The sequence below is a fragment of the Pseudomonas arabinosi genome (assembly GCF_047758675.1).
Lineage (GTDB): Bacteria > Pseudomonadota > Gammaproteobacteria > Pseudomonadales > Pseudomonadaceae > Aquipseudomonas > Aquipseudomonas arabinosi.
On record NZ_CP180480.1, the window covers coordinates 5,718,647 to 5,830,388 of the forward strand.

Annotated in this window: 111 protein-coding genes, 1 tRNA gene and 3 pseudogenes (2 of these 115 cut by a window edge); 46 read left to right on the forward strand and 69 right to left on the reverse strand. The window is 59.4% G+C overall.

Annotated features, from left to right (window positions below):
- Positions 1-75 carry the end of a hypothetical protein gene (locus tag ACMXYJ_RS26590; RefSeq protein ID WP_415757550.1) on the forward strand. It extends 912 nt beyond the left edge of the window, so the window shows 75 of its 987 coding nt (coding positions 913-987); its start codon lies off the left edge, out of view; its stop codon occupies positions 73-75.
- 30 nt (positions 76-105) lie between these two features.
- Here the strand turns inward: ACMXYJ_RS26590 and ACMXYJ_RS26595 are convergent, their stop codons facing one another.
- The 3 genes from ACMXYJ_RS26595 to ACMXYJ_RS26605 all read right to left on the reverse strand — a co-directional run bounded on the left by ACMXYJ_RS26595 (position 106) and on the right by ACMXYJ_RS26605 (position 2,105).
- On the reverse strand, positions 106-801 hold the full coding sequence (locus ACMXYJ_RS26595; protein ID WP_415757552.1) for a DUF6933 domain-containing protein: 696 nt from the start codon (positions 799-801) through the stop codon (positions 106-108).
- Between the two features lie 37 nt (positions 802-838).
- Positions 839-1,201: a hypothetical protein gene (locus ACMXYJ_RS26600; RefSeq protein ID WP_415757553.1), complete on the reverse strand. Its 363-nt coding sequence runs from the start codon at positions 1,199-1,201 to the stop codon at positions 839-841.
- Positions 1,202-1,289: 88 nt separating this feature from the next.
- Positions 1,290-2,105 carry a sulfite exporter TauE/SafE family protein gene (locus ACMXYJ_RS26605; protein ID WP_415757554.1) on the reverse strand — a complete coding sequence of 272 codons (816 nt, stop codon included), beginning with the start codon at positions 2,103-2,105 and terminating at the stop codon, positions 1,290-1,292.
- Positions 2,106-2,216: 111 nt separating this feature from the next.
- Between ACMXYJ_RS26605 and ACMXYJ_RS26610 the strand changes: the two genes are divergently transcribed.
- From ACMXYJ_RS26610 to ACMXYJ_RS26620, 3 genes are all read left to right on the forward strand, one after another.
- Complete coding sequence (locus tag ACMXYJ_RS26610; RefSeq protein WP_415757555.1) at positions 2,217-2,984, forward strand: AraC family transcriptional regulator; 768 nt, start codon at positions 2,217-2,219, stop codon at positions 2,982-2,984.
- Positions 2,985-3,077: 93 nt separating this feature from the next.
- Positions 3,078-3,395 (forward strand): helix-turn-helix transcriptional regulator, encoded by a 318-nt coding sequence (locus tag ACMXYJ_RS26615; protein ID WP_046045462.1) that lies wholly within the window; start codon positions 3,078-3,080, stop codon positions 3,393-3,395.
- An 11-nt stretch (positions 3,396-3,406) separates the two neighbouring features.
- On the forward strand, positions 3,407-3,667 hold the full coding sequence (locus ACMXYJ_RS26620; protein WP_415757556.1) for an XRE family transcriptional regulator: 261 nt from the start codon (positions 3,407-3,409) through the stop codon (positions 3,665-3,667).
- Between the two features lie 50 nt (positions 3,668-3,717).
- Here the strand turns inward: ACMXYJ_RS26620 and ACMXYJ_RS26625 are convergent, their stop codons facing one another.
- A complete protein-coding gene (locus tag ACMXYJ_RS26625) occupies positions 3,718-4,776 on the reverse strand; it encodes an MBL fold metallo-hydrolase (RefSeq protein WP_415757557.1) in 1,059 nt (352 codons plus the stop codon).
- Between the two features lie 213 nt (positions 4,777-4,989).
- Between ACMXYJ_RS26625 and ACMXYJ_RS26630 the strand changes: the two genes are divergently transcribed.
- Together ACMXYJ_RS26630 and ACMXYJ_RS26635 are read left to right on the forward strand one after the other, a co-directional pair.
- Positions 4,990-5,601 (forward strand): TetR/AcrR family transcriptional regulator, encoded by a 612-nt coding sequence (locus ACMXYJ_RS26630; protein WP_415757558.1) that lies wholly within the window; start codon positions 4,990-4,992, stop codon positions 5,599-5,601.
- 124 nt (positions 5,602-5,725) lie between these two features.
- Positions 5,726-6,265 (forward strand): DUF1003 domain-containing protein, encoded by a 540-nt coding sequence (locus ACMXYJ_RS26635; protein WP_415757559.1) that lies wholly within the window; start codon positions 5,726-5,728, stop codon positions 6,263-6,265.
- Positions 6,266-6,272: 7 nt separating this feature from the next.
- Here the strand turns inward: ACMXYJ_RS26635 and ACMXYJ_RS26640 are convergent, their stop codons facing one another.
- Positions 6,273-7,214 (reverse strand): LysR family transcriptional regulator, encoded by a 942-nt coding sequence (locus ACMXYJ_RS26640; protein WP_415757560.1) that lies wholly within the window; start codon positions 7,212-7,214, stop codon positions 6,273-6,275.
- Positions 7,215-7,229: 15 nt separating this feature from the next.
- Between ACMXYJ_RS26640 and ACMXYJ_RS26645 the strand changes: the two genes are divergently transcribed.
- Together ACMXYJ_RS26645 and ACMXYJ_RS26650 are read left to right on the forward strand one after the other, a co-directional pair.
- Entirely contained in the window at positions 7,230-7,937 is a 708-nt protein-coding gene (locus ACMXYJ_RS26645) for a CTP synthase C-terminal region-related (seleno)protein (protein ID WP_415757561.1), read from the forward strand.
- The gene (locus tag ACMXYJ_RS26650) at positions 7,934-8,257 is read left to right on the forward strand and encodes an antibiotic biosynthesis monooxygenase family protein (protein WP_415757562.1); all 324 of its coding nucleotides are present in this window, start codon (positions 7,934-7,936) and stop codon (positions 8,255-8,257) included. The genes ACMXYJ_RS26645 and ACMXYJ_RS26650 overlap by 4 nt, the downstream gene beginning before the upstream one ends.
- A 198-nt stretch (positions 8,258-8,455) precedes the next feature.
- Here the strand turns inward: ACMXYJ_RS26650 and ACMXYJ_RS26655 are convergent, their stop codons facing one another.
- Positions 8,456-8,782, reverse strand: a complete 327-nt coding sequence (locus ACMXYJ_RS26655; protein WP_415757563.1) for a DUF2025 family protein — start codon at positions 8,780-8,782, stop codon at positions 8,456-8,458.
- Between the two features lie 234 nt (positions 8,783-9,016).
- Between ACMXYJ_RS26655 and ACMXYJ_RS26660 the strand changes: the two genes are divergently transcribed.
- The 3 genes from ACMXYJ_RS26660 (at position 9,017) to ACMXYJ_RS26670 (ending at position 11,872) form a co-directional block, all read left to right on the forward strand.
- Positions 9,017-10,144 (forward strand): glycerophosphodiester phosphodiesterase, encoded by a 1,128-nt coding sequence (locus ACMXYJ_RS26660; protein WP_415757564.1) that lies wholly within the window; start codon positions 9,017-9,019, stop codon positions 10,142-10,144.
- Positions 10,145-10,253: 109 nt separating this feature from the next.
- Entirely contained in the window at positions 10,254-10,559 is a 306-nt protein-coding gene (locus ACMXYJ_RS26665) for a PepSY domain-containing protein (protein WP_140676604.1), read from the forward strand.
- Between the two features lie 134 nt (positions 10,560-10,693).
- Positions 10,694-11,872 carry a GAF domain-containing sensor histidine kinase gene (locus ACMXYJ_RS26670; RefSeq protein WP_415760811.1) on the forward strand — a complete coding sequence of 393 codons (1,179 nt, stop codon included), beginning with the start codon at positions 10,694-10,696 and terminating at the stop codon, positions 11,870-11,872.
- Positions 11,873-11,895: 23 nt separating this feature from the next.
- Here the strand turns inward: ACMXYJ_RS26670 and ACMXYJ_RS26675 are convergent, their stop codons facing one another.
- Entirely contained in the window at positions 11,896-13,518 is a 1,623-nt protein-coding gene (locus tag ACMXYJ_RS26675; RefSeq protein WP_415757565.1) for a methyl-accepting chemotaxis protein, read from the reverse strand.
- Between the two features lie 312 nt (positions 13,519-13,830).
- On the opposite strand from ACMXYJ_RS26675, the gene ACMXYJ_RS26680 reads away from it, so the two are divergent.
- Positions 13,831-14,853, forward strand: a complete 1,023-nt coding sequence (locus tag ACMXYJ_RS26680; RefSeq protein ID WP_008145929.1) for a transporter — start codon at positions 13,831-13,833, stop codon at positions 14,851-14,853.
- Positions 14,854-15,054: 201 nt separating this feature from the next.
- On the forward strand, positions 15,055-16,668 hold the full coding sequence (locus ACMXYJ_RS26685; RefSeq protein WP_415757566.1) for an inorganic phosphate transporter: 1,614 nt from the start codon (positions 15,055-15,057) through the stop codon (positions 16,666-16,668).
- A 100-nt stretch (positions 16,669-16,768) separates the two neighbouring features.
- Here ACMXYJ_RS26685 and ACMXYJ_RS26690 read toward each other — a convergent pair whose 3' ends face one another.
- A complete protein-coding gene (locus ACMXYJ_RS26690) occupies positions 16,769-17,206 on the reverse strand; it encodes a multidrug/biocide efflux PACE transporter (protein ID WP_415757567.1) in 438 nt (145 codons plus the stop codon).
- A 90-nt stretch (positions 17,207-17,296) separates the two neighbouring features.
- Here ACMXYJ_RS26690 and ACMXYJ_RS26695 point away from each other — a divergent pair, with 90 nt between their 5' ends.
- Positions 17,297-18,151, forward strand: coding sequence for a LysR family transcriptional regulator (locus ACMXYJ_RS26695; protein ID WP_415757568.1), 855 nt, complete (start codon positions 17,297-17,299; stop codon positions 18,149-18,151).
- 92 nt (positions 18,152-18,243) lie between these two features.
- On the opposite strand, the gene ACMXYJ_RS26700 is transcribed toward ACMXYJ_RS26695, so the two are convergent.
- The 3 genes from ACMXYJ_RS26700 to ACMXYJ_RS26710 form a co-directional block, all read right to left on the reverse strand.
- Positions 18,244-19,479, reverse strand: a complete 1,236-nt coding sequence (locus ACMXYJ_RS26700) for an RNA polymerase sigma factor (RefSeq protein WP_415757569.1) — start codon at positions 19,477-19,479, stop codon at positions 18,244-18,246.
- Positions 19,479-19,829: a YciI family protein gene (locus ACMXYJ_RS26705; RefSeq protein WP_008151161.1), complete on the reverse strand. Its 351-nt coding sequence runs from the start codon at positions 19,827-19,829 to the stop codon at positions 19,479-19,481. Before ACMXYJ_RS26705 ends, ACMXYJ_RS26700 begins: the two co-directional genes overlap by 1 nt.
- Before the next feature lie 80 nt (positions 19,830-19,909).
- Entirely contained in the window at positions 19,910-20,335 is a 426-nt protein-coding gene (locus tag ACMXYJ_RS26710) for a YybH family protein (protein WP_415757570.1), read from the reverse strand.
- 140 nt (positions 20,336-20,475) lie between these two features.
- Here ACMXYJ_RS26710 and ACMXYJ_RS26715 point away from each other — a divergent pair, with 140 nt between their 5' ends.
- Together ACMXYJ_RS26715 and ACMXYJ_RS26720 are read left to right on the forward strand one after the other, a co-directional pair.
- Positions 20,476-20,961, forward strand: coding sequence for a GNAT family N-acetyltransferase (locus ACMXYJ_RS26715; RefSeq protein WP_415757571.1), 486 nt, complete (start codon positions 20,476-20,478; stop codon positions 20,959-20,961).
- Between the two features lie 7 nt (positions 20,962-20,968).
- Positions 20,969-21,574: a pyridoxamine 5'-phosphate oxidase family protein gene (locus ACMXYJ_RS26720; protein WP_415757572.1), complete on the forward strand. Its 606-nt coding sequence runs from the start codon at positions 20,969-20,971 to the stop codon at positions 21,572-21,574.
- Positions 21,575-21,684: 110 nt separating this feature from the next.
- On the opposite strand, the gene ACMXYJ_RS26725 is transcribed toward ACMXYJ_RS26720, so the two are convergent.
- The 9 genes from ACMXYJ_RS26725 to ACMXYJ_RS26765 form a co-directional block, all read right to left on the reverse strand.
- Positions 21,685-22,182 carry a GNAT family N-acetyltransferase gene (locus ACMXYJ_RS26725; RefSeq protein WP_415757573.1) on the reverse strand — a complete coding sequence of 166 codons (498 nt, stop codon included), beginning with the start codon at positions 22,180-22,182 and terminating at the stop codon, positions 21,685-21,687.
- A 406-nt stretch (positions 22,183-22,588) separates the two neighbouring features.
- Positions 22,589-23,281: a response regulator gene (locus ACMXYJ_RS26730; RefSeq protein ID WP_095130917.1), complete on the reverse strand. Its 693-nt coding sequence runs from the start codon at positions 23,279-23,281 to the stop codon at positions 22,589-22,591.
- Positions 23,278-25,971, reverse strand: coding sequence for a DUF4118 domain-containing protein (locus ACMXYJ_RS26735; RefSeq protein WP_415757574.1), 2,694 nt, complete (start codon positions 25,969-25,971; stop codon positions 23,278-23,280). The genes ACMXYJ_RS26730 and ACMXYJ_RS26735 overlap by 4 nt, the downstream gene beginning before the upstream one ends.
- 54 nt (positions 25,972-26,025) lie before the next feature.
- Positions 26,026-28,095, reverse strand: coding sequence for a potassium-transporting ATPase subunit KdpB (gene kdpB, locus ACMXYJ_RS26740; protein WP_415757575.1), 2,070 nt, complete (start codon positions 28,093-28,095; stop codon positions 26,026-26,028).
- A gap of 11 nt (positions 28,096-28,106) precedes the next feature.
- Positions 28,107-28,787, reverse strand: a complete 681-nt coding sequence (kdpC, locus tag ACMXYJ_RS26745; RefSeq protein WP_415757576.1) for a K(+)-transporting ATPase subunit C — start codon at positions 28,785-28,787, stop codon at positions 28,107-28,109.
- 10 nt (positions 28,788-28,797) lie between these two features.
- Positions 28,798-30,504 (reverse strand): potassium-transporting ATPase subunit KdpA, encoded by a 1,707-nt coding sequence (gene kdpA, locus ACMXYJ_RS26750; RefSeq protein ID WP_415757577.1) that lies wholly within the window; start codon positions 30,502-30,504, stop codon positions 28,798-28,800.
- A gap of 167 nt (positions 30,505-30,671) precedes the next feature.
- The gene (kdpF, locus tag ACMXYJ_RS26755) at positions 30,672-30,770 is read right to left on the reverse strand and encodes a K(+)-transporting ATPase subunit F (RefSeq protein ID WP_095130908.1); all 99 of its coding nucleotides are present in this window, start codon (positions 30,768-30,770) and stop codon (positions 30,672-30,674) included.
- A 262-nt stretch (positions 30,771-31,032) separates the two neighbouring features.
- Positions 31,033-31,518, reverse strand: coding sequence for a GyrI-like domain-containing protein (locus ACMXYJ_RS26760; protein WP_415757578.1), 486 nt, complete (start codon positions 31,516-31,518; stop codon positions 31,033-31,035).
- Positions 31,519-31,585: 67 nt separating this feature from the next.
- Positions 31,586-32,248 carry a LysE family translocator gene (locus ACMXYJ_RS26765; protein WP_415757579.1) on the reverse strand — a complete coding sequence of 221 codons (663 nt, stop codon included), beginning with the start codon at positions 32,246-32,248 and terminating at the stop codon, positions 31,586-31,588.
- 139 nt (positions 32,249-32,387) lie between these two features.
- On the opposite strand from ACMXYJ_RS26765, the gene alaC reads away from it, so the two are divergent.
- Positions 32,388-33,599 (forward strand): alanine transaminase, encoded by a 1,212-nt coding sequence (alaC, locus tag ACMXYJ_RS26770; protein WP_415757580.1) that lies wholly within the window; start codon positions 32,388-32,390, stop codon positions 33,597-33,599.
- A 125-nt stretch (positions 33,600-33,724) separates the two neighbouring features.
- Here the strand turns inward: alaC and ACMXYJ_RS26775 are convergent, their stop codons facing one another.
- Both ACMXYJ_RS26775 and ACMXYJ_RS26780 read right to left on the reverse strand, forming a co-directional pair.
- Positions 33,725-35,077, reverse strand: coding sequence for a GntP family permease (locus ACMXYJ_RS26775; protein WP_415757581.1), 1,353 nt, complete (start codon positions 35,075-35,077; stop codon positions 33,725-33,727).
- An 82-nt stretch (positions 35,078-35,159) separates the two neighbouring features.
- Positions 35,160-35,693, reverse strand: a complete 534-nt coding sequence (locus ACMXYJ_RS26780) for a gluconokinase (RefSeq protein WP_046049516.1) — start codon at positions 35,691-35,693, stop codon at positions 35,160-35,162.
- A gap of 215 nt (positions 35,694-35,908) precedes the next feature.
- Here ACMXYJ_RS26780 and ACMXYJ_RS26785 point away from each other — a divergent pair, with 215 nt between their 5' ends.
- Positions 35,909-36,940: a LacI family DNA-binding transcriptional regulator gene (locus tag ACMXYJ_RS26785; protein ID WP_415757582.1), complete on the forward strand. Its 1,032-nt coding sequence runs from the start codon at positions 35,909-35,911 to the stop codon at positions 36,938-36,940.
- Positions 36,941-37,048: 108 nt separating this feature from the next.
- Here the strand turns inward: ACMXYJ_RS26785 and ACMXYJ_RS26790 are convergent, their stop codons facing one another.
- Positions 37,049-37,921, reverse strand: coding sequence for a LysR family transcriptional regulator (locus ACMXYJ_RS26790; protein WP_415757583.1), 873 nt, complete (start codon positions 37,919-37,921; stop codon positions 37,049-37,051).
- A gap of 119 nt (positions 37,922-38,040) precedes the next feature.
- Here ACMXYJ_RS26790 and ACMXYJ_RS26795 point away from each other — a divergent pair, with 119 nt between their 5' ends.
- From ACMXYJ_RS26795 to ACMXYJ_RS26805, 3 genes are all read left to right on the forward strand, one after another.
- Positions 38,041-38,472: a PACE efflux transporter gene (locus ACMXYJ_RS26795; RefSeq protein ID WP_415757584.1), complete on the forward strand. Its 432-nt coding sequence runs from the start codon at positions 38,041-38,043 to the stop codon at positions 38,470-38,472.
- Positions 38,473-38,528: 56 nt separating this feature from the next.
- Positions 38,529-39,161: a glutathione S-transferase family protein gene (locus ACMXYJ_RS26800; protein ID WP_415757585.1), complete on the forward strand. Its 633-nt coding sequence runs from the start codon at positions 38,529-38,531 to the stop codon at positions 39,159-39,161.
- A 218-nt stretch (positions 39,162-39,379) separates the two neighbouring features.
- Positions 39,380-39,934: a hypothetical protein gene (locus tag ACMXYJ_RS26805; protein ID WP_415757586.1), complete on the forward strand. Its 555-nt coding sequence runs from the start codon at positions 39,380-39,382 to the stop codon at positions 39,932-39,934.
- Positions 39,935-39,989: 55 nt separating this feature from the next.
- On the opposite strand, the gene ACMXYJ_RS26810 is transcribed toward ACMXYJ_RS26805, so the two are convergent.
- From ACMXYJ_RS26810 to ACMXYJ_RS26835, 6 genes and pseudogenes are all read right to left on the reverse strand, one after another.
- Positions 39,990-40,529: a methyl-accepting chemotaxis protein gene (locus ACMXYJ_RS26810; protein WP_415760812.1), complete on the reverse strand. Its 540-nt coding sequence runs from the start codon at positions 40,527-40,529 to the stop codon at positions 39,990-39,992.
- 3 nt (positions 40,530-40,532) lie between these two features.
- Positions 40,533-41,315 (reverse strand): annotated as a pseudogene (locus ACMXYJ_RS26815) (PAS domain-containing protein); the annotation flags it as partial.
- Positions 41,316-41,919: 604 nt separating this feature from the next.
- Complete coding sequence (locus ACMXYJ_RS26820; protein ID WP_415757587.1) at positions 41,920-42,933, reverse strand: ABC transporter substrate-binding protein; 1,014 nt, start codon at positions 42,931-42,933, stop codon at positions 41,920-41,922.
- Entirely contained in the window at positions 42,930-43,472 is a 543-nt protein-coding gene (locus ACMXYJ_RS26825; protein ID WP_415757588.1) for a sigma-70 family RNA polymerase sigma factor, read from the reverse strand. Before ACMXYJ_RS26825 ends, ACMXYJ_RS26820 begins: the two co-directional genes overlap by 4 nt.
- Positions 43,473-43,702: 230 nt before the next feature.
- Complete coding sequence (locus ACMXYJ_RS26830) at positions 43,703-44,494, reverse strand: phosphate/phosphite/phosphonate ABC transporter substrate-binding protein (RefSeq protein WP_415757589.1); 792 nt, start codon at positions 44,492-44,494, stop codon at positions 43,703-43,705.
- Positions 44,495-44,649: 155 nt separating this feature from the next.
- A complete protein-coding gene (locus ACMXYJ_RS26835) occupies positions 44,650-45,591 on the reverse strand; it encodes a fatty acid desaturase (RefSeq protein WP_415757590.1) in 942 nt (313 codons plus the stop codon).
- 340 nt (positions 45,592-45,931) lie between these two features.
- Between ACMXYJ_RS26835 and ACMXYJ_RS26840 the strand changes: the two genes are divergently transcribed.
- On the forward strand, positions 45,932-46,348 hold the full coding sequence (locus ACMXYJ_RS26840; protein WP_415757591.1) for a GNAT family N-acetyltransferase: 417 nt from the start codon (positions 45,932-45,934) through the stop codon (positions 46,346-46,348).
- A gap of 137 nt (positions 46,349-46,485) precedes the next feature.
- On the opposite strand, the gene def is transcribed toward ACMXYJ_RS26840, so the two are convergent.
- From def to ACMXYJ_RS26855, 3 genes are all read right to left on the reverse strand, one after another.
- Positions 46,486-47,025 (reverse strand): peptide deformylase, encoded by a 540-nt coding sequence (gene def, locus ACMXYJ_RS26845; RefSeq protein WP_415757592.1) that lies wholly within the window; start codon positions 47,023-47,025, stop codon positions 46,486-46,488.
- Positions 47,022-47,978 (reverse strand): YihY/virulence factor BrkB family protein, encoded by a 957-nt coding sequence (locus ACMXYJ_RS26850; RefSeq protein WP_415757593.1) that lies wholly within the window; start codon positions 47,976-47,978, stop codon positions 47,022-47,024. Before ACMXYJ_RS26850 ends, def begins: the two co-directional genes overlap by 4 nt.
- A gap of 171 nt (positions 47,979-48,149) precedes the next feature.
- Positions 48,150-48,341 carry a CsbD family protein gene (locus ACMXYJ_RS26855; protein WP_046056167.1) on the reverse strand — a complete coding sequence of 64 codons (192 nt, stop codon included), beginning with the start codon at positions 48,339-48,341 and terminating at the stop codon, positions 48,150-48,152.
- A gap of 199 nt (positions 48,342-48,540) precedes the next feature.
- Here ACMXYJ_RS26855 and ACMXYJ_RS26860 point away from each other — a divergent pair, with 199 nt between their 5' ends.
- Entirely contained in the window at positions 48,541-48,918 is a 378-nt protein-coding gene (locus ACMXYJ_RS26860) for a hypothetical protein (protein ID WP_282377262.1), read from the forward strand.
- A 76-nt stretch (positions 48,919-48,994) separates the two neighbouring features.
- On the opposite strand, the gene fadD1 is transcribed toward ACMXYJ_RS26860, so the two are convergent.
- Positions 48,995-50,695 (reverse strand): long-chain-fatty-acid--CoA ligase FadD1, encoded by a 1,701-nt coding sequence (gene fadD1 / locus ACMXYJ_RS26865; RefSeq protein ID WP_415757594.1) that lies wholly within the window; start codon positions 50,693-50,695, stop codon positions 48,995-48,997.
- Between the two features lie 345 nt (positions 50,696-51,040).
- Complete coding sequence (gene fadD2 / locus ACMXYJ_RS26870; RefSeq protein ID WP_415757595.1) at positions 51,041-52,729, reverse strand: long-chain-fatty-acid--CoA ligase FadD2; 1,689 nt, start codon at positions 52,727-52,729, stop codon at positions 51,041-51,043.
- A gap of 227 nt (positions 52,730-52,956) precedes the next feature.
- Between fadD2 and ACMXYJ_RS26875 the strand changes: the two genes are divergently transcribed.
- Positions 52,957-53,901, forward strand: a complete 945-nt coding sequence (locus ACMXYJ_RS26875; protein ID WP_056741483.1) for an alpha/beta hydrolase — start codon at positions 52,957-52,959, stop codon at positions 53,899-53,901.
- A gap of 41 nt (positions 53,902-53,942) precedes the next feature.
- Positions 53,943-54,413, forward strand: a complete 471-nt coding sequence (locus ACMXYJ_RS26880; protein WP_046049496.1) for a MaoC family dehydratase — start codon at positions 53,943-53,945, stop codon at positions 54,411-54,413.
- Positions 54,414-54,516: 103 nt separating this feature from the next.
- Here ACMXYJ_RS26880 and ACMXYJ_RS26885 read toward each other — a convergent pair whose 3' ends face one another.
- The 4 genes from ACMXYJ_RS26885 to ACMXYJ_RS26900 all read right to left on the reverse strand — a co-directional run bounded on the left by ACMXYJ_RS26885 (position 54,517) and on the right by ACMXYJ_RS26900 (position 58,233).
- Complete coding sequence (locus ACMXYJ_RS26885; RefSeq protein WP_415757596.1) at positions 54,517-55,377, reverse strand: efflux RND transporter periplasmic adaptor subunit; 861 nt, start codon at positions 55,375-55,377, stop codon at positions 54,517-54,519.
- 10 nt (positions 55,378-55,387) lie between these two features.
- On the reverse strand, positions 55,388-55,594 hold the full coding sequence (locus ACMXYJ_RS26890) for a DUF1656 domain-containing protein (RefSeq protein ID WP_008151119.1): 207 nt from the start codon (positions 55,592-55,594) through the stop codon (positions 55,388-55,390).
- Complete coding sequence (locus tag ACMXYJ_RS26895) at positions 55,581-57,569, reverse strand: FUSC family protein (RefSeq protein ID WP_415757597.1); 1,989 nt, start codon at positions 57,567-57,569, stop codon at positions 55,581-55,583. Before ACMXYJ_RS26895 ends, ACMXYJ_RS26890 begins: the two co-directional genes overlap by 14 nt.
- 196 nt (positions 57,570-57,765) lie before the next feature.
- The gene (locus ACMXYJ_RS26900) at positions 57,766-58,233 is read right to left on the reverse strand and encodes a ferritin-like domain-containing protein (RefSeq protein ID WP_415757598.1); all 468 of its coding nucleotides are present in this window, start codon (positions 58,231-58,233) and stop codon (positions 57,766-57,768) included.
- Positions 58,234-58,436: 203 nt separating this feature from the next.
- Between ACMXYJ_RS26900 and ACMXYJ_RS26905 the strand changes: the two genes are divergently transcribed.
- Both ACMXYJ_RS26905 and ACMXYJ_RS26910 read left to right on the forward strand, forming a co-directional pair.
- Positions 58,437-58,673, forward strand: a complete 237-nt coding sequence (locus ACMXYJ_RS26905; RefSeq protein ID WP_007949456.1) for a DUF3820 family protein — start codon at positions 58,437-58,439, stop codon at positions 58,671-58,673.
- Positions 58,674-58,709: 36 nt separating this feature from the next.
- On the forward strand, positions 58,710-59,891 hold the full coding sequence (locus ACMXYJ_RS26910) for an aminotransferase class V-fold PLP-dependent enzyme (protein ID WP_415757599.1): 1,182 nt from the start codon (positions 58,710-58,712) through the stop codon (positions 59,889-59,891).
- A gap of 2 nt (positions 59,892-59,893) precedes the next feature.
- On the opposite strand, the gene ACMXYJ_RS26915 is transcribed toward ACMXYJ_RS26910, so the two are convergent.
- The 4 genes from ACMXYJ_RS26915 to zwf form a co-directional block, all read right to left on the reverse strand.
- Positions 59,894-60,619 (reverse strand): intradiol ring-cleavage dioxygenase, encoded by a 726-nt coding sequence (locus tag ACMXYJ_RS26915; protein WP_415757600.1) that lies wholly within the window; start codon positions 60,617-60,619, stop codon positions 59,894-59,896.
- A gap of 162 nt (positions 60,620-60,781) precedes the next feature.
- On the reverse strand, positions 60,782-61,447 hold the full coding sequence (locus ACMXYJ_RS26920) for a bifunctional 4-hydroxy-2-oxoglutarate aldolase/2-dehydro-3-deoxy-phosphogluconate aldolase (RefSeq protein ID WP_008151112.1): 666 nt from the start codon (positions 61,445-61,447) through the stop codon (positions 60,782-60,784).
- A 17-nt stretch (positions 61,448-61,464) separates the two neighbouring features.
- The gene (gene pgl / locus ACMXYJ_RS26925; protein WP_415757601.1) at positions 61,465-62,178 is read right to left on the reverse strand and encodes a 6-phosphogluconolactonase; all 714 of its coding nucleotides are present in this window, start codon (positions 62,176-62,178) and stop codon (positions 61,465-61,467) included.
- Positions 62,165-63,634 (reverse strand): glucose-6-phosphate dehydrogenase, encoded by a 1,470-nt coding sequence (zwf, locus tag ACMXYJ_RS26930; RefSeq protein WP_008151108.1) that lies wholly within the window; start codon positions 63,632-63,634, stop codon positions 62,165-62,167. The genes pgl and zwf overlap by 14 nt, the downstream gene beginning before the upstream one ends.
- A 239-nt stretch (positions 63,635-63,873) precedes the next feature.
- On the opposite strand from zwf, the gene ACMXYJ_RS26935 reads away from it, so the two are divergent.
- Positions 63,874-64,734, forward strand: coding sequence for a MurR/RpiR family transcriptional regulator (locus tag ACMXYJ_RS26935; protein WP_177318169.1), 861 nt, complete (start codon positions 63,874-63,876; stop codon positions 64,732-64,734).
- Positions 64,735-64,829: 95 nt separating this feature from the next.
- On the opposite strand, the gene ACMXYJ_RS26940 is transcribed toward ACMXYJ_RS26935, so the two are convergent.
- The 11 genes from ACMXYJ_RS26940 to edd all read right to left on the reverse strand — a co-directional run bounded on the left by ACMXYJ_RS26940 (position 64,830) and on the right by edd (position 78,329).
- Positions 64,830-65,684 (reverse strand): D-hexose-6-phosphate mutarotase, encoded by an 855-nt coding sequence (locus ACMXYJ_RS26940; protein ID WP_008151105.1) that lies wholly within the window; start codon positions 65,682-65,684, stop codon positions 64,830-64,832.
- Between the two features lie 107 nt (positions 65,685-65,791).
- On the reverse strand, positions 65,792-67,138 hold the full coding sequence (locus ACMXYJ_RS26945; protein ID WP_415757602.1) for a carbohydrate porin: 1,347 nt from the start codon (positions 67,136-67,138) through the stop codon (positions 65,792-65,794).
- A gap of 88 nt (positions 67,139-67,226) precedes the next feature.
- A complete protein-coding gene (locus tag ACMXYJ_RS26950; RefSeq protein WP_415757603.1) occupies positions 67,227-68,387 on the reverse strand; it encodes an ABC transporter ATP-binding protein in 1,161 nt (386 codons plus the stop codon).
- A 2-nt stretch (positions 68,388-68,389) separates the two neighbouring features.
- Positions 68,390-69,235, reverse strand: a complete 846-nt coding sequence (locus tag ACMXYJ_RS26955; RefSeq protein ID WP_415757604.1) for a carbohydrate ABC transporter permease — start codon at positions 69,233-69,235, stop codon at positions 68,390-68,392.
- Complete coding sequence (locus ACMXYJ_RS26960; protein ID WP_046056150.1) at positions 69,228-70,136, reverse strand: carbohydrate ABC transporter permease; 909 nt, start codon at positions 70,134-70,136, stop codon at positions 69,228-69,230. The genes ACMXYJ_RS26955 and ACMXYJ_RS26960 overlap by 8 nt, the downstream gene beginning before the upstream one ends.
- A 146-nt stretch (positions 70,137-70,282) precedes the next feature.
- Positions 70,283-71,584 carry an ABC transporter substrate-binding protein gene (locus tag ACMXYJ_RS26965; RefSeq protein WP_415757605.1) on the reverse strand — a complete coding sequence of 434 codons (1,302 nt, stop codon included), beginning with the start codon at positions 71,582-71,584 and terminating at the stop codon, positions 70,283-70,285.
- Between the two features lie 116 nt (positions 71,585-71,700).
- Complete coding sequence (locus ACMXYJ_RS26970; RefSeq protein ID WP_415757606.1) at positions 71,701-72,960, reverse strand: AGE family epimerase/isomerase; 1,260 nt, start codon at positions 72,958-72,960, stop codon at positions 71,701-71,703.
- A gap of 226 nt (positions 72,961-73,186) precedes the next feature.
- Complete coding sequence (locus tag ACMXYJ_RS26975) at positions 73,187-74,656, reverse strand: ATP-binding protein (RefSeq protein WP_123367211.1); 1,470 nt, start codon at positions 74,654-74,656, stop codon at positions 73,187-73,189.
- A complete protein-coding gene (locus tag ACMXYJ_RS26980) occupies positions 74,646-75,377 on the reverse strand; it encodes a response regulator (RefSeq protein ID WP_008155851.1) in 732 nt (243 codons plus the stop codon). The genes ACMXYJ_RS26975 and ACMXYJ_RS26980 overlap by 11 nt, the downstream gene beginning before the upstream one ends.
- Before the next feature lie 178 nt (positions 75,378-75,555).
- On the reverse strand, positions 75,556-76,506 hold the full coding sequence (locus tag ACMXYJ_RS26985; protein ID WP_415757607.1) for a glucokinase: 951 nt from the start codon (positions 76,504-76,506) through the stop codon (positions 75,556-75,558).
- Positions 76,503-78,329: a phosphogluconate dehydratase gene (gene edd, locus ACMXYJ_RS26990; RefSeq protein WP_111451459.1), complete on the reverse strand. Its 1,827-nt coding sequence runs from the start codon at positions 78,327-78,329 to the stop codon at positions 76,503-76,505. The genes ACMXYJ_RS26985 and edd overlap by 4 nt, the downstream gene beginning before the upstream one ends.
- Positions 78,330-78,549: 220 nt before the next feature.
- Between edd and gap the strand changes: the two genes are divergently transcribed.
- The 10 genes and pseudogenes from gap to ACMXYJ_RS27040 all read left to right on the forward strand — a co-directional run bounded on the left by gap (position 78,550) and on the right by ACMXYJ_RS27040 (position 89,550).
- Positions 78,550-79,551 carry a type I glyceraldehyde-3-phosphate dehydrogenase gene (gene gap / locus ACMXYJ_RS26995; protein WP_129437806.1) on the forward strand — a complete coding sequence of 334 codons (1,002 nt, stop codon included), beginning with the start codon at positions 78,550-78,552 and terminating at the stop codon, positions 79,549-79,551.
- A 29-nt stretch (positions 79,552-79,580) separates the two neighbouring features.
- On the forward strand, positions 79,581-80,045 hold the full coding sequence (locus ACMXYJ_RS27000) for a methylglyoxal synthase (protein ID WP_008155845.1): 465 nt from the start codon (positions 79,581-79,583) through the stop codon (positions 80,043-80,045).
- A 77-nt stretch (positions 80,046-80,122) separates the two neighbouring features.
- Positions 80,123-80,641, forward strand: a complete 519-nt coding sequence (locus ACMXYJ_RS27005) for an RNA polymerase sigma factor (RefSeq protein WP_033056830.1) — start codon at positions 80,123-80,125, stop codon at positions 80,639-80,641.
- Positions 80,642-80,837: 196 nt separating this feature from the next.
- Positions 80,838-81,746 (forward strand): FecR family protein, encoded by a 909-nt coding sequence (locus ACMXYJ_RS27010; protein ID WP_415757608.1) that lies wholly within the window; start codon positions 80,838-80,840, stop codon positions 81,744-81,746.
- Positions 81,747-81,868: 122 nt separating this feature from the next.
- Positions 81,869-84,433 (forward strand): TonB-dependent receptor, encoded by a 2,565-nt coding sequence (locus tag ACMXYJ_RS27015; RefSeq protein ID WP_415757609.1) that lies wholly within the window; start codon positions 81,869-81,871, stop codon positions 84,431-84,433.
- A gap of 113 nt (positions 84,434-84,546) precedes the next feature.
- On the forward strand, positions 84,547-85,155 hold the full coding sequence (locus tag ACMXYJ_RS27020; protein ID WP_415757610.1) for a biliverdin-producing heme oxygenase: 609 nt from the start codon (positions 84,547-84,549) through the stop codon (positions 85,153-85,155).
- 164 nt (positions 85,156-85,319) lie between these two features.
- Positions 85,320-85,715, forward strand: coding sequence for a YbaN family protein (locus ACMXYJ_RS27025; protein ID WP_415757611.1), 396 nt, complete (start codon positions 85,320-85,322; stop codon positions 85,713-85,715).
- 442 nt (positions 85,716-86,157) lie between these two features.
- A pseudogene (locus ACMXYJ_RS27030) lies at positions 86,158-87,126 on the forward strand (chemotaxis protein); the annotation flags it as partial.
- A gap of 378 nt (positions 87,127-87,504) precedes the next feature.
- Positions 87,505-88,032 (forward strand): annotated as a pseudogene (locus ACMXYJ_RS27035) (methyl-accepting chemotaxis protein); the annotation flags it as partial.
- Positions 88,033-88,218: 186 nt separating this feature from the next.
- Complete coding sequence (locus ACMXYJ_RS27040; protein ID WP_415757612.1) at positions 88,219-89,550, forward strand: CoA transferase; 1,332 nt, start codon at positions 88,219-88,221, stop codon at positions 89,548-89,550.
- Between the two features lie 133 nt (positions 89,551-89,683).
- Here the strand turns inward: ACMXYJ_RS27040 and ACMXYJ_RS27045 are convergent, their stop codons facing one another.
- On the reverse strand, positions 89,684-90,547 hold the full coding sequence (locus ACMXYJ_RS27045) for a DNA-3-methyladenine glycosylase family protein (RefSeq protein WP_415757613.1): 864 nt from the start codon (positions 90,545-90,547) through the stop codon (positions 89,684-89,686).
- A 189-nt stretch (positions 90,548-90,736) separates the two neighbouring features.
- Between ACMXYJ_RS27045 and ACMXYJ_RS27050 the strand changes: the two genes are divergently transcribed.
- The 8 genes from ACMXYJ_RS27050 to ACMXYJ_RS27085 all read left to right on the forward strand — a co-directional run bounded on the left by ACMXYJ_RS27050 (position 90,737) and on the right by ACMXYJ_RS27085 (position 100,361).
- Entirely contained in the window at positions 90,737-91,102 is a 366-nt protein-coding gene (locus ACMXYJ_RS27050) for a DUF5064 family protein (protein WP_415757614.1), read from the forward strand.
- 129 nt (positions 91,103-91,231) lie between these two features.
- Positions 91,232-92,740, forward strand: a complete 1,509-nt coding sequence (locus ACMXYJ_RS27055) for a sigma-54-dependent transcriptional regulator (protein WP_415757615.1) — start codon at positions 91,232-91,234, stop codon at positions 92,738-92,740.
- A gap of 425 nt (positions 92,741-93,165) precedes the next feature.
- Positions 93,166-93,549 (forward strand): glycine cleavage system protein GcvH, encoded by a 384-nt coding sequence (gene gcvH / locus ACMXYJ_RS27060; RefSeq protein WP_007949423.1) that lies wholly within the window; start codon positions 93,166-93,168, stop codon positions 93,547-93,549.
- 11 nt (positions 93,550-93,560) lie between these two features.
- Complete coding sequence (gene gcvP / locus ACMXYJ_RS27065; protein ID WP_415757616.1) at positions 93,561-96,413, forward strand: aminomethyl-transferring glycine dehydrogenase; 2,853 nt, start codon at positions 93,561-93,563, stop codon at positions 96,411-96,413.
- A 207-nt stretch (positions 96,414-96,620) separates the two neighbouring features.
- The gene (locus tag ACMXYJ_RS27070) at positions 96,621-97,997 is read left to right on the forward strand and encodes an L-serine ammonia-lyase (protein ID WP_095132678.1); all 1,377 of its coding nucleotides are present in this window, start codon (positions 96,621-96,623) and stop codon (positions 97,995-97,997) included.
- Between the two features lie 38 nt (positions 97,998-98,035).
- The gene (gcvT, locus tag ACMXYJ_RS27075; RefSeq protein ID WP_415757617.1) at positions 98,036-99,160 is read left to right on the forward strand and encodes a glycine cleavage system aminomethyltransferase GcvT; all 1,125 of its coding nucleotides are present in this window, start codon (positions 98,036-98,038) and stop codon (positions 99,158-99,160) included.
- A 403-nt stretch (positions 99,161-99,563) separates the two neighbouring features.
- Positions 99,564-99,776 (forward strand): cold-shock protein, encoded by a 213-nt coding sequence (locus ACMXYJ_RS27080; protein WP_003175786.1) that lies wholly within the window; start codon positions 99,564-99,566, stop codon positions 99,774-99,776.
- Positions 99,777-99,872: 96 nt separating this feature from the next.
- Positions 99,873-100,361: an RDD family protein gene (locus tag ACMXYJ_RS27085; protein ID WP_415757618.1), complete on the forward strand. Its 489-nt coding sequence runs from the start codon at positions 99,873-99,875 to the stop codon at positions 100,359-100,361.
- Between the two features lie 64 nt (positions 100,362-100,425).
- Here the strand turns inward: ACMXYJ_RS27085 and nadA are convergent, their stop codons facing one another.
- From nadA to ACMXYJ_RS27160, 15 genes are all read right to left on the reverse strand, one after another.
- The gene (nadA, locus tag ACMXYJ_RS27090; RefSeq protein WP_415757619.1) at positions 100,426-101,484 is read right to left on the reverse strand and encodes a quinolinate synthase NadA; all 1,059 of its coding nucleotides are present in this window, start codon (positions 101,482-101,484) and stop codon (positions 100,426-100,428) included.
- Positions 101,485-101,755: 271 nt separating this feature from the next.
- Positions 101,756-101,831: transfer RNA gene (locus tag ACMXYJ_RS27095), tRNA-Lys, on the reverse strand.
- Positions 101,832-101,894: 63 nt separating this feature from the next.
- Complete coding sequence (gene queC, locus ACMXYJ_RS27100) at positions 101,895-102,587, reverse strand: 7-cyano-7-deazaguanine synthase QueC (protein ID WP_415757620.1); 693 nt, start codon at positions 102,585-102,587, stop codon at positions 101,895-101,897.
- 1 nt (position 102,588) lies between these two features.
- Positions 102,589-103,236, reverse strand: coding sequence for a 7-carboxy-7-deazaguanine synthase QueE (queE, locus tag ACMXYJ_RS27105; RefSeq protein ID WP_046049720.1), 648 nt, complete (start codon positions 103,234-103,236; stop codon positions 102,589-102,591).
- A gap of 166 nt (positions 103,237-103,402) precedes the next feature.
- Positions 103,403-104,242, reverse strand: coding sequence for a tol-pal system protein YbgF (ybgF, locus tag ACMXYJ_RS27110; RefSeq protein ID WP_415757621.1), 840 nt, complete (start codon positions 104,240-104,242; stop codon positions 103,403-103,405).
- Between the two features lie 6 nt (positions 104,243-104,248).
- On the reverse strand, positions 104,249-104,746 hold the full coding sequence (gene pal, locus ACMXYJ_RS27115; protein ID WP_003178634.1) for a peptidoglycan-associated lipoprotein Pal: 498 nt from the start codon (positions 104,744-104,746) through the stop codon (positions 104,249-104,251).
- Positions 104,747-104,798: 52 nt separating this feature from the next.
- Positions 104,799-106,079, reverse strand: a complete 1,281-nt coding sequence (gene tolB, locus ACMXYJ_RS27120) for a Tol-Pal system beta propeller repeat protein TolB (protein WP_166675809.1) — start codon at positions 106,077-106,079, stop codon at positions 104,799-104,801.
- Positions 106,080-106,096: 17 nt separating this feature from the next.
- Positions 106,097-107,176: a cell envelope integrity protein TolA gene (gene tolA / locus ACMXYJ_RS27125; RefSeq protein WP_415757622.1), complete on the reverse strand. Its 1,080-nt coding sequence runs from the start codon at positions 107,174-107,176 to the stop codon at positions 106,097-106,099.
- Positions 107,176-107,628, reverse strand: a complete 453-nt coding sequence (gene tolR, locus ACMXYJ_RS27130; RefSeq protein ID WP_161807482.1) for a protein TolR — start codon at positions 107,626-107,628, stop codon at positions 107,176-107,178. Before tolR ends, tolA begins: the two co-directional genes overlap by 1 nt.
- Positions 107,629-107,651: 23 nt before the next feature.
- Positions 107,652-108,347: a protein TolQ gene (gene tolQ / locus ACMXYJ_RS27135; RefSeq protein WP_008147369.1), complete on the reverse strand. Its 696-nt coding sequence runs from the start codon at positions 108,345-108,347 to the stop codon at positions 107,652-107,654.
- Complete coding sequence (gene ybgC / locus ACMXYJ_RS27140; protein WP_008147372.1) at positions 108,337-108,804, reverse strand: tol-pal system-associated acyl-CoA thioesterase; 468 nt, start codon at positions 108,802-108,804, stop codon at positions 108,337-108,339. The genes tolQ and ybgC overlap by 11 nt, the downstream gene beginning before the upstream one ends.
- Positions 108,805-108,928: 124 nt before the next feature.
- Positions 108,929-109,993, reverse strand: a complete 1,065-nt coding sequence (gene ruvB / locus ACMXYJ_RS27145; RefSeq protein WP_123367885.1) for a Holliday junction branch migration DNA helicase RuvB — start codon at positions 109,991-109,993, stop codon at positions 108,929-108,931.
- Positions 109,994-110,608 (reverse strand): Holliday junction branch migration protein RuvA, encoded by a 615-nt coding sequence (ruvA, locus tag ACMXYJ_RS27150; protein ID WP_415757623.1) that lies wholly within the window; start codon positions 110,606-110,608, stop codon positions 109,994-109,996. It lies immediately after the preceding gene.
- 115 nt (positions 110,609-110,723) lie between these two features.
- Positions 110,724-111,248: a crossover junction endodeoxyribonuclease RuvC gene (gene ruvC, locus ACMXYJ_RS27155; RefSeq protein WP_008147379.1), complete on the reverse strand. Its 525-nt coding sequence runs from the start codon at positions 111,246-111,248 to the stop codon at positions 110,724-110,726.
- A 155-nt stretch (positions 111,249-111,403) separates the two neighbouring features.
- A protein-coding gene (locus ACMXYJ_RS27160; protein ID WP_056741401.1) for a YebC/PmpR family DNA-binding transcriptional regulator crosses the window boundary here: on the reverse strand, positions 111,404-111,742 show its 3' end. Its footprint extends 408 nt past the window's final position; the window shows 339 of its 747 coding nt (coding positions 409-747); the start codon falls outside the window, past its right edge; its stop codon occupies positions 111,404-111,406.

Below are 111,742 nucleotides of genomic sequence, written 5' to 3' on the forward strand. Positions count from 1 at the left end.
TTCGGGGTGTTCAGTGCAAATATTGAGAACCTGGATCACTTCATTATTCGTGAGGCGCCGGGGCTCAAAGGTTAAAGGACCGGGTCACGGCGTTATTGCGACGGCTCATTGCGCTTCGAGATTAAGCTGCCTTACGACCTCCCGAATCTCCCGTTTCGCTTCCTTGTGCCGCTCACGGACTGCTTGAATGCCAAGTTCATCAAGGCCGCCGTAACGGCTTAACCAGTGAACGATCATTTCCTCATCCGGGTAGAAGTAATCCTTGTGTTCTTTACCGCCTCTCAGGTAGTTGTTCATGTCGGAATCGAAGCGGCCCGCCGAGAACTCGTCAGGGGGTAAAGAACCTCGTTCGGCAGCACATCCCTCAAACACCCAGGCGATGTCATTGATGTGTTTCTGCGCACCGCGATGTCCGCGTTTGTAAAACACGTACTCGCGACAACTCTCTTGGAATCGCTCCGCTATCAGTTCGTCGTTGAACCAACGAAGTATGTCGTGTTGCCCCGCATGCTGAATCACGCCGTTTATCCAACGCTCGGAAAAACGTTGAACGAAACCCTCGATATCCGCTTTTTTCGCGTCCGCAAAAATCATGCAATAACGAGTTTTTACGTGAATGACGTACAACACATGCTTGCGTTGAACAGTGACGGCGTGAACCAGCCACTGTTCGGCTGACTCATCAGGCACATCTTCTTCAATGACGGACGATGGCGGTTTGTCCACCGGGCTGATTTTTTTACCCTTGTGCACGCGGCTGAAGAAGTTACTTGCCGCTTCGGTGCAATTGAAGATCCACATCCATCGTTCTCTTATAAAGGGCTGGTGATAACCGTTTTCAGTCCTGCCGCACGATCTCTTCGACCCATTCAAGCTCATAGGGCTGGCGAACAACGTCAGCAATCTCCTCCCTTGCCGCTTCGCTGAGAACCGACAGCTCCGCATCGGTCAGCAAGTCGTGCTTGACCATCAATCGCAACGCTATGAGTGCACTAGAACGACTGTAGTGGTCGAAAGTTCGGACGATGTCCTTGTCCCGATCATGCATCAGGCGATAAAGCATTCGATACCTGGCATGAGCCGAGAGCGCGTCATGCTGGGCAATTGTCTTGGCATCAGCCAGCACACCCAGGCAGAAACGGTCGAGCGCAAGTTTGTGCAGTTCCTTGAATTTCTTCCAGTCACTTTCGATGATGGACATGACATCCTCCCGCGAAAAATTGTGGTCAGTGCAAAGACTCATTCTTGCGAAAAAACTTACCAAGACCAACCCTAAAATAGAGGGTGATTTAGCTACCCCACATACTCAGCATTACCAGCACCAGCAAACCGATATAAACCCGCGCATGGGTTCGATCCGGTATCCGCCCGATCCACGGCGTGGCCAATCGAATCCCCACCAGCGACCCCACCGTCAACACCGCAAACGCCAGCAGATCCACATAACCGACAAACCACGGCCCAAGATCAAACTCGGTGAAGCCGGCCATGGCCATGTAAGTCAGCGTTCCGGCCAGTGCCACGGGCAAACTCAGCGGATTGGCCATGGACGTCGCCTGGGACATGCTCAATCCACAGCGCCGCAATAACGGCACGGTCATGACGCTGCCGCCTACGCCGAGAAATGTGGCGATGGTGCCGATTCCTACACCGCCGCCAGACACTTCTGCCCTTTCCAATCGCCGTGGGATGGCGGTGTCGGATGCTGTAAGAAAGCCGCGTCGCAACAGGCAATCCGCGATGGTCACGCCCAGGTACGCGATGAAGGCATAGCGAATCACCTCGCCACTTGCCCACATCGCCGCTACGGCGCCGACTACCGCGCCCACGCCGATAAACCCGCCCAACGGCCACAGGTAATGGCGAATGAGATTACCGGCGCGTCGGTGTTTTCCGGTGGCGATCGTTGCGTTGACGATCATTACGCAGGTCGAGGTTGCCACAGCAATGTGCATTGCCGATTGGTTTACGGGGTCGTCTGTGCCGTGGCTGGCCATGAGCATGCGGTAGAGCAAGGGCACGACGACGAAGCCGCCGCCGAAACCGAACAGCACTGCGGTGATGCCGGTCATGCAGCCGAAGAGTGCCAGCAGGAGATAGAACATTACGCATCGTCCGTTGGTTGAGAGCGGAAGACGATAGAGCGATGCGCCTTGGCCTGCTTCAGCAAGTCAGCCAATAATGTTCGCGTTTACGCCAATCGCTGAGGCTGCTCGATGCGCAATGTTTCGATTGATCTGCTGGACCACACGCCACGGTCGGTGGTGGCCATTGGAACGGATTATTCCCACGGCCATTTGTTGCCTCGTCATACGCATCGGCGGGCGCAATTGTTATACGGCGCCACCGGGGTGATGCAGGTCAGCACGCACGACGGCAATTGGGTGGTGCCGCCTCAGCGGGCGGTGTGGATTCCGGCGGGAGTGGCGCATGAAGTGCTGATGCTGGGGGTGAGCACCCGCAGTTTGTATATCGAGCCGGGCGCGGTGGATTTGGGGGATCGCTGCCAGGTGATCAGCGTTTCGCCGTTGATGCGGCACTTGCTGATGGAGGCGGTGGAAATCCCGCTGGCGTATGACGAGCTCGGGCGCGACGGTACGCTGATCGGCTTGCTGCTGCATGAACTGGCGCGCAGCACTCACCTACTGTTACACATTCCCCTGCCCGTCGATGCGCGGCTGCTCGCGTTGTGCCAGGGCTTTGTGCAGCGGCCCGACGCTCACCAGTCGCCACAGCAATGGGCCGATCAGTTGCATATCAGCCTGCGTACTTTCAATCGCCTGTTCCGCCAGCAGACGGGTCTGAGTTTCAGCCAATGGCGGCAGCGGGCTTGTGTGGTGCTGGCGCTGGCGCGGCTGGTGGTGGGCGAGCCGGTGACGCGGATTGCCCTGGATTTTGGCTATGACAGCCCGGCGGCGTTCTCAACGATGTTCCGCCGCGTACTGGGACAGGCGCCAACGACCTGGCTGGACGGGACGAGATAGAACCGATCAAAAAATGAGGTTGATCCGCGCTCAAAACAACTGTACAAAAACACAGTATTTTTTGAATCAGCACTCTTGAGCCCGGAGAACACCATGGCCTCTCATGCGATGAAAATCACCCTGGAACGTATCGCCCTTTTCCAATTCACCCCCGCGCATAGCGTTCAGGCCCGAGCGATGCTGGGTTGGAGTGTGGAGGAACTGTCTCGGGAATCCGGGGTTTCGGTGGACGCTATTCAGCGATTTGAGGATGAACGCGATGTGCTGGATGTTACGCGGCTGGCGTTGGCTTATCGGTTTGAATCGGAGGGGTTGGTGTTCTTCCCGGGATTTGCGCCGGGTCGAGGGATGAATGTGAAAGGGTCGACGCCTGATCCGGTGGGGCGGGCGGATTATGCGATGGTTGAGTGAGGTGTCAGCAAATGAGTGAAGTCAATGGAAGCGACAGCTGTGTTTATGAGGCGCTGGGATATCCCGATGCGGATGAGATGCGGGCCAAATCTGAATACGTTATGAAGATTGGCATATTTCTCGAAACCGGTCGGCTGAGTAAGACTGAGGCGGCACAAAAGCTCGGACTGTCTCAGGAGGAGCTGAATGAAATGCTCCGCGGAAAATTTCGCGATTTGACCGTGGCAAAGATCTCGGAATATCTAAACCTGCTACAGGATGAACGCAGCTAGTTTAGATGTGAACCTCGGGCCGCTCCGCGGGTCGGCCCGGCAGCACGTTCTCAAGCGTTCTGAGGTTCCACCTGATCGCCAACGTTTTCCATCTCCGACCACCAGGCTCCACCCCGTTGCGGATACTTCACATTGAACGCCTGACCCATCTGCGGCGTGGTAATCGAAACATTCCGCTCCCAGGCCAACGCCAGAATGCGGTCGAAGGGTTCGTACCAGGCGTGCATCGACAAATCGAACGTGCCGTTGTGAATCGGCAGTAACCAGCGGCCTTTAAGGTCGATGTGCGCTTGCAGGGTTTGCTCCGGCTGCATGTGAACATGCGGCCACTCAACGTTGTAGGCACCGGTTTCCATGAGTGTCAGGTCGAATGGGCCGTACTGTTCGCCGATGCGTTTGAAGCCATCGAAATAACCGCTGTCGCCGCTGAAGAAGATTCGCGTGTCGCCATCGACCATCACCCACGAGGCCCATAACGTGCTGTTGCCATCGAACAGACCTCGACCGGAAAAGTGTTGCGAAGGTGTGGCGATGAATTGAATACCCTCGACCTCGGTACCTTGCCACCAGTCCAGTTGACGGACCTTGCTGGCGTCGATGCCCCACTTGATCAGGGTGTCGCCCACCCCCAGTGGTGTAAGGAAGTACTTGGCCTTGTCCGCCAGTTTGAGCACCGCTTGATAATCGAGGTGGTCGTAGTGATCGTGGGACAGGATCACCGCTTCAATCGGCGGCAACTCTTCAAGGCTGATTGGCGGCTGGTGAAAACGTTTGGGGCCGGCCCATTGCACGGGTGAAGCGCGCTCGGCGAAGACCGGGTCGGTGATCCAGAATTTGTCTCGCAGTTTCAGCAGTACGGTGGAATGGCCGAGGCGGTAGACGCTGTGGTTGGGGGCGGCGATCAACGCTGCCTGAGTCAGTGTTTGCACCGGGACAGGCGCCGTCGGGCGGGTGTTACGCGGTTTGTGGAAGATCATGTTCCACATGATGCGCGCCATTTTGCGAAAGCCTTCACGTTGCAAGGACGCATGATTTCGGAAGTTCCCTTCTGCCTGACGGGATGCTTCAGGCGTGGAGACGTTGTCCGCAGGGGAAGTTGAAGTGGCCATGACTGAATGACTCCAGGAAAACCACATGATTCGCGGTTTTCCGCTTGGGACGATAAATGGCCAAGGCACGCACGCATCAGCCGGAGATCTATTGTTCACTGCGCAGGATTAACAAAACATTACACTGCACAGTGTAGTTTCTAGGTTGCATCAAACCCGATCACAAGTAAACTGCCAAGTGTAATTCTCACTTCTTCCTGCCGAAGCGTACTTATGACAGCTCCACAGCGCCTCACCGACCGAAAACGCGAAGCCATCATTCAGGCGGCGATTACCGAATTCCGTGCCAACGGTTTCGACATCACCAGCATGGACAAGATCGCTGCCACCGCCGGCGTGTCGAAGCGCACGGTGTACAACCATTTCCCCAGCAAGGAAGAGTTGTTCGCCGAAATCCTCAATCAATTGTGGGCGCGGGTGACGTCAGAACAGGAAACGCCCTACCGCCCTGACCTGCCGCTGCGCGATCAGATGCGCCGGATGTTGATGGCGAAATTGCAGATGCTGGGCGATGACAATTTTCTCGACCTGGCGCGAGTGGCCATCGCCGCCACCATCCATTCCCCCGAGCGCGCCCAGAATATGGTTGCCCGAATGGGGGAGCGCGAAGAAGGCCTGACCGTGTGGATCCGCGCTGCCCAGGCCGATGGCCGTTTGAAACCGGTCGCCCCCGAATTCGCTGCACAACAGATTCAGGGAATGCTCAAATCCTTTGCGTTCTGGCCACAGATTTCCATGGGCCTGCCCGGCCTATCAGCCGAGATGCAGACCACGGTGGTGGAGTCGGCGCTGGACATGTTTCTTGCCTGCTATCAGCTGCAATAAATGACAATGTCCGCTGCTTCAGCGGTAATCGGTAACGCCGAAAAAAACTCCGCAATGTGTTTCAGAATGAAACTGGCGCTGGGGCTATAGTGAGCCTCAGTCCCAGCGCCATGCAGAGAGCACCATGACCACCAAGACTTCTGACACTAAACACGCTGCCCCCGTCGACCATCTGCGTTTTCATCGCCCCCACGCCCACCTCGCGCCCACCTTCGGCAACGACAAGTTTGCCCTGCGCGCCGAGGCCTTTGCGCGGTTCTTCGGCACGCCGACCTTTCTCGGCGCGCAGACGCTGATCGTGGCGGTATGGATTTGCATCAATCTGTTCGGCGTGGCCCACTTCGATCTCTACCCGTTCATCCTGCTCAACCTTGCCTTCAGCCTTCAAGCGGCTTATGCCGCGCCGCTGATTCTGCTGGCCCAGACCCGACAGGCAGCACGCGACAAAGCCCAGTCTGAAGCCGACGCCCTGCACCGCGAATCCCTCGCCGTTGCCAACAGTGAACGTCAGGCGCAAGCAGCGCAGAACACCGCGCAACTGCTGGAGTTACTCGAACAAAACACCCGGCTCACGGAAATGACCAAGGCCCTCACCGAACGCATCGAAAGCCTGACCTCGGAAATGCATCAGCACTTCGTGCGCAAGGATCAGCCGAAGGTTTAGCGCTCGGTCAAGGCAATCGAAGCGTCCGCCCCAACTCATCGAACAACGTCACCACCGAGCGCAAGGCGCGGCAGTCCGGGCGGGTCAGCAACCAGAGCGCCGTGTCGTAACCGTGTAACGGCTCGCTCAACGGTTGCAGCCCTTCACCGATGAGAAAGTCCGGCAATGCCGCGACACCGAGCCCGGCCCGCACCAGTTCAGTCACCGACAACATGCTGTTGCAGCGATAACCCAGTGTGACGCCGGGCAACTGCTGACGGCGCCACACAACGGTGGGGTGATCGGGAAGGAAGTCGTCCGGAGCAATCCAGGTCAGCGAAGCCAAGTCTTCGGAATCGACCGATTTCAGATACGCCTCACTGGCACAGACTCGATAGGAAACCTCAGCCAATCGCCGGCCCACCAAGTGCTCGGGCGGTGTGCGGGTCAGGCGCAAGGCGATATCGGCATCCCGGCGGCTGAGGTTGGCGAAGTCGTTGGACGTACTCAGCTCGATGGTCAGCGCCGGGTAGCCGGGCATGAACGTCGCCAGCGCCGGCAACAGCAAACCCTGCAAGACCGAATCGGTGCAGGTCAGACGCACCGTGCCGCTGATGACTTCACCACCCTGCTCCACGCCAATGCGCGCCGCCTCCAGCGCCTGTTCGGCCCGCTCAGCCTGCTCGGCCAGGGTTCGCGCCAAGGTGGTGGGCAAGTAGCCGGCGCGGCTCTTTTCGAACAGTTGCTGGCCCAGCGCGGCTTCCAGTCGGCGCACGGCGCGAAATACGGTCGAGACGTCGACCTTCAATAGCGTCGACGCCCGGGCCAGAGAGCCGCCGCGCACCAGCGCGAGGATCAGGGACAGGTCGGGGTAGTCCAGTCGATAGTGCGTCGGTGCATTGATCAATTGGGATAACGCCAATATTGAGTGCGTGAACGCCAATCTATAGTGGGTGCCAGGAATCAACAAGCGTGGAGCGCACTCATGGAAACCCGCCCAATCCGCATCGCCCTGATCGGCGATTACGACCCGCAAGTCACCGCTCACCAAGCCATCCCCATCGCCCTCGGCATGGCCGCCGAACAGGCGGGCACAGACGTGCAGTTCCAATGGTTGGCCACCGACCGCATCAGCGCCGATGCGCCATTGGCTGATTTCGACGGTTTCTGGTGCGTGCCCGCCAGCCCTTACCGCGAAAGGGACGGTGCGCTGCGGGCGATTCGTTTTGCCCGTGAACAGCAGCGCCCCTTCCTTGGCACCTGTGGCGGTTTTCAACACGCTGTACTCGAATACGCCCGACATGTTCTGGGCTGGGACGATGCCGAACATGGCGAGACATCGCCGGAAGCGGCGCGAGCGCTGCTCACGCCACTGACCTGTTCGCTGGTGGAGGCCGTCGACAGCATTCATCTGGCGGAAGGCTCGTTGATCGCCCAGGCGTACGAAAGCGCTGAAATTGTCGAAGGCTATCGCTGCCGCTACGGCATTAATCCCGCGTTCGAACGTGAGTTATTGAGCCAACAGCTGTGCGCTGTTGGACACGACTCAACCGGCGACTTGCGGGCGGTGGAACTCAAAGGTCATCCGTTCTTCGTCGCGACGCTGTTCCAACCTGAGCGCGCAGCACTCAAAGGCAAGCTGCCGCCGCTGGTCCGTGCGTTGATCGCAGCCTGCAAGAGGCAGAAGTCATGATCGCCAAGACTCCGTCAGCGCCGTACTACGCGGTGATTTTTACCTCCCTGCGCACCGACGGTGATCACGGTTACGAGCAGGCCGCCACACGCATGGTTGAACTGGCCCGTGAGCAACCTGGATTTCTGGGTGTGGAATCGGCTCGGGGTGAAGATGGGCTCGGGATTACGGTGTCCTACTGGGCCAGCGAAGCGGCGATTCTGGCGTGGAAACATCATCCCGAGCACAGTGAGATTCGCGAGCGCGGGCGGTCGACCTGGTATTCGTCTTGCCATACGCGGGTGTGCAAGGTTGAGCGGGCGTATGCGTTCACGAAGTGAGAGGTTGTGGTGCTCTTGAGGCCGCCATCGCGAGCAGGCTCACTCCCACATGGGTCCGCGTTCAACCAGTAAATGATGCGGCGTTCTTCCGGCCGTCTTCGCGAGCAAGCCCGCTCCCACATTGGATTTGTGTTGATGCACAGATCAAATGTGGGAGCGGGCTTGCTCGCGAAGAGGCCCGCACAGTCACCGCAAAACTCAGCTCTGCACCAAACTGCGAACCGCCGAAATCTCCGGCACTTCCCGCCGATTCATGTACACCCGCAACGGCTCGGTGATGTTAATCCGGTCATCGATGTTCTGATCCAGCAACAACTGAATCAACTCACGCTTGAGCGTCATGGCCTGCCCGGCCCCTGGGGCCCAGACGAATTCGCTGGTGGGAATAATGCCGTCGTCAGCCACGTCCATGCCGAAGGAGTCTTCGCTGAAACGAACGATGTACTGGCCGGTCTTGCGATTGAGGCCGACGAAGCCTTTGAGTTGGTCGGCGGCCTGGCAGATGAGCTCGGAAGTGATGCGCATGATAAACCTCACAAAAGGTCGCAAAGGACCGGTGATCGATGGTTTACACGCAGGGCAAGCGAATGGGCGTTCCCTCTGCCGGGGTAACTGCCGGGGCCAAGAGTACTGCAAAGAAGCGCACAAAAGCGCTGAAAAAATCAGCTTTAAACACGTTTATGTCGGTCTGGCGATAGCGCAAGCGGCGTTCAGTTGTTAAAAGATACGTCTTTGAAAATCTGCGAAAGGACCTCGACCATGCCTGTTACCTTCACCAAGAGCGCCCTGATGCTGAGTCTGATGCTGGGCCTCGGCCAGGCGCAGGCCGCCAGCGAGCCAAGCCCCACTGCACTGGCAACCCGCACTGGTATCCCGCATCCAGCGGTGATCGCTCACCGTGGCGCGTCCTTCGATGCACCGGAATCCACCGCCGCAGCTTACAAACTGGCCCGCGATCTGGGGGCCGATTACCTGGAAATGGACGTGCAACGCAGCAAGGATGGCGTGCTGTTCGCCCTGCACGACGACAACCTGCAACGCACCACCGACGTCGCCAGCAAATTCCCTGAACGCAAGGACCGCCCGGCCAACGAGTTCACCCTCGCTGAGCTGAAAACCCTCGATGCCGGGAGCTGGTTCAACACCGCCTACCCGGATCGCGCGCGTCCTGCATACGTCGGTCTGAAAATTCTGACCCTCGACGAAATCATCGACATTGCCCAAGGCAATCCGCTGCACAAGCCCGGTCTGTACATCGAAACCAAAGAACCGAAGCAATTTCCCGGGATCGAGCGCGACCTCAAGGAAAAACTCCAGGACCGCGGCTGGTTAAGTCCGGCCGGTTCGAAACTGGCGAAGAGCAATCTGGCGGTTGGCCAGGGCAAAGGTAAAGTCGTGCTGCAAACCTTCGAGAAGAGCAGCCTCGAACTGCTCGAGAAGGAAATGCCGAAAGTGCCGAAAATCCTCCTGTTGTGGGTCGGTGAAGGCAGCATCGAGCCGAAATCCAAGGTGACGTTTGCCGAGTCCGGCGACAAGGACAAAGCCACTTACTACGCCAAACAGCAACCGAAGGACAAAGCCGAATTCCAGCAATGGGTCGAGTACGCCAAAGCCCAGGGCGCGATCGGCACCGGCCCGTCTGCCGCGCTGACCAAGGGGGGCGATCAGAGCTACTCGGACCTGGTGCAACCCTGGATGAACCAGTACACCCACGACCAAGGTCTGCTGGTGCATGTCTATACCATCGACGATGCTGTGGATTATCAGAAAGTCATGGACGCCGGCGTCGATGGCATCTTCACCAACCGCGCCAGCGAACTGCTCAAGTTCTACAAACGCCCGGCGGCGGCCAGTGTTGCTCAATTGCTGCAGAACAACGGTTACTGATAATCGTGGGAACGATCTGTACCCAGTCGCGTTCGGAGAATTAAGGATGGATTAAGTTGCACCGGTTAACCTGATCCCACTTAAACAGATCACCCAAGGATAGAACCTCATGAAAACCCTGACTGCCCTGTTCACTGCTGCTGCCCTGACCCTCACCGCTGGCCTGGCCCAAGCCGATGTCCGCGTCGACCAGATCCCTGAGCTGGTCAAAAGCGGCAAGATCAAGCCTTTGGAAGAAATGAACCAGGCTGCTCTGAAGTTGCATCCGGGTGCGACCATCACCGACACGGATTTGGACAACCACTTCAATAACTATGAATACGAAGTGGAACTGAAAACCGCTGACGGCAAAGAATTTGATGTGGACTTCGATGCCACTACCGGCAAAGTACTGAGCAACAAACAAGACACCTGATGCACAAACACCAAGCCGCACGATCTTCGGATCGTGCGGCTTTTTTGCACGTCAAATTCAGGCAATCAAGTTGCGCCAACGCAACTCCAGCCCGCTAGAATCCCACCACACTGTTCATGCAGAGATGGATTGAAATGGGGCAAGCAGCGGCAGCAGATATCGCCACGATCGGTCGGATCAGTGCGGTGCCAGCGATTCTTCAAGTGATCCGAGAACTGACGGGGCTGCGCTTCGCCGCCGTGGCCAGGGTCACCGAAAAGTCGTGGACAGCGTGTGCGGTGCTCGATCAGCTGAATTTCGGTTTGCAGGTCGGCGGTGAGCTGGATCTTGTCACGACCCTGTGCCACGAAATTCGTCAGGCGCATCACTCGGTGGTCATCGACAAAGCCAGTGAAGACCCGCTTTACCGCGATCACCACACCCCTCGCCTCTATCAGTTCGAAAGCTACATCGCCGTGCCGATTTTCCGCACTGACGGACGCTTTTTCGGCACTATCTGCGCCCTTGACCCCAACCCTGCGCCCCTCAAATCCAGCACGATCCAGAGCACCATGGAATCCTTCGCCCGGATGCTGGCGCTGCAGATCGAGGCCGAAGAAAAACTGCAAAAGACCGAAGCAGCGCTGAAGCAGGAACGCGAAACCGCCGAACTGCGCGAACAGTTCATCGCCGTGCTCGGACATGATCTGCGCAACCCCTTGTTCGCCATCAACGCCAGCGCCGAAATGCTCCTGCGCAAACTACCTGATCCGGCGAATCAGCAACGGGCCCGACACATCCTCACCAGCGCCCGTCGTGCGACCAAACTGGTCGATGACGTTCTGGATTTCGCTCGCGGCTCTTTGGGCCGTGGCATTCCCGTGAACATCGAGCCGTGCCCGGATCTTGAGGATGCCTTGCGGCATGTGATTTCAGAGGTTCAGAGCGTCCATCCCGACCGCACCATTCAATCGTCCATCGGCGACTTGCACAGCGTTCATTGCGATCGCGAGCGGGTCGCACAGTTACTCTCCAATCTGGTGGCAAACGCGGTTGCTCATGGCGATCCCGATGGCCCGATCGAAATCAGCGCGCAGATCAATGAAGGACAGTTCGTGCTGAGCGTGAAAAATCAGGGGCTGATTGCCGAGGATGCGCTGCCCCATCTGTTCCGGCCCTACTCGCGACCGGCCAGCGGAACACCGCAGACCGGCCTCGGGTTGGGGTTGTACATTGCCAGCCAGATTGCGCAGTCCCATGGTGGAAAACTGGACGTGGTCTCGACCGGGCAACAGGGCACGACGTTTTCCTTCAGTCTTACAATCCGGACTTAAGCGGTCGTACTGACCAAGGAACGTTACGCGCTTAAACGTGCCGTCACTTCACTCAACTGCCCCGACAACCCGTGCAGGTTGTGGCTGGCCGCTTCCGTGCGCTGCACATTATCCAGATTGGTGCTGGCGATGCTGGTGATCTCGGTGAGGTTGCGCGAGATGTCTTCGGCCACTGACGTCTGCTCTTCCGCGGCGGTGGCGATCTGGCGGTTCATGTCGCGGATGGCTTCCACGGCGAGGGTGATGCGTTCCAGCATGGCGCCGGCCTGAGTCACTTGCGCGACACTTTCCTCACTGCGCGACTGACCGCTTTCAATCGCCTGAGCGGCGTCCACCGCACCGGTTTGCACCGTTTGAATGATCTGGTTGATCTCGATGATCGACGCTGCCGTGCGCTGGGCCAGGCTGCGGACTTCATCGGCCACCACCGCAAAACCACGCCCGGCTTCACCGGCACGGGCGGCTTCGATGGCGGCGTTGAGCGCCAGCAGATTGGTCTGCTCGGCGATGCCGCGAATCACTTCCAGCACCTTGCCGATGCGCCCGCTGTCGGTTTCCAGACGACGGATGACCGTGGCGGTATTGGCGATTTCGCCGCGCATTTGGGTGATGGTGTGAATGGTGCCCTGCATGACCTTTTCGCCCTGCTGGGCGGACTGGTCGGCATCATCGGCGGCACGTGCCGCATCGGCTGCGTGACGCGCGACTTCTTGCGCGGTAGCGGACATTTCGTTCATCGCCGTGGCCACCTGATCGGTGCGGTTGAACTGCTCGTTGGTGCCGCTGGCCATCAGGGTGGCGATGGAATTCAGCTCACCGCTGGCGCTGTCCAGATCCGAGGCGCTGCGCTGCAAACGGTTGAAGGTTTCGGCAAGAAAATCGCGCAGGGTATTGGCGGCCATCGCCAGTTTGCCCAGTTCGTCCTGGCGGGTGCTGGCCACGCGTTCGGCGAAACGACCCTGGCTGAGTTGCGCCACGTACTCGATCAGTTTGCGAATCGGTTCGACCAGGTTGCGGTTGACCAGCCACAGGCTCAACAACCCGATCAACAGTCCCGAGGCGAGCATCACAATGATCCCCAGCAACACAGTGCGATCGGCATCGGCGCTGATCAGCTTCGATTGCTCGGCACCCTGCTTGCGCAATTCACTGACCAATTCACTCATCTGATCGCTGGTCGCGCGGTCCACTCCTTTGACCGCTGTGTCGCCAGCCGTTGGGTCGGCGCCTGCCGCCACGTAGGCGTCACGGCCCTTCTGATAGGCCGCGCCCAACAGACGATGTTCGTCCCGCAGGCGCTCGATGCGAGTCTTGAGTGACGGCTCGATACCTTTCTGCCCGGCCAGCTCACCGAGGATTCCCTGCACATCGCGCTGACGGTCTTCGAATTGCTTCCAGTATTTGTCCAGGTCCGCAGGCTGCTTGCCGCGCAGCAAAACGCTTTTCCATTCTTGAACCTGCACCTTGAATTGCAGGTTGGCTTCATCGATCAATTGCGAGGTGTGCAGCGGGCCTTCGATCAGATTCGCGTAGTTCTGAACACCACTGGACAAAAAGTGAAAGCAGGCCAGGGCGATCAATAGCATCGCGAACAGACTGCCGCTCAACAACGCGAGGATTTGTGCTCTCAGGGATTTTTGCAACATCGAGTGATACTCATGACAAGGATGAGACACGCCGCAAACAGGCGTGAAAGGTGTCTGGACATCCCTGTCTGCGACCTTGACCAGTGGCCGAAGCCGTGCAAGTTAACGTAGGCAAGATCGGCGTGCCAGAGCGGTTCTTTAATCAATTCCGACCGTCGGTAGTGCCACTGTTTCTCCTCTACCGCTCTGTCACAAAACCGTCAAAAATCCTTGCGATGATGCGGCTCAAGTGAACCTGTGAATCCCGCCGTAACGCGACCTGTAGCAGCTGGCGAAGCCTGCGTTCGACCGCGCCTCCTTCAGTGAGACCTCATGAACCACAGCATCGACCAAAGTCATCGCGACACGGACCTGTTCGGTCTGCTGTACGGTTTCAGTTTTCGCCCCGGCGAGCGCGGCCGGGAGCTCGACTCGGCCAAGGCATTGCAGTGCCTGCAACAACCGGGCGACAACGACGAATTTCTCTGGCTGCACCTGAATCTGGCCCACGCCGCCTGCGAACGCTGGATGAAAAGCCATCTGGAATTGCCCGACGAATTTTTCGAAGCGCTGCATGAGGGTTCGCGTTCGACGCGCATCGAGCACGTGGATTCGGCGTTGCTGGCGGTGGTCAACGACGTGGTGTTCAACCTCAGCAGCATGGTTTCGTCAGATGTCTCGACGCTGTGGGTCTGCGCCCGCAGTCGGCTGATCGTCAGCGCGCGACTGCAACCGCTGCACTCAGTGGACAAGCTGCGCTCGTCGGTGAAGGCCGGAGAATGCTTTCGCTCGCCACTGGAATTGCTGGTGCATCTGCTGCGTGATCAGGGTGAAGTGCTGACCCAGATCGTGCGCAAGACCAGCCTCAGTGTCGATCAGATTGAAGATGAGTTGCTGTCCTCGCGGCTGTCGACCAACCGCGCTGAGCTGGGTGCCAACCGACGGGTGCTGGTGCGCCTGCAACGCTTGTTGGCGCTGGAACCGGGCTCGTTGCTGCGCCTGCTTAATCGCCCGCCGCAGTGGCTGCAGAAGGAAGACGTGAAGGAGCTGCGCAAGTCCACCGAGGAGTTCGCGCTGATCATCAACGACCTCACGGCGCTGGGCGAACGGATCAAGCTGTTGCAGGAAGAAATCGCCGCCAACCTAAACGAACAGAGCAACCGCACGCTGTTCACCCTGACCGTGGTCACGGTGCTGGCCTTGCCTATCAACATCATCGCCGGTTTCTTTGGGATGAACGTCGGTGGGGTGCCGCTTTCCGGCGACCCGGAAGGGTTCTGGATTCTGGTGGCATTGGTCGCGACGTTTACCGTGATCGCCGGGCGTTGGGCGTTTCGCAAGCGACAGGATTATTAAGATCAAAAGATCGCAGCCTCGTTTCACTCGACAGCTCCTACAGGGTTGCGCATTCCAAATGTAGGAGCTGTCGAGTGAAACGAGGCTGCGATCTTTTGATTCTGCCTTTAAACCCCCCCAAACACTGACCCAGCGCAGCCTCTCTGTAACATTCAGCAACGATCATGGGCGACATTCCTTCTCCCCTCAGGATTGTCCGTCATGGCTACTCCTTCCTTCACCGCCGCCCAGGCGCCCACCAGTAGCGCAAAACCGCAACTCGATAAAAAGCCCAGCCTGTTGACCATCGTGATTTTCTTCGCTGTGCTGGGCAGCGGGCTGTTGTTCACCGCCTACAGCCTGATGCACGACATGAATGAACTCGGCACCGTGGTGACCACCTGGACGCCGTTTCTGCTGTTGGGCGTGGCGCTGCTGATTGCCCTCGGCTTTGAATTCGTCAACGGTTTCCACGACACCGCCAACGCCGTGGCCACGGTGATTTACACCAACTCCTTGCCACCGAATTTCGCGGTGGCCTGGTCCGGGTTCTTCAACTTCCTTGGGGTGCTGCTGTCCAGCGGCGCGGTGGCGTTCGGCATCATCGCCCTGCTGCCGGTGGAGCTGATTCTGCAAGTCGGTTCCTCCGCCGGTTTCGCGATGATCTTCGCCCTGTTGATCGCCGCGATCCTGTGGAACCTCGGCACCTGGTGGCTGGGCTTGCCGGCGTCTTCGTCGCACACCCTGATCGGCTCGATCATCGGCGTCGGCGTGGCCAATGCCCTGATGCACGGTCGCGACGGCACCAGCGGTGTGGACTGGGCGCAGGCAACCAAAGTCGGTTATGCGCTGTTGCTGTCGCCGCTGATCGGCTTCGTGTTTGCCGCGCTGTTGCTGCTGGCCTTGCGTGCTTTCGTGAAGAATCGTGCGCTGTACAAAGCGCCGAAGGGCGACACTCCGCCACCGTGGTGGATTCGCGGCATGTTGATCCTGACCTGCACCGGCGTGTCCTTCGCCCACGGTTCCAACGACGGTCAGAAAGGCATGGGCCTGATCATGCTGATTCTGGTCGGCACCCTGCCGATGGCTTACGCGCTGAACCGCACCATGCCGGCGGACCAGGCGCTGCAGTTTGCCGCCGTGGCCGAAGTCACCCAGCAAGCGCTGGTCAAGAGTTCGCCGCTGCCGGCGCCCGCCGATCCTCGCGCGATACTGTCCGAATACATGCGCAGCAAGGAAACCTCACCACAACTGATCCCTGCCCTCGCCGCGCTGACCGGCAATATCGGGAACGAAGTGAAGGGCTACGGCTCGCTCGCAAAGGTCCCGGCCGAGGCCATGGGCAACGTGCGTAACGACATGTACCTGACCAGCGAAACCATTCGCCTGATGGACAAAAACAAGGTTGGCAACTTCGACGCCGATACCAACGGCAAGCTGCAACTGTTCAAGCAGCAGATCGACAACGCCACGCGGTTCATTCCGCTGTGGGTGAAAATCGCGGTGGCCATCGCCCTGGGCCTGGGCACGATGGTCGGCTGGAAACGCATCGTGGTGACGGTCGGCGAGAAGATCGGCAAGACCCACCTGACGTATGCGCAAGGCGCCTCGGCGGAAACCGTCGCGATGCTGACCATCGGTGCGGCGGACATGTTCGGCCTGCCGGTGTCGACCACTCACGTACTGTCTTCAGGGGTGGCCGGGACCATGGTCGCCAACGGCGGCGGCTTGCAGATGAAGACCATCCGCAACCTGCTGATGGCCTGGGTGCTGACCTTGCCGGCGGCGATTCTGTTGTCGGGCAGTTTGTATTGGCTCTTCACCCAACTGTTCTGATACTCAGCAGTATCTGTGGGAGCGAGCTCGCTCCCACAGGTTATGTATTATTTTTCAAGTGGTGGATTGTTTTTGTAAGCGCCATCAAGATCTTTGGCTTTTATCCCGAGACGGTCTGGCGCATCACTACCCGCTCCCGTACCACGTCATACGTCCAGTGGTAGACGTAGGTGTACGGCAGGAAAAACAGCAACACGCCGATGTCCAGCACGAACGCTTGCCACAGGCTGACCTTCAGCCACCAGGCAATCAACGGCACACCCACCGCGACCAGACCGCCTTCGAACAACAGCGCATGGACAACACGTACCCACGCGTTGTGCACGAGGTTGTAGTGTTTGAGCGCACGGTCGAACAATCCGTTGAAGACCACGTTCCAGCCCAGGGCAAGTGCCGCGATAGCCATGGTCACGACGCCCATGTCGAGCATCGGTTTGTCCATGATCCACGCCAGCAACGGGGTACAGATCAGGATGGCCAGCAATTCGAAACCGATGGCCTGGAAAATACGTTCAGTGATGGATTTGTTGGCGCTCATGGCCAGACTCCTCTGAGTGACTGTGGTTGCCATGATCCTTCTTCACACCGATACTTCATAACCAATAACCATCGATCAAGGCGATAGTTCATGGCCTCTCAAGAAGTGTTGCAGGCCTTCGTTCAGGCAGCGACTCAAGGCTCGTTTTCCGCCGCTGCGCGCAAACTGGGCCGCAGTCAGTCGACCATCAGCGCCGCCGTGGCCAGCCTTGAAATCGACTTGAACCTGACGCTGTTCGACCGCAGCAGCCGCAAACCGAGCCTGACCCCGGCCGGCCACGTGATGCTGCAACGGGCCGAGGACATTCTGGCCGCCACCAGTCGGCTGGAAATGACCGCCAGCCAACTGTCCCAAGGGGTCGAGCCAAAACTGACCGTGGCGATTTCCGACACGTATCAGTCCGACCGATTCGAAGCGGCGCTCAGCGCTTTCGAGCAGCGCTATCCGGATCTGGAACTTGAATGCCTGATCGCTGAATGCGATGACCTGGTGGCCTTGGTGCAACGAGGTCGGGCGCATGTGGCCTTCGCCGAGAAACAAGACAGTTACCCCCCGGACCTGGTCAGTTCGACTGTGGAAGAGCGGACCGAGATTGCTCTGTTCGTGTCCCGCGAGCATCCGTTGGCGGCGCTGAGCCACATCGATCAAGACGTGTTGCAACAACACCGGGAGCTGCGTCTGGCGACGATCGTCAATCCGTATGAAAGCCGTGCGAAGGGGCGCGTCTGGTCGGCGCCGAGTTATCTGATGCTGCTGGAAATGGCCCAGGGCGGATTCGGCTGGGCGCCGTTGCCCCGGTGGTTGGTGGAGCGGTTTGGGCCAGGGACGTTGCAGGAACTGGACGTGCGCGGCTGGCCGAAACCGGTGTTCGTCGATGCACTGTGGTCGCGGCTGCATCCGCCAGGGCCGGCGGGGAGTTGGTTATTGAGCAAGATGCTGGAATAGCGGTGCTGCCATCGCGAGCAAGCTCGCTCCCACAGGATTTGCGCTAAACCTGTGGGAGCGGGCTTGCTCGCGAAGAGGCCCGCAAGATCACATCACTTCAGCTCCCGCAACCGGGCCTCGATAAACCGCCGTTCCGGTACTTGCTGCGTCAACTCAAGCGCCCGCTCATAAGCCGCCCGCGCCTCATCTACCCTCCCCAACTGCCGACAAAACTCCGCCCGCGCCGCGTGCGCCAAGTGGTAATCCAGCAAATCACCCCGCGCCAGAATCCCTTCAATCAACGTCAGCCCCGCCAGCGGTCCATCCCGCTTGGAGATCGCCGCCGCACGGTTCAATTCGATCACTGGCGAAGGCGCCGCCCGCAACAGCACGTCATACAGACCCACAATCTCCAGCCAGTCCGTTTCCGCCGCCGTGGGCGCTTCGGCATGCGACGCCGCTATCGCCGCTTGCAGGCAGTAAGGCCCGAAGCGTCGGGTTATCAGTGCACGCTCCACCAGTGCGCAACCTTCAGCGATCATTTCGGCGTCCCACAACGAACGGTCCTGCTCATCCAGCACGATCAACTCCCCGCTCGCCGACGTCCGGGCCGGGCGTCGAGACTCGTGCAGCAACATCAGCGCCAGCAGCCCCATCACCTCGGGCTCGGGCAGCAGCTCCATCAACAGACGACCGAGTCGAATCGCCTCGCGGGTCAAATCCTCACGGGTCAGCTCCGCGCCCATGGACGCGGAATAGCCTTCGTTGAACACCAGGTAAATCACCCGCAGCACGCTGTCCAGGCGCTCGGGCAACTCCGCCAGGGTTGGCACTTGATAAGGAATTTTTGCGTCACGGATTTTCGCCTTGGCACGCACGATGCGCTGGGCGATGGTCGCTGGCGCCGACAGAAACGCCCGGGCGATTTCTTCCGTGGTCAAGTCGCAGACTTCCCGTAGCGTCAGCGGCACCTGGGCGTCCGCCGCAAGTGCCGGGTGACAACAGGTGAAGATCAGGCGCAGGCGATCGTCTTCCACGTCTTCGTCACTCCAGTCGGCCTGCTCCAGCGCCTCCAGTTGAGCGATCAACATCGGTTGCGACGCGATGAAGCGTGCTCGCCGCCGCAACACATCGATGGCCTTGAAGCGCCCCGTGGACACGAGCCAGGTACGCGGATTGTCCGGCACACCGTCACGCTGCCAGCGCTCGACCGCGACGAAAAACGCCTCGTGCAAGGCTTCTTCGGCGAGGTCGAAATCGCCGAGCAAACGGATCAGGGTCGCCAGAATCCGCCGTGACTCTTCGCGGTAAACCTGCTCGACCCGCGTCCGTACCGACTCGGCCGACATCAGGCGCCGGGATTCAACTGACGAACGGGACGCACCTCGACACAGCCGACCCGGGCCGCCGGGATGTTGCCGGCGACCTGGATAGCTTCATTGAGGTCCTTGGCATCGATCAGGTAGAAGCCGGCCAATTGCTCCTTGGTTTCGGCGAACGGGCCGTCGGTGATCGACATTTTCCCGTTGCGCATACGCACGGTCGTCGCGGTCTGCACCGACTCCAGCGCCTCGGCGGCGACCATTCGGCCGCTGCCCTGGATCGCCTCGGCGTAGGCCATGCATTCAGCGTCATTCGGGCTTTCGGGCAGCGAGTGCAACTCGTGCTCGTTGCTGTAGACCAGGCATAAATACTTCATGGGGCTCTCCTGAATCGAACGGATCAACTATGGCTGCTGATTGACGCTTTCGCGACATTCCCGACGAATCGGCCTGACGCTCAGGGTTCCAGGTTGAACAACACCGTGCCGCTCATCATGTCGAACGGGGCCGACCAGTGTTCGTGGACGATGCGCCATTGCCCATCGTCGCGCCGATAGCAGGCGGTCACGCGCATCCAGCAGGCCTGGGTTTCGCCCTTCTCGTTGGTGCCGCCGCAATGGGCCAGCCAATGGGCGAAGGCGATGTGTTCGTCTGCCACGATGTTCATATGGTCGAAGTCGAACTTGTGCTCGCCCTGGCACATTTCCATGCATTCCTGCCAATGCGCGCGGTAGGCGGCCTTGCCCCGAAATTGCAGGGCCTTGACCGCGTCGTAGGAGACGATGTCCTCGGCATACAGGGGCATGAGTTTCTCGACATCCTTGGCGATGACCGCCTGACGATAGGTGTCGATCAAGGTCTGGATTTCGTGGGTAGCGTTCATGGTGGTTCTCCGTGGTTTTTGTTGTGAAGACACCCTTAGTCGTCTGGCGAAAAGCCAAATCGACAGTCCAAATAAAAATAATCCATGGACGCAAACTCGTTAGAATCCGAAACACATTTTGTTGGAAAAAGGACACTCCAGTGACAGCCCGACTCGTGCCTTACGAAAACCTGAATGCGCTCCAGCGCCAGCAGGTCGAGGCCATTGAAGTTCACAAAGAACAAATCAAATTCTCCGGCGACATTCACGGTGCGTTGCACACCTTGCTGTCCAAACCCGGCCCCGGCGTCAAAGGATTTGCGCTACTGGTCGAGGAGGTTCCCGTGGCCTTTCTGCTGCTCAAGCGCCCGCCCGTATTGCCAGCGTGGGCCGATGAACACAGCGCCACCCTTCACGCACTGCAAGTCGATCATCGGGCTCAGGGCAAAGGCTATGGCAAGGCCTGTCTGCAAGCCCTGCCCGACGTGGCGCGTCAGGCGTTTCCTGAAATAAAGGGGCTGGAGTTGTCGGTGGATGCGGATAACGCATCGGCCATCGCGCTCTACGCAAAATTCGGCTGGGTCGACAGCGGCGAAGCCTACAGAGGCCGGATCGGTTACGAACGGCGCATGGGGCTGGTTTTCTGAGGTAGTTATGCTCAACAGCATCGAAGAACTGGAAGCGCTCTACGGCCAGCCCCACGACCGTGCCGTGCGCAAGCAAATCCCTTTTTTGAACGAGGATTATCAGGCGATGGTCCGCGCCTCGCCGCTGGTGATCGTCAGCTCGGTGGGGCCTGACGGGATGGACGGTTCGCCGCGGGGTGACACGCCGGGTTTCGTGCGAATCATTGATGAGCGCACCCTGGCGATCCCGGATCGGCCGGGCAACAACCGCATCGACACGCTGCGTAACGTCGTGCTCGATTCGCGGGTGTCGCTGTTGTTCATCATTCCCGGGATTGGCGAAACGTTGCGGATTAACGGCACGGCACAGATCAGCGCCGAACCTGGGTTGCTGGAGAGCTTCGCGGTGAACGGCAAACCGGCGCGCACGGTGATGCTGGTGACGGTGGTAGCGGCATACTTCCACTGCTCCAAGGCCATCGTTCGTTCGGATTTATGGAACCCTGAGAAGCACCTCGAACGCTCTGCCCTGCCGACGGCGGGTGCGTTTCACAAGCGATTGAACGATGGGCAGTTCGATGCCGAGACGTATGACCGGGAAGCGCCGGCCAGAGTGCGAGACAGCCTCTACTGACAAATCCCACCCCCTTGTAGGAGCTGCCGAAGGCTGCGATCTTTTGATCTTGATCTTCAAAAGCAAGATCAAAAGATCGCAGCCTTCGGCAGCTCCCACAGGGACGCTGTTTACAATGCCAACGTCATCTCATGCCACGCCATCCCGCCATGATCAGACGCTGAAGGCTTGATGTAGGCAAAGCCAAACCCGGCATACAGGGGAATGTGCCGTTCCTTGCACATCAGATGGATGTGGGTCTTGCCCAACGCGCGCATCCGCTCGATGAACTCGCCCATCAACCGTTTCGCCAGCCCCTGCCCCTGATAATCCGGGTGCACCACCACCGACATGATGACCACATGCGGGCCGGCCGGGTCGTGGCCGATCAGTTCCTTGAACGCCTCGTCTGACATTTCTACCTGAAACGCCGCACCGGAATTGATGAAACCGGCTACGACGCCGTCGACTTCGGCCACGATGAAACCTTCGGGCCAGGTGGCAATGCGGGTGGCGATTTTTTCGCGGGTGGCGGCTTCGTCGCCTTCGTAGGCAACGGTTTCGATGGCGTAGCAGCGGTCCAGATCAGCAGGCAGGACGTTTCGGATGACAGGGTTCGACGAGTTCATGGCGCAGCGCAGACCTTGGGGCAAGTGAGATGACAGGATAACGCTCGCCGATTCTAGCAATACTTGCTTGCTCTCGAACGCCCGATAACCACCTCTCGTATGAAGTGCATAGGGTTCAAGGACAGCGCCGTAAAGCTTTCATATAACCGCTACCCAAGGCCCCGGGTTCGTATTATCTATCTGTGTCTCGACGATTAATGACGCCCAGCCACGGCAGGTTGAGCGCTCCTCGTCCCACCCACAGGACTTTGATCATGAGCACGACTCAAATCGGCCTACTCGTGTTGTTCAGCATTTCTTCGTTCGGTTTCATCACGCTGTACATCGACTTCCTGCACGAGCGCCGGATCAAGAAAGACAAGTGAGCGACACACGGCCAGGCGCTGCAGCCAGCGCCCGCCGTGCTTTACAGCCCCACCAGGCGATAACCCACCTGCAATTCGGTGATGAAATGCTGCGGCTGGGCCGCATCGGCCTCCAGTTTTTGCCGCAAGTGCGCCATGTGCACCCGCAAATAGTGAGCACGATCGACGTAATCCAGGCCCCACACTTCCAACAGTAGCTGGCGATGGGTCATGACCCGGCCTTGTCCGCGAATCAGCGCGCAAAGCAAGCGATACTCGATGGGTGTCAGATGGACCGATTGGCCCTCGCGCCGGACCTCGTGCGTGGCCAGATCCACTTCGATCATGCCAAATGTTACCTTGCTGGTGACCGCGGCGGTCCCGCTCTGCACATGCCGACGTAACTGGGCGCGAATACGCGCGAGTAACTCGGGCACGCCGAAGGGCTTGACCAGATAATCGTCCGCCCCCGCATCCAGTGCCGCCACTTTTTCCTCTTCACGATCACGGGCCGACAGCACCAGAATCGGCACCGTCATCCAGCCCCGCAACTCACTGATCAATTGTTTTCCATCACCGTCGGGCAAGCCCAGATCGACAATCACCAGATCCGGTTGACGGCTGGCGGCGTGGATCAGGGCGCGTTTGACGTTGTCGGCCTCGAACACCTGAAAACCTTCGTCCTGCAGCGCGATACCGACGAAACGGCGGATGTTGGCCTCGTCCTCGACAATGAGGATGCGTGCACTGGTCATAGCGATTCCATGGAAGGTGGATGACCCGCCGGTAGAGTAATGACAAAGCGGATGCCCGAGATGGCCTGAGGCTGAGCCTCGATCGTTGCGCCATGGGCCTGGACAATCCGTTTTGCCAACGCCAGCCCAAGGCCGATGCCGGCAACGGCCGACTCCTGCTGACCCCGGGTGAACGGTTCGAACAAGCTCTGAGGCGTGCTGCCCTGAGGACAACCGGGACCGGCGTCGATCACCTCCAGCACAATGCTGTCCTCCTCTTGCCGAGCCACAACCTGCACCAGCGTTCCGGCCGGGGTGTACTTGGCAGCGTTGTCCAGCAGGTTGACCAGCACGCGCTCGATCAACAGCGCATCGACTTCCACCAACGGCAACAGCGGCGACAGGGCGGTGCGCACCACATGCCGCGCCAATGGCTCGCGCAGTTGACGCAAAGCACTGCCGACAATTTCCTCCAGTGAGTGCCATTGCCGGTTGAGGCGCACACCGCGTTCCTGCATGCGGGCCATGTCCAACAGGTTTTCGATCAACCGCTGCATGGAGCTGGCCTGATCGCGAATACCGCCCAGCAACTGGGTCAGCGGTCCGGGCGGCGCATGGGGCGCTGCTGCGTCTGCCGCGCCGATGATGGTGGTCAGCGGCGTGCGCAGGTCATGAGAGATCGCGGCCAGCAGGGTATTGCGCATGCGCTCGCCCTCCATCTGCACCAGGGTGCTTTGCGCCACTTCGACGAAGTGCACCCGTTCCAGCGCTATCGCCAGTTGGCTCATGCAGGCCTCGAGCAAGCGCTGCTCTTCAGGCCCGTTCAACCGCTCGGGCTCAGCCAGCGCGAGCACCAACACTCCGCGCACGCGCATTGGCGCCTTCAACGGCAAATACCGGCCCTGAGCGGCGGCCAACGTATCGGTGCCCTGGCCGGCGGGCTGGCCATGGTCGTAAACCCATTGAGCAATGTTTTCATCGATCGCAAATGCACCCGCGCCACGAGCGTGGACACTGTCGGCGGCGTCCGGCAGTGTCAGCCCGACCCGCGCTTCAAATACGCCGCTGAAGGTGCGTAGCGCCACCTCCGTGATCTGCTCCACTGTCAGCGCCGCCGACAAGTCGCGAGCCAACCTGGCCAACGAAGTCGCGCGCCGTTCACGGCTGGCAGCGGTGCGGGCTTCATGACGCAAGCGTGCCGTGAGCTGCCCGGTGATCAACGCAATACCCAGCATCAGGGCGAAGGTAAAGAAGTACTGGGTGTCGTTGACCGTAAACGACCAGCGTGGCTGGACGAAAAAGAAATCAAAACACAGCACCGCCAGCATCGCCGCCCAGACACCTGGCCCTCGCCCAAAGCGCAAGGCGACCAGCACCACCGTGAGCAAAAACAGCATGACCACGTTGGCCAGGTCAAACACCTGCAACAGCAACGCGGCCACCGCCGTGGCGGCAAAACAGGCCAGGCTGGCCCACAGATAAGCCGGAACCCTGCTGGGCGGCAGCGCTGTATCTGTATTCACCGCCACCGCAACCACGATAGGCAGTGGGCCATGGGCGATGACAATCTGATCGATCTCGGGATGGCGACGGCTGATGCGGTCACTGACCGACTGGTGCCAAAACTGCCAGACCTTGCGCGGGTAATGCCCGAGCACCAGCCGGTTGGCGTTGTGCTCACGAGCAAACGCCACCAAAGCCTCGGCCACGTCCATGCCCGACAGCGTGGCCGTGTCGGCACCGAATTCGGCGGCCAGCGCCAAGGTCTTCATGGCGGCGGCATAGCGGTGCGCACCCGCGCCACGTCGCTGCACCGAAGGCACATGAACGACAATCCAGTCCGCCTCAAGTTTTTGTGCCAGACGCGCCGCTTCACGAACCAGACGTTCATCCGAAGGGTGCCCTGCCACGCCAACCAGTAAACGCTCGCGCGCGGGCCAAAGGGAGTTGATGGACCGCTCGCGGCGATAGTCGCGCATCTGTGCATCGACGCGATCAGCGGTACGCCGCAACGCCAGCTCGCGCAAGGCCAGCAAGTTGCCCTTGCGAAAGAAATGCCGGGACGCGCGTTCGGCCTGGGGCGGCAGGTAGACCTTGCCTTCCTTGAGACGGCGCAGCAGGTCATCGGGTGGCAGGTCGATCACCACCACTTCATGGGCACCGTCGAACAGATGGTCGGGCACGGTCTCGCGCACCCGGATGCCGATGATCCCGCTGACGATATCGTTGAGACTTTCCAGGTGCTGGACATTGAGGGTGGTCCAGACGTCGATGCCGGCGCGCAGCAGTTCTTCGACATCCTGCCAGCGCTTGGGGTGACGCGAACCGGGAACATTGCTGTGGGCCAGTTCATCCACCAGCAGCACCGCCGGACGCCGCGCCAGCGCGGCATCCAGATCGAACTCGCTGAGGGCACACTCGCGATGCATCACGTTGTATCGCGGCAGCAATTCCAGGCCCGCGAGCAGTTCGGCGGTTTCCCGGCGGCCATGGGTTTCTATCACGCCAGCCACCAGGTCACGGCCCAGGGTCACTTCGCGTTGGGCCGCGGTGAGCATCGCGCAGGTTTTCCCCACCCCGGCGTTGGAACCGAAATAGATGCGCAGTTTCCCACGCAGGGCGGCCTGTTCGTCCTGTTGCAGCTTCTCCAACAGCGCGTCGGGATCAGGGCGGCCGTCTCGTGAAGCGGTGAACGTATCAATAACGGGCATGGCAATCCTTTTGAACTGCACGGCGCCATACACGGCGCCGTGCAGTCAGTCCTTTCAAACCAGGCCGAGCCCGGCCAACAGCATGTCGATCACCTTGATCCCCGCGAACGGCACCAGCACGCCACCCAGGCCATAGATCAGCAGGTTGCGATTGAGCAACGCCGCCGCGCCGATGGCTCGGTAAGTCACGCCCTTGAGCGCCAGCGGGATCAGAAACACGATGATCAGGGCATTGAAGATCACCGCGCTGAGAATCGCCGAGTTCGGGCTGCTCAGGTGCATCACGTTCAGTGCGCCCAGTTGCGGGTAGGTCGCGACGAATGCGGCCGGTACGATAGCAAAATACTTGGCCACATCGTTGGCCACGCTGAAGGTGGTCAACGCGCCGCGCGTCATGAGCATCTGTTTACCGACTTCCACCACCTCGATCAGCTTGGTCGGGTTGCTGTCCAGATCAACCATGTTGCCCGCTTCCTTGGCGGCCTGAGTACCACTGTTCATGGCCACCGCCACGTCTGCCTGAGCCAGTGCCGGCGCATCGTTGGTGCCGTCTCCGGTCATGGCCACCAGCTTGCCCTGAGCCTGGTAGTCGCGGATCAGTTGCAGCTTGTCTTCCGGCCGAGCCTCGGCGAGAAAATCGTCAACCCCGGCTTCCACGGCAATCGCTGCCGCCGTCAGGCGGTTGTCGCCGGTGATCATGACTGTCTTGATCCCCATGCGCCGCAGTTCGGCAAAGCGCTCCTTGATACCACCCTTGACCACGTCCTTGAGCTCCACCACGCCCAAGGCCTGTTGGCCATCGCATACGACCAGCGGTGTACTGCCACGACGCGAGACTTCATCGACCCTGGCCTGCAACGCGGACGGGAAGCTGCCGCCCAGCGCCTCGATGTGCAGACGAATGGCATCTGCCGCACCCTTGCGGATGCTCCGGCCACCGGCCAGATCGACGCCGCTCATGCGGGTTTGCGCGGTGAAATGCACGAAGCTCGCACCCAGGGCATTGAGGTCCCGCGCCCGCAGGTCGAACTTCTGCTTGGCAAGCACCACGATACTGCGCCCCTCCGGCGTTTCGTCGGCCAGCGAGGCCAGTTGCGCAGCGTCGGCCAGTTCCGACTCCTTAACCCCGGGCGCCGGCAGGAAACTGCTGGCCTGGCGGTTACCCAGCGTGATGGTGCCGGTCTTGTCCAGCAGCAGGACGTCAACGTCGCCCGCCGCTTCCACGGCTCGCCCGGAGGTGGCAATGACGTTGGCCGACATCATCCGGCTCATGCCTGCCACACCGATCGCCGACAACAGACCGCCAATGGTCGTGGGGATCAGGCAAACCAGCAGCGCCACCAGTACCGTTGCGCTGACCACGTCGCCTCCGCTCATGGCCACCGCAAACATCGAGGATGGACCCAGGGTCACGATCACCAGCAGAAACAAAAATGTCAGGCCCACCAGCAGAATGTTCAGCGCCACCTCGTTGGGAGTCTTCTGGCGTTTCGCGGATTCGACCATGGAAATCATGCGATCCAGAAATGACTCGCCCGGGTTGACACTGATGCGCACCACCAGCCAGTCCGACAGCACTTTTGTCCCACCGGTTACCGATGAAAAGTCGCCGCCCGCCTCGCGAATCACCGGTGCCGATTCTCCGGTAATCGCGCTTTCATCAACCGACGCCACGCCTTCGATCACCACGCCATCGAGTGGCACAAGATCGCCAGCCTCGATCAACACCACATTGTCCTTGAGCAGTTCGCCGGAAGGCATCGGCATCCAGGCGGAGCCATGCCGGGGTTGCTTCAACAGCTTGGCCAGGGTCTGGCGCTTCATCCCGCGCAAGCTGGCCGCCTGGGCCCGGCTGCGCCCCTCGGCCAGGGCTTCGGCGAAGTTGGCGAACAGCACGGTGAACCACAGCCACAACGTGATGCTGAGAATGAAGCCACTGGGGGCTTCACCCTTGCCGCCCAGTGATTGAAACCACAACAGCGTGGTGAGAATACTGCCCAGGTACACCACAAACATCACCGGGTTCTTCCACTGCGCCTGGGGCAGCAACTTCTTGAAGGCATCCAGGCACGCCGTGAGCAACAACCCACGGTCGAACAAAGGCAAACGAGCTTGCTTACTCATGGTTGTTTCTCTTACTCACTGGCCGCAAGGGGTGGCTGATGCGCAGGCGCCAGAGCATCCAGCGCGAGGTTGAGTTGCAGCACATTGACTCGGGGTTCGCCGAGCAGGCCGAAGGTGCGTTGTTCGGTGTGGGTATTCACCAGCTTCAACAGATCGGCTGGCGGCAGGTGGCGCAGACGTGCGACGCGCGCCGCCTGAATCTGTGCGTTGGCCACCGAAATGTGCGGATCCAGGCCTGAAGCCGACGAGGTGACCGCATCCACCGGCACCTGCGCATCTGCCGCCAGGCCGTTCTGCTTGCGGTAGGCTTCGACCCGCACGGCCACAGCATCGATCAACTTCTGGCTGGTAGGGCCAAGGTTGCTGGCGCCACTGGAACCTGCGTTATACGGCTGCGCCACGCTTTTGCTCGGGTCCAGAGGATCTGCGCCGAGGGTCATGCTCGCCCGTCCCTGGAAATACTCGGGGCGGGTAAAGTGCTGGCCGATCACCGCCGAACCGATCACCAACCCGTCCCGTTCAACCAGGCTGCCCTGGGCCTGAAACGGGAACAGCACGTTGGCCACCAGTGTGGTGAACAACGGATACGCCAACCCGGTCAGCAGCATGAAAAACGCCGCCGAAATCAGCACCGGGCGCAACAGGCCGGTAAACAGAAATTGCGTCTTGGTTTGTGTTTGTACTTGAGTCATCACAGCCCCCTTACTTGTAGGTCTGGCCAGACAGCAACTGCAGTTGCTCGACCAGCGGGCCGAGCGCGAGCGCCGGCAGGAAAGTCAGGCCGCCCACGACCAGCACCACGAACACCACCAGGAACATGAACAGCGGTGTGGCGGTCGGGATGGTGCCGGCACCGGCCGGGATGTTCTTTTTCATCGCCAAGGAACCGGCGACCGCGAGCATCGGCAACATGGTGAAGAAGCGTCCGAGCAACATGGCAAGACCGATTGTGGTGTTGAAGAACGGCGTATTGGCGTTCAATCCGGCGAACGCCGAACCGTTGTTGGCAGTGCCCGAGGTGTAGGCATAAAGCACCTCGCTGAAGCCATGGGGCCCCTGGTTGTTGAGACTGTTCAGGGTGTCCGGCCAGAGTGTCGCCAGGGCGGTGAAGCCGAGAATGCAGATGGGGTGCGCCAGCACCGAAAGCATGACCAGCTTGATCTCCCGTGCCTCGATCTTCTTGCCGAGGAATTCGGGACTGCGGCCGATCATCATCCCCACCAGAAACACCGTCAGCAGCGCGTACTGGATCAGGTTGATAAACCCCACTCCATCGCCACCGAACACGCAATTGAGCATCATCTGCGCCAACGGCACGAAGCCGCCCATGGGCGTCAGCGAGTCATGCATCGCGTTCACCGAACCGGTGGTTGCACCAGTGGTGGTGGTCACGAACAGGCTGGTGTCGGCAATCCCGAAGCGCAGCTCCTTGCCTTCCATGTTGCCGCCACTCTGAGTGGCCGACAGCACCTGGTCTGCGCCCACCCGGGTCAGCAGCGGGTTGCCACTTTGTTCAGCCGTGTAAACGATGCTCAGAAAGCCGACGAACATCACCAGGAACGTGCCAAAGAACACCCACCCCTGACGTCGACGCATCAGCATGCTGCCGAAGGTGTACGTCAGCGCCGACGGGATCAGCAGCATGCTGAGGATATGCAGCATGTTGGTCAGCGGAGTCGGGTTCTCGAACGGGTGTGCGGCGTTCATGCTGAAAAAGCCGCCGCCATTGGTGCCGATGTGTTTGATCGACTCGAAACTCGCCACCGCGCCGACGATCAATTGCTGCTGTGCACCTTCCAGAGTGGTGGCCAGTGCCTGGGAATTCAGGGTTTGCGGCATGCCTTGCCAGACATAAACCAGCGCCATACCAAAACACAGTGGCAGCATCACCCGGTACAGCGTTCGGGTGAAGTCCACCCAATAGTTTCCGATGTCAGCGGAATTCGACCGACTAAGGCCGCGAATGAAACCCGCCGCTGCCACAACGCCGGACGTTGCGCCGACGAACATCAGGAAGGTAATGACCGCCATCTGGCTGAAGTTGGACAGGCTGGTTTCACCTGAGTAAGCCTGCCAGTTGGTGTTGGTGATAAAAGACGCAGCGGTATTGAACGCCAGATCAGGGTTTTGCGCACTCAGCCCCAATGGGTTGAGCGGCATGAAACCTTGCAGGCGCAACACGATGTAACCCAGCAACATCATCGCCGCATTAGACAGCAGCAGGGCCAAGCCATAACGTGCCCAGCCCATCGTTTCGGCCGTATCGATCCCCAGCAGACGATAAGTAGCGCGCTCCGCCAAGGCATGTTTACGCCCGGTAAATACCAGCGTCAGCCACTTACCCATCAACACGGCGAGTCCGGTCATCAACCCGAGAATCACCGCAAATTCCAGCATAGTGCTCAACATGTCGATGCTCCGTTCAAATCTTGCCCATGGCGACGATGACCATGGCTGTCGCAGCAAAAAAAACCACGCTAACCCCCATAAAAATCAGGTCGTACATTGCCGATTTCCTTTCTCAAGACCGCCCTGGCGGGCTGATAAAAAAGCCTGTGCCGCAATGACTGCGGCCATCAAAACTTCTCTGCACGGATAAGGGCGTAACCCAGGTAGGCAAACAACAAGGCGGCACACAGGCCGCTGGCGATGTAAATGAACTCGAGTGTTAACAAGACAGCTCCCCCTGACAAAACGAAAGGACACCCGCAATCGGGTACCGGCTGAGAGCGTCAGTACAAAAAACGCACTGAATTCACGCTCTCATCTGCGCCTTGCAGGGTAAGTGAGGGGGTATCAAGGACGGACACTGATTGGGGGCAGCGGTATTAAGACGGCGTATAGAACGAGCGAAACGGAGGTTGTGTGTGGGGGATGCGAGGAGTCAACGACAGCCACGAACGGGCACGGTGAAGTGCCCGTCCCTGGCTCGGTTCATTACGGTTTGAGTGGTAGCCAGATTTCCAGCACACCGGTGTTGAGCTTCGGGTTGAAGTCTTCGCTGTAGCGTTCGAATTCCGGCGCGTCCGCTGCCTGATAACCGGACTGCGGCAGCCAGGTTTTCCAAATGTATTGGAAGGTTTGGGGCAACTGATCGAGAGAGCCTTTGTGCTCGAACACCGCGTAATGCTGAGGCTGGACCTCGACCCAACGGTATTTCTCGGGCAGGTCGTCGAGCTTGCTGATTTCAACGCCGGCGATGTACTCGAAACCACCCTTGCCATCCGGATTGCAGCAGATGCCGTAGGTCACTTCGTTTTTTTGACCGGGAATTTTGCCAATCTCGGGAATGAATTTCTCCCAGAGATCGGGAATGCCTTTAGTGGTGTCTGCGGTAAATCGTCCGCCAAGCCCTGCAATGAGCAGGAAGTGCCCGTGCTCGAAGCGTGGCTTGGCGGTGTCGACGCCTGTTTGCTCATCCATGACTCAACTCCTGGAACAAAAAAGTGGGTTCGGCTGGGAGTATAGAACCCAAACCGAATTCGCCCAGTTACAGTGCATGCAACGGCTCGACAGCACCTGCGCCGACGAACTCGTTATACCCCGATAGGATCACGTAGACCGCGAAATAGCAGAAGATCGCTGCCGATGCCATATAGGAGTAACGCAACAGTTTGTCGCCCAGCAACTTGCCACCGTGACTCGCGGCGAAGCACAAAGCCACGCACCAGAGCACCCCGGCGCAGAGAAATCCGCCGAGAAACAGCGCCGAACTAAGGGCGCCACCGCCACCGGAGCGAGCGATCAATGTGCCGCCCACCGCCGCGAACCAGAGAATGGCACTGGGAGACGACATGGCGAGGAAGATCCCGCGGAAAAACTCCTTCCGGTGAGAGTTCTGCCCCACCTCTGCTGTCTGCGCCAGCACCGCCTCATGGTGAATCGCCGAATAGATCATCTTCGCCGCGAAGTACACCAGCAGCGCTGAACCACCAATCCACAGCACCCAGCGCACAGTTTCGTATTGCAGCAAAACGGTCATCCCGGCCAAGGCCAGGACGGCGTAGATCAGGTCGCCGACACAGGTCCCCAAACCCAGCGCAAAGCCTTGAAAATAGCCACGTTGCATCGCCAACGTGATCATCGCGATGTTGGCCACGCCGATGTCCAGGCACAGCGAAAGGCTCAGCAAGAAGCCACTGGTAAATTCCATCAACCGATTTCCTTCGGACAAATTTGTTTACATAGTCGCTGGACAGTTTGCCACATCAGCCCTTACATTCCGCCACAGGTCACCGCAGTGACCAGCGTCGCTCGGACGGTTCCGGGCGCTCACGTTATCCGAGGCAACAATGGCCAACCCAGGTTCGCCGCGCCGCTTTGCGCGCATAGATCGACTCCCCCCTTACGTATTCAACATCACTGCCGAGCTGAAGATGGCCGCCCGTCGTCGTGGCGAAGACATCATCGACTTCAGCATGGGCAACCCTGATGGCCCTACTCCGCCGCACATCGTCGAAAAACTGGTGACCGTCGCCCAGCGCGAAGACACCCACGGTTATTCGACGTCCAAGGGCATTCCGCGTCTGCGCCGGGCGATTTCCAATTGGTACAAGGATCGCTACGAGGTCGACATCGACCCGGAAAGCGAAGCCATTGTCACCATCGGTTCCAAGGAAGGCCTGGCGCATTTGATGCTGGCCACCCTCGACCAGGGCGACACCGTTCTGGTGCCGAACCCGAGCTACCCGATTCACATTTACGGCGCCGTGATTGCCGGCGCCCAGGTGCGTTCGGTGCCGTTGATTCCGGGCGTGGACTTCTTCGCCGAACTGGAAAGCGCCATTCGCGGCTCGATCCCGAAACCGAAAATGATGATCCTCGGCTTCCCGTCGAACCCCACCGCCCAGTGCGTGGAGCTGGACTTCTTCGAGCGAGTGATCGCCCTCGCCAAGCAGTACGACGTGTTGGTGGTGCACGACCTGGCTTACGCCGACATCGTCTACGACGGCTGGAAAGCCCCGTCGATCATGCAAGTGCCGGGCGCCAAGGACATTGCGGTGGAGTTTTTCACCCTGTCCAAGAGCTACAACATGGCAGGCTGGCGCATCGGATTCATGGTCGGCAACGCCGAACTGGTCAACGCCCTGGCGCGGATCAAGAGCTACCACGACTACGGCACATTTACCCCGCTGCAAGTCGCGGCGATTGCGGCGCTGGAAGGTGATCAGCAGTGCGTCAAGGACATTGCCGAGCAGTATCGTCAGCGCCGTAACGTGCTGGTCAAAGGCCTGCATGAACTGGGCTGGATGGTCGAGAACCCGAAAGCGGCGATGTACGTCTGGGCGAAGATTCCCGAGGCGTATGCACACTTGGGCTCGCTGGAGTTCGCCAAGAAACTGCTGGCCGAGGCCAAGGTTTGCGTCTCGCCGGGCGTAGGGTTTGGTGAGTATGGGGACGATCACGTGCGCTTCGCGCTGATCGAAAACCAGGACCGGATTCGTCAGGCCATACGCGGGATTCGCGGGATGTTCCGGGCGGATGGGTTAATTAGCAAATCTTGATGCCCTGCACATAACACTGTGGGAGCGAGCCTGCTCGCGATGAGGGCTTAACATTCAACGAAGATGTTGAATGTAAGTCCGCCATCGCGAGCAGGCTCGCTCCCACATTTGTTTTGCGTTGTGCTTTAGACGAACAGCGACAACAGCAGGATGAAGCCCAGCGCAACGATGGACAGGATGGTTTCCATCGCGGTCCAGGTCTTGAAGGTTTCCGCCACGGTCATGTTGAAGTACTGCTTCACCAGCCAGAAACCCGCGTCGTTGACGTGCGACAGGATCAGCGAACCGGCACCGGTGGCCAACACCAGCAGCTCACGGTTCACACCCGGAATCATCCCCACCACCGGCACCACAATGCCTGCGCCAGTAATGGTGGCCACGGTTGCCGAACCGGTCGCGATACGGATCACCGCCGCCACCAGCCACGCCAGAAGGATTGGCGAGATCTGCGCTTCCACCGCCATGTTGCCGATGACATTACCCACGCCGCTGGTCACCAGCATCTGCTTGAAGCCACCACCGGCACCGATGATCAGGATGATGGCGGCGGTTGGTGCAAGGCTGGCATCCAGCCATTTGAGCATCTGGTTGGAGCCAATGCCCTGCTTGTAACCGAAGGTGTACAGCGACAGCAGCAACGCCAGCAGCAGTGCCGAGATCGGATGACCGATCAGGTCCATGAATGTGCGGAAGAAGTTGCCATCCGGCAGCACCACATCGGCAAAAGTCTTGAGCAGCATCAGGAACACCGGCGACAGCACGGTGATCAAGGTGATGGCGAAGCTCGGGAGATCGGCAGATTCGTCATCACGCGCCAGTTGATCGACCAGCTCCTGGTTAGGATGACCCGGAATGTACTTGGCGATGAACGTGCCGTAGATCGGGCCGGCGATGATGGCCGTCGGCAGCGCAACGATCAGGCCGTAGAGAATGGTTTTACCGATGTCGGCACCGAACACGCCGATGGCCAGCAACGGACCCGGATGCGGCGGAACCAGACCGTGCACGGCGGACAGACCGGCCAGCAGCGGGATACCGATCTTGATGATCGACACGCCGGTACGCCGGGCCACGATGAACACCAGCGGGATCAGCAGCACGAAGCCGATTTCGAAGAACAGCGGAATGCCGACCAGGAAGGCCGCGAACATCATCGCCCACTGCACCTTGTCCTTGCCGAACGCGCGAATCAGGGTTTGGGCAATCTGATCCGCCCCGCCCGACTCGGCCATCATTTTGCCGAGCATCGTGCCCAGCGCGAGGATGATCCCGACGAAACCGAGCACCCCACCGAAGCCGTCCTGGAACGCCTTGATGATGGTGCCGATTGGCATGCCGGAGGTCAGCCCGAGAAAGGCTGCGGCGATGATCAGGGCAATGAACGGGTGAAGCTTGAACTTGGTGATCAGGACGATAAGCCCGATCACCGTGACCACTGCATCGAGCAGCAGGAACGTCTCGTGGGACATGCCAAACATTAGGGGTGTCTCCTGGTTGTTGTTGTTATTAAAGCGGGTAATTCGCAAGCCAACAGGACAGCGCTATCTCTTCTGGCAAAACTCATACGGCGTGTTTCAGGCCATGAGCCTGCCACCAGTCATGAGCTTGCTTCGCCAATTGGTCGACGCTGTGGTTCGACGCGTCCAGAGCCAGGGTCAAGGGCTCGCCAACGGGTGATTCAAGGGTGGCGAACTGGCTGTCGATCAGCGTCGATGGCATGAAGTGGCCCGGCCGATGGGAGACACGATCAGCGGCAACTTCTGGGGTCAGTTCAAGGAACACGAAGCCCAGGCCCGGCAAGGCGCTGCGCAGACGTTCGCGGTAAATGTGTTTGAGGGCCGAGCAGGTCAGCACCGGGCGTTCGCCCTTGGCGTCAATGCGGCGCAATTCATCGCACAGGCTGTCGAGCCAGCCCGCACGGTCGTCGTCGTTCAGGGGGATACCCGCGCTCATCTTTTCGATATTGGCGGCAGGGTGGAAAGTGTCGCCTTCAATGGCGGTCGCGCCGCTGAGTTGGCACAAGGCCTCGCTGACGCAAGTCTTGCCGCAACCGGCAACGCCCATGATGACCAGGGCGGTGATGGGATGATTCATGTAACACCTCAGCGCGCAGACAGCGCTACCTTTGCCAGTTATGACACTAGAACAAAAGCAGAAGTTGCCGACGCCTTCTTGTCATTTTTGTGGGTTGCAGCATGTTCGTTCCCGACGCCAAAAAACGGGGATCAGGCAAACCCCGCTCACGCATTTGCAGCTGCGTCGAGACAGCGCTACCTTAGTGCCTCGAATTTTGTTTGGCAAGCCGTCCGATGATCTCCCCTAAAAACGATAAAAATACGCGCACCACTGGCCGCCCCACTTTGAACGAAGTCGCACGCCTGGCCGGTGTCAGCCCGATCACCGCCTCTCGCGCCCTGCGCGGGGTCAGCACGGTGGCCACCGAACTGGTGGAAAAAGTGCAGAAAGCCGCCCTCGACCTCAACTACGTGGTCAACCCCGCCGCCCGCGCGTTAGCCTCGGCCCAGAGCCATTCGGTGGTGGTTTTGGTGCCGTCGCTGTCCAACTTATTGTTCATCGACACGCTGGAAGCCATTCATCAGGTTTTGCGCCCGAAGGGCTTCGAAGTGCTGATCGGGAACTTCCATTACTCACGTGATGAAGAAGAAAACCTGCTGCGCAACTACATGGCGTATCAACCTCGCGGTTTGCTGCTGACCGGTTTCGACCGCACCGAAAGCTCGCGCCGGATGATCGAGGCCAGCAACATTCCCTGCGTGTACATGATGGAGCTGGACAGCGCCGCCGGTCTGAATTGCGTGGGCTTTTCGCAACTCGCTGCCGGCGAGACCGCGGCCGGGCATTTGCTGTCACGCGGTCGTAAGCGTCTGGCCTACATCGGCGCGCAACTGGATCAACGCACGTTGCTGCGCGGCGAAGGTTTCCGCAAAGCCCTGCAAAAGGCCGGTTTGTATGACCCGGATCTGGAAGTGCTGACACCTCGCGCTTCCTCCGTCGGCCTTGGTGGCGAACTGTTTCTGCAACTGCTCGCCACTCATCCCGATGTCGATGCGATCTTCTTCGGCAACGACGACCTGGCCCAGGGCGCACTGCTCGAAGCCATGCGCTGCGGGATCAAGATCCCCGAACAAGTGGCGATCCTCGGCTTCAACGACCTGCCGGCCTCGGCCCACATGGTCCCGCGCCTGAGCAGCATCAGCACCCCGCGAGAAGCCATCGGCCGGCGCGCAGCGGAGCAGATGTTGACGTTGATGGCGGGTAATACGGTTGCGAAACCGGTGCAGGACATGGGGTTTGAACTAAAAATCCGGGAAAGCACATAACCCCCTGTGGGAGCGAGCTTGCTCGCGATGGCGGTCTGACAGCCACATACATGTTGACTGACACTCCGCCATCGCGAGCAAGCTCGCTCCCACAAGGATCATCACGAGTCAGCGCCCCATCAGTTCGACGAACGCCAACGCCCCTTTCTGCAACGGCTGGCTCTTGAGCCACACCGCATGCACCGGCAGCACCAATCCGTTCTCGATGTTGCGGAAGCTCAGGCGCTTGAGCCTTCCGGCGTCGAGCAACGGCTGGACCACCGACAGCGGGAAATTGCCCCAGCCCAATCCGGCCTCGACCATTTCCAGCGCCATAATCAACGTGTCGGTGCGCCAGTAAGACTCGGCCACCAGCGGCCGGGTTTCGCTGATCGGCAGGTCGCGGCTGGCGACGATGATTTGCCGTACGTGGACCAAGTCTTCCAGGAACAAATCCCTGCCCTGAAACAGCGGATTGTCCGCCGCCAGCGTGGCGATCATCCGTTCGGTGCCGACGAACTGGAACCGCTCCAGCACGTTCATGCTCAGCCCGGCGAACGCCAGGCAAACGCTGACCCGGCCGCTGTGGAGCATCGCCAGCACATCATCCTGCGGCGCGCTGAGCATTTCGATTTCCAGTAACGGATGACGCTCGGCGATGACCTTGATCGCCGCCATCACGCGGCCCTTGTCGATGTCCGCCACGACCCCGATCGACAACTTGCTTTCCAGCCCCAGCGACAACTCGACCGCATGCACTTGCAGCTGTTTGAGCTGCTCGGCAATCAGTCGCGCATGCGGCACCAATGCGCTGGCCATCGCCGTCGGCACCGGTTCGCGATGGCTGCGGTCGAACAGTGGATAACCGAGTTCGGCTTCCAGGTTGGCGATGCCCATGCTCACCGCCGACGGCACTTTACCCAGCGCCCGGGCGGCAGCGGAAAACGAGCCGCGCTCAATCACCGCGAGGAACAACTCGATGCTGTCACTGTTGAAATTCATCCATCGTCCTATCAATAAAACTGAAAGCTACTGACTTTTTCTGTCAGCCCTATTGAAGCTATCTTTCGCCGCCTTCGCCAGTGCTCCTGGCTTCAAGTTGGCAGAAAGAGGCAAATCCCATGCAAGGCGTTAAACGAAAACTGATCTACGTGTCGCTTTACGAGGTCATCGGCATGACCTTCTCGGCGCTGGGTCTGGCGTTGTTGTCCGGCACCTCGCCCGGCAGCACTGGCCCGTTGGCAGTGATCATCACCACCATCGCGGTGACCTGGAATTTCATCTACACCACGCTGTTCGAGCGCTGGGAAAGTCGTCAGCCTTCGCGAACCCGCACCGTTAAACGGCGCATCGCCCATGCCGTGGGTTTTCAACTAACCTTGATAGTGTTCCTCATCCCGTTGATTGCCTGGTGGATGAACATCAGCCTGGTGCAAGCCTTCCTGCTGGACTTGGCGCTGATCATTTTCATCCCGTGCTACACCTTCGCCTTCAACTGGATGTTTGATCGTACGTTTGGTTTGCCAACTTCGGCGCTGCCGGATCCGGTCTGAAAACGCTGAATGTCTGTTAGATTCCTGAAGCGTCGAATCGCTAACGGAGTAGCTCAATGGAACATGCACTGAAGATTCTGGGTAAAGCCTCGTCCATCAACGTCAGAAAGGTCCTGTGGACCTGTGAGGAACTGGGTGTTGCCTACGAACGTGAAGACTGGGGCGGCGGTTATGCGTCGACCCACACGCCGGAGTTTCTCAGGCTCAATCCCAACGCACTGGTGCCGGTGATCATCGATGAGGCCGGCGTGCTGTGGGAGTCCAACACCATCTGCCGCTATCTGGCCGGCAAACACCACAACACCGATCTGCTACCCCACGAACCGGCGGCGCGCGCTCGGGTGGAACAGTGGATGGATTGGCAAGCGACCGAGCTCAATGCCTCCTGGAGCTACGCGTTCACGGCGTTGGTACGCAAAGATCCGGAATTGCGGGACCCGCATCACATTGCCGCCGGTGTACACGGGTGGAATCAGAAAATGGGCATCCTCGAGCATCAGCTCGCGGCCACCAAAGCGTATGTCGCCGGGCCACACTTCACGCTGGCGGACATCGTCATCGGGCTGTCGGTCAACCGCTGGCTGATGACACCGATGGAGCGTCCCGATTACCCGGCCATCGACGAGTATTTCCAACGGTTGGCACAACGCCCGGGATTTCTGAAACATGGCTGCAACGGCCTGCCTTGAGCGGCTCCTGCGCTACAAATCGGCCCGCGGAAAAACATCGCCCATCGCTGATCCACCGTGCGGTCGACCTCTGCCGTCCGGCGGCAAAGGTTGGCCTAGATTCCTCGTCACTTGCTGAGCTTAAAATACGCAACTAGTTGTTTTTGTTGATATTTATCAACAAGGCATACTATTTGCTGAAAACACTGCACCGCAAATACCTACAAGGTCTCTTCATCATGTTGGTCAGTGCAAAACAAAACCTGGTGGCGCCCCTCCCCAAGCGCCCCGGCGACGAACCGATCACGGACGCTGCCGCCGGACTTCAGGGCGGCCTGCAAGCCGCCATGACGCAAGCCCTGCAAAACAATGTGCAGGCGCAAACCGCGCAAGCCACTAAGCAGGTCCAGGACTCCGCCACCCAAATCGCCACGCAACAGGTCAGCGAAGCGACCCGGATCAGCGACAACGTTGATGAAGCGTTCGCCAAAACCCGTGTGGGACTGCAAGCCTCGTCCGCCCAACTACCGGCCGATGTTGAAACAGCCACGGACGCCTTCAAGGAGTACATGAGCAAAACACCGGAGGAGCGGTTGCGCGACAGCATCCTGGAAGAGATGGGGCTGACGGAAGATGACTTAAAAGCCATGCCGCCGGAAAAACAACTGGCGATCGGTAAAGAGATTGCCGAGCGCATGCAAGACAAGATCAAACTGGCGCAGGCCGAGAAAGAGAACAGCAGCAGCGAAAACGGCAGCAGCCAGGTGGTCGACAAGTTCCTCGCTTCGCTTTAACAGTGCGGAAGTCAAAAAAGGGTCCCTTCGAGGGACCCTTTTCAATGTGCCGCTATCAACTTATCTGCAAGGTCGAGTTGAACTGACTGATCGCATCCACCACATGCCGCGACCCTTGTTGAATCTCCAGAATCACCGCTCCTGCCTCATTCGCCAGTTCCACTCCAAGACCGGTTCGACTCAAACTGGACTGCATGCTCGACACCGCACTCAATGACAAATCGTGGTTCTTGCGCACCACTTCAACGATCTCCAGTGTTGCCTGGCTCGTTCGTGCCGCAAGGCTGCGAACTTCATCGGCGACTACCGCGAACCCGCGCCCGTGTTCCCCGGCCCGGGCCGCTTCGATCGCGGCGTTGAGCGCCAACAGGTTGGTCTGATCGGCAATGCCGCGAATGGTCTGAACGATGGTGCCGATGATGTCCGACTGCTTGCTCACCGCATCGATGCTCAGCGCCGCTTCGTTCAGGTTTTTGGAAATGTCCTGGATGATCTGCACCGTTTGCTGCACCACCTCAGAACCTTTCTGCGCACAGGCGTCGTTTTGAACCGAGGTGCTGTGGGCCGACTCCGCGGCGGTTTGCAGGGTGGTCACCTGATCGGTGATGTCGCTGGCGAACTTGACCACTTTGTACAAGCGACCCTTGGTGTCGAACAGCGGGTTGTAGGAGGCCTCCAGGAAAACCGTATGACCGTGCTTGTCTTTGCGCTCGAAACGGTGCGAGTGATATTCGCCGCGATTGAGCGAGGCCCAGAACGCTTTGTAGGCCTGGGATTCGGCTTCGGCACGATGACAAAACAGGCTGTGGTGCTGGCCAACCACTTCGTTGAGCGAGTAATGCATCGTCTTCAAGAAGTTGTCGTTGGCCGTGATGACTTTGCCATCCGGGGTGAATTCGATCACGGCCATGGAACGACCGATCGCCGCGAGCATGCTCTCGTTTTCGTGTTCCTTGTAGACCTTGGCTGAGATGTCAGTGGCGACTTTGATCACACTCCGGACCTGACGATCAGCGCCGAACACCGGCATATAGCTGGCTTCAAGCCAGATCTCCTTGCCGCTCCTGTTCAAGCGTAAAAAGGTTCCGCTCACCGGTTCGCCACGGGCCAGGTCACGCCACAACTTGGCGTAGGCTTCGCTTCGATAAAACGCTTCTTCGCAAAAGATCCGGTGATGCTTACCGCGCACTTCTTCGGCGCTGTAACCCATGACACTGCAAAAGTTGTCGTTGGCATCGAGCACGATCCCTTCGGGGGTGAACTCAATCATTGCCATCGAGCCGCTGACCGCGGCCAACTTCGCGTTAGCCTCGGCCAGCGCGCAACTGAATCGTTCGATTTCCAGCAGGTCGGTCTTGTGATGTCGGTTAAACATAGTCATATCACCTTCAGCGCGGTCTTTTGTTTGATGAAAGTTCTTTGGTCTTTCAACAGCTCCACCACTACGTTCCAGGGAACAGGCACACGCATCCCTCCACAGGAGGGACTTGGTCAGGTGATCAATGATGTTTAATCGGAGAGTCCATGCCGCAACGCTCTTATCAAGACATCCTTCTCTTGATAGCCCGGAATCGGGCCAGCCCTAACGTTCTGATAAGACATTCCATTGACCGGACAGCTCCGTGTTGTTCAGCGTCGGTGCCTTGGGTTGCGCACACTTTTATCGTGTATGACGGCCTTCACATGGCGGTCGATATAGTTAGTTACGAGTCAGCATAGACAGGCGAGGAAGGTAAGCAAGGCCACTAGTCGGCCAGTATTGAGGACAAAATCGGTTCAGCATCGGTAGGCGTCATTTCTTGGCCAGCAGACTCATCAACGCCTGCACCGCCGGGGGGTGGCTTGCTTGCAGCGGAGTTGGTGTAGGCTTCAAGAGCATCGCGAGCACGCTCGCTCCCACATTGGATCTTCGGCGTGACATAGATCCCCTGTGGGAGCGAGCTTGCTCGCGATGGCTATTTTCCAGGCACTACAAACTTACAAACTTACAAACTCGCACTCACCTTAGTGGCCACTTCACCGGGCACCCAGCCCTTCCACACCTGTGGCTGATCACGCAGAAACGCTTCGGCCACCTGACGCGGTTGCAGGCGCTTTTCGCTCATCTGGCCGAGCGTGTGGTTCAGCAGATCGATCGGCAGGTCGACCTTTTCGAAGAACGCCACCAGGTCCGGGTACTGCGCCTTGAACGGCGCGGACACCCCAATCGCCAGGCTTGCCGGCATCGAGCGCGTGCCCTTTGGGTTCGGGTTGTTGGCGTCGGCCAAGGTCTTCCAGGCTTCGGCGTCGAACGCCGGCTCGTCGAGTTTCACCAGTTTGAAACGCCCCAGCAGCGGCGTCGGCGACCAGTAGTAGAACAACACCGGTTTGCCACGACGGATCGACGAAGCCACCTCGGCATCCAGTGCGGCGCCAGAACCCGTGCGGAAGTTGACGAAGCTGCCGGTCAGGTCATAGGCCTTGAGTTTCTGACTGTTGACGATCTCCGAGGTCCAGCCGGTCGGGCTGTTGAGGAAGCGCCCACGGCTCGGGTCTTCCGGGTCGCGGAACACGTCCTTGTAGCGCGCCAGGTCGGCGACGGATTTCAGCTCTGGCGCCAGGGGTTTGATGCCGCGTTCCGGGTCGCCCTTGATCACGTATTCCGGCACCCACCAGCCTTCGGTGGCGCCTTTGACCGTGTCGCCCAGCCCAAACACTTTGCCTTCCGACGCGGCTTTGACCCACGCCGGACTGCGCCCGGCCCACTCTTCGCCGATCACTTGAATATCGTTCTTGGCCAGTGCAGCTTCGAGGCTGACGGTGCTGCCCGGCAAGGTATCTGTCGGGTAGCCGTAACCTTTCTCGACAATCAAGCGCAGGATTTCGGTGATGAGGCTGCCGCTTTCCCAGGTGATGTCACCGAAGTGGATCGGCGCGGTTTTTTCTGCCGCGGGAACGTGAGTTGCCACAAGGCTCAGGGCCAGCAGCGAACTGCCGAGCAGGGTTTTGATCGATCTCATGCGGACCTCCGGGTCAGGGAATTCAAGGATTGGTTGGCGCTGTGCCGGGCGCACAGGGCTTGGGTACGCGTCATGTAGACGCTGACCGAACGCAGGGAAATGCCCAGTTCGGCAGCGATTTGCGGGTAGGTCAGGCCGTCAATTCGCGACAACAGGAAGGTTGCGCGAACCTTGCCCGGCAAGCGCTCAAGCGTGCGGTCGAGGCCATGCAAGGCCTGGGTCAGTTGCACCCGCTCTTCGGGCGAGATCGCTTGAGGCTGATCGAGGTGTTGCAACTGATCGAGGTGCTGGCGTTCCAGATCGCGGCGGCGCCAGAGCTGATAGATCAACCGCAGGGCAATGGTGGTGAGCAAGGCGCGAGGCTCGCGGATCGGGGTCAGCCCCGGCGATTCGAGCAGCTGTAGAAAGGTTTCGGCAGCGATGTCTTCGACGCTGGAACTGGCGCCCAGATGCCGGCGCAACCGTGCGCACAGCCAGCAGTAATGCGCGCGGAACAATCCGCCCACGTCGTTGCGATGGGAAAGGTCGGTGCCGGACATAGAGGCTCCAAGGGTTAGGGGTCGCTGAATGTCCGGTGATCCGGTGACGCGATCCTAGCAAGGAGCCTTATTCATTAATAATATTTAAAAAGTATTTTTATATCCCATTAGGTGCTATTTCAACATCATCAAGATCGCAGCCTCGCTTCGCTCGACAGCTCCTACAGGTGTACGCCGACATCCTTGTAGGAGCTGTCGAGCGAAGCAAGGCTGCGATCTTTTGATTCTGCCTACCGTAATCGCCCAAATCCCAACGCCTCAGCCTCTAGCTGATAGTCGAGCACAATCTGATAGTCGCTTTCGCTGGCCGGCAACACCTCGTGCAGGCCGAGAACTTCAGCGACGTCGGGCAATTCCTGCAACGTCGTGTTCATCACCTGCAGCAACTCCTCGGCCTGTTCATCGGTAACGGTCGCGGCGGTGATGAACGGCAAGGTCGGGCTGAATGCACTTCGCGCGATGACCCGCAGGCCGGCCACTTCTTCTTCGGCGTGCCGCGCCAGATAGGCGAAGGTGACGCTGTCGATGGCCGCCAGGTCCACTGTTTCTTCACGCAACCCGCGCAGGCTCTCGCGGTGGCTACCGCTGATGGCAACACTGGAGAAGAACTGCCCGTCGCGATGCAACGGCGCCAGCCGGTGACGCAACAGGTTCATGCCGCTGTTGGAGTCTTCGCCATTGATCACCCCACGACTGTCGCGAAAGGCCGGCAGGCTTCGCCGCGGATCATCGACGCGACTCAGCAACAGGCTGCAATGGTTGCCGCCGTTGGCGTCCGGCAGTTCATAACGAGGACGACCGATGACCCGGACCCGACCGCGCAGCGCGGTCATCAGCGGGTAGCCGCAGGTTTGGGTCAGCAGCAAGTGCGGGGACAGCCAGAGGTCCATCAGCGAAAGGCCCTCGGCGTTGCGGCGGGGGGCACCCAGTCGCTCGATCATTTGCGTCAGCCAGCGCTCGTTGGCCTCGCGGATCGACTCGGGGGCGACGTACATCAGTAATTCAGCGATGTGCTGTGTCATCGAAATCTTCCAATACAACGACATTCAAATGTGGGAGCGAGCTTGCTCCGGGCGGCGTTCCGACGATAGCGGCGTGACAGGCACATCAATGTTGGATGTTATGGCCTCATCGCGAGCAAGCTCGCTCCCACAGGGGGTGGTGTCGATCATGAAAATCAGTGAAACGGATGCCGAGGGCTGTCGATGGCCTTCACCCCGTGCCGGCGCCACAACTGGCCATAACCCTGCACCAGAAACCCGCCGCTGCGCGCCAGCCATTGCTCGCGACGCGCGTGATAGGCGCGGGGCAAGTCGTACCAGGACAGCCCTGGCAAGTCGTGATGCACCAAATGCAGATTGAGGTTGAGGAACAGCCAGCGCCACGGCCAGGCGGCTTCATTGATGACCGTCCTTTGCTCGGGCTCAGTGTGGGGACGGTGTTCATAGTAGGAGCGAATCATTGCAATCGACAGCGCCGGCACACTGATCAGCAACAGGTAATGCCACACCGGCAGCACGCTGTAGCGGGCGATAAACAGCAACATCAGCAGGGTCAACGCGCCGTGGCTCAACCACATCAACCAGGCTTGTCGCTCACCTGCTTTTAGACGTTGCAGTTCCTCCCGGGCCAGCGCCAGCAAGGCCAGCGGTGCACCGAGGGCGAAGCGTCCGAGCACGGTTTTGTTCAGCCAGTGCAGACTCTGTTCGAAGAGCGAACTGCCCTGCCATTGCTCGGCGCTCAGGTAACGGCTTTCCGGATCGCGACCCGGAAGGGTCAGGTCTTCGTCGCGGTGATGCAACAAATGGCTGTCGCGATACAGGGTGTAGGGATACCAGACGGCGAACGGCGCGTAGCCGAGGATCTTGTTCAGCGATGTCCAACGGGTCGGGTGCCCGTGAAGCAATTCGTGCTGCACCGACAACCAGAGCACCACCAATGGAATCAACAACACCGTGCTCCACCAGAGCCCCAACCGATGACTCCCCAAAACAATGCTGAACCAACCAGCGTACACGCCGACCAGCAACAGCCAGGTCGGCCACTCGGTGCGAGCGGTCAGGCGTTGGCGCAGGGTGTCGATTTCTTCACGGTGGGCGGTATCGAAGTAATGGGGCATGGCGTTGCTCAGATCGGGGACCAATCCCCTTCTGTGCAATGGCGCAGGGTTTTCTTGCAGATTATTTTGACGATCGTTCCCACTGCATGGGAACGATCAATCAACGATCATTTACCAGCGGCGGTATCAATGACCGAACACATCCACCTTCTTGGCCTTCTTGTCCGCGCGCTTTTCATCGGCAGTTTTTGCCGGTTTCTTCTTTGCTGCTTTTTTTGAATCCATGCCTTTGGCCATGATACGTACTCCACTCATACGGGATGTGGGATCAGGTATACACCTATCGCTGCGCGCGCGTTCTTTTATAATCGCCCGCTTTGCGCACCGACAGTCGAAGCCCATGCCCAACACCCAGTACACCTTGCTCGCCGAGCCTTTGTGGCCCTTGATGAACAAGTTTTATCGCGCTCACCAATCGTCGATGAAAGCCGTCCGCGACGCTCAACTGTGGGTGGCCCGGCGCGAGGAGATCATTGGCGCACTGTGTTTGCGACCGGTGGCGGACGGGCATTGGCTGACGGGTTTATTTGTCGATCCGGCCTGCCGTGAACAGGGCATCGCTGCGGCGTTGATCGCCGAGGCGCTCAAGGATCTTGAAGGCCCGGTGTGGCTGTTTTGTCATCCAGACTTGCGCGGGTTTTATGAACGTCGCGGTTTAACCTTCAACCCGCCACTGCCCTACTCCATGGCCGAACGCTTGAGCCGTTACGCGCGGAGCAAACCGATGATCGCCATGGGGTTGGACATGGCCAGATAACGTTCTAAAGCCTTAAGAAGATCTAATGTGGGAGCGGGCTTGCTCGCGAAGGCGGCGTGTCAGTCGACATCAATATTGACTGACATGGCCCCTTCGCGAGCAAGCCCGCTCCCACATTGGTTTCGGGTTGGATTCGGTCAATCGTCTGAGTTCGGATCGAGATCCGGAAACATCACTTCGGTAAATCCGAACTTGCTGAAGTCACTGATGCGCGACGGGTACAACCGGCCGATCAGGTGATCGCATTCATGCTGCACAACCCGCGCATGGAAGCCTTCGGCAACGCGCACGATCGGATTGCCTTTGGGATCGAAACCTTCATACCGAATGTGCTGATAGCGATCCACCGCGCCGCGCAGGCCGGGTACCGACAAGCAGCCTTCGAAACCCTCTTCCAGCGTCGGGCTCAACGGCGTGATCAGCGGGTTGATCAGGATCGTCTGCGGCACCGCTTCGGCGTCCGGATAGCGTTCGCTGTGCTCGAAACCGAAGATCACCAATTGCAGGTCGACGCCGATCTGCGGTGCGGCCAGGCCAACGCCGCCGACGCTTTCCATGGTCTGGAACATGTCGTCGATCAGTTGCCACAGCTCGGGGCTGTCGAACATTTCGGCGGGCACCGGCGGAGCGATGCGCAGCAGGCGCTCGTCGCCCATTTTCAGAATTTCACGGATCATTTGATGACTTCGTCAGTGGTCGGCTTGATCGAGTGATCCCGACCCAGTCCCGACACGTGGTGTTTGGGTTCGTGATCGAGCTCGCCGGGGAATTTTTCGCCATCCCCCTTGCCCTCGGTCGACATGTGTTCGATCACGGCATTCATCTCCGCGCCGAGCAACAGCACGGCGGCGGAAATGTAGAAGTACAGCAACAGCACGATGATCGCGCCGATACTGCCATACATGGCGTTGTAGTCGGCGAATGTTTTGACGTACAGACCGAAGCCCAGTGATGCAAGGATCCACACCACCACGGCCAGCACCGAACCGGGGGTGATAAAGCGAAACTCCTGTTTGACGTCGGGCATGACGTAATAAATCAGCGCCACCGCCATCATCAACAGAATCACCACCACCGGCCAGCGCACGATGGTCCAGAGGGTCACGATGAATTCTTCAAGGCCGACTTGCGCGGCGATCCAGCCCATCACCTGCGGCCCGAGCACCATCAGCGCGGCGGCCACCAGCAGCATGCCGGCGATGCCAATGGTGTAGAAAATCGACAGAGGGAAACGCTTCCACGCCGGCCGGCCTTCGACCACGTCGTAGGCGGCGTTCATCGCGCTCATCATCAGCCGCACACCGGCGGACGCGGTCCACAGGGCAATCACGATACCGACCGACAGCAAGCCACCCTTGGATTGCTGGAGCTGGTCGATGACCGGGTTCACCTGCTCCAGCGCCTGGGGCGGCAGGACCAGTTCCGATTGCAGGCGCAGCCAGGAGAAGAAGTCCGGCAGGTGCAGGAAACCGATCAGGGCGATCAGGAACAGAATGAAGGGGAACAGCGAGAACAACATTTGATAGGCCAGCGCCGAGGCATAGGTCGACATCTCGTCGTCGACGAACTCGGTGATCGTGCGCACCATGACACGGTGCAGGCGCTGACCTTTCATGTGTGGGAAAAACATTAGCGTCTCCTTTCGCCGCAAATTTGGTCGAAGTCGTGGCGACTCAGGGGCCGTTTTCTACATCAAAGTAGCCTACTTGGCGAGTTTGAAACAATTTCCTTGTGCAAGTTCAGGCTGACACAAAAACGGCCATCCGCGGATGGCCGTTTCTGTTGCTCATCAAAGGCCTGATCACGCCTTGTCGATGCCTTTTTTCAGAGCGTCCTTGGCTTTGCCGACCGCTTGCTGGGCTTCGCCTTTCTTTTCCTGCACGACGCCTTCGGCGCGCATTTTGTCGTTACCGGTGGCCTTGCCGACGCCTTGCTTGACGTTGCCGGCGGCTTCGTTGGCCATGCCTTTTACTTTATCGCCAGTGCTGCTCATGGTGATTCTCCTGCGAACAATTCAACGGGAAATGTCGTTACACAAGGTTGACCGAAGGCGTTTGCGCGGAGTTTCATTTATTTTCACCGCGACATTTCATCGTTCAGCGCAGGTTGGGCTTTATGTTTGCCGACCAACCCCCGAGAATGCGCAACGTATTCAGGCCATGGCGCTGAAGATCCAATCCCGTAGGAATGTTATGAAACTCGATAAAAAGCAGGCCATTGCCCGCAGAAACCAGGAACTTGGCGGTGCTGTGCTTGGCGTCAACAACTGCCATTTCACCGAACTGAACCGCAACCGCAACATCTGGTGGTTCGATATTCCGGTCGCGCGCCTGGCCGTTGGTCAGTACGAGTGGGTTCACCTGCTGATGCACACCCCGGATACCGACGAACTGCTGCACCTGAAAGTGCCGACGGTATTCCTTCGGGAGAAGCTGGAAGGTCTGGTGGTGCGCAATGAAGGCAAACGTAAAGCAGCCTTGAGCCTGGAACTGAGCGCCGACAAGGACTCGTACCTCCAGGACATGCGCCCGGCGGGTACCAACGTCAATTTCGCGCAGTTCCGCCTGTAACCGCGATCCCCTAGCCACAGAAGCCCACTCATATCAGTGCCCACAAAAAGCCCCGCATCTGCGGGGCTTTTGTTTGTTACGCGCTGACTTTCTTGACGCCGAGCTTCTTCAGTTCTTCATCGCGCAACTCGCGGCGCAGGATCTTGCCGACGTTGGTGGTCGGCAGCGCATCGCGGAACTCCACCGAGCGCGGAACCTTGTAGCCCGTAACGTTCGCACGCATGTGCTCCATCACTTGCTCTTTGGTCAGGGTCACGCCCGGTTTGGCGACGATGAAGATCTTGATCGCCTCGCCCGACTTCTCGTCCGGCACGCCGATGGCTGCACATTGCAGCACGCCCGGCAGGGTCGCGAGCACGTCTTCGAGTTCGTTCGGGTACACGTTGAAACCGGAGACCAGAATCATGTCTTTCTTGCGATCGACGATGCGCATGTAACCGTCAGGCTGGATCAGCGCGATGTCACCGGTCTTCAACCAGCCTTCGCTGTCGAGGATTTCATCGGTGGCGTCCTGACGCTGCCAGTAGCCCTTCATCACTTGCGGACCTTTCACACACAGCTCGCCGATTTCGCCTAACGGCTGTTCAACACCGGCATCGTCGATGATTTTGCACAGGGTCGACGGAACCGGAATACCGATGGTGCCGATCTGGATGTTCTGTATCGGGTTCACGGTGGCCACCGGGCTGGTTTCGGTCATGCCGTAACCTTCGCAGATGGCGCAACCGGTGACCGCTTTCCAGCGCTCGGCGGCGGCCAGTTGCAGGGCCATGCCACCGGACAGGGTGACTTTCAGCGCAGAGAAATCCAGCTTGCGGAAGGCTTCGTTGTTGCACAGAGCCACAAACAGCGTATTGAGCCCGACGAAACCGCTGAACTTCCACTTCGACAGTTCCTTGACCATCGCCGTCAAATCACGCGGGTTGCTGATCAGGATGTTGTGGTTACCGATCAGCATCATCGCCATGCAATGAAAGGTGAAGGCATAGATGTGGTACAGCGGCAGCGGCGTGATCAGGATCTCGCAACCTTCATGGAGGTTGGAACCCATCAGCGCCTTGCACTGCAGCATGTTCGCCACCAGGTTGCGGTGGGTCAGCATCGCACCCTTGGCCACGCCGGTGGTGCCGCCGGTGTATTGCAGCACGGCAACGTCGCTGCTGGCCGGGTTGGCTTCAGCCACTGGCTGGCCGTGGCCCTTGCTCAGTACGTCGTTGAACTTGATGGCCTTGGGCAAGTGATACGCCGGGACCATCTTCTTCACGTACTTGATGACGCTGTTGACCAGCAGGCGCTTAAGCGGCGGCAGCAGATCGGCCACTTCGGTGACGATCACGTGCTTGACGCCGGTTTTCGGCACGACGAGCTGGGCCAGGTGCGCCATGTTGGCCAGGCAAACCAGGGCTTTGGCACCGGAGTCGTTGAATTGGTGTTCCATTTCCCGCGCGGTGTACAGCGGGTTGGTGTTGACCACGATCAGCCCGGCGCGGATGGCACCGAAGACGGCGACCGGGTACTGCAACACGTTGGGCAGCTGCACGGCGATTCGATCGCCCGGCTGCAAGTCGGTATGCTGTTGCAGGTAAGCGGCAAAGGCACCGGACAATTCGTACAGTTCACCGTAGGTGATTGTCTTGCCCAGGTTGCTGAACGCCGGTTTGTCGGCAAAGCGTTGGCAGGACTGCTTCAACACCGCCTGAATATTCGGATACTCGTCCGGATTGATGTCGGCAGCAATCCCGGCAGGGTACTTATCCTTCCAAAAGTCTTCGATCATGGAAGCCCACTCCTCAGCAACGCGAATTCATCACCGCATTTGATGCGATTATTATTGGTGTGTGTTTTTTATTGGTATCTATGTTGGTGAGTCTGGCTTTTTATATAGGCCGAGAAGTCACAAAGCGCGCCGAGAGTAGCAGCTTTGCCAGAGGCCGACTAGAGCCAAAAACAGCCTCTACAGTCACATTCGTGACTCAAGACCAATCAATGGTCTATTTTAGAGCAAAAATTCTATAGCGACAGAAAGCGCTCTAGAACAGGCCTTACAGCCAAACAACGAAGATAAAAAAAGGGGCGTCCGTATTTGGCCGCCCCTTTTCGATGCTGCGTCGCTAACAATTCATTACGCGATATCGCGCAACTCCCGCCGCAATATCTTGCCCACCGGCGTCATCGGCAGCGACTCACGCAAGACAATGTGCTTGGGCACTTTGTACGCCGTGAAGTTTTCCTTGCAGTAAGCCTTCAGCTCTTCAAGGCTGACACCCGTTTCACGGGCCACCACAAACAGCTTGACCGCCTCCCCCGAACGCTCGTCCGGCACACCGATCACCGCGCAGTTGGCGACTTTCGGGTGAGCCATGACCACGTCTTCGATTTCGTTCGGGTACACGTTGAAACCCGAGACGATGATCATGTCTTTCTTGCGATCGACGATGCGCACAAAACCGTCCGGGTCGATCACCGCGATGTCGCCAGACTTGAACCAGCCTTCGGCATCTAGCACTTCGGCGGTGGCGTCGGGTTTCTGCCAGTAGCCCTTCATGATCTGCGGGCCCTTGATGCACAGTTCGCCGCGCTCACCCAGCGGCTGCTCGACGCCTTCATCGTTGATGACTTTCAGCGTGGTGCCCGGCACCGGCAGGCCGACCGTGCCGAGCCGCGACTTGTCGCCGTACGGGTTGGTGCAGGCCACCGGCGAGGTTTCGGTCAGGCCGTACCCCTCGGTGATGCGGCAACCCGTGAGCTGTTCCCAGCGCTCGGCCGTGGCCTTGACCAGCGCGGTGCCCCCGGAGTTGGTGAGTTTGAGGCTGGAGAAATCCAGGGTCTTGAAGTCCGGATGGTCCATCAGCGCGACGAACAGGGTGTTGAGCCCCAGCAGCGCCGAGAACCGCCAGTTCTTCAGCTCCTTGATGAAGCCCTTGATGTCTCGCGGATTGGTGATCAGCACGTTGTGGTTGCCCGACACCATCATGCACATGCAATTCGCCGTGAACGCATAGATGTGGTACAGCGGCAGCGGCGCGACCATGACCTCTTGCCCTTCGCGCAACAGCGGCTGGCCGTCATTGCCGAACTGCTCCAGGCACGCCCGCACTTGCTGCATGTTGGCCACCAGGTTGCCGTGGGTCAGCATCGCGCCCTTGGCCAGGCCGGTGGTGCCGCCGGTGTATTGCAGCACGGCGATGTCATCGAGCCCGATCTTCAGCGGCTTGATGCCCAGGCCCCGGCCCAGACGCAGCGCGCTCTTGAAGGAAGTGGCCTGCGGCAAGGAATACGCCGGGACCATCTTCTTGACCTTGCTCACCAGTGTATTAACCAGCCAGCCCTTGGCGGCGGGCATCAGGTCGCCCATCTTCGCTTCGATCAGGTACTGGATGTCGGTGTCGGGCAGCACTTCCTGGACTTTGGCCCCGAACATGTTCAGGTAGACCAGCGCCCGGGCACCGGAGTCCTTGAACTGATGACACATCTCCCGCGCGGTGTACAGCGGGTTGGTGTTGACCACAATGAGCCCGGCGCGCAAGGCACCGAACACGGCAATCGGGTAATGCAGGACGTTGGGCATCTGCACCGCAATGCGATCCCCGGGCACCAGGTCGGTGTGGGCTTGCAGGTAACCGGCGAACGCTGCGCTGTAGCGTTCCAGTTCGGCGTAGGTCAGGGTGACGCCCATGTTGCTGAATGCCGGGCGGTCAGCAAATTTCTTGCAGGAACGCTCGAACACCTCGATCACCGACTTATAGGCCCCTTGATCGATGTCCAGGGGCACGCCGGCCGGGCGTTTGTCATTCCAGAAATCAGGTTGCATTGTTCTTGTCCTCTTTACCTGAACCTATCCGGGGCCGCTTTTCTGTCCTTCCTGTAAAACAAAAGCGAAAAACGGAGCTTCACGGACACTAGCAGCTATGGCGAATCAGGCAAATATGCGCACGGTCGACATTGATCGCGTGAATCTTGCTGCCACGTCGTGGCCTGATCGGACGGCACGCTATGGATGCGCTATACAATGGATCGACCAAGCGCAAAGGAATCGCCATGATCCACGACACTTTCTGGCTGACCGCGAGTGACCGCAGCCGCCTCTTCGTCAACCAGTGGCTGCCCGCCGCGCCTTTAAAAGCAGTGATTCTGCTGGCCCATGGCATGGCGGAACACAGTGGCCGCTACGCCCGTCTGGCGGAAAAACTCTGTGATCAGGGCTACGGTGTGTATGCGCCGGACCTGCGTGGACATGGCAAAACTGCCGAAAACGGGACACTGGGCCATTTCGCCGACGATGACGGTTGGTGCAAGGTGGTCGGCGACCTGGCGAGCCTCAACCAGCACATCGGCCAACAACATCCCGGCGCGCCAATCGTGCTGCTCGGTCACAGCATGGGCAGCTACATCGCCCAGGCTTATCTGCTGCACCACAGCGCCAGCCTGCATGGGGCCGTTCTCAGCGGTTCGAACTTCCAACCGGTGGCGCTTTATCGCGCGGCGCGGCAGATTGCGCGGCTGGAACGTTTGCGCCAGGGCCCGAAGGGTCGCAGTGCGCTGATCGAATGGCTGTCGTTCGGCTCGTTCAACAAAAAATTCAAACCGGCGCGCACTAAGTTCGATTGGCTCAGCCGCGACCCGGCGGAAGTCGATCTCTACGCCAACGACCCGCTCTGCGGCTTTCGCTGCACCAATCAGCTGTGGATCGATTTACTCGGTGGGTTGCAGCAAATCAGCAAAGCGTCCAATCTCGCTCAGATTGATCCGGGCCTGCCGTTGCTGGTCATCGGCGGTGAATGTGATCCGGTGAGCGAAGGCAAGCGTCTGAAAGATCTGGCCCATGCGCTGCGCGCGGCCGGCAGCCAAAGCCTGCAACTGACCATTTACCCGCAGGCACGGCATGAACTGTTCAACGAGAGCAACCGCGATGAAGTGATCAATGACGTGTTGAGCTGGATCGCCCAGGCGCTGAGCCACCGTCGACCACCCAGATCGGAATAGTTTTTTTTGAATTTATTTATTCGTGACAGGAATTGAAACAGATGACCCAGGTTACCAACACCCCTTACGAGGCCCTTGAAGTCGGCCAGACCGCCAGCTACAGCAAGACGGTCGAAGAGCGCGACATTCAGTTGTTCGCCGCGATGTCCGGCGATCACAACCCGGTGCACCTGGACGCTGAATTCGCCGCCGGCACCATGTTCAAGGAGCGCATTGCTCACGGCATGTTCAGCGGTGCGCTGATCAGTGCTGCCGTTGCCTGCGAGTTGCCTGGGCCGGGGACTATTTATATCGGTCAGCAAATGAGCTTTCAGAAGCCGGTGAAAATTGGCGACACGCTGACCGTGCGTCTGGAGATTCTCGAGAAGCTGCCGAAGTTTCGTGTGCGGATTGCCACTCGCGTGTTTAACCAGCGCGATGAATTGGTAGTGGATGGCGAGGCGGAGATTCTGGCGCCGCGCAAGCAACAGACCGTGACGTTGCCTAAGCTGCCGGCAATCAGCATCGGCTGATTGCCTCAAAAGATCGCAGCCTCGTTTCACTCGACAGCTCCTACAGGTATATGGCAAACCCTGTAGGAGCTGTCGAGTGAAACGAGGCTGCGATCTTTTGATCTTACGGCCCTTCCTGCACCTGCACACTCGCCGTCATCCCCGAACTCAAATTCATCCCTTCCGGCAACTGATCAATCTTGATCCGTACCGGAATCCGCTGCGCCAGCCTCACCCAGTTAAACGTCGGCTCGACCTCTGCCAGCAACTGCCCGTCCGGCGTGGTATTGCGATCAGTAATCCCGCGGCTGATGCTTTCCACATGCCCCTGCAACGCCTCGCCCGCGCTCATCAACCAGATCTTCACCGGATCGCCAACACGAATCCGTGGCAATTTGGTTTCCTCGAAATACGCCTGCACATAGAAAGTCGAATCGTCGATCAACGCCATCACCGATTGCCCGGCATTCACGTAGTTGCCTTCAGCCAGACGCAGGTTGGTGATGTGGCCATTGCGTGGCGCATGGACCTGACTGCGGGCGAGGTTGAGTTCCGCAACCTTGGCTTCGGCCTGGGCTTCGCGCAGTTCGCCACGGGCGATGCCGGCGTTGATTTGCGCGTTCTCACGTAGCTCGGCACTGATGGCCTGCGGACCGAGGGCAGCGCGGCGACTGGCTTCGCGTTCACGCAGATTGAGTTGCTGCTGGCGTGTCTGCACCACCGCCTGGGCTTTCTCCAGCGCCGCCTCAAAACGATCACGATCAATGCTCAGCAATAAATCGCCAGCCTTGACCTGCTGGTTATCAAAAGCCTTGAGCTCCCGCACCCAACCCGAGACATCCGGGGCGATGACCACCACGTCGGCGCGGATCCGCGCATCCCGAGTCCAAGGCGTGAGCATGTAGTACTGCCACAAATGGAAGCCGGCAAAAATCGCCACCGCCACCAGGCACAAGGTCACCGCGACACGTATCGGTGTACGCATTTTCAACTCCTTATAAAGGTCCGAGGACGACGGTGATCAAGGTCAATACACAGACGTACAAGGCGCAATCAAACAATGCTTCGTGCCAGATCCAGCGGCCCACCGGCGTCAGGCGCAAGAGCATGCGCAAGGCTCCAGTGACGAGCAGCGCCAGCAGCACATAAATCAGAAACGGACTGAGCAGCACGCCACCCACCGACCACTCACGCAAGCCCATGGCTTTGCTCCTGTTGACGGCACCAGGCGCGCCAGCTGCTTTGCAATTGCAGCACCGCGCCTTGGGCCAGTTTCACCGCATCGCTGGGAGGCAACGCGTACAAGGTCTTCAAGAATTCTTCGCTCGGCTGCGCCAACGCCTCGGCGCGACTGCCGGTCGGGCCTTGCTCGAGGATTTTTTCCAGCTGTTCGAGATAGCGCCGTTGAGGTGCGCTGACCGGTGCCTGCGCCACCGCCAGACTCAAACGCAAATGCAGCAATTCGTCGCCGATGTCCAGGCCAAGCAAGCCATCGTCCCAGCGACTGCGCGCCGGTTCCGGCAACTCGGGATAGTGCCGCGCCAATTGCAGCAAGCGGTCGGCCATGCGCCCGCCAAACCAGCTTTCGGCACCGCGCAGATTGCGCCGGGTCAGACGCACCAGATCAGCGAGGGTTGCTGCCAGCAAACGTCGGCCATGCCACGTCGGGTTGCGCAGGATCAACAAATGGAACGCCAGCACCGCGGCGCCAACACCGACCACGATGGATTGAGCGCTGTTGAAGAACGTCGCGACATCGAATTTCATCGCATTGAGCGGCGAGACCAGCACGATGAAGTGCAGACAAAATGAGGTAGCCGTCGCACCGATCTGCGGTTTGGCCATGCCCAGCGCGCCGAGGAACAACGGCACGCCCATGCCCATGCACAGCAAGGCAAAACCACTCCATTGCGGCAGCAGAATCTGCCCGACGATAAACGCGGCCGGAATGGCCAGGAAGATCCCGCGCATAAAACTCATGCCTATCTGGGCACCGTTCTCGCGGCTGGCGAACAGGCTACACACCACGCACGTCAACAGCAGCGCGCCGGAGGCAGCGGGCCAGGCGGTCGCCAACCAGAAGCACGAGACCACCAGAAACGCCAGGGCACTGCGGGCACCGAAAATCAGCGCCAATGACAGGTCGCGGTGCGGTGTCAGGGTTCTCGGTGGATCGACCGTTTCCTTGCCCTCCTCCACCGCTTTCAACGCGGCAGTCGCTGCCATGGCGGTGTCGAGTAACAAGGTGAAACGGGCCAGGCTGTAACTTTGCGCGGAGCTGACGTGCGGGTCGTGGGAAGCGTCGAGCAACCTTGGACGCAGCGCTTGCAGGGTCGCGGTATCCGGGCTGTTGAGCGCCTCTTGAACCTCGGTCATCCAGGGCAACAGTTGCTCGGTTTCCTGGGGTTCCAATTGCTTCCACTGGCGGCGCACCGAACGGGCGATGCGCAGCAGCATCAACAGCTTTTGGCTCAAGCCGCTGATCGCCCGCGCTCGTTGCCGTCCCAGGCCACCTTCAAACCAGGCATGCTCGCGCTGGGCATCGACGGCGACGATTCTCCCGAGGATTTCCAGCAAGCCTTTACGCGCCTGACCATCACCGGCCAATGTCGCACGCGCGGCATTCATACCGCTTTGCCACGCTGCCCGCGCCTGATCCGCCAGTTGCCGTTCGACCCGCATCGGCCAGAGCAGCGCACTGGCGGCGGTGGCGCAAAGAATGCCCAGGCAGATTTCCGTGCAGCGAGCCACGGCTTGATCGAACACCGTCAGCGGATGAGTAATGGCCGGCAACGCGATGATCGCCACTGTGTAACCGGCCAGCACGAACGAATAGGACCAGGCGCTGCGCAGCAAGGTCGAACTCGCCGTACACAGCCCCAGCCATAACGCCAACGCCAACAAAAACAACCAGGGTGTCTGGGCAAACAACCCCATGAACACCACGGACATGATCGTCCCGACCAGAGTCCCCAACAGCCGCGCCAAGCCCTTCTGCACCACCATCCCCGACAAGGGCTGGGCGACGATGAACGCCGTCATCAACGCCCAGGCCGGTTGCTCCAGGCCCCAGCGTAATGCCAGCCACAGGGCCAGGCCGCCACCGATCAAGGTCTTGATTGCGAACTGTAAGGCGCGGCGGTCAGGCGCAAACAAAGCCTGCAGGGTGATAGGCACGTAATGGACTCTTGGAAGGACGATTTAACGGTAGGAGCTGCCGGAGGCTGCGATCTTTTGATCTTGCTGTTCGGCGACCTCTATACCGTCAAAAGATCGCAGCCTTCGGCAGCTCCTACAAGTGCCGATTTCAGTGCTAATTCCCGGACACAAAAAAACGCCAGGCTGGCTGGCGTTTTTGACAGACAACGAACGCTTACGAGCGTGCGCGAGCCTGGTTACGCAGGGCTTTTACCTGATCGTGATTGCGTTGCACGCCGTGGTACTGACGCTCAACCAGGTCACGAATGCCCACCAGGTTGTGTTTGTTGATTTTTTCGATGGCTTCTTTGTAAGCCTTGAGAGCATGGTCTTCGCCCCGCTCTGCTTCGTTCAGCACGGCTTCTTCATCCTTGCCGGTGAACATCGCCTTCACGTCGACCCAGCGACGGTGCAGGTCACCGCTGACACTGGTGGACGTTTCCGGATCGCCGCCTAGCGAACGCACCTGCGCTTGCAGTTCGGAAGCCGCAGTCGCGCAGTCCGCCGAGCGTTGCACGAACAAGGTTTTGAGTTCAGGGTGTTTGATGTCTTCAGCGCAAGTCTTGAACCCTTCCTGACCGTCTTTGCTGGTTTCAATCAGGTCGTTGAGTACAGAGATGGCTTCTTTATTCATGTCAGTCATTTTCAGTTCCTCGCGGGTTGATGAGAGATGCAATAGGTATTGCACCCTGCATGCCAGCTTTGAACTGACGACTTACCACTTATATTTCAATCACTTATCGTTTAACGCGAAATCTGTATCCGCTTTTTTTGCATGATCTGTCATTTGGCCTGCATGCAGAATGCCTGTATTTTCCAGACTGTTTGAATCAAGACGACCGATAGATGAACCCTGAAAAGCTCGAACTGTTGATTACCCGTGAAATGCCCTTCGGCAAGTACAAGGGCCGAATCATTGCCGACCTCCCCGGCCAATACCTGAACTGGTTCGCTCGGGAAGGTTTCCCCCATGGCGAACTCGGCGGCTTGTTGGCCTTGATGCAGGAAATCGATCACAACGGCCTGTCGGAGCTGCTCGAACCGCTACGCGCCAAACATGGCAAACCCGCCCCTCGCCATTGACCCGACACCCCTACCTGGCCCCTGATTGAGTAGCCCATGCCCGATAACACCCGCCGCGCCCGTGATGAAGCTTTCTGGCGAACCTTTGCCGACCGATATGCGGTTGAACCCGGCCCGGTCAACCTCGAAAACGGGTACTTCGGGCGCATGTCGCGCACGGTGGTCGAGGAGTATCAGCGCAACATCGAACTGATCAATCGCAGCAACTCGGTGCACGTGCGACAACGCTTCGAACAGGGCGAAAGCCTGGAGATTCGCAAACAGCTCGCCGATCTGCTGGGCGTACCCGCCGACACCGTCGCCCTCACCCGCAACGCGTCGGACGGTCTGCAATCGCTGATCCGCAACTACAACCGCCTGACGCCGGGCGATCAGGTGCTGATCTGTGATCTGGAATACGACACGGTCAAAGGCGCCATGCGCTGGCTGGCACGTCATCGCGGTGTCGAAGTGATCGAGATCGAACACCCGCACCCCGCCAGTTTCGACAGTTTGCTGGCCACTTACCGCGAAGCCTTCGTGCGTTATCCACGACTCAAACTGATGGCCCTGACCCACGTCACCCATCGCTCGGGGTTGGTGATGCCGGTGCAGGCCATTGCCGCAGCCGCCAGGGAATATGGCATCGACGTGATCCTCGACGGCGCCCATGCGCTCGGCCAGCTCGAGTTCGATCTCGATAAACTGGGCATCGCCTTTGCTGGCTACAACCTGCACAAATGGATCGGTGCACCGCTGACTCTGGGCTTCATTTATATCGCCCCCGAGCGCCTGGCGGACATCGACCCGGACATGGGCGAGATGCATTTCCCGGTCACCGACATTCGCGCCCGCACGCCGTACAGCACGCCCAACATCCCGGCGCTGCTGACCCTGCCGTTGGTGTTCGAGGAACATCGGGCCATGGGCGGTTCCGCCGCCAAGGGCGCTCGGCTCAATTACCTGCGCAACCGCTGGGCGAGCGCGGTACGCGAGTTGCCGGGGATCGACGTCATGACCCCGGACGACCCGCGACTGTATTGCGGCATCACTTCGATGCGCTTTACCCGGCATGCCGATCAACAGGCGATGGTCGAGCGGCTGCTCAAGGACTACAACCTGTTTACCGTGGTGCGCAGTGGTGCCGCGAGTGGTCCGTGCATTCGCATAACGCCGGGGCTCACTACCACCGCTGCAGACATGGATTTGCTGGCCCGGGCGCTGACCGAGCTGCGCTGACGTCACACGGTGTATTTGTCGAAGTCCTCGGGCTTGATCTGTGTTGATACCGCGAAGGTGTCGATGCCGATGGTCGTGTGCCCGAAGTAGCCGTCGTTGTTCGAGTCTCGACTCAGGGTGTGAACGTTCAGCGTCGAGGCTTCGCCGCCCATGGTTTCATAGAAAAGGTCTTGAGCGTTGGTCAGCGGCGAAACGGCTCGACCGCGGTACTCCCTGGCGTTGAGTACCGAACGCGAAGCCACCTCGGGAAAGTAGAGCTGACCGACCCAGGCGACATGCCGTTCTTCCAGATAGTTATTGCCTTCCGTAATGCGTACGGCAACGTGCAGGTGCAGTGCGCGGCCGGCATAGAACCCTGGATAGATCGTGGTAAACCGCACGATGCCGTTCTTGTCCGTAAATTGCCCGCCACGCAGGTAAGTGTCGTCGTCAGTGCGCGGGATCGAACCGATTTCATCGACGTCGATTTCCTTGTCCGGATTGACCTTGCTCCAACCCGAATACGCACCGCGTGCATTGCAATGCCAGATATCCACTAACGCGTCAGTCACCGGTTGACCGGTCATGGCATCGACGATCGTCAGCCTCAGCACCAAGGGGATGCCATCCATGCCTTCGCTGATGTTTCGTCTGATCAATTTCGGATTTCGGAAATAAGGACCGGCGATCTGTTCGGGTGAAAGCAGGTAAACCGCTGGTGCGGGTGAAACAGGAGTGTTGTCGTCCATGACGTTCTCTCTTCCATAAGATGAACGCAGGTTAACGCCGGCCGAGCAGCGAGATGCGGTAACTATGTATCGCTTGGTTTCTGCAGGCAAAAAAAAACGGTGCACCGACCAAGCGCACCGTAAAGCCGTAGAACACACAACGAAGTGTTTGGTAAAAGCCGATCAGTCCAGCAGGGCCAATGCCTCGGCCGTGCATTCCTGAATGCGGGCCCAGTCGCCGTTCTTGATCCACTCAGGATCAAGCATCCAGCTACCGCCCACGCACATCACGTTTTTCAACGCCATGTAGCTCTTGATGTTGGCCGGGCTGACGCCGCCCGTCGGGCAGAATTTCACTTCGCCGAACGGGCCGCCAAGGGCCTTGATGGCCGCAACGCCGCCGCTGACTTCCGCCGGGAACAGCTTGAAGCGGCGATAGCCCAGGCCATAGCCTTCCATGATGCCGGAGGCGTTGCTGATGCCTGGCAACAGCGGAATCGGGCTGTTGACGCTGGCTTCGAGCAGGTCACGGGTGATGCCCGGCGTGACGATGAACTGCGAACCGGCCGCTTCGGCAGCCGCCAGCATGTTGCGATCCAGCACAGTGCCGGCACCGGTCACCAGCTCCGGACGCTGCTCGCGCAGAATCTGGATAGCCTTGAGGCCGAACTGTGAACGCAAGGTCACTTCCAGGGCTGTCAGGCCACCGGCCGCGAGGGCGTCGGCCAGCGGCAGGATGTCCTGCTCGCGAGCGATGGTGATCACCGGCAGGATCCGCGCCTTGGCGCAGAGGCTGTCGATCAGGGCAACTTTGTCCGCCATGGAAACGGTCGGGGATGGGGTTGTCATAGCGGCTGATCCTTGGTTCATGGGCACCAGTAAATCTCTAACGTAGGTTGCAGAAACGCGCGAATCGGCATGGCGGCGACATCGTCACCGGCCAATGCGGCACTCAGGGTGGTCAGCTTGGACTGACCGGAAATCGATAGAACGGTGGTCTTGGCCGAGGCCAGCAGCGCGCGGCTCATGGTCAGGCGCTGACGCGGCACGGTCGGCGCCAGCATCGGGTAGCAACGACGTGTGCCGTCGGCTTTCAAGGCATCGCTCAGGTTCGGGCTGTTGGGGAACAGCGAGGCGGTGTGACCGTCGTCGCCCATGCCGAGTATCAGCACGTCGATCGGCGGCAATTCCGCGAGCAAGCGATCCGCCTGCTCGGCCGCCAGTTCAAGGTTGGCCGTGGCGCTGTACAGACTCAGGAACTGAGCCTTGGCCGCCGGACCTTGCAACAGGTAACGCTTGAGCAGACCGGCATTGCTGTCGGCGTGTTCAACCGGTACCCAGCGCTCATCGGCCAGGGTGATCACAACTTTGGACCAGTCCAGTTTCTGCTTGGCCAGGTTCTGGAAAAACGCCACCGGGCTGCGGCCACCGGACACCACCAGCGTCGCGGTGCCGCGAGCGTCGATGGCGTCACTCAGTTGCTTGGCCACATTCAGCGCCAAACCATCGGCCAGCAGCACCGGGCTTTTGAACGCATGGGCGCTGACGCCCTGAGGCAGTTTCAATTCAGATATCGCCATACCACGACCTCCCATCCCGCGTGATCAATGCAATGGAGCTCATCGGCCCCCACGACCCGGCCGCGTACGGCTTGGGCGCATCACCGGATTTTTTCCACCCGGCGATCAGCTGGTCACACCACTTCCACGCGGCTTCGATTTCATCTTTACGGACAAACAGGTTCTGATTGCCGCGCATTACTTCCAGCAACAACCGCTCGTAGGCATCGGGAATCCGTGCGCTGCGATAAGTGTCGGAAAAGTTCAGCTGCAACGGACCGCTGCGCAGCTGCATGCCCTTGTCCAGGCCTTGTTCTTTGGTCATCACGCGCAAGGAAATGCCTTCGTCCGGTTGCAGGCGGATAATCAGCTTGTTGCTGATTTGCAGGCGCTGCTCGGGAGCGAAGATGTAGTGGGACGGTTCCTTGAAGTGGATGACGATCTGCGACAGCTTCTGCGGCATGCGCTTACCGGTACGCAGGTAAAACGGCACGCCAGCCCAACGCCAGTTGCGGATATCGGCACGCAGCGCAACGAAAGTTTCGGTGTCGCTCTGGGTGTTGGAGTTCGGCTCTTCCAGGTAACCGGGAACCGACTTGCCTTCGCTGTAACCGGCGATGTACTGACCGCGCACGACCTGAGTGGTCAGGCCTTCCGGGCTGATCGGCGCCAGCGCCTTGAGCACTTTGACTTTCTCATCACGGATGCTGTCGGCGGACAGGTCGGCCGGCGGGTCCATGGCGATCAGGCAGAGCAGTTGCAGCAGGTGATTCTGGATCATGTCCCGCAGCTGGCCGGCCTTGTCGAAGTAACCCCAGCGACCTTCGATCCCGACTTTCTCGGCCACGGTGATTTCCACGTGGGAGATATAATTCTGGTTCCACTGGGTTTCGAACAGGCTATTGGCGAAACGCAGGGCGATCAGGTTCTGGACGGTTTCTTTGCCCAGGTAATGGTCGATGCGGTAGGTGCGGTTCTCCGGGAAGAACTGCGCCACGGCGTCGTTAACCTTGCGCGAGGATTCCAGGTCCGAACCAATGGGTTTTTCCAGCACCACGCGAGTGTTTTCGGTCAGGCCGACCTTCGACAGGTTCTCGCAGATCGCGCCATAAACGGCGGCCGGTGTCGCGAAGTAGGCAATCACCCGCTGGGCGCTGCCGGCCATTTCGGCCAGGGCGACGTAATCGTCAGCCTTGAGGAAGTCGACGTGCAGGTAACTCAGGCGGGCCAGGAAGCGTTCGACCACGGCTTCGTCCAGCTCTTTGGCGACGACGTAGCGGCGCAGCTCGGAGGCGATGAACGCCAAATGCTGCTGCTCGCTGCCAGGCTCACGGGCCAGCGCGATAATTCGCGTGTCCTCGTGCAAAAGGCCTGCGCCATCGAGCTGATAAAGGGCAGGAAACAGCTTGCGCAGGGCCAGATCGCCGAGGGCGCCAAACAAGGCAAAGGTGCACGGTTCAACCGTAATCGAAGGCATGATGTTTGTTCTTTTATCAAGTTAAGCTACAAATACCTTTTTTCAAGGCATCACTCAAGGGAAAATGTAGTAATAACCACAACATTTTCGCAAAATACAGATTCCGAGTGGTGGACGGTCGGAGCCATCAGTAGGATAGGCCACCGTTACGGGCCCGATCAAAGTCCCAATTTGCATAGCAGGGGCCCTTATTTGCATTGCTCTCTTGTTTGCGGAGCTAAGGAACATATATGGACCGCGTGCGAAATTTACTGGAACAGATCCAGAATCGCCTTGAAGACCTGAACAAGGCAGAACGCAAAGTCGCCGAGGTGATCCTGCTCAACCCACAGCAGGCCACCCGGTTCAGCATCGCCGCCCTCGCCCAGGCCTCCAAGGTCAGCGAGCCGACGGTCAACCGTTTCTGCCGTTCGTTCGGCGTCAGCGGCTACCCGGAACTCAAGCTTCAATTGGCCCAGAGCCTGGCCAGCGGCGCGGCGTATGTCAGCCGTGCGGTCGAGGCCGATGATAATCCCGAGGCGTATACCAAAAAGATTTTCGGCAGCGCCATCGCCTCGTTGGACAGTGCGTTGCAGGCGCTTGACCCGAACCTGATCAGCCGCGCCGTCGACCTGTTGATCCAGGCCCGGCAGATCCACTTCTTCGGCCTCGGCGCCTCGGCCCCGGTGGCGCTGGATGCGCAGCACAAATTCTTCCGCTTCAACCTGGCGGTCACCGCCCACGCGGACGTGCTGATGCAGCGCATGATTGCGTCGGTGGCGCACACCGGCGAGTTGTTCGTGATCATTTCCTACACCGGCCGTACCCGCGAACTGGTGGAAGTGGCGCGTATTGCCCGGGAAAACGGTGCTTCGGTACTGGGCCTGACGGCCGAGGGCTCGCCACTGGCCAAGGCCAGCACGTTGAGCCTGAACATTCCGCTGCCGGAAGACACCGACATCTATATGCCGATGACGTCGCGGATCATTCAGTTGACCGTGCTGGACGTGCTCGCCACCGGCATGACCTTGCGCCGAGGCGTGGATTTCCAGCCGCATTTGCGCAAGATCAAGGAAAGCCTGAATGCCAGTCGGTATCCGATTGGGGATGAGTTTAATTAAAAAGATCGCAGCCTCGCTTCGCTCGACAGCTCCTACAGGTTTACACGATCCCTTGTAGGAGCTGTCGAGTGAAACGAGGCTGCGATCTTTTGATCTCAAGCCCCAACCCGCGCCTGCAAACTCAAATGCGCCCTCTCCCCCGGCGCCAGGCTCAGGCTATCGGTCCCGCCGCTCGCCGCTTCAACGCACACAAACTCCGAAATCTCGTTCCAGCTCACCCCCAGCAACGGTCGTGAGCCCGGATGCCAGACCACTGTGTCCGCATGGTCACCGGTATCGATGCACAATTCGCGCTGCCAGGCGTGGTCCTTGAGCTGTAATTCGCCGTCATGCTGGAACACCCGCTGACAGCCACCCTCTACCCGCAATTCGCCTTCCTGATGACAAATCTGACGGTTCAACTGGTCGTAACCCTGCGCCCCGTCAAGCCCAGACAGCGCTACCTCACCGACGTCGCCAATACGCCAATAGGCATGCAACGCCTGACTCAATTGGCACGGCAGACTGTCCTGATGCTCGGTACTCAGGCGCAAATCCATGCGTTCGCCCAAGTGCGCGTGCAGGTCCACTTGCCAGTCGCACAACTGAAGTTGCCAGTGCAAGCGAACGCCATCGTCGTCAGTGCTGCTGTCCAGCAGCTTCCAGTCGATCAACCGTGCCCAGCCATGGGAAGGCCAGGCGTTTTCGCTCGGATGACGGCCATACCACGGCCAGCACACCGGAACGCCACCGCGAATCGCGCCGACCTGCGGCCACTTCGCCGCGCACCAGAGCCAGGGTTTCTGGCCCTTTGGCTGGAAGTGCAGCAACTGCGCCCCCTGCCGACTGAACACCGCCTGACACAGCGGATGGTCGATCACCAGCACGTCGCGCTTCTGATAGCGCTCCCACGCAAACACCGGACGTTCGCGCAAGGATTTGAAGAAGCGTTGTAGCGGATGCTCATGCATGTGCCACGGTCCTGAAAATCACCCGGGGTGCGCCGCCCCAAAAAAAAGCGGACAGCCTGGGCTGTCCGCAAAAATGCGCACATAGAGAGGAGCTTATCGCAACAACGTTAGAACACCGACTGAATTTTCAGGCCGGCGACCAGCGCGTTGTCGACTTCATCAACACCACCCGGGTGAGTGATGTATTGCAGGTTAGGACGCACGGTCAGCCAGTTGGTAACGTGGAAGCCGTAGTTGATCTCGTAGTTGTACTCGGTGGTACGCAGTGGCGAGAACAGCGGATCCTCGTATTCGGTGACACCATTGGAGGCGTTGACCAGCTCGGCGTTTTTCTTCACGTCATCGTTGACATGGATACGGGCGAAACCGATACCGACGTCATCTTTTGGACGCGCATCGAACGGGCCTTTGTACACAAACATCAGCGACTGGTAGTTGTCGACGAAGTTGGTGTCCTTGTCGTGGAACGTGGCGTTGGCCGAAACGGTCAGACCGCGGCTCTTGTCACCGTTATGGTCGGTCAGCTGTTGCTGCGCAACGAACCAGTAACCGTGCTTGCTATCGTGGCTGCGATAGGCGTTACGGCTGGTTGCTGCATCATCGCCGTTTTCATCTTTGCGGACGTCATCGGCATTGGCCGTGCTTTTGTAGTAACCGACACGGTATTCGCCCGGCAGGTTATTAGGGTTAGGCGACCAGACCAGTTCGACCGGCAAGACGGTGCCCTCGGTACCACTGCCGCTGAGCTTGAAGCCGTTACCGTGCTCCAGTTGCGAAGGGTTCTGGTTGTACGCGCCGATCTGCGCATAGAACTCAGGCGAGATGTTGTACTTCACGCGGACCGCAGCCTGCATGACCGGCCAGTTGTACCAGATGTTGGTGGCCCAGTTACCCGCTTGGGAACCGCAGAACGCCAGGTTCTGGAACTCGCAAGGGAAGGTGTTGAAGTCCTCGCCTTCGCCGAAGTAACCGGCCTTGACGTCCAGTTTACCGTCGAGGAACTGGTGCTTGATCCACAGCTGGGTCAGACGGACCATATGGCCACGGCCGTAGACTTCCTGGGACGAACTCAAGGTGCCGGCACGCGGGTCGCCAACACGGTCATTGGAGATGTTCTCACCGTTACGGTTGGTGAGCTGGATCTTGGCCTGGGTGTTATCCCAGCCCCACAGTTTTTGCAGGTCCAGCGCCACGCCCAGACCAAACTGGTCGGCATAACGCGCAGTCTTGTCATTGTTGTAGCCGCCGTGGAGGTTGGCGCCCACTTCACCGACGTAGTCCATCTTGATGTCGATACCCTGCTCGATCAGCTTGGTCCGTTCGCCACCCCAATCACCGGTCATCCATTCGGAATCGGCGCTGAACGCGTCAGCCGCGTGCACGCTCCCGGCCAGCATCATTGCCGCAACGGCTGACAACTGGCAGATAAGCTGAGCGTTGTTGTTCTTCTTCATCCCTACATCCTCGTTTTATTGTTATTAACTGTTTTTATTTAACGCGGTGACATCGGTTGCGACGGGCGACAGACTGCCCGCCACGGAATCAACGGCCCTTGAACTGAGCCACATTGGCACTGTGAACCTCGGTTTCAGGCTGACCAGCCACCCCCAGGCGCTCCCCGGTCTTGGCATCAAACAGCAGCACTTTCGATGGATCGAATTGCAGGGTCAGGGTCTCGCCCACGGCCGGTGCAACGTCCGGCGCCAGACGGCAGCAGACTTTGGTTTCGTTGAGATTGACGAACACCAGGGTGTCGGGACCGGTCGGCTCGGTGACCTGGACTTCGGCGCGAATGATCGGCAAACCATTCGGCTCGCTGCCCGCCAGCACGATCTGCTCAGGGCGCATGCCGAGGATCACTTCGCGGTCTTCAAGACCGGCGTCCTGCATGCCCAACGGCAATTCGCAACGCGCCTGACCACTGTCGAGCAGCGCCACCAGACGACCGTCCTTGCGTTGCAAACGCAGGGGGATGAAGTTCATCGGCGGCGAACCGATGAAGCTCGCCACGAACAGGTTGGCCGGGTTGTTGTAGATGTCTTTTGGCGTGCCGAATTGCTGAATGATCCCGTCCTTCATCACCGCCACTTTGTCGCCCAGGGTCATGGCTTCGATCTGGTCGTGGGTCACGTAGACCGTGGTGGTTTTCAGGCGCTGGTGCATCAGTTTCATTTCGGTACGCATCTCGACGCGCAGCTTGGCGTCGAGGTTGGACAGCGGTTCGTCGAACAGGTAAATCTTCGGCCGCCGCGCCAGGGCACGGCCCATCGCCACACGCTGTTGCTGACCACCAGAGAGCTGGCCAGGTTTGCGGTTGAGCAAGTGTTCGATCTGCAACAGCTTGGACACCCGCGCCACTTCCGCTTCGATGTCGGCAGCGGGCATTTTGCGGATCTTCAAGCCAAAGGCGATGTTCTCGCGCACGCTCATGGTCGGGTACAGCGCGTAGGACTGGAACACCATGGCGATGTCCCGGTCTTTCGGGCTCATGCCGCTGACGTCCTGGTCATCGATCATGATCGCGCCGCCGGTGATGGTCTCAAGGCCCGCGATGCAATTCATGAGGGTCGACTTGCCGCAACCCGAAGGTCCGACAAGAATCAGGAACTCACCGTCCTTGATCGACAGATCGATGTCCTTGAGGGTGTCCGGCAGGCCGGGGCCATAGGTCTTGTTTACATTGCGAAGTTCGAGCGTTGCCATGATTACCCCTTGACTGCGCCGGCCGTCAGGCCGCGCACGAAATACTTGCCTGCGACCACATAGACCAGCAGGGTCGGCAGCCCGGCGATCATTGCCGCCGCCATATCAACGTTGTATTCCTTGGCCCCGGTACTGGTGTTGACCAAGTTGTTCAACGCCACCGTAATGGGTTGCGAGTCACCGCTGGAGAACACCACGCCGAACAGGAAGTCGTTCCAGATCTGGGTGAACTGCCAGATCAGGCAGACCATGATGATCGGGGTGGACATCGGCAGGATGATCAAGCGGAAGATGGTGAAGAAACCCGCGCCATCCAGCCGTGCCGCCTTCACCAGCGCATCGGGAACGCTGACGTAGTAGTTACGGAAAAACAGCGTGGTGAACGCCAGGCCGTAGACCACGTGCACGAACACCAGGCCCGTGGTGGTGCTCGCCAGGCCCATCTTGCCGAGGGTGAACGAGGCCGGCAGCAGGACGGTCTGGAACGGCAGGAAGCAACCGAACAGCAGTAGGCCGAAGAACAACTGCGACCCACGAAATCGCCACATCGACAGCACATAGCCGTTCAGCGCACCGATGGCGGTGGAGATCATCACCGCAGGGACGGTGATCTTGATCGAATTCCAGAAATACCCGTCAACCGTGGCCCAGGCCTTAACCCAGCCAATGCCGCTGACCACGGTCGGCCAGCTCAGCAGGTTGCCGGAGTTGATGTCTTCCGGCGTCTTGAAACTGGTCAACAGCATGACCACCAGCGGTATCAGGTAAAGGAATACGGCAAGGATCAGCACGCCGTAGATGGCGATGCGACTCAGGCTGATGGAAGGTTTGGCAGCGAAACTAGTCATGACGCTTGGTCCTCAGCTCGGAGTACAGGTAAGGCACGATGATTGCGAGAATCGCACCGAGCATCAGAATCGCACTGGCCGAGCCCATGCCCATCTGCCCGCGACTGAAGGTGAAGGAATACATGAACATGGCGGGCAGGTCGGAGGAGTAACCCGGACCACCGGCGGTCATTGCCGCCACCAGGTCGAAACTCTTGATCGCGATGTGGGCCAGGATCATCACCGCACTGAAGAACACCGGACGCAGGCTGGGCAACACCACTTTCAGGTAAATCCGCGGCATGCTCGCGCCATCGATCTGGGCGGCACGGATGATCGATTGATCAACGCCACGCAGGCCGGCGAGGAACATCGCCATGATGAAGCCCGACGCTTGCCATACCGCAGCGATCACCAGGCAATACACCACGCGATCCGGGTCAATCAGCCAGTCCAGGCGAAAGCCTTCCCAGCCCCAGTCACGCAGCAATTTGTCCAGGCCCATGCCCGGGTTGAGCAGCCACTTCCAGGCGGTACCGGTGACGATCATCGAGAGCGCCATCGGGTACAGGTAAATGGTGCGGATGAAACCTTCGCGACGAATGCGCTGATCAAGAAACACCGCCAGCAGGACACCGATCACCAGGGTGATGCCGATGAACATGCCGCCGAAAACCGCCAGGTTCTTGCTCGCTACCCACCAACGGTCGTTGTCGAACAGCCGCTCGTATTGCGCCAGGCCCGCCCATTTGTAAGTCGGCAGGAAGGTCGACGTGGTGAACGACAGGACGAACGTCCACAGGATATAGCCATAGAAGCCCACCAGGACGATGAACATGCTGGGCGCCAGCACCAGCTTGGGAAGCCAGCGCTGCAGAGCATCGAACGGCGAGGCCTTGCTGAACACAGCAACAGAACTCATGGGAAGATCCCGTACGTGAGGAAAAATTACTTTGGAAATGCACCCCTTGTAGGAGTGAGCCTGCTCGCGATAGCGATGTATCAGTTGATACATCCAGTCTGACAATCAGCTATCGCGAGCAGGCTCACTCCTACAGGGGCCAAGCATTACTTGGCAGCTTTGACGGCAGTGCCCAGTTGCTTGGCCGCAACGGCAGGATCGGCTTTCGGATCGTTGATGAAGTTGGTCACCACATCAAAGAACGCGCCTTGTACCGCCAGCGTGGTTGCCATGTTGTGCGCCATGCTCGGCTGCAGGCCGCCGGACTTGGCGTCCACCAGGAAGTCCTTGGCAGCCGTCTGGGCACAAGAGTCGAAACCGTACTTGCCCATGTCGTTCAGCATGTCGATTCGAACCGGGATCGAGCCCTTGTTGATGCTGAAGACTTTCTGGAAATTCTCACCCAGCACGATCTTGGCAATGTCCTGCTGAGCGGCAGCAGTGCCCTTGTCTTTCTGCTTGAACACGGCCAGGGAGTCGATGTTGTAGGTGAAGGCTTTGTCGGTGCCCGGGAAGGCTACGCACTCGTAGTCCTTGCCGGCGACTTTCTTGGCCGCTGTCCACTCGCTCTTGGCCCAGTCACCCATGATCTGCATGCCGGCCTTGCCGTTGATGACCTTGGCCGCTTCGAGGTTCCAGTCCTGGCCTTTGCCGTCGGCGTCCATGTAGGTCGCGACTTTCTTCAGCTCGGTCAGCGCCTTGACCATTTCAGGGCCGGTCAGTGCAGCGTTGTCCAGGTCGACCAGGGCTTTCTTGTAACCGTCGACACCCATGACCGAAAGCACCACCGCTTCGAACACGGTGCTGTCCTGCCAAGGCTGGCCGCCGTGGGCAAGCGCAATGAAGCCCGCAGCCTTGAGCTTGTCACCGGCTGCGTAGAATTCCTGAAGGGTGGTTGGCGCTTTTTCGATGCCGGCTTTCTTGAAGACTTCCGGGTTGATCCATAGCCAGTTGACGCGGTGAATGTTCACCGGCACGGCCACGTAGTCACCCTCGTACTTCACGGTATCGGAGACTTTCTTGTCGAGCAGGCTGTCCCACTTCTCTGTTTTGGCGGCGTCTTTCAGGACGTCGGTGTCGAGCAGACCGGTAGACGCCCATTCCTGGATGTCCGGGCCTTTGATCTGCGCAACGCCCGGCGGGTTACCGGCCACGGCGCGGCTTTTGAGTACGGTCATGGCCGTAGCACCGCCGCCACCGGCGACCGCGCCGTCCTTCCAGGTGAAACCGTCTTTTTCAACTTGGGCCTTGAGGACATCGACGGCAGCTTTTTCGCCACCGGAGGTCCACCAGTGAACGACTTCTACCGAACCTTTGGCATCGGCGGCAAGCGTACTGAGAGGGAATGCACTGAGAGGAAGCAATGAGGCAAGAGAAATGACAGTAGCGAGGCGAGAAATCGCATTCATCTAGAATTACCTTTCTTGTTGTTATGCATGCAAGTCTGGTGCTTGCGCTGCATGGATTTTAAACAGGAGTTATCCCTTCGCAGGTAACGAAGGGACGTTCGAATGTCACCACATGGTTACACAGGAGCGCTCTGGGATAACTGTGCCAAGGCCGTCGCCATACTCGGTGCCAGAGGCAATCGCGGGATCAATACGGCTTGCCAGGCGTGATAAAGATCAGGTTTACCGGCCCAGATATCGGCGCTTGGGCGATTCTGCGGATCGAGTTCGTGGTGCCAGCTGCCGCTTTCGCGGTCGATGAAATGGCTGTCGCAGAATTCCCAAAAAAGTCGGTACCAGCTTTCGTATTGCGCATCGCCTGTGCGTTTAAGCAGCGCACTGGCGGCGGCGCTGGCTTCGCAATGGGTCCAGTGCAGGCGATGGCGGACCACCGCGCGATTGTCCCAGTCGAGTGTGTAGACAATCCCCGGCGCACCGTCGACATCCCATCCGTGACGGCAGTTATGGTCGAAGAGTTTTTGCGCGTCGGTGGCGAGCCAGCCCGGCGTGAGCATCCCGGCCTTAACCCGTGCCGCTTCGAGATGCAGCATCAACCGGGCCCATTCGAAACCATGGCCCGGCGTGGTGCCGTAGGGGCGAAAACCATCGGCCGGGTTGTCGTGGTTGTAGTCGCGAAGCGGCTGCCAGTCGCGGTCGAAATGCTCGACCACCAGGTAATCGTTGGCAGCGGCGTGACCGTGGATGACGCGCTCGACGATGCGCTGGGCGCGGACCAGCCAGCGGTTGTCGTCGGTGACATCGGCCAACGAGAGAAAGGCTTCGGTGGCGTGCATGTTGCTGTTGGCGCCGCGATAGCTTTCCTCTTCACTCCAGTCGCGGTTGAAGGATTCGCGCATCGCGCCCTCCTCCTCGCTCCAGAAATGCGTGTCGATGATGTGGATGGCATCGTCGAGCAGAGCCTGCGCGCCGGGACGCCGAGCGACGACCGCAGAACTCGCGGCCAAGGCAACGAAGGCGTGCAGGTAAGCAGCTTTGTCGGTGTTGCCGTCGCGATGCTCGGGGGCAGCGAACCAGCCGCCGTGCTCGGCATCGCGCAACGGGCCGCTGAGGGCTTTGATGCCGTGATCCACCCATTCCGCAAAACCTGGCAGGCCCTGAATGTGAGCCATGGCGAAACTGTGAGTCATGCGCGCGGTGTTCATGGTTTCGGCGTGGGCGTTGGCCGGGAGGCAGCCCTTTTCATCAAGATTGCCGAAGCCTTCGGGAAGCTTCGAAGCCTTGGCAAACGCCAGCAGGCGCAGCCCTTCGTCGGCGAGCCATTGCTGATGGGCGGGGGCGTTCAGCCAACTGCTGAAAGCGGGTTGGAAGGTGTCCATGGGGTGCCTTTTTTGTTGTTATGACTGGGGGCAGTCTAAACAACGGGCGGTGGCGGGCTTGTAACGAAGGGGGCGAGTTATGTCACTGACTTGTGACATTTACCTTGAGGAGTGGGTTGAATGGTCTGACGCCATCGCGAGCAAGCTCGCTCCCACATTGGATTTGTGTACGACGCATCTCCCCTGTGGGAGCGAGCTTGCTCGCGATGGGCGCGACGCGGTCTAACTAATCGACACTACGAGGCAAATGCAACGTCACCCTCAACCCGCCTTCACGCAGGTTTTGCAGGCTGACCTCCCCCCCATGGCTATGCGCAATATTTCGCGCAATCCCCAACCCCAATCCATAACCCTGCTGCTGGCCGGCCAGGCGGAAGTGCGGTTCGAACACCTGCTCCATCCGCTGCTCCGGCACCCCTGGCCCCTCATCATCCACATGCAGGATGAACGCACTCTGGTCGTCATCAATGTGCAAATGCGCTTTCTGCCCATACTTCAAGGCATTGTCGATCAGGTTGCCGATGCAACGCTTGAGCGCCAGCGGCTTCCCCGGATACGCCGCCAGCGCACGCCCTTGTTGAGTGACACGACCATTGCCGTTGGGCGCCAGATACGGCTCCACCAGACAATCCAGTACATGGTTGAGGTCTACCGGTTCAATGTTTTCGTGGATGTCGGTGTCTTTCACGCATTGCAGCGCGCCTTTGACCAGCAGCTCCAGCTCATCCAGATCACGGCCGAACTTGGCTTGCAGCGTTTCGTCTTCGAGCAATTCAACCCGCAACCGCAAGCGGGTAATCGGCGTGCGCAGGTCATGGGAAATTGCGCTGAACAACTGGCTGCGCTCGGTCAGGTAACGGCTGATGCGTTCGCGCATCGCATTGAAGGCGCGGCCGACCTCGACCACTTCACTGCCGCCGCCCTCCGCCACCGGCTCGACTTCCGCACCGAGGGACATGTCCCGTGCAGCCCGCGCCAAGCGCTTGAGTGGCCGGCTCTGCCAGTGCACCAGCAGGCCAATGAACAACAACAGGAAGCCGCTGGTGAGCACGATGAACCAGACCTGTTGCGCCGGCAGGCCTTGTTCTTCAAGACTGGTGTAGGGCTCGGGCAACAGTGAGGCGATGTACAACCATTCGCCCGGCGCCATCTGGATTTGCGTGACCAATACTGGCGGGTTCACGGGTTCCAGGGTCAGCGCGTAATGCGCCCAGGAGCGTGGCAATTCATCGAGTTTCAGCCCGCTGTTGAAGATCCGCAGGTCTTCGGGGCTGACGAACGTCACCGAGATATCCGTGTCCTGACCCAGGGACTGACGCAACACTTCGTCCACCGCTTTGAGCACGGCTTCCTTGCGCGGGGTGATCGGCAGCACTTCCATGCCCAAGGGTTTGTCGTTGAGCGTCACCACAAAACGGGTGCCGCCCATGCTGCGCAACTGGTCGAGCACCAGCGGACGAAAAGCCACTGGCAGCGAGCGGAAGTAACTGACGCTGGCCGTCATCGAATGAGCGAGGCTACGGGCGCTGGTGACCAGGCCTTCCAGTTGGGTGGCGCGCAGTTGCGAGACCCAGATCACGCTCGACAGCGTCTGGGCGAACAGCACCGCCAACAACGTCAGCAGTAACATCCGCCCGAGCAGAGAACGCGGCACCGGAATCCGTGCGGCGAGTTTGCGCAAAAACTCAGTGGCCATTGCTGGCAACCACATTGGCGGCCAGTTGGTAGCCGCTGCCGCGCACGGTACGGATAAGGCGTGGCGGTTTTTCGGTGTCGCGCAGGCGCTGGCGCAAACGGCTGACGGCCATGTCGACGATGCGATCCAGCGGCATCAAATCGCGGCCACGGGTGGCGTTGCCGATGGTGTCGCGGTCGAGAATTTCCTGGGGGTGATCGAGGAACAGTTTGAGCAGCGCGAAGTCGGCGCCGGAGAGAATCACTTCTTCGCCGTCGATGTGGAACAGGCGATGGCTGACCATGTCCAGACGCCAGTCATCGAAGGCGAGCACTTCACTGCCGGAACGCTCCTGACCGAATTGCGCGCGACGCAACAAGGCTTTGATGCGCGCCTGCAATTCACGCGGGCTGAAGGGTTTGCCAAGGTAATCGTCGGCGCCCAATTCCAGACCGATGACGCGGTCGGCCTCATCGGAGCTGGCGGTGAGCATGATGATCGGCACCTGTGCCTGACGCGGGTGCTGGCGGATCCAGCGGCAGAGGCTGAAGCCGTCTTCGTCAGGGAGCATCACATCGAGGATCACCAAATCGCTCGGTGCCTCGTTCATCGCCTGACGAAAGCCTGCACCGTCAGGCGTGGTACGAACCTGGAAGCCGGCGCGGGTCAGGTAGGTGTCCAGCAACTCGCGTATCTCTTGATCGTCATCGACCAACAAAATCGACTTGTTGACTGAGCTCACAGGGGCGGCGTCCTTGTTGTTTGAATTGGGCGGATTATGCCTGATGCACTGAATCTACAAACACCACAAAACCCATTGTGGGAGCGGGCTTGCTCGCGAAGGGGCCATCACATCCAACATCATCGTTGACTGACACACCGCTTTCGCGAGCAAGCCCGCTCCCACATTTGATCGCATTTCAAGCTTGATCGAGCGCAACGCCCGCGCCCATCAGGCCGGAATACGGCGCCGTCACCAGCCACACCGGGATGCCTTTGAAGTAATCGCTCATGCAGCCCTTGTCAGCGAAGCACCGGGCAAAGCCGCTTTCGATGAAGAAATCGGCGAACCGCGGAATCACCCCGCCCACGATGTACACGCCACCACGCGCACCGGTGGTCAGCACGTTGTTGCCGGCCACACGACCCAGCCAGCAGCAGAACTGCTCAAGCACTTCCAGGGCAATCGGATCGCCGGCCAGACCGGCCGCGGTAATCGACTCGGGGGAATCCAGCACCGGTTCATGACCGTCCACCGCACAAATCGCCCGGTAAACCCGAGGCAAACCGCTGCCGCTCAATGCCGTTTCAGCGCTGACATGGCCGATCTCATTGAAGATGTGCTGCCACAACTGAGTTTCCCGCGGACTGCTCAGCGGCAAATCGACGTGACCGCCCTCCCCCGGCAACGCGGCGAAACGACCTTCGCCCAGATCCAGCAACGTGCCGACGCCGAGGCCAGTCCCCGGACCGATCACCACCGCCGGCCGCAACGGTTCCGGCGTGCCTTCGCAGACCACCCGAAACTCGCCCGGCTGCAAACGGGTCATGCCCAGCGCCATGGCCGAGAAGTCGTTGACCAGCAACAGTTGATCCACCTGCAAGGTCTGGCAGAACCCCTTGCGGCTGAGTCGCCAGTGATTGTTGGTGAACTTGAATTCATCGCCGCTGACGGGGCCGGCCACCGACAGGCACACCGAACCGATCGAACCCGGCGCCAGACCGAGCCCGCTCAGATAGAGAGCAATCGCCTCCTCCGGGCTGGCGTGGTCGGCCGTTGCCAGCACCTGGATCGATTCCAGTTGCTGGTTTTTCCACAACGCGAAACGTGCGTTGGTCCCACCGATGTCACCGACCAAAGCCAGTTTCAATTAAGCGTCTCCAGGGCAGAAGTAAAGGCGCTGGCGCCCTGCTCCGCCGAGCTGAAGGCCATGCGCATGAAACCAAACAGTTCGCGACCGCTGCCGATGTTATTGCCCAACAGGCCTTTGGCAGGTTCGCGCGCTGCGAATTCTTCGGCGTCCACCTTAAGCTCCAGAGTGCCTTTGACGCCATCGACGCGGATGATATCGCCCTCTTGGACGCGCGCCAAAGCGCCGCCCACATACGCTTCGGGGCTGACGTGAATCGCCGCCGGGATTTTCCCCGACGCGCCGGACATACGCCCGTCGGTGACCAACGCGACTTTGAAGCCGCGATCCTGCAGCACGCCAAGGAACGGCGTCATCTTGTGCAGCTCCGGCATGCCGTTGGAGCGCGGGCCCTGGAAGCGCATCACCGCGACGAAATCCTTCTCGAGCAAACCGGCCTTGAACGCATCGGCCAAATCCTGCTGATCCTGGAACACCATGGCCGGTGCTTCGACGACCTGATTTTCCAACGCGACGGCGGACACTTTCATGACACCGCGGCCGAGGTTGCCTTCCATCACCCGCAGGCCGCCCTCTGGCGAGAAGGCGCGCGCGACTGGACGCAGGATGGTTTCGTCGAGGCTTTCGATCGGGCCTTCGCGCCAGACCAGTTCGCCGTTATCGAGGAACGGTTCCACGGTGTAGCGGCTCAAGCCATGACCGAGAACAGTATTGACGTTCTCGTGCAGCAGCCCGGCCTCCAGCAATTCGCGGATCAGGAACGACATGCCGCCCGCCGCCTGGAAGTGGTTGATGTCGGCTTTACCGTTCGGGTAGACGTGGCTCAGGGTCGGCACCACCTCGGAGAGGTCGGCCATGTCCTGCCAGGTCAATTGAATGCCCGCCGCCATGGCGATCGCCGGCATGTGCAAGGTGTGATTGGTCGAGCCGCCGGTGGCGTGCAGGGCCACGATGGAGTTGACCAGCGAACGTTCGTCGACGATTTCGCCGATCGGCATGAAGTCGCCGCTCTGCTTGGTCAGACGCGTGACCTGATGCGCGGCTTCGCGGGTCAGGGCATCACGCAACGGGGTGTTCGGGTTGACGAAAGAGGCGCCCGGCAAGTGCAGGCCCATGACTTCCATCAGCAGTTGGTTAGTGTTGGCGGTGCCGTAAAAGGTGCAGGTACCCGGGCTGTGGTAGGACTTCATCTCCGATTCCAGCAGCTCTTCGCGGCTGGCCTTGCCTTCGGCGTAGCGCTGGCGCACGTCGGCTTTCTGCTTGTTGGAAATGCCCGAGACCATCGGCCCGCCCGGCACGAAGATCGTTGGCAGATGACCGAAACGCAGCGCGCCCATCATCAGGCCCGGCACGATCTTGTCGCAGATGCCGAGCATCAGCGCGCCGTCGAACATGTTGTGGGACAGCGCCACGGCGGTGGACAGCGCAATCACTTCGCGGCTCGGCAGGCTCAGCTCCATGCCCGGCTCGCCCTGGGTCACGCCATCGCACATGGCCGGGGTGCCACCGGCGAACTGGCCGACGGAGCCGATTTCACGCAGGGCTTTTTTGATTTGTTCAGGAAAGACTTCGTACGGCTGGTGCGCCGAGAGCATGTCGTTATAGGACGAAACAATCGCAATGTTCGCGGAGTTCATCATCCGCAGACTGTTCTTGTCGTCGGTGCCGCAACCGGCCACGCCGTGGGCGAAGTTGGCGCATTGCAGCTTGCCGCGCATGGGACCGTCGCTGGCAGCACCACGAATCAGTGCAAGGTAAGCCTCACGCGTGGCGCGGCTGCGGGCGATAAGCCGTTCGGTGACCTCAAGGACGCGGGGATGCATGTTTAGAACTCCAGGCTAACGGATGTGGCGACCTGATTGTCTATGCTGAACAAGAGCCGTTGTCGATGGGATGACGGACGGTTTTCTTGATCGGTCGGACCAGTTGATTCAGGTCACTCGTTGTAGATTGAACAAAATATTGCCATTAAAAAGGCTTGTTTTCTATTTTTATGCGAATAATCTTGTAATTCCAACAACAAAACGACGGCGGCCCTGTTAAATGACTCTTCGAATCGCAATCAATGGTTTTGGCCGAATTGGCCGTAACGTCCTGCGCGCACTGTATACCCAAGGGTATCGCCAGGATCTGCAGATCGTTGCCATCAATGACCTGGGCGACAGCGCGATGAACGCTCATCTGCTCAAGTACGACACTGTTCACGGCACGTTCGATGCCGATGTGCAGCACGATCGGGAAAGCCTGACCGTCAACGGCGACCGTATTTCTGTCAGTGCCATTCGCAACCCGGCCGAACTGCCTTGGGCTGCCGAGAAGATCGACGTCGTATTCGAATGCACCGGTTTGTTCACCGACCGCGACAAAGCCGCCGCGCATATTACGGCCGGCGCACGCAAAGTAATCATCTCGGCCCCGGCCAAAGGCGCCGACGCCACCGTGGTGTATGGCGTCAACCACGACATTCTGCGCCAATCGCACCAGATCATTTCCAATGCGTCGTGCACCACCAACTGCCTGGCCCCGGTGGCCCAGGTGTTGCACCGCGAACTGGGAATCGAAAGCGGCCTGATGACCACGATCCACGCCTACACCAACGATCAGCACCTGACCGACGTCTATCATGTCGATCCGTATCGTGCGCGTTCGGCCACCCAAAACATGATCCCGAGCAAAACCGGCGCGGCTGAAGCGGTCGGCCTGGTGCTGCCGGAACTGGCGGGCAAACTGACCGGCATGTCGGTGCGTGTTCCGGTGATCAACGTGTCGCTGGTGGACCTGACCGTGCAACTCAAACGCGAAGCGTCGGCCGATGAAGTGAACGCGCTGCTGAAAGAAGCCAGCCAGCACTCGAAGATTCTCGGTTACAACACCCTGCCGCTGGTCTCCAGCGACTTCAACCACAACCCGCTGTCGTCGATTTTTGACGCCAACCACACCAAGTCCAGCGGCAAGCTGCTCAAGGTGCTGGCCTGGTACGACAACGAATGGGGCTTCTCCAACCGCATGCTCGATAACTGCCTGGCGCTGTGCAACGCTGAATAAGCCGCCGTGAAAAAGCAGGAGCAGCACCGATGATCGGTATCAGCTTTACGCAAAAGACCATGGCAGCGCGCAAGCGTATTGCCTTGGTCGCCCATGACCACTGCAAAGTGTTTTTGCTGGACTGGGCCGAGCGGCAGAAAGACAGGCTCGCACAGCATGAACTGGTCGCCACCGGCACCACCGGGTTGTTGTTGCAACAACGCCTGGATTTGCCTGTGGAGAGCATGATCAGCGGTCCGTTGGGCGGCGACCAGCAACTCGGCGCGCGCATCGCCGAGCAGCGGGTCGACATGTTGGTGTTCTTTTGGGACCCGTTCGAACCACAGCCGCACGACCCGGACATCAAGGCGTTATTGCGCGTCGCGGCGGTCTGGAACATTCCCGTCGCCTGCAACGAATGCAGCGCCGACTACCTGCTGAGCAGCCCGATGATGGAGCAGGCGCACGAACATCGGATCCCCGATTACGCGACCTATCTGTTGGGCCGCGCCTGAACCTTCACAAATCAGCACTTGACCACTCGAGCGGATGATAAGCATTATCATTCGCTCGAAATGGATCAGGTCCTCCCGTGAGTCAATCTCGCTTCAATCACGTCTTCATCGCCCAGCGAGTCTCTCTGCTGCGCACATTGGAGCGGATGGTCAACAATCACAGCACCGCCGAAGACCTCCTGCAGGAGACCTACCTGCGAGTGACCCGGGCGCTCAGTGAGCGGGCCATCGATCACCTTGAACCGTTCGTTTTCCAGACCGCCCGCAACCTGGCGCTGGACCATTTGCGTGCGCGGCGAATCCAGTCGCGCACGATGCTCGACGACGTGCCGCTGGACGTGGTGGAAAGCGTCGCCGCCCCCGCCAGCAGTGCCGAGGACGCCGCCCATGCCGAACAATTGCTCGAGCGCTTGAACGTGAGCCTCAATGAACTCAGCGCCCGTCAGCAGCAGATTTTCATCCTCAGTCGTCTGCACGGACACAGCTATCTGGAGATCGCCGAGAAGCTTGGCGTGTCATTGAGCACCGTGCAAAAGGAGCTGAAATTGATCATGGCGATCTGCATCGGCGTGGCCGAACGGTTAAACGGCGACTGAATCTGTAGGTTAATTCTCTAGCTGTGAGGATGACCTGCACTGACTATCGGGCTTTGCTACCCTTGCCCCACTTTCAAGCTTCACTAAAAAAACAGCGGTGCCAAGACACTGCCGAGGAAACACCGTGACGGACACGCTTCCAGTGCCTCCCCCCGCCCCCCCTCCGCCCTCCCCGGCGCGGGCCCCCGCAAGTGCGATGGACCAGGCCCTGGACTGGCTGATCGTGCTGGACAGTCCGAGCGAGGAACAGACCCGACAGTTTCACGACTGGCTCGCCGCCCATCCGTTGCATGCCGAGGCGTTCGCCAAGGCTCAGGCGATCTGGGAAGGCCCGCAGGTCGTGCAATGCGCGCAAAGCCTGGCCGCCCTGCCGCCGAAAGTGACCGTCCTGTCGCGCCTGCGCCCGCACTGGAAACCCTTGGCCACCGCCGCCGTGTTGATCCTCGGTTTGTTCAGCTTCAGTAATCTGCCGATTCGCCTGCAGGCTGATCACCTGACCGTGGTCGGTGAACGCCAGCGGCTGCAACTGGAGGATGGCTCGAAGGTCCTGCTCAATACCAATTCGGCCTTCTCCAGCACCATCAACGATCAACAGCGCGTTGCCCGCTTGTATCAGGGCGAGGCGTTTTTCGAGGTAACGGCCAATCGTGGCCAGCCGCTGGAAATTGACGCCGGGCCGGTCAAGGCCAGCGTTCGGGACACCGCGTTTGCGGTGCGTTATCTGGACGGTGTGGCGCAGGTCCGGGTGCAGCGTGGGGATGTCGACTTGCGAGCAACCCGCGATGACGCGCGAATTCGTTTGTCCGCCGGAGAAAGCGTCCGTATCGGCCCCAACGGTTTCGATCGCCCCGCCAAACTCGATGCCGCGACTGACCTGGCATGGGTCCAGGGTCGACTGGTGTTCGAAAACTGCCCGCTGAGCCAGGTGCTGGCGGAGCTGCGTCGTTACTATCCAGGCTGGATTATCAACAACAACGAGCAGTTGGCCGACATCGCCGTCACCGGCAATTACCGCCTCGACCAGCCATTGGACGTGGTCCGTTCGCTGGCCCACATCACCTCGGCGCGACTCCAGGAGTTCCCGGCGCTGGTGATTTTGAACTAAATGAGAATTATTTTTACTCGATAGCCAACGCCCGTACGTCTCGTTATAGCCAATGCAATTGATTCGCATCTACAGATGCCGATCAGCACCTATAAAGATTCGTGCGACACGGAGCGCTATCGATGTCCTCTCGCCTTACCCGCCAACCCTCTTCACCTTCTCGCGTGCTGTCGTTGCTGACCGCCGCCATCCTGATGGCCGGCAGCGCGCAGCTCTACGCCGCCACCGCTGCCGAGCAACCGACCCGCAACATGGGCGATTACGCGTTCGCCATCCCCCAGCAGTCGCTGGTCTCGGCACTCAATGCCTTTACCGCCGTGACCGGTTGGCAGGTCGGCTTGCCGGCAGAACTGGCTGAAGGCGTGGCCTCGCCGGGCGTACGGGGTTCGCTGCCGCCAGAGAAAGCCCTCGATCGCCTGTTGGTGGGGACCAACCTGAGCTATCGCAAAATGGGCACCAACAACATCGTGCTGGAGAAGCGCAGCAACAGCAGCGCGCTCAACCTGGACCAGGTGACCATCAGCGCCACCCGCCAGGAACAGGACGTGAACAGCGTGCCGAGCACCGTCACCGTCCAGACCCGCGAAGAGCTGGACCGCAACAACGTAAACAACATCAAGGATCTGGTGCGCTACGAGCCCGGTGTTTCGGTGGGCGGCGCCGGTCAACGCGCCGGCCTTACGGGCTACAACATCCGCGGCATCGACGGCGACCGCGTACTGACCCAGATCGACGGTGTGCAAGTACCCGACAGCTTCTTCAACGGCCCTTACGCGCAGACCAACCGCAACTACGTCGACCCCGAAATCGTCAAGCGCGTCGAGATTCTGCGCGGCCCGGCATCCGTGCTTTACGGCAGCAACGCCATCGGCGGCGCGGTCAGCTACTACACGCTGGACCCGGACGACATCATCAAACCAGGCAAGGATGTCGGCGCACGCCTGAAAACCGGCTACAGCTCGGCCGACGACAGCTGGTTGACCTCCGGCACCGTGGCCGGTCGCACCGGCGACTTCGACGGCCTGTTGCACTTGAGTCAGCGCAATGGTCATGAAACAGAGTCCTACGGTGAAACCGGCGGCACCGGCCTGAACCGCACCGAGGCCAACCCCGAGGACGTGCGCACCACCAACGTGCTGGCCAAACTGGGCTGGGACTACGCCGACGATGCGCGCTTCGGCCTGACTTACGAGCACTACAAGGATGACCGCGACACTAATCAACTGAGCGCAGTGGGCGGTCCGTTCAACGCAGGACGTGGTTTCGGTTTCTATAAATCCCGTACCGGCAACGACACGGTCACCCGCGAACGCTTCGGTCTGGAACACAGCTTCGGCCTGGACAGCGTCCTGGCTGACAACATCAAGTGGACGCTGAACTACCAGATCGCCAAGACCGACCAGAGCACCGAAGAAATCTACGCGCCATCGCGCACGGTGCTGCGCAACCGCGATACCACCTACAAGGATCGCCAATGGGTGTTCGATGCCCAGGCTGACAAGTCGTTTGCCATCGCCGACACCGACCACACCATTACTTACGGCACCACGATCAAACAGGACAAAGTCACCGGCCTGCGCACCGGTAGCGGCACCTGCCTGACCGTGGCCGGCGCTTGCCGTGTCATCGGTGCCGCCAGCGCCGCCGATACGCTCAAACCAGCCAGCGATTTCCCGGACCCGACCATCAACAGCTACAGCCTGTTCGCTCAGGATCAGATCAGTTGGGGCAACTGGACTTTCCTGCCCGGCGCACGCTACGACTACACCGAGCTCAAGCCGCACATCACCGACGAATTCCTGGTCACCGCCGATCAGAGCGGCAACGGTGTGGTGAGCGAAGACACCAAGACCTGGCATCGTCTGTCGCCAAAATTCGGCACCACCTATAACTTCAACGATCACTACACTTGGTATGGCCAGTACGCCGAAGGCTTCCGCACGCCGACCGCCAAGGCACTGTACGGTCGCTTTGAAAACCTGGCCGGCGGTTATCAGGTCGCACCGAATCCTGATCTGGAACCGGAAAAGAGCAAGAGCTATGAAACCGGCCTGCGCGGCCAGTTCGAGGCAGGCACTTTCGATGTGGCGGTGTTCTACAACAAATACCGCGACTTCATCGATGAGAACGCCATCACGCCCGGTTACACCGAGACCACCTTCCAGAGCAACAACATCGCGCACGCCACCATCAAAGGCGTGGAGCTCAAGGGTCGCCTGAACCTGGACAGCTTCGGCGCGCCGACCGGCCTCTACACCCAAGGTTCGGTGGCTTACCTGTACGGCCGAAACGATGACAACGGCCAGCCGCTGAACAGCATCAACCCGCTGACTGGCGTGTTCGGCCTGGGTTACGACCAGGACAACTACGGCGCCCTGTTGAGCTGGACACTGGTCAAACGCAAGACCCGCGTCGACAGCACCAGCTTCAAAACCCCGGACGGCACCAGCACCCAGTTCAAGACCCCGGGTTATGGCGTGCTCGACCTGGCCGGTTTCTACAAGGTGACCGACGACGTAACCGTCAACGCCGGTTTGTACAACCTGACCAACAAGAAGTACTGGCAGTGGGATGACGTGCGCGGTTACGACAGCGTCGGCGAAGCCTCGGTCACGCAACCGGCCAACCTCGACCGCCTGACCCAGCCGGGTCGCAACTTCGCGATCAACCTGGTCTGGGATATCTGACCCTGCCACCTCACTGCGCTGCTTTATAGAAGTGGCGAAGTGAGGTTTTTTTACTGTCAGGCGCCTGCTTGTTCGTCTCGTTACCAAGCGCCTCTTTTTCTCAAGGACTTCTCATGACCGCTCAGGACACTGCTCAACGCCCCGCTCTGCGTTCGCAACGTTTGAACCAGATCACAAACGAGCCTCATACCAAGCTGGATGCCTTGGTCAAAGCCCACGCACCGTTCGAAACCCAGGCCAACTTCGCGCGCTTCGTGGTGGCTCAGTATTTGTTTCAGTCGGAACTGGTGTCGCTGTACAACGATGCCGAAATGACCGCCATCGTCCCGGACCTGCCAGCTCGCTGCCGTGCTGAAGCGGCCAAGGCTGACCTCGCTGATCTGGAAACCGAAGTTCCGGCCCCCGTCGCCGGGGCGGTGAAGAACCCAACCAAAGCCGAGGCGCTGGGTTGGCTGTTCGTGTCGGAAGGTTCGAAACTTGGTGCGGCGTTTCTGATCAAGCGTGCTGTGGGGCTCGGATTAAGCGAAACCTTTGGTGCCCGCCATCTTGGTGAACCGGCCGGTGGTCGCGCTGAAGGCTGGAAGAGCTTCGTCAAAACCCTCGACGGGCTGGAACTCAGCGCACAAGAAGAAGCCCAGTTGGATAAAGGCGCTATCGACGCGTTCAACCGCTTCACCGTATTACTGGAACAGGCCTACGCCTCCACCCCCGAACTCGCCTGAAGAAACACATTCCCCCTGTAGTAGTGAGCCTGCTCGCGATGACGGAGTGTCAGTCGACATCATTGCCGCCTGACCCACCGCTATCTCGAGCAGGCTCACTCCTACAAGGGACCGAGTGTGCCTGCAAGATCCCGATCAAGCCTTAGTCGCGCAACTTGAGCCCAATGCCTCACCCAACCACCTCAAAACTCACCCGAATCCTCTTCGGTCTCCTGGCCTACATCAGCCTGGGCATCGGCCTGATCGCCATCGTCATACCCGGCCTGCCGACCACCGAGTTCATCCTGCTGGCCGCCTGGGCCGCGACCAAGAGTTCGCCGCGCCTGAGTGCCTGGCTGGAAAACCATCGGCTGTTCGGTTCCATCCTGCGTAACTGGCGCAACGGCAAAATCATCGCCCGCCGAGCCAAGATCAGCGCCACCGTCAGCATGCTGCTGTGCGCCGGGTTGATGCTGGTGATGCTCGAACCTGGCTGGCCGATCTTCCTGGCGATTGCCGGCATGAGCCTGGGCAATCTGTGGATCTGGTCGCGGCCGGAATCATTGCCGACAATTTCCTGAATTTTTGTCCTTTTCAGGGCATTTTCCTGCGCAAACGTTCACCTGCTACCGTTCGTCGGCTTCGCGTTCATGCAACCTGCGCCTGCGCCGATGTGCATTAAATGGCGCTGAATGGACTTGGCGAACCGGGTCGATCCCGACTCACAGCCAACACCTCATCCATTCGCGAGTTCGTCCTATGTTCGACTCTCTTTCCATCCGCCTGAAAATCGTCCTGCTGTCCGGTCTGTGCCTGCTGGGCGTGGTCGCCCTGATCGTCGGCATGAACATCTACCAGACCGATCAGAACGATGAACTGGTCAGCGCTTCCAGCAGCAAGATGCTCACCGCCAGCGTGCAGGACTTGCTCCAGGCCAAGGCCGCCGAGCAAGCGGTGCGGGTGCAGAAAACCTTCGGCGAAAGCCTGCTGGTGGTGACCGCCCTGGCCGATCAGATCGAGGACATGCGCAACCTGGCGAGCAAGCGCTCCCTTGACGCCGGCGCCCTGCGTGAAGAGTTGAACCAGAGCCTGAAAACCGCCTTCGAGCGCAACAGCAAAGTGCTCGGCATCTGGCTGGCATTCGAGCCCAATGGCCTCGATGGCAAGGACAGCGAATTCGCCAACGATGCGGCTCGCCAGTCCAACGAAGCCGGTCGTTTCGCCAGCTACTGGAGCCGTGCCGGCGGTGTCGGGATCAACACGATCATGGTCGAAGACGACATGACCAAAACCACCTTGAGCCTCAGCGGCACGCCTTACAACAGTTGGTACACCTGCCCTCGCGACAGCAAGCGCACCTGCCTGCTCGACCCGTATGCCGACACCGTCGCCGGCAAGGAAATGTTGATGACCACCATTTCCGTACCGCTGCTGGTGGATGGCAAATCCATCGGCGTGGTCGGTGTGGACATCGCCCTCGACGCCCTGCAAGCAGCAGCGGTCGACTCCCAACGTGATCTGTTCAACAGCGCCGGGCACATGCTGATCGTCTCCGGCAGCGGTGTACTCGCCGGTTACAGCGTCGACGCGAGCAAGGTTGGCAAAAGCATCGGCGACACCCTGGGCGCAGACGGCAAGGACGTCCTGCAATTGCTCAGCGGTGGGACGCCGAAAATTCTCGAACAGGGCGACCTGATCCGTGCGGTGTACCCGGTCAGTCCGATTGCCGAGTCCAAGGCCTGGGGCGTGGTGATCGACCTGCCGAAACAAGTGTTGCTGGCCGACTCGGTCAAGCTGCAAGCCGTACTCGATGACGCCCAGCAAAGCGGCACGATCAAAGCCGTTTTGGTGGCGGTGATTGCCGGGCTGGTCGGACTGTTGTTGATCTGGCTCACGGCGTCCGGCGTGACTCGGCCGATCAACAGCGTGGCCGAAATGCTCAAGGCGATTGCCAGCGGCGACGGCGACCTGACGCAGCGTCTGCACTACAGCAAGAAAGACGAACTGGGCGAACTGGTGAGCTGGTTCAACCGTTTCCTCGACAAGCTGCAACCGACCATCGCGCAGATCAAACAAAGCATCACCGATGCGCGCGGCACCGCCGACCAATCTTCGGAAATCGCCCGCCAGACCAGCGAAGGCATGCAGGTGCAGTTCCGCGAAATCGACCAGGTCGCCACCGCGTCCAACGAAATGAGCGCCACCGCCCACGACGTCGCCAACAGTGCGTCGAACGCGGCTAACGCGGCCAAGGGTGCCGACCAGTCGGCCCGCGACGGCATGCAGATCATCGAACGCAGCACCCGCGACATCAATCAACTGGCCGACGAAGTCAGTAAGGCGGTGACCGAAGTCGAAGCACTGGCGGTCAACAGCGAGCAGATCGGCTCGGTGCTGGAAGTGATCCGCAGCATCGCCGAACAAACCAACCTGCTGGCGCTCAACGCGGCGATTGAAGCGGCACGTGCCGGCGAAAGCGGTCGCGGGTTTGCGGTGGTCGCTGATGAAGTGCGCAACCTGGCCAAACGTACGCAAGATTCGGTGGAAGAAATCCGCATCGTCATCGAGCGCATCCAGACCGGCACTCGCGGCGTGGTTGCTACCATGCATTCGAGCCAGACACAGGCTCACAGCAACGCTGGACAGATCCAGCAAGCGGTGCAGGCCTTGAGCAAGATCAGCGACGCGGTGACGGTCATCAGCGACATGAACCTGCAAATCGCCAGCGCCGCCGAACAGCAAAGCGCGGTGGCCGAAGAGGTCAATCGCAACGTCTCGGCGATCCGCACCGTCACCGAAACCCTGACCGGCCAGGCCACCGAATCGGCGCAGATCAGCAGCCATCTCAATTCGTTGACCACCCACCAGATGAAATTGATGGATCAGTTTCGGGTTTAAACAGGCACCACCTAACAATGTGGGAGCGGGCTTGGTCCGGGCGGCGTTCCGACGAAAGCGTAGTGTCAGTCGATATCAATGTTGCTGACCCACCGCCTTCGCGAGCAAGCCCGCTCCCACAATGGGATTTCATCCGGCCTGGCAATTTTTTGATCTATGATCAGGCCCTCTCCCGGAGGGCCTTCGATGACTGATTTACTCACGTCCATTCAAGCCGCACTCGGCTTGCCTCACACCCAGGTCAAGTTCACCTCGAGCGGCGCCCTGCCCTCGGCGTTTGCCGTCACCGATCTGGCGTGCGCCAGCATTGCCGCTGCCGGCCAGGCTGTCAGCGAATGGCTACAGCAACAAACCGGTCGCTTACCCAGCCTTGAGGTCGACCGCCGCCTGGCCTCCTTTTGGTTCGCCACTTCGATCCGCCCGATAGGCTGGAGCGTCCCGCCGCTGTGGGATCCGGTCGCCGGTGACTACGCGACCAAAGACGGATGGATCCGCCTGCACACCAACGCGCCCCATCACCGCGCCGCTGCCGAAAAAGTGCTCGGTGCCTGCGCCGACCGTGCAGCGATGGCGAGCAAGGTTGCTCAATGGGCCAAAAGCGATCTGGAGCAGGCCGTGGTCGATGCCGGTGGCTGCGCCGCCGAGATGCGTAGCTGGGCGCAATGGCAGACGCATCCCCAAGGTCAGGCGGTGAACGCCGAGCCGCTGATTCAGTTTGCTGAAAACAGCCGCCAGAACGCGAAACCGTGGCAAGGCTCGGTGGCGCAACCGCTGGCCGGGATCAAGGTGCTGGATTTGACCCGAGTGCTCGCCGGACCGATCGCCAGCCGTTTTCTGGCAGGCCTCGGCGCCGACGTTTTGCGGATCGACCCACCGACCTGGAACGAACCCGGTGTGGTGCCGGAAGTCACCTTGGGCAAACGCTGCGCACGCCTGGACCTGCACGACAAGACTGATCGCGCGGTGTTCGAAAGCCTGCTCAAGGACGCTGACATTCTGCTCCACGGCTACCGCGCCGACGCACTGGAACATCTGGGTTACGGCGTCGCCGAACGCCAGAAACTGGCGCCCGGCCTGATCGACGTCAGCCTTAATGCTTACGGTTGGAGCGGCCCCTGGCAGAACCGCCGCGGCTTCGACAGCCTGGTACAAATGAGCAGCGGAATCGCCGACGCCGGCCTGCAGTGGAAGCGCTCGGACAAACCGACGCCATTGCCCTTGCAAGCGCTCGATCACGCCACCGGGTATTTGATGGCGGCCAGTGCGATTCGATTGTTGGGGCGTAGTGGATCGGCGCGGTTGTCGTTGGCGCGTACGGCGAAGTTGCTGATTGAAAATGGTCCGGGAACAGATGAGCCGTTGCGGGCGGAGGATGACAACGATCAAGGGCTGTTGATCGAGCAGACGCCTTGGGGACCGGCGCATCGGTTGCAGGTACCGCTTAAGATCACGGGGACGCCGTTGCAGTGGGCTCTTGCGGCCAGCGAACTGGGTTCCCATCGCGCGCAGTGGTGGTGACTGTCCGATAGCCTTCGCGAGCAAGCCCGCTCCCACATTTGACCGGGTTCATCCAGATGGAATGCGATTAAATGTGGGAGCGGGCTTGCTCGCGAAGGAGCCCGAACATTCAGCATAGATGTTCGATCAATATTCAGTCCGTTCGACTCAGTGATGTCCAAAGCAGCTGCGCCGCATAGCCTCGATAAGGTCGCCACGCTTCAGCACGCTGCAACAATTGCCGAGCCGTCACCGCCTCACCCTCTAGCGCTGCCAACGCATTGATCAACCCCACATCCCCGCTTGGAAACGCATCCAGATCGCGCAACTGCCGCAAGGCAATGTATTGCGCCGTCCAGTCACCAATCCCGTGCAACGCCAGCAACCGCGCAACGCCTTCCTCCCGATCCGGCTCAAACAATAAAGGATCATCGAGCAACGCCTGAGCCACACCCGACAGGGTTCGACCACGGCTTTTCGGCATCCCCAACGTTGCCAGATCCACTGACGCCAAAGCAGCAGCCTGAGGAAACACATGGGTCACGCCGGGCAACGACGAAGCCAACGACTCGCCATGCTGCGCCACCAATTTCCCCGTCAGTTTAATAGCCGCGCCCACGCTAATCTGTTGCCCCAACACCGCACGAATCGCCAACTCCAGGCCATCCCACGCCCCCGGCACCCGCAACCCCGGGCGCTCGGCAATCAACCGCGCCATCAAGGGATCAACCGCCAGTTCCCGATGAATCGTTGCCAGGTCCGCATCCAGATCAAACATCCGCCGCAGCCGCGCGGTGATCTCCGGCACGGCCGCTGAATCAGGAAAATCCAGCGTCACTTCAAGTGCATCCGTCGCCGCGGGCTTGATCGAAAACGTGCCATGAACTCCGTTCAACCCGATGCTGCGCGAGTAAACGCCGTCAACCACGACCTCGATCCCGACGATCGCCCGCGCCGACAAAAACCCCAGCATCGCCGACCAGTCATAGGGCTGTAGGTACTCCAGCAGCACCTTCATAATGCCTCCAATTGCCGATGAGCCCCCGCTGACCAGATGAACCAAGTTCACCCGACAGACTGGAAAAGTCGCGGTGATCGGTCCACTCTCGGACACGGCGACACCCGGATAAGCTATCAATAAAAGAAACTCCGAGGGCAGGCCTGAGGTCTGCCCTGATTCAATGCCTTTTTGAAGGAGAAACGCTAAATGGCTATGTTCGAGCCCGGTCACCTGCACATCGAGCGCCACGCGCTGACCAAGGACGATTACGGTTACAACCTGCACATCGAATATGCAATCAGCCAGGATCCCCAGGAAGGCGAAGGCATGCTGTTCAAGATGCATGGCACGGTTGGGGACAAGGAGTTGAAGGAAGAATTCTTCCTGCCCAAGGATCAGGCGTTCGACTTCGCCCGGCATGCCACGCGCATCGCGCAGAAGTACGGGATGCCCAAAGAGGCCAGTATCGGCTCGATACACAAGGAGTACGACGCCATGTTTGAAGATGTGCGGGCGCAGCTCCACGTCAAATCCGGCGACCCGGTCAAACCTGAGCATCTGGATCGAATCTGAGACACCCCTTGAACGTTCCCGCGCGCCTGCGTGGGAACGATCAATTAGAAGTCCCGCGCAAGATTTCACCATTGGCCCGCCCCAAGGCATACTTGCCACCCTCCGCACTCCAGAACCCAAAAACGCCCCATGCGTATCCACGTCAGCTTCATCGACCGCGTCGGCATTACCCAGGAAGTCCTGGCCCTGCTCGGTGGGCGCAATCTCAATCTGGATGCAGTGGAAATGGTTCCGCCCAACGTCTACATCGACGCCCCGACCCTGAGCCCGGAAGTCCTCGAAGAGCTGCGCGATGCGTTGTTCAGCGTGCGCGGCGTGCAAGCAGTGACGGTGGTCGACATTCTTCCCGGTCAGCGTCGGCACCTGCAGCTCGATGCGTTGCTCGCGGCCATGACCGACCCGGTCCTGGCACTGGACAGTGCCGGCAAGGTGCTGCTGGCCAACCCGGCGCTGATTGCGTTGTACGGTCGCGAGCCTGACGGCGAAAGCATCGCCGACCTGTTCGCCGACCCCGCACTGCTCGAAGCCCTGCTGGAAAACGGCTTCCGCCTGCCGCTGCGGGAAGTCACTGTCAACGGCCAGACGTTGCTGCTGGACGCCACACCGATTACCGACGCCGGCGCCCTGCTGACCCTGTATCAACCGAACCGCATCGGCGAACGCCTCTCGGCGCTGCACCACGACCATGCCGAAGGTTTCGATGCGCTGCTCGGCGAGTCCCCGGCAATTCGGACCCTCAAGGCCCGTGCCCAGCGCGTTGCGGCCCTCGATGCGCCGTTGCTGATCCAGGGCGAAACCGGCACCGGCAAAGAACTGGTGGCGCGAGCCTGCCACGCCATCAGCGCTCGGTACAGTTCGCCATTTTTGGCGCTGAACTGCGCGGCATTGCCGGAGAACCTCGCCGAAAGCGAACTGTTCGGCTACGCCCCCGGCGCCTTCACCGGCGCGCAACGGGGCGGCAAACCCGGGCTGATGGAACTGGCCAACCAGGGCACGGTGTTTCTCGATGAGATCGGCGAGATGTCGCCGTATTTGCAGGCCAAGTTGCTGCGCTTCTTGAACGACGGCAGCTTCCGCCGGGTGGGCGGGGATCGTGAGGTGAAGGTCAATGTGCGGATCCTCAGCGCTACGCACCGTGATCTGGAGAAAATGGTCAGCGAAGGTTCTTTCCGTGAAGACCTGTTCTATCGCCTCAATGTCCTGAACGTCGAAGTCCCGCCCCTGCGCGAACGCGGCCAGGACATCCTGCTGCTGGCCCGCTACTTCATGCAGCAGGCCTGCGCGCAGATCCAGCGCCCGGTCTGTCGCCTGGCGCCCGGCACCTATCCGGCACTGCTCGGCAATCGCTGGCCGGGCAACGTGCGGCAACTGCAGAACGTGATCTTCCGCGCCGCCGCCATTTGCGAAAGCACCCTGGTGGACATTGGCGACCTCGATATCGCCGGCACCTCCGTGGCACGTCAGAGTGACAGCGAAGTAGACAGCCTCGAACAAGCCATGGAAGAGTTCGAAAAAACCCTGCTGGAAAAACTCTACGTCAGCTACCCCTCGACCCGCCAACTGGCCAACCGCCTGCAAACCTCTCACACCGCCATCGCCCATCGGTTGCGCAAGTACGGCATTCCCAATAAGCCGTAAGGCTTCTGTATTGATCGTTCCCACGCTCTGCGTGGGAATGCAGCCCGGGACGCTCCGCGTCCCAAAGCGGACTCAGAGCGTCCATTGAGGAGTTCCCGCGCAGAGCGTGGGAACGATCATTTACGCAACTCAAAAACGACCTCCATCTGTACTGAAAGCGCTACAGCGGAACGATATCGCTACACCTTCTCCTGATCACCGCTGTGCAAGGCTTTGATCCACTTAGGCTTTTTTCTCCACCTTGTGCTGTAGCGATTTCGCTACAGCCAGCAAACTCTTGTACCTCGAACAAACACACAAGCTATTGATTTATAACGATTAAAAAACATTGGCCGCGATTTTGCTTAGTAACCATCCATAAAGTACGGCATTGCCGAGTATTCAATCGCGTCCACCAGACGAGTCTGGCCCCCTTAGGAGTTTCCATGAGCGAGTTGCGTTTTACTGAAGATCACGAATGGCTGCGTACCGAAGCTGACGGCACCGTCACAGTCGGCATCACCGCTTTCGCACAGAACGCCTTGGGCGACGTGGTTTTCGTACAACTGCCTGAGCTGCAGTCCTACGATAAAGGCGCTGAAGCCGCCACCGTGGAATCGGTAAAAGCCGCCAGCGGCGTGTACATGCCGCTGGACGGTGAAGTGCTGGAAGTGAACCCGGCGCTGGACAGCAGCCCTGAACTGGTCAACGAAGATCCGCTGGGCGAAGGCTGGTTCTTCCGCTTCCAGCCAACCGATGCATCGGCTGTCGCCAAACTGCTGGATCAAGACGCTTACGACCGTCTGATCAAAGCCAACGCCGAAGCCTGAGGAGCGCTGACATGACTCAAGTAAGCCTGACCACCGCCAACGAATTCATCGCCCGCCACATCGGCCCGCGTGCCGGCGACGAGCAAGCCATGCTCAACAGCCTCGGTTTCGACTCGCTGGAAGCCCTGAGCGCCAGCGTCATCCCCGACAGCATCAAGGGCACCAGCGTCCTCGGCCTCGAAGACGGCCTGAGCGAAGCCGATGCCCTGGCCTTGATCAAGTCCATCGCCGGCAAAAACCAGCTGTTCAAGACCTACATCGGCCAGGGCTACTACGGCACCCACACGCCGTCGCCGATCCTGCGCAACCTGCTGGAAAACCCGGCCTGGTACACCGCCTACACCCCGTACCAACCGGAAATTTCCCAGGGCCGTCTCGAAGCGCTGCTCAACTTCCAAACCCTGATCAGCGACCTCACCGGCCTGCCGATTGCCAACGCCTCGCTGCTGGATGAAGCCACCGCCGCCGCCGAAGCCATGACCTTCTGCAAACGCCTGAGCAAGAACAAGGGCAGCCACGCCTTTTTCGCCTCCGTGCATTGCCACCCGCAAACCCTCGACGTGCTGCGCACCCGGGCCGAGCCGTTGGGCATCGACGTGGTGGTCGGCGACGAACTCGAACTGACTGACGTGACGCCATTCTTCGGCGCCCTGCTGCAATACCCGGCGAGCAACGGTGACGTATTCGATTACCGCGAGCTGACCGAACGCTTCCACGCCGCCAATGCACTGGTGGCGGTCGCCGCCGACCTGCTGGCCCTGACCGTGCTCACCCCGCCGGGCGAATTCGGTGCCGACGTGGCCATCGGCAGCGCACAACGTTTCGGCGTGCCGCTGGGCTTCGGTGGCCCGCACGCGGCGTACTTCTCCACCAAGGACGCGTTCAAGCGTGACATGCCGGGCCGTCTGGTCGGCGTCTCCGTCGACCGTTTCGGCAAGCCGGCGCTGCGCCTGGCGATGCAGACCCGCGAGCAACATATCCGCCGCGAGAAGGCCACGTCGAACATCTGTACCGCGCAAGTGCTGCTGGCCAACATCGCCAGCATGTACGCCGTGTACCACGGCCCGAAAGGCCTGACGCAGATTGCCAACCGCGTGCATCACCTGACCGCGATTCTGGCTAAAGGCTTGAGCGCATTGGGCCTGAAGGTCGAGCAAGAAAACTTCTTCGACACCCTGACCCTGAACACCGGCGCCAACACCGCCAAGCTGCACGACCAGGCGCGCGCGCAGCAGATCAACCTGCGCGTGGTCGATGCCGAACGTCTGGGCCTGTCTCTCGACGAAACCACCTCGCAAGCCGACGTGGAAACCCTGTGGGCCCTATTGGCCGACGGCCAAACCCTGCCGGACTTCGCGGCATTGGCTGCCACCGTGCAAAGCACGATCCCGGCCGCGCTGATGCGCCAGTCGCCGATCCTCAGCCACCCGGTGTTCAACCGTTATCACTCGGAAACCGAGCTGATGCGCTACCTGCGCAAGCTCGCCGACAAGGACCTGGCCCTAGATCGCACCATGATCCCGCTGGGTTCGTGCACCATGAAACTCAACGCCGCCAGCGAAATGATCCCGGTGACCTGGGCCGAATTCGGCGCCCTGCACCCGTTCGCCCCGGCCGAGCAAAGCGCCGGTTATCAGCAACTGACCGACGAACTGGAAGCGATGCTCTGCGCCGCCACCGGTTACGACGCGATCTCGCTGCAACCGAACGCCGGTTCCCAAGGTGAATACGCCGGCCTGCTGGCGATTCGTGCCTATCACCAGAGCCGTGGCGAAGACCGTCGCGACATCTGCCTGATCCCCTCGTCCGCCCACGGCACCAACCCGGCCACCGCCAACATGGCCGGCATGCGCGTGGTTGTCACCGCGTGCGATGCCCGTGGCAACGTCGACATTGAAGACCTGCGGGCCAAGGCCATCGAGCACCGCGAACACCTCGCCGCGCTGATGATCACCTACCCGTCGACCCACGGCGTGTTCGAAGAAGGCATCCGCGAAATCTGCGGCATCATTCATGACCACGGCGGCCAGGTGTACATCGACGGCGCCAACATGAACGCGATGGTCGGCCTCTGCGCGCCGGGCAAGTTCGGCGGCGACGTGAGCCACCTGAACCTGCACAAAACCTTCTGCATTCCGCACGGCGGTGGCGGCCCGGGCGTCGGCCCGATTGGCGTCAAGTCGCACCTGACCCCGTTCCTGCCGGGTCACGGCACCATGGAGCGTAAAGAAGGCGCGGTCTGCGCGGCACCGTTCGGCAGCGCGAGCATTCTGCCGATCACCTGGATGTACATTCGAATGATGGGTGGCGCGGGTCTGAAACGTGCGTCGCAACTGGCGATCCTCAACGCCAACTACATTTCCCGTCGCCTCGAAGAGCACTATCCAGTCCTCTATACCGGCAGCAACGGCCTGGTGGCGCACGAATGCATCCTCGATCTGCGTCCGCTGAAAGACAGCAGCGGCATCAGCGTCGATGACGTCGCCAAGCGCCTGATCGACTTCGGCTTCCACGCCCCGACCATGTCGTTCCCGGTCGCCGGCACGCTGATGATCGAGCCGACCGAAAGCGAATCCAAGGAAGAACTGGACCGTTTCTGCGACGCCATGATCCGCATCCGCGAAGAAATCCGCGCAGTGGAAAACGGCACCCTGGACAAGGACGACAACCCGCTGAAAAACGCCCCGCACACCGCGGCGGAAATCGTCGGCGAGTGGACCCATCCGTACAGCCGTGAGCAAGCGGTGTATCCGGTTGCGTCGCTGATCGAAGGCAAGTACTGGCCACCGGTCGGTCGCGTCGACAACGTGTTTGGCGACCGCAACCTGATCTGCGCCTGCCCGTCGATCGAAAGCTACGCTTAAACGAATAAGGGGGCGGGTTTACTCGCCCCCAAATTCAAGAACACCACAAAACCCTTGTAGGAGTGAGCCTGCTCGCGATAGCGGTCTTTCAGTCGACATTTATGGTGAATGTCAGTCCGTCATCGCGAGCTGGCTCACTCCTACAAGGGATCTGTGGAAGGTTTCAGATTGCGCCCATACCCATAACAAGAAACCGGAGAACAACTCATGTCTTTAAGCGTGTTCGACCTGTTCAAGATTGGCATCGGCCCCTCCAGTTCCCACACCGTCGGCCCGATGCGTGCTGCGGCACGTTTCGCTGAAGGTCTGCGTCGTGAAGGACTGTTGGCCGCGACCACCTGCGTCAAAGTCGAACTTTACGGATCACTCGGCGCCACCGGTAAAGGCCACGGCAGCGACAAGGCTGTGTTGCTGGGCCTGGAAGGCGAACACCCGGACACCGTGAACACCGAAACCGTCGCCGCCCGTCTGCAAGAGATTCGTGGCAATGGTCGCTTGAACCTGCTCGGCGAACACAGCATTGCGTTCAATGAGAAAGAACATCTGGCGATGATCCGCAAACCGTTGGCCTATCACCCCAACGGCATGATCTTTCGCGCCTTCGATGCGGCGGGCATACAAATCCGCAGCCGCGAGTACTACTCGGTCGGCGGTGGTTTTGTGGTCGATGAAGACGCCGCTGGCGCCGACCGCATCGTCGAAGACGCCACACCACTGACCTTCCCGTTCAAAAGCGCCAAGGACCTGCTCGGTCACTGCGCCACCTACGGTTTGTCCATCAGCCAGGTGATGCTGACCAACGAAAGTGCCTGGCGCCCGGAAGCGGAAACTCGCGCCGGCCTGCTGAAAATCTGGCAAGTGATGCAGGACTGCGTCGACGCCGGTTGTCGTAACGAAGGCATCCTCCCTGGTGGTTTGAAGGTCAAACGCAGGGCGGCCGCGCTGCATCGACAACTGTGCAAGAACCCGGAATCGTCCCTGCGCGATCCGCTGTCGGTGCTGGACTGGGTCAACCTCTACGCACTGGCGGTCAACGAAGAAAACGCCAACGGCGGGCGCGTCGTGACTGCGCCTACCAACGGTGCGGCAGGGATCGTCCCCGCTGTTTTGCATTACTACATGCGCTTCATCCCCGGCGCCAACGAAGACGGCGTCGTACGTTTTCTGCTGACCGCGGCCGCGATCGGCATTCTGTACAAGGAAAACGCCTCGATCTCCGGCGCAGAAGTCGGCTGTCAGGGTGAGGTTGGCGTGGCGTGTTCCATGGCGGCCGGTGCCCTGTGTGAAGTCCTCGGCGGCACCGTACAGCAAGTGGAAAACGCCGCCGAAATCGGCATGGAACACAACCTCGGCCTGACCTGCGACCCGATTGGCGGGCTGGTGCAAGTGCCTTGCATCGAGCGCAACGCCATGGGCTCGGTGAAGGCAATCAATGCGGTGCGCATGGCCTTGCGCGGTGACGGTCAGCACTTCGTCTCCCTCGACAAGGTTATCCGCACCATGCGCCAGACCGGCGCTGACATGAAAAGCAAATACAAGGAAACCGCCCGTGGCGGTTTGGCGGTCAACATTATCGAGTGCTGATGTTTACGCACATCTGCACACTTTTTCAGGAGCTGAATATGTCCACCGAACAATTGTCGAAAACCCCGCTGCACGCACTGCACATCGAACTCGGCGCCCGCATGGTGCCGTTTGCCGGCTACGACATGCCGGTGCAATACCCGCTCGGCGTGATGAAAGAACATCAGCACACCCGTGATCAGGCCGGGCTGTTCGATGTCTCGCACATGGGCCAGATCCGCCTGACCGGCGCCAACGCTGCCAAGGCACTGGAAAGCCTGGTGCCGGTCGACATCATCGACCTGCCGGTGGGCATGCAGCGTTACGCGATGTTCACCAACGAGACCGGCGGCATCCTCGACGACCTGATGGTCGCTAACCTGGGTAGCGACGAACTGTTCCTGGTGGTCAACGCCGCCTGCAAGGATCAGGACCTGGCGCATCTGCGCAAACACATCGGCGACCAGTGCACCATCGAGCCGCTGTTTGAAGAACGCGCTCTGCTGGCGTTGCAAGGTCCGGCCGCCGTCACTGTGCTCGCGCGCCTGGCGCCTGAAGTCGCGAAGATGACCTTCATGCAGTTCGCACGCGTGAAACTGCTGGGCGTGGACTGCTTTGTCAGCCGTTCGGGCTACACCGGTGAAGACGGTTACGAAATCTCCGTGCCGGCCGCCAACGCCGAAGCCTTGGCTCGCGCCCTGCTGGCCGAACCTGAAGTGGCGGCCATCGGCCTTGGCGCTCGCGACTCCCTGCGCCTGGAAGCCGGTCTGTGCCTCTACGGCCATGACATGAACACCGAGACCACCCCGATTGAAGCAAGCCTGCTGTGGGCTATCTCCAAGCCTCGTCGCGCTGATGGCGCACGTGCCGGCGGCTTCCCTGGCGCTGAAACCGTATTCGGACAGCAACAAGCCGGTGTCAGTCGCAAACGCGTTGGCCTGTTGCCTCAGGAGCGCACGCCGGTGCGCGAAGGCGCAGAGATCGTCAATGAAGCAGGCGACATCATTGGTGCGGTTTGCAGCGGAGGCTTCGGTCCGACCCTGGGCGGCCCTTTGGCGATGGGTTACGTCGACAGTGCTTATATCGCTCTCGATACGCCGGTATGGGCGATTGTTCGTGGGAAAAAGGTGCCTTTGCTTGTAAGCAAAATGCCATTTGTTCCACAACGCTACTACCGCGGTTGATTGACTGTTTCTATAAGTAACGCGGTTGCGTTAACAGCGCACTAATGTGTAACGCAACCGCCATAAAACAGTGCATCACTTTACCTGTAAGTTTCGTTTATGAACGTTGCTTATAACGATCGAAAACAATTGAACACCACGATTGCATAAGCCCGCACTAGTTGCGACATAAACGCCCGGGCGCGGGCAAATCCGGGCCCTCCACAGGGCTTGTTTTTTCTCCCGTAGTTGGCGTAGAGTTTGTTCACTGTGTTTGCATGGGTCGCTTGGAATCGTGACCTGGGCAGTAGCCTACAAGTTAGCTACATCCCGTTCGACGTCTTCTTACTCTCCTGCAACCAGCCCCAGTACTCTTTCACAAGAAGGAGGCTGTCATTAATTTTTGCGTCAAAGGAAATAAGAAATGTCCCAACGTCAGAGCGGTACCGTCAAGTGGTTTAACGACGAGAAAGGTTTTGGTTTTATCACTCCAGAAAGCGGTCCGGATCTGTTCGTGCATTTCCGCGCTATTCAGGGCAACGGCTTCAAGAGCCTGAAAGAAGGCCAGAAAGTGACTTTCGTTGCTGTGCAAGGCCAGAAAGGCATGCAGGCTGACGAAGTACAAGCAGAAGCCTAACCTTCTGTAACGAAAAAGCCCCTGATGCTGACATCAGGGGCTTTTTTGTGCGCGTAAATCCGTAAAATGGCTTCTTTTTTCCGTCAAGAGGCTGCCATGTCGAAACACCTGCTCAAACCCCAGGGCGACTTTCCTGCCGTCACCCTGGCCCGTCGCCTGGCAGCGATGTTCTACGACTTCCTGTTGTGTACCGCCCTGCTGATCGTCACCAGCGGCATTTACAAGATGATCCAGATGGCGATCCTCGGCGAAGACAAAATGCGCACCCTGACCGAAGCCGGCGCACTGGACGGCGATCCATTGCTCTCAACGGTGCTGCTGTTTGTGCTGTTCGGCTTCTTCGCCAAGTTCTGGACCTGGTCCGGTCAGACCCTGGGCATGCAGGTCTGGTGCATACGCGTGCAAAACGCCGACGGCTCATCCATCAGCCTGTGGCAGGCGTTGCTGCGCTTTGTGGTGTCGATCGCGTCCTTGTTGTGCGTCGGGCTGGGTTTCTTCTGGTCGCTGTTTGATAAACAGAAACGCAGCTGGCATGACATCTACTCAAATACCCAGCTCGTGCGGATTCCAAAGAAAACCAAGTAATCCAGCAGATGCAAAAACGCCCCGATCAAATCGGGGCGTTTTTTTTGGGCTCACTGACGGCGAATCAGGCGTTACCGGCCAATTTCATCCGCGCTGCCTGGGTGAAGTCGAGCATGCGCTTGAGCGGCCGAATCGCTTGTGGAATCAGCGCTGGATCAACAAAGATCTCGTTAGTCCCCTCTTTCAAGCTCTTCAGCGTGCGCTCAAGGGTATTCATCGCCATCCACGGGCAATGTGCGCAACTACGGCACGCTGCACCGTTACCGGCCGTTGGCGCTTCGATGAAGACCTTGTCCGGGCACAGCTGCTGCATCTTGTAGAAGATGCCGCGATCAGTGGCGACGATAAAGGTCTTGTTCGGCAGGCTCTGCGCTGCCGCAATCAATTGACTGGTGGAGCCGACGGCATCCGCCAACTCGATCACCGACGTCGGCGACTCCGGATGCACCAGAATCGCTGCGTCCGGGTACAGCGCCTTCATGTCTTCGAGCTGCTTGGACTTGAACTCTTCGTGAACGATGCAGGCACCGTCCCACAGCAGCATGTCCGCGCCGGTCTGGCGCTGGATGTAGGTGCCCAGGTGTTTGTCCGGGCCCCAGATGATGGTTTCGCCGTTATCCATCAGGCTTTCGACGATCTCCAGTGCGCAGCTTGAAGTCACCACCCAATCCGCCCGGGCTTTGACGGCCGCCGACGTGTTGGCATACACCACCACGGTACGTTCCGGATGCTGATCACAGAACGCCGAGAACTCATCCACCGGGCAACCCAGGTCCAGCGAGCAGGTCGCTTCCAGGGTCGGCATCAGGATGCGTTTTTCAGGGTTGAGGATTTTGGCGGTCTCGCCCATGAACTTCACACCGGCGACCACCACGGTCTTGGCCGGGTGAGCGCTACCGAAGCGGGCCATCTCCAGCGAGTCGGAGACGCAACCACCGGTTTCTTCGGCCAGGGCCTGAATGACCGGATCGCAATAGAAGTGAGCAACCAGCACCGCGTCCTGAGCCTTGAGCTCGGCAGCGATGGCGGCACGGTAATAGGCCTCTTCCTCGACAGTCAGCGGCTTGGGCTGCTTGGCGTCGAGGTGGGCTTGAACCAGAAGGCGTTCGGAAATCTGCGTCATGTTCGCAAGACCTGCAGGCGCTTTCGCGCGAAAGTCGAGTATACACCCGGCTCCGGACCCTTCAGGGTACCGCCGGGAGAGTGAGTATCATCAGGCACGGACAACGTTGAAGCTGCGCAAGGCTACAGAATATCCCGTTGATGCAAAAGATGATTCTGACCTGCGTCACGGGTCACAGCCCGGAACTGGGCAAGCTCAAATCGCAGGCAAAAAAAAATCCGGAAATCCTCACTTGCGTGGGCCTTCCAGACTTTTAAAACTGCTACAAAAATGGTGGGTCGTGTGGGATTCGAACCTACGACCAATTGGTTAAAAGCCAACTGCTCTACCAACTGAGCTAACGACCCGCTGTGTGGTGGCGCGTATAATACTGATTTTTAAGGACTATTCAACACCTAATTTGAAATAAATCAAAAATAAGGTGTTGGGTCGCTGATTCCGGCCGCCGCGAAGCCTTCTGCACGCAGTCGGCAGCTGTCGCATTTGCCGCATGCACGGCCGTTATCGTCGGCCTGATAGCAGGAAACAGTCAGCCCGTAATCAACCCCCAGCTTCACGCCTGCCTGGACGATCTGCGCCTTGCTCAGGTTCTGCAATGGCGCCTGAATTCGGAAACCATTCCCCTCTACACCGGCCTTCGTCGCCAGATTGGCCATGCGCTCGAAGGACTCGATGAACTCGGGACGGCAATCCGGGTAACCAGAGTAATCCACCGCGTTGACACCGATGAAGATGTCGCGGGCACCGAGCACTTCAGCCCAGCCCAACGCCAGCGACAGGAATACCGTGTTGCGCGCCGGCACGTAAGTGACTGGAATCCCCTCCCCCAGCTCCTCCGGAATGTCGACGCTGCTGTCAGTCAGTGCCGAGCCGCCCATACCGTTCAGGTTGAGACCGATCACTTTGTGCTCGACCACACCCAGGTCACGGGCAACGCGTGCAGCGGCGTGCAATTCTGCTTGAGACCGCTGACCGTAGTCGAAGCTCATGGTGTAGCAGCTGTAGCCTTCAGCGCGAGCCATGGCCACAACGGTCGCGGAGTCGAGGCCGCCGGACAGCAGGATGACTGCACGTTTTTCGGTAGTGTTCAGGTGTTCAGTCATTTCAGCGCCCCGGCTCGTCATTCCAAAGATATTTATGCAGCTGCAATTGCAGACGCACTGGCAGGTTGTCCGCCACCACCCAGTCAGCCAGGTCCCGAGCATTCAGGTCATGGTGACTGGGCGAGAACAGGACTTCGCCGGCGCGCTGATCCAGACCGTACTGGATCAGCTTGGACACGGCCCAGTCATAGTCTTCCCGCGAGCAGATGACGAACTTCACCTGATCGTTGCGCGTGAGCAGTTCGATGTTCTCGTAGCGGTTACGGTGGGCTTCTTTCGAACCCGGGGTTTTCAGGTCGACGACGCGACTGACCCGTGGATCGACCGCCGAGATATCGAGGGCACCGCTGGTTTCCAGCGAGACCTCGTAACCGGCGTCACACAACTGCTTGAGTAATGGGATAGCGTTGGGTTGTGCCAGCGGCTCGCCGCCGGTGACACAGACATAGCGCGGACGAAAACCGGCCACTTGCTCGAGGATGTCATCGAGCGGGCGAATGGTGCCGCCTGTGAACGCGTAGGCGCTGTCGCAGTATTGGCAACGCAATGGGCAACCGGTCAGGCGCACAAAAACAGTGGGCAGCCCGGCAGTCCGCGTTTCACCCTGCAACGAGTAGAAAACTTCGGTGATTCTCAATGTGTCTTGCATAGTCGCCACGGACATAACAGCTAAACAGGCTGTCCGCCTCCGTCAGGCACTTCAAGGAACCCCGCCACCGCGCAGATCCCAAAAAGCGTGTTTCATAAAAAGGGCGTGAATTCTAACGAAAAAACCCGCGACAAGCGCGGGTTTCTTCGAAACAGGTCAAGCAGCCTTACATTTTTTGCAGATCACGCTGAGCCAGCTGAGCGGCGGAAGTGCCCGGGTATTGCGACACGACCTGTTGCAGAATGCCTTTGACCTTGTCGGGATGACCGAGGCGGCGCTCTACATCAGCGAGCTTGTACAGCGAGTCAGGCACTTTGGGATGCTTGGGATACAGTTGCGAAACCTTGGCAAACGCCTGACCTGCACCTTGCAGATCGCCTTTGGCCAGGTTCACTTCGCCCAACCAGTACTGGGCATTGCCCGCGTACTGACTGTTCGGGTACTTGCGCAGGAATGCGGCAAAAGCCTGGCTGGCCTTGTCGAAATCCTTGGCCTTGATCAGGTCGAAGGCTGCATCGTAATACAGTTTTTCCTTCGCCGGATCAGCCGGTTCGCTACCCGCGGCAGGTGCCTGAGCAGCTGCCGCTCCTGCGGCTGCGCCCGCTGCTGCACCGGGGGCATTCAAATTGCCACCGGTGGAAGAATTATCAGGAGTCGCGGCTGGTGCAACGCCGGTTCCTATGCGCCGATCAAGATCCTGATATCGCTCCAGGCTCTCTTGCTTCATGCGCGCTACATCATTTTGCAGAACTTCGATGATGCCTTGTTGGCGCGAGATCTGCTCCTGCATTGATTGCAGTTGGTTGAACAGCTCGCCCTGTGCCGAGACAGGGGCCGAAACCCCTCCCCCGGCATAGGCGCCGTTCGTACCGTAACCTGCAGGCGGATTACTAGTCCCGCTATTGGTATAGCCGGAGTCGTTATCGACCACAGGAACCGCAGCCCACACCGCAAGCGGTGCGAGACTGAGAGCCAGAACAGTTACAGCACGACGGCACGTTCGCATGACGAATTACTTACGCAGTTCGACGCGACGGTTTTGAGCCCAGGACTGCTCGTCGTTGCCGGTAGCAACTGGACGCTCTTCGCCGTAGGAAACCAGTTCCAGCTGAGCTGGGGAAACACCTTGCAGTACCAGGTAACGCTGAACGGCTTTCGCACGACGCTCGCCCAGTGCCATGTTGTACTCACGAGTACCACGTTCGTCGGTGTTGCCTTCCAGAACAACGCGAGCGCCGTTTGCTTTCAGGTCTTTGGCATGAACGTCCAGAGCGCGCATGGCTTCTGGCTTCAGGTCCGAACTGTCGTATTCGAAGTAGAAAGTGGTGATTGCGCGCAGAGCAGCTTCTTCGCTCAGGGAGCCGTCAACTGCACCAGTGTTTGCGCCGTAACCAGCGTTTGGATCTACAGCGCCTTCACCGGCATTGTCGCCGCCTTTGGACGAGCAACCTACAGCTACAGCCATGGCCAGAGCCAGCGCAGCAAATTTACCAAACTTCAGCATTTCCATCGTAAAACTCCTAATGAACCCCAATGTGTTAAGTACAACGTGTAGCGCCGCGTCAGTTCAGGTAAGGGGACCAGGAAGGTTCTCTGACTTCGCCTTGTGCGGTAGGAAGCGGGAGCCTTACGCGTCCATTAATGGACACGAGCATCAAGACTCCCCGGCCCTGCTGGCGGGTGGCGTAGATTACCATGGTGCCGTTGGGCGCAACAGTAGGCGACTCGTCCAGAGTGCTATCAGTGAGGATTTTTACGCTTCCGCGCTGCAAATCCTGGGCCGCCACCTTGAAATTAGTGAAACCTTCCTGACGATGGATCATCACCAAGGTCTTTTCATCAGCCGAAAGCTTAGGGTTGGCGTTGTAGTTACCGATAAAGGTCACACGCTCCGCACCACCACCGCCTGCGCTGGTTTTGTAGATCTGCGGCTTGCCGCCACGGTCCGAGGTGAAATAGATGGTCGAACCATCTTTACCCCAGAACGGTTCGGTGTTGATGCCAGGACCGTTGGTAACGCGAGTGATCTGACGCGAACCCAGGTTCATCACGTAGATGTCCGGGTTGCCATCTTTCGACAGTACGAATGCCAGACGATTGCCATCCGGCGACCATGCTGGCGCGCCATTCAGGCCTTCGAAGTTGGTGATCTGCTCACGGCGACCGGTGTCGATGTTCTGCATGAAGATACGCGGACGCTTCTGCTCGAACGACACATAAGCGATGCGCTTGCCATCCGGTGCGAAACGCGGCGACAGGATCGGCTCGCGCGATTGCAGCAGGGTCACAGCGCGGGCACCGTCATAGTCCGAACGTTGCAGCGTGTAGCGAGTGTTCTTCTCGGAGAAACGCTCGGCCGTCACGTACAACAGACGAGTCGAGAACGCACCTTTGATACCGGTGAGCTTTTCGAACGACTGGTCCGCAATGTAGTGCGACATGTCACGCAGTTGATCGACGCTACCCGACACGCTGCCGGTCAGCACTTGCTGCTCGGTGGCGACGTTGAACAGTGCGTATTGAACCTGCAGGCGACCGCCCGCAGGAGCAATGCTGCCGACCATGACGTACTGGGCGCCCAGCGCCTTGAAGTCACGGAAGATGATTTCGCTGGCCTGGCTTGGCTGGCTGATCATGTTCTGTTTTGGAATCGGCGAGTAGTAACCCGAGTTGCGCAGGTCGTTACCGATGATTTCGGCCATGTCGTCCGGCAGCACGCTGCCGCCCTGGTTGCCAAACGGCACGACCGCGATCGGGGTGGCCCGATCACTGCCGCTGGTGACCAGAATGTTTTTTTCATCTGCTGCCGCTATCCCTGCCATGCAGCAGATAACGACAAGCATTCCTCGAAGAAGGTTTCTCACAAGGCTAGATCCTCAGGTGTGAATGTCATCTTGAATGAACGATACGGAGCGAAATCGCTCGGCTTCATTCCCTGCATTTCTGTCAAACGTCCAATATTCTTCACCGCTGCTACAGCCGAAGCGTCAAACGGACCATCTCCACTGGACTTGGCCACGCTGACCGAAGTCAAAGTACCGTCCGGCAACATGCCGATTTGCAACACCACTGTCATGCCTTTGCGGGCCGAAGGTGGACGAGCCCAGCCTTCCGCTGCACGAGCACGGATCAGATCATCGAAACTACCGGCGACTTCGTCACCCTGCTCATCCGCCAAGGCCTGCTGACGCTGCGGCGTGTCGGAAAGCAAATCTGCCAAGGCCTGAGCCTTTTTGTCTTCGGCGGATTTACGTGCCGCTTCCTGCGATTTTTTCTTCGCAGCATCGGCAGCAGCTTTCTTCTTCGCGTCTTCCGCGACTTTCTTCTTCGCGTCTTCAGCTTCAGATTTCTTCTTGGCGTCTTCCGCGGCTTTCTTCTTCGCGTCTTCGACGATCTTTTTCTTCGCTTCTTCCGCGGCCGCTTTCTTGGCCTCTTCTTCAGCTGCTTTCTTGGCTTCTTCTTCAGACTTCTTCTTGGCTATATCAGCCAATTGTTTCTCTTCGGCCTTTTTAGCTTCGGCGGTCTTCTTCGCTTCATCGGCTTTCTTGGCTTCATCAGCCTTTTTAGCCTCTTCCGCTTTCTTCGTCTCGTCGGCCTTTTTGGATTCTTCGGCTTTTTGAGCCGTATCTTCCTTCTTTTGTTCCGCGGCCTTGATCGCTTCCTGCTCGATCTTTTTCTGTTCCATCTGTTCGACTTCGGTCTGGCGCGCGGCGGATTTCTTCGCCTCACCCGCAATCTTCTGATTGGTCTGGGTGGTCGCCTGACTTTTCGATTTCAGTTGGTACAGGGTCGCCTGGACAATCGGCTTGGCCGGCGGCAGTTCGGGCGTGAAGGCGAAACTGACAAACAGCATGCCGAAAACCAGCACGTGCAAGACAAGCGCCCAGACACTAGGCCAGAAGTAGCTTTCCGAGGCGGACGGCTCTCGCATTTGCTGCATCAGGGTGCCTCGGTAATCAAGCCAACATTACCGACCCCGGCTTTCTGCAACCCGCCCATGGCGCCCATGACGGAACCGTAGTCGACGGTCTTGTCGCCGCGGATGAACACCTGGGTACGCTTGCCACCTTCAGTGCCGGCGCGAATGATTTTGGTCACCGCGTCAGTCATCTGCGGCAAGGTCATGGCCTTGTCCTGTTGCTTTTCAGTGTCGACTTCGCTGCCAAGGTTCCAGTAGTAGGTCTTGTCAGCCTTGATCGAAATGGTCAGGACCTGGGTGTTGTTGTCCTGCGGCAAGGCTTCGCTGGAAACCTTGGGCAGATCAACTTTCACGCCCTGATTGAGCATCGGAGCGGTCACCATGAAGATGACCAGCAGCACCAACATCACGTCGATGTAAGGCACCACGTTCATCTCGGCAACCGGCTTGCGCTTTTTGCGAGCTCGAGCGATTAAAGCCATTGGAAATTACCTGCTTATTCTTCGCTGGTGTGCACTTTGCGGTGCAGGATCGCCTGGAATTCATCGGCGAAGGTGTAGTAACGGCCCAGCAGGGTTTCACTGCGAGCAGCAAAACGGTTGTAAGCGATAACGGCCGGGATGGCGGCAAACAAGCCGATCGCGGTTGCAATCAGTGCCTCGGCAATACCCGGAGCCACAGTGGCCAGGGTTGCTTGCTGGGCAGTGGCCAGACCACGGAAGGAGTTCATGATCCCCCAGACGGTACCGAACAGACCGATGTACGGGCTGACGGAACCTACGGTCGCGAGGAACGGCAGGCTCTGCTCGAGCTTTTCTTCTTCGCGGGAAATGGCGACGCGCATGGCACGGGCCACGCCTTCCATGACCGCTTCCGGGTCAACGCCTGGCTGCTGACGCAGACGGGAGAATTCCTTGAAACCGGCACGGAAGATCTGCTCTACGCCCGAATCCGGATCAGGGTTGCTGCCGGCCTGACGGTAGAGTTTGGACAGGTCGATACCCGACCAGAAGCGCTCTTCAAAGCTCTCCAGGGCACGTCGACCGGCGCGCAGCAGATTGCTGCGCTGAAAGATCATGATCCATGAGGTCACCGATGCGGCTACCAGGATCAGCATTACCAGTTGCACCACGATACTGGCATTGCTGACCAGGCTCCACATGGAGGAATGGTCGACGACGTTAGCTTCCACGCTTTATCTCCTGCTTTGAGTGTGTACCCGCGCCGCTCACGTCGGCAAAGGCCGCACGTAGAGCTTCGGGAATGGCCCGGGGTTTCAAACTGTTAGTGCGCACACAGGCCACCAAAAACTGCCCTTCGCAGAGCAGCGCATTATCCGTAGCCCGCCTGACCTGCTGTTTGAAGCGCAGGCTGACACGGTTCAATTCGATTACTTCAGCGCTTACCAGCAGCTCGTCGTCCAGTCGCGCCGGCGCGTGGTAACGCGCTTCGCTGGAATGCACGACGAACAACAGGTCCTCACCTGCAAGCTGGGATTGGGCAAAGCCCAGCTCCCGGAGCCGCTCGGTTCGAGCCCGTTCCATAAACTTGAGGTAATTAACGTAATACACGATGCCGCCCGCATCGGTGTCCTCGTAATAAACGCGACAACGAAGTGCGAAAGGCTCAAGCCCGTTTTGCGCGCGCATACTCTAGTGCTTACTCCTCAGGTTGCCAATCCGGCCAGGCAACTGTTTTTCATTGATTCACGGCTTTCTGGCGAAAGTACGGTCCTGGGACCGCACAAACCTAGAATAAATCAGCGCGCAAAGGTTATTTATCGTCCACGGCATCGAGGAACTCGTCTACCACGGGCATCTCGCCCAATCGTGACGGAATGTTTAAACCGAAGTGCAGGTACGCATGCCGGGTCACCACTCGCCCCCGCGGTGTACGCATGATGTAGCCCTGCTGGATCAGGTATGGCTCAAGCACGTCTTCAATGGTGTGGCGCTCTTCACTGATGGCTGCGGCGAGGCTATCGACCCCGACCGGCCCACCGTCGAACTTCTCGATCATGGTCAACAACAGACGTCGATCCTGGTGATCGAAGCCACGCTCGTCGACATCCAGCAGGTTCAAGGCCAGGTCGGCGATCGGTTTGGTGATGTGGCCCTTGGCGCGAACTTCGGCGAAATCCCGAACCCGGCGCAACAAACGGTTGGCGATCCGCGGCGTACCACGGGCACGACGGGCGATTTCGAAGGCGCCTTCCGGGTCCAGCGGCAAGCCGAGGATATTCGCCGAACGACTGACAATCGTTGCCAGATCCGCGGTGTTGTAGAACTCCAGGCGCTGGACGATCCCGAAACGGTCGCGCAGCGGATTGGTCAGCATCCCCGCCCGCGTCGTTGCACCGACCAGGGTGAACGGTGGCAGATCAAGCTTGATCGAACGCGCAGCCGGCCCTTCGCCGATCATGATGTCGAGCTGGAAATCTTCCATGGCCGGGTACAGCACTTCTTCGACGATCGGCGAGAGCCGATGGATTTCGTCGATGAACAGCACGTCGTGTGGCTCAAGATTGGTCAACAGCGCAGCCAGATCACCCGGACGTTCAAGCACAGGGCCCGAGGTGCTCTTGATCGAGACCCCCATTTCCTGGGCGATGATGTTGGCCAGCGTGGTTTTACCCAGACCCGGCGGGCCGAATATCAGCGTGTGATCCAGGGATTCGTTGCGCCCACGAGCCGCCTGGATGAACAACTCCATTTGCTCGCGAACGGTCGGCTGGCCAATGTACTCGGCCAGGCTGACAGGACGAATCGCCCGGTCCTGGACTTCCTCGCGGTCACGAGGGCCAGGCGTGGCGGTAATCAGACGATCAGCTTCAATCACTTAGATCATTCCCTTCAGGGCACGACGAATCATGTCTTCACTGCTCAAACCCTTCTCCTTGATCGCAGAAATCGCCTTGCTGGCTTCCTGCGGCTTGTAGCCCAGAGAGATCAGCGCGCTGACCGCGTCATTTTCGGCGGTGGCGACAGGGGTCGTATCTGGCGCACCCGGCTGGTTTGGTACCAACGCGAACATCGCCGGCACCGTTTCCCAGGCCTTGAAGCGATCCTTGAGTTCCACCAGCAAACGCTCGGCAGTCTTCTTGCCCACGCCCGGCACCTTGGTCAGGGCTGAGGTGTCCTGGGACTGTACGCAGCGGACCAGCTCATCGACTTCCAGGCTCGACATCAGGGCCAGGGCCAGTTTCGGCCCTACACCATTGAGACGGATCAACTCGCGAAAAAAGTCTCGCTCGCGCTTGCCGAAAAAGCCATAGAGTAACTGCGCGTCTTCGCGTACGACCAAATGGGTGTGCAGGGTCAGCGGTTCACCGACCGACGGCAACCGATACAGCGTGGTCATGGGCACTTCCAGCTCATACCCCAGACCGTTTACATCCAGAATCAGGTGCGGCGGCTGTTTCTCAGCCAGTGTGCCGCGCAAGCGTCCAATCACGTTTCAGATCCTTGAGCGTTGGCCAGATCAGTGCTGGCGACTGACAGGACAAGGGTTTTGCGCCGACGACACAGGCGCAGAACCCTCGTTCCATAAAAAATGATTGCTGATGCTATCAGAGTCGCAGGCGCCCGCCTCGACTGCGTGCCGTACCCAAGCCATGGGGCAACAGGCTGGAACGGGTGTGAGCATGGCAAATGGCAATGGCCAGGGCGTCTGAGGCATCGATTTGCGGTTTGCTGGTCAGTTTCAACATGTGCATGACCATCATTTGCACCTGTTCTTTATTCGCCGCGCCTGTCCCGGTCACCGCCTGCTTGACCTGGGTCGCGGTGTACTCAGCGATTTCCAGGCTTTCTTCAGCGCCGGCAACGATGGCTGCGCCGCGGGCCTGGCCAAGTTTCAGCGCAGAGTCGGCGTTGCGCGCCATGAAGACCTTTTCGATGCCCATGGTCACCGGGCCGTAGGTCTGGATGACTTCGCGTACACCGCGATAGACGATTTGCAGGCGTTCATGCAGCTCGCCGGAACCTGTGCGAATGCAGCCCGACGCCACGTACACGCAACCACGCCCGGTATCACGCACCACGCCATAACCGGTAATGCGCGAACCGGGGTCGATACCAAGAATTAAAGTCATAACGCCTGCAGAAAGAGATCGCGGTGGCTTGAGAATAACTGTGTAGGAGCTGCCGAAGGCTGCGATCTTTTAAATAAAAAGCCAAAATCAAAAGATCGCAGGCTTCGCCAGCTCCTACAGGGGCCAGGTGAAGGCTACGATCTTTAATAAATGCATCAACCGAGCTGCGCAGCTACCGACTCTGGAATGTCCGCGTTGGAGTAAACGTTCTGCACGTCATCCAGGTCTTCAAGCATGTCGATCAGCTTGAGAACCTTCTCGGCGCCTTCCAGGTCCAATTCAGCACTGGTGGTCGGCAGCATTACGATTTCCGCGTCATCACCTTTGAAACCGGCCGCTTCCAGCGCGTTACGCACCGAGTAGAAACCGGCGAACGAGGTGAATACGTCGATGGAACCGTCTTCGTGGGTCACCACGTCATCGGCGTCGGCTTCCATGGCCGCTTCCATCAGCGCGTCTTCGTCGACACCCGGCGCGAAGGAAATCTGCCCTTT

Bases quoted from the DNA above. Each gene is read 5' to 3' on its own strand.
- ACMXYJ_RS26760 (WP_415757578.1), bottom strand. From the start codon at position 31,518: ATGGATGAGCAAACAGGCGTCGACACCGCCAAGCCACGCTTCGAGCAC.
- ACMXYJ_RS26905 (WP_007949456.1), top strand. From the start codon at position 58,437: ATGAACCCTGAAAAGCTCGAACTGTTGATTACCCGTGAAATGCCCTTC.
- ACMXYJ_RS26725 (WP_415757573.1), bottom strand. From the start codon at position 22,182: ATGAACTCGTCGAACCCTGTCATCCGAAACGTCCTGCCTGCTGATCTG.
- ACMXYJ_RS26960 (WP_046056150.1), bottom strand. From the start codon at position 70,136: ATGAGTTCTGTTGCTGTGTTCAGCAAGGCCTCGCCGTTCGATGCTCTG.
- ACMXYJ_RS26955 (WP_415757604.1), bottom strand. From the start codon at position 69,235: ATGACTAGTTTCGCTGCCAAACCTTCCATCAGCCTGAGTCGCATCGCC.
- ACMXYJ_RS26940 (WP_008151105.1), bottom strand. From the start codon at position 65,684: ATGCATGAGCATCCGCTACAACGCTTCTTCAAATCCTTGCGCGAACGT.
- ACMXYJ_RS26690 (WP_415757567.1), bottom strand. From the start codon at position 17,206: ATGAGCGCCAACAAATCCATCACTGAACGTATTTTCCAGGCCATCGGT.
- ACMXYJ_RS26915 (WP_415757600.1), bottom strand. From the start codon at position 60,619: ATGGACGACAACACTCCTGTTTCACCCGCACCAGCGGTTTACCTGCTT.
- ACMXYJ_RS26685 (WP_415757566.1), top strand. From the start codon at position 15,055: ATGGCTACTCCTTCCTTCACCGCCGCCCAGGCGCCCACCAGTAGCGCA.
- ACMXYJ_RS26595 (WP_415757552.1), bottom strand. From the start codon at position 801: ATGTGGATCTTCAATTGCACCGAAGCGGCAAGTAACTTCTTCAGCCGC.
- ACMXYJ_RS26625 (WP_415757557.1), bottom strand. From the start codon at position 4,776: ATGGCCACTTCAACTTCCCCTGCGGACAACGTCTCCACGCCTGAAGCA.
- tolB (WP_166675809.1), bottom strand. From the start codon at position 106,079: ATGCTTGTCGTTATCTGCTGCATGGCAGGGATAGCGGCAGCAGATGAA.
- pgl (WP_415757601.1), bottom strand. From the start codon at position 62,178: ATGGCGATATCTGAATTGAAACTGCCTCAGGGCGTCAGCGCCCATGCG.
- ACMXYJ_RS26970 (WP_415757606.1), bottom strand. From the start codon at position 72,960: ATGGACACCTTCCAACCCGCTTTCAGCAGTTGGCTGAACGCCCCCGCC.
- ACMXYJ_RS26820 (WP_415757587.1), bottom strand. From the start codon at position 42,933: ATGAGATCGATCAAAACCCTGCTCGGCAGTTCGCTGCTGGCCCTGAGC.
- fadD2 (WP_415757595.1), bottom strand. From the start codon at position 52,729: ATGCAACCTGATTTCTGGAATGACAAACGCCCGGCCGGCGTGCCCCTG.
- ACMXYJ_RS26830 (WP_415757589.1), bottom strand. From the start codon at position 44,494: ATGACACAGCACATCGCTGAATTACTGATGTACGTCGCCCCCGAGTCG.
- ACMXYJ_RS27085 (WP_415757618.1), top strand. From the start codon at position 99,873: ATGTCGAAACACCTGCTCAAACCCCAGGGCGACTTTCCTGCCGTCACC.
- ACMXYJ_RS26790 (WP_415757583.1), bottom strand. From the start codon at position 37,921: ATGAATTTCAACAGTGACAGCATCGAGTTGTTCCTCGCGGTGATTGAG.
- ACMXYJ_RS26920 (WP_008151112.1), bottom strand. From the start codon at position 61,447: ATGACAACCCCATCCCCGACCGTTTCCATGGCGGACAAAGTTGCCCTG.
- def (WP_415757592.1), bottom strand. From the start codon at position 47,025: ATGATCCGTGAAATTCTGAAAATGGGCGACGAGCGCCTGCTGCGCATC.
- zwf (WP_008151108.1), bottom strand. From the start codon at position 63,634: ATGCCTTCGATTACGGTTGAACCGTGCACCTTTGCCTTGTTTGGCGCC.
- ACMXYJ_RS26650 (WP_415757562.1), top strand. From the start codon at position 7,934: ATGATCGCCAAGACTCCGTCAGCGCCGTACTACGCGGTGATTTTTACC.
- ACMXYJ_RS27045 (WP_415757613.1), bottom strand. From the start codon at position 90,547: ATGAAGGTGCTGCTGGAGTACCTACAGCCCTATGACTGGTCGGCGATG.
- kdpA (WP_415757577.1), bottom strand. From the start codon at position 30,504: ATGTTGAGCACTATGCTGGAATTTGCGGTGATTCTCGGGTTGATGACC.
- alaC (WP_415757580.1), top strand. From the start codon at position 32,388: ATGGCCAACCCAGGTTCGCCGCGCCGCTTTGCGCGCATAGATCGACTC.
- ACMXYJ_RS26735 (WP_415757574.1), bottom strand. From the start codon at position 25,971: ATGCCCGTTATTGATACGTTCACCGCTTCACGAGACGGCCGCCCTGAT.
- ACMXYJ_RS26720 (WP_415757572.1), top strand. From the start codon at position 20,969: ATGCTCAACAGCATCGAAGAACTGGAAGCGCTCTACGGCCAGCCCCAC.
- ACMXYJ_RS27055 (WP_415757615.1), top strand. From the start codon at position 91,232: ATGCGTATCCACGTCAGCTTCATCGACCGCGTCGGCATTACCCAGGAA.
- ACMXYJ_RS26850 (WP_415757593.1), bottom strand. From the start codon at position 47,978: ATGTTTTTCCCACACATGAAAGGTCAGCGCCTGCACCGTGTCATGGTG.
- ACMXYJ_RS26950 (WP_415757603.1), bottom strand. From the start codon at position 68,387: ATGGCAACGCTCGAACTTCGCAATGTAAACAAGACCTATGGCCCCGGC.
- ACMXYJ_RS26610 (WP_415757555.1), top strand. From the start codon at position 2,217: ATGCGCAATGTTTCGATTGATCTGCTGGACCACACGCCACGGTCGGTG.
- ACMXYJ_RS26665 (WP_140676604.1), top strand. From the start codon at position 10,254: ATGAAAACCCTGACTGCCCTGTTCACTGCTGCTGCCCTGACCCTCACC.
- ACMXYJ_RS26890 (WP_008151119.1), bottom strand. From the start codon at position 55,594: ATGGGCTTGCGTGAGTGGTCGGTGGGTGGCGTGCTGCTCAGTCCGTTT.
- nadA (WP_415757619.1), bottom strand. From the start codon at position 101,484: ATGACGCAGATTTCCGAACGCCTTCTGGTTCAAGCCCACCTCGACGCC.
- gap (WP_129437806.1), top strand. From the start codon at position 78,550: ATGACTCTTCGAATCGCAATCAATGGTTTTGGCCGAATTGGCCGTAAC.
- ACMXYJ_RS26910 (WP_415757599.1), top strand. From the start codon at position 58,710: ATGCCCGATAACACCCGCCGCGCCCGTGATGAAGCTTTCTGGCGAACC.
- kdpB (WP_415757575.1), bottom strand. From the start codon at position 28,095: ATGAGTAAGCAAGCTCGTTTGCCTTTGTTCGACCGTGGGTTGTTGCTC.
- ACMXYJ_RS26900 (WP_415757598.1), bottom strand. From the start codon at position 58,233: ATGACTGACATGAATAAAGAAGCCATCTCTGTACTCAACGACCTGATT.
- ACMXYJ_RS26620 (WP_415757556.1), top strand. From the start codon at position 3,407: ATGAGTGAAGTCAATGGAAGCGACAGCTGTGTTTATGAGGCGCTGGGA.
- ACMXYJ_RS26670 (WP_415760811.1), top strand. From the start codon at position 10,694: ATGGGGCAAGCAGCGGCAGCAGATATCGCCACGATCGGTCGGATCAGT.
- ACMXYJ_RS26840 (WP_415757591.1), top strand. From the start codon at position 45,932: ATGCCCAACACCCAGTACACCTTGCTCGCCGAGCCTTTGTGGCCCTTG.
- ACMXYJ_RS26630 (WP_415757558.1), top strand. From the start codon at position 4,990: ATGACAGCTCCACAGCGCCTCACCGACCGAAAACGCGAAGCCATCATT.
- ACMXYJ_RS26700 (WP_415757569.1), bottom strand. From the start codon at position 19,479: ATGTCGGCCGAGTCGGTACGGACGCGGGTCGAGCAGGTTTACCGCGAA.
- ACMXYJ_RS26705 (WP_008151161.1), bottom strand. From the start codon at position 19,829: ATGAAGTATTTATGCCTGGTCTACAGCAACGAGCACGAGTTGCACTCG.
- edd (WP_111451459.1), bottom strand. From the start codon at position 78,329: ATGCATCCCCGCGTCCTTGAGGTCACCGAACGGCTTATCGCCCGCAGC.
- ACMXYJ_RS26775 (WP_415757581.1), bottom strand. From the start codon at position 35,077: ATGTTTGGCATGTCCCACGAGACGTTCCTGCTGCTCGATGCAGTGGTC.
- ACMXYJ_RS26680 (WP_008145929.1), top strand. From the start codon at position 13,831: ATGAACCACAGCATCGACCAAAGTCATCGCGACACGGACCTGTTCGGT.
- ACMXYJ_RS26800 (WP_415757585.1), top strand. From the start codon at position 38,529: ATGGAACATGCACTGAAGATTCTGGGTAAAGCCTCGTCCATCAACGTC.
- ACMXYJ_RS26730 (WP_095130917.1), bottom strand. From the start codon at position 23,281: ATGACCAGTGCACGCATCCTCATTGTCGAGGACGAGGCCAACATCCGC.
- ACMXYJ_RS26615 (WP_046045462.1), top strand. From the start codon at position 3,078: ATGGCCTCTCATGCGATGAAAATCACCCTGGAACGTATCGCCCTTTTC.
- gcvH (WP_007949423.1), top strand. From the start codon at position 93,166: ATGAGCGAGTTGCGTTTTACTGAAGATCACGAATGGCTGCGTACCGAA.
- ACMXYJ_RS27080 (WP_003175786.1), top strand. From the start codon at position 99,564: ATGTCCCAACGTCAGAGCGGTACCGTCAAGTGGTTTAACGACGAGAAA.
- ACMXYJ_RS26635 (WP_415757559.1), top strand. From the start codon at position 5,726: ATGACCACCAAGACTTCTGACACTAAACACGCTGCCCCCGTCGACCAT.
- ACMXYJ_RS26965 (WP_415757605.1), bottom strand. From the start codon at position 71,584: ATGAATGCGATTTCTCGCCTCGCTACTGTCATTTCTCTTGCCTCATTG.
- ybgC (WP_008147372.1), bottom strand. From the start codon at position 108,804: ATGCGCGCGCAAAACGGGCTTGAGCCTTTCGCACTTCGTTGTCGCGTT.
- ACMXYJ_RS26695 (WP_415757568.1), top strand. From the start codon at position 17,297: ATGGCCTCTCAAGAAGTGTTGCAGGCCTTCGTTCAGGCAGCGACTCAA.
- ybgF (WP_415757621.1), bottom strand. From the start codon at position 104,242: ATGCGAACGTGCCGTCGTGCTGTAACTGTTCTGGCTCTCAGTCTCGCA.
- ACMXYJ_RS27040 (WP_415757612.1), top strand. From the start codon at position 88,219: ATGACTGATTTACTCACGTCCATTCAAGCCGCACTCGGCTTGCCTCAC.
- queE (WP_046049720.1), bottom strand. From the start codon at position 103,236: ATGCAAGACACATTGAGAATCACCGAAGTTTTCTACTCGTTGCAGGGT.
- ACMXYJ_RS26600 (WP_415757553.1), bottom strand. From the start codon at position 1,201: ATGTCCATCATCGAAAGTGACTGGAAGAAATTCAAGGAACTGCACAAA.
- ACMXYJ_RS26855 (WP_046056167.1), bottom strand. From the start codon at position 48,341: ATGAGCAGCACTGGCGATAAAGTAAAAGGCATGGCCAACGAAGCCGCC.
- ACMXYJ_RS26605 (WP_415757554.1), bottom strand. From the start codon at position 2,105: ATGTTCTATCTCCTGCTGGCACTCTTCGGCTGCATGACCGGCATCACC.
- ACMXYJ_RS26805 (WP_415757586.1), top strand. From the start codon at position 39,380: ATGTTGGTCAGTGCAAAACAAAACCTGGTGGCGCCCCTCCCCAAGCGC.
- pal (WP_003178634.1), bottom strand. From the start codon at position 104,746: ATGGAAATGCTGAAGTTTGGTAAATTTGCTGCGCTGGCTCTGGCCATG.
- ACMXYJ_RS26880 (WP_046049496.1), top strand. From the start codon at position 53,943: ATGACCCAGGTTACCAACACCCCTTACGAGGCCCTTGAAGTCGGCCAG.
- ACMXYJ_RS26975 (WP_123367211.1), bottom strand. From the start codon at position 74,656: ATGGCCACTGAGTTTTTGCGCAAACTCGCCGCACGGATTCCGGTGCCG.
- ACMXYJ_RS27050 (WP_415757614.1), top strand. From the start codon at position 90,737: ATGGCTATGTTCGAGCCCGGTCACCTGCACATCGAGCGCCACGCGCTG.
- ACMXYJ_RS26780 (WP_046049516.1), bottom strand. From the start codon at position 35,693: ATGAATCATCCCATCACCGCCCTGGTCATCATGGGCGTTGCCGGTTGC.
- ACMXYJ_RS27010 (WP_415757608.1), top strand. From the start codon at position 80,838: ATGGACCAGGCCCTGGACTGGCTGATCGTGCTGGACAGTCCGAGCGAG.
- fadD1 (WP_415757594.1), bottom strand. From the start codon at position 50,695: ATGATCGAAGACTTTTGGAAGGATAAGTACCCTGCCGGGATTGCTGCC.
- ACMXYJ_RS26825 (WP_415757588.1), bottom strand. From the start codon at position 43,472: ATGTCCGGCACCGACCTTTCCCATCGCAACGACGTGGGCGGATTGTTC.
- ACMXYJ_RS26875 (WP_056741483.1), top strand. From the start codon at position 52,957: ATGATCCACGACACTTTCTGGCTGACCGCGAGTGACCGCAGCCGCCTC.
- ACMXYJ_RS26860 (WP_282377262.1), top strand. From the start codon at position 48,541: ATGAAACTCGATAAAAAGCAGGCCATTGCCCGCAGAAACCAGGAACTT.
- kdpC (WP_415757576.1), bottom strand. From the start codon at position 28,787: ATGACTCAAGTACAAACACAAACCAAGACGCAATTTCTGTTTACCGGC.
- ACMXYJ_RS26765 (WP_415757579.1), bottom strand. From the start codon at position 32,248: ATGGAATTTACCAGTGGCTTCTTGCTGAGCCTTTCGCTGTGCCTGGAC.
- ACMXYJ_RS26795 (WP_415757584.1), top strand. From the start codon at position 38,041: ATGCAAGGCGTTAAACGAAAACTGATCTACGTGTCGCTTTACGAGGTC.
- ACMXYJ_RS27000 (WP_008155845.1), top strand. From the start codon at position 79,581: ATGATCGGTATCAGCTTTACGCAAAAGACCATGGCAGCGCGCAAGCGT.
- ACMXYJ_RS26885 (WP_415757596.1), bottom strand. From the start codon at position 55,377: ATGCGTACACCGATACGTGTCGCGGTGACCTTGTGCCTGGTGGCGGTG.
- ACMXYJ_RS26655 (WP_415757563.1), bottom strand. From the start codon at position 8,782: ATGCGCATCACTTCCGAGCTCATCTGCCAGGCCGCCGACCAACTCAAA.
- ACMXYJ_RS26835 (WP_415757590.1), bottom strand. From the start codon at position 45,591: ATGCCCCATTACTTCGATACCGCCCACCGTGAAGAAATCGACACCCTG.
- queC (WP_415757620.1), bottom strand. From the start codon at position 102,587: ATGACTGAACACCTGAACACTACCGAAAAACGTGCAGTCATCCTGCTG.
- ACMXYJ_RS27015 (WP_415757609.1), top strand. From the start codon at position 81,869: ATGTCCTCTCGCCTTACCCGCCAACCCTCTTCACCTTCTCGCGTGCTG.
- ruvC (WP_008147379.1), bottom strand. From the start codon at position 111,248: ATGACTTTAATTCTTGGTATCGACCCCGGTTCGCGCATTACCGGTTAT.
- gcvP (WP_415757616.1), top strand. From the start codon at position 93,561: ATGACTCAAGTAAGCCTGACCACCGCCAACGAATTCATCGCCCGCCAC.
- ACMXYJ_RS27020 (WP_415757610.1), top strand. From the start codon at position 84,547: ATGACCGCTCAGGACACTGCTCAACGCCCCGCTCTGCGTTCGCAACGT.
- ACMXYJ_RS26660 (WP_415757564.1), top strand. From the start codon at position 9,017: ATGCCTGTTACCTTCACCAAGAGCGCCCTGATGCTGAGTCTGATGCTG.
- ACMXYJ_RS27070 (WP_095132678.1), top strand. From the start codon at position 96,621: ATGTCTTTAAGCGTGTTCGACCTGTTCAAGATTGGCATCGGCCCCTCC.
- gcvT (WP_415757617.1), top strand. From the start codon at position 98,036: ATGTCCACCGAACAATTGTCGAAAACCCCGCTGCACGCACTGCACATC.
- ACMXYJ_RS26710 (WP_415757570.1), bottom strand. From the start codon at position 20,335: ATGAACGCTACCCACGAAATCCAGACCTTGATCGACACCTATCGTCAG.
- ACMXYJ_RS27025 (WP_415757611.1), top strand. From the start codon at position 85,320: ATGCCTCACCCAACCACCTCAAAACTCACCCGAATCCTCTTCGGTCTC.
- ACMXYJ_RS26645 (WP_415757561.1), top strand. From the start codon at position 7,230: ATGGAAACCCGCCCAATCCGCATCGCCCTGATCGGCGATTACGACCCG.
- ACMXYJ_RS26785 (WP_415757582.1), top strand. From the start codon at position 35,909: ATGATCTCCCCTAAAAACGATAAAAATACGCGCACCACTGGCCGCCCC.
- ACMXYJ_RS26675 (WP_415757565.1), bottom strand. From the start codon at position 13,518: ATGTTGCAAAAATCCCTGAGAGCACAAATCCTCGCGTTGTTGAGCGGC.
- tolA (WP_415757622.1), bottom strand. From the start codon at position 107,176: ATGCAGCAAATGCGAGAGCCGTCCGCCTCGGAAAGCTACTTCTGGCCT.
- ACMXYJ_RS26945 (WP_415757602.1), bottom strand. From the start codon at position 67,138: ATGAAGAAGAACAACAACGCTCAGCTTATCTGCCAGTTGTCAGCCGTT.